At 71.9% G+C, this 113,376-nt stretch carries 102 protein-coding genes and 1 pseudogene; 47 read left to right on the top strand and 56 right to left on the bottom strand.

The window, feature by feature from the left end; all coding sequences use genetic code 11:
* Positions 1–39: 39 nt before the first annotated feature.
* Together LG395_RS11710 and LG395_RS11705 are read right to left on the bottom strand one after the other, a co-directional pair.
* Positions 40–897, bottom strand: a complete 858-nt coding sequence (locus tag LG395_RS11710; RefSeq protein ID WP_171153063.1) for a PHP domain-containing protein — start codon at positions 895–897, stop codon at positions 40–42.
* Between the two features lie 188 nt (positions 898–1,085).
* On the bottom strand, positions 1,086–1,727 hold the full coding sequence (locus LG395_RS11705; protein WP_171153065.1) for a DUF6758 family protein: 642 nt from the start codon (positions 1,725–1,727) through the stop codon (positions 1,086–1,088).
* Between the two features lie 170 nt (positions 1,728–1,897).
* On the opposite strand from LG395_RS11705, the gene LG395_RS11700 reads away from it, so the two are divergent.
* Positions 1,898–3,121 (top strand): MFS transporter, encoded by a 1,224-nt coding sequence (locus LG395_RS11700; protein ID WP_225809317.1) that lies wholly within the window; start codon positions 1,898–1,900, stop codon positions 3,119–3,121.
* A 50-nt stretch (positions 3,122–3,171) separates the two neighbouring features.
* On the opposite strand, the gene LG395_RS11695 is transcribed toward LG395_RS11700, so the two are convergent.
* Positions 3,172–3,756, bottom strand: a complete 585-nt coding sequence (locus LG395_RS11695; RefSeq protein WP_171153070.1) for a suppressor of fused domain protein — start codon at positions 3,754–3,756, stop codon at positions 3,172–3,174.
* 458 nt (positions 3,757–4,214) lie between these two features.
* On the opposite strand from LG395_RS11695, the gene LG395_RS11690 reads away from it, so the two are divergent.
* Positions 4,215–5,339: a magnesium and cobalt transport protein CorA gene (locus tag LG395_RS11690; protein ID WP_171153072.1), complete on the top strand. Its 1,125-nt coding sequence runs from the start codon at positions 4,215–4,217 to the stop codon at positions 5,337–5,339.
* Positions 5,340–5,362: 23 nt separating this feature from the next.
* The gene (locus LG395_RS11685) at positions 5,363–5,878 is read left to right on the top strand and encodes a hypothetical protein (RefSeq protein ID WP_225809316.1); all 516 of its coding nucleotides are present in this window, start codon (positions 5,363–5,365) and stop codon (positions 5,876–5,878) included.
* Positions 5,879–5,921: 43 nt separating this feature from the next.
* On the opposite strand, the gene LG395_RS11680 is transcribed toward LG395_RS11685, so the two are convergent.
* Positions 5,922–6,656 (bottom strand): hypothetical protein, encoded by a 735-nt coding sequence (locus LG395_RS11680; RefSeq protein ID WP_263982478.1) that lies wholly within the window; start codon positions 6,654–6,656, stop codon positions 5,922–5,924.
* A gap of 238 nt (positions 6,657–6,894) precedes the next feature.
* Between LG395_RS11680 and LG395_RS11675 the strand changes: the two genes are divergently transcribed.
* The 3 genes from LG395_RS11675 to LG395_RS11665 are packed head-to-tail and all read left to right on the top strand — an operon-like array spanning position 6,895 to position 9,965.
* Positions 6,895–8,184 carry a magnesium transporter MgtE N-terminal domain-containing protein gene (locus LG395_RS11675; protein ID WP_225809315.1) on the top strand — a complete coding sequence of 430 codons (1,290 nt, stop codon included), beginning with the start codon at positions 6,895–6,897 and terminating at the stop codon, positions 8,182–8,184.
* Positions 8,174–8,788 (top strand): DUF1003 domain-containing protein, encoded by a 615-nt coding sequence (locus LG395_RS11670; protein WP_225809314.1) that lies wholly within the window; start codon positions 8,174–8,176, stop codon positions 8,786–8,788. The genes LG395_RS11675 and LG395_RS11670 overlap by 11 nt, the downstream gene beginning before the upstream one ends.
* 43 nt (positions 8,789–8,831) lie before the next feature.
* On the top strand, positions 8,832–9,965 hold the full coding sequence (locus tag LG395_RS11665; protein ID WP_225809313.1) for an Mrp/NBP35 family ATP-binding protein: 1,134 nt from the start codon (positions 8,832–8,834) through the stop codon (positions 9,963–9,965).
* 81 nt (positions 9,966–10,046) lie between these two features.
* On the opposite strand, the gene LG395_RS11660 is transcribed toward LG395_RS11665, so the two are convergent.
* Positions 10,047–10,448: a hypothetical protein gene (locus tag LG395_RS11660; RefSeq protein WP_225809312.1), complete on the bottom strand. Its 402-nt coding sequence runs from the start codon at positions 10,446–10,448 to the stop codon at positions 10,047–10,049.
* Between the two features lie 178 nt (positions 10,449–10,626).
* Between LG395_RS11660 and LG395_RS11655 the strand changes: the two genes are divergently transcribed.
* Entirely contained in the window at positions 10,627–13,248 is a 2,622-nt protein-coding gene (locus tag LG395_RS11655; RefSeq protein WP_225809311.1) for a DUF6185 family protein, read from the top strand.
* Positions 13,249–13,289: 41 nt separating this feature from the next.
* On the opposite strand, the gene LG395_RS11650 is transcribed toward LG395_RS11655, so the two are convergent.
* The 5 genes from LG395_RS11650 to sigE form a co-directional block, all read right to left on the bottom strand.
* On the bottom strand, positions 13,290–13,955 hold the full coding sequence (locus tag LG395_RS11650) for a hypothetical protein (protein WP_225809310.1): 666 nt from the start codon (positions 13,953–13,955) through the stop codon (positions 13,290–13,292).
* Between the two features lie 250 nt (positions 13,956–14,205).
* Complete coding sequence (locus LG395_RS11645; RefSeq protein WP_171153089.1) at positions 14,206–14,661, bottom strand: sec-independent translocase; 456 nt, start codon at positions 14,659–14,661, stop codon at positions 14,206–14,208.
* A gap of 84 nt (positions 14,662–14,745) precedes the next feature.
* Positions 14,746–16,686 carry a trypsin-like peptidase domain-containing protein gene (locus tag LG395_RS11640; RefSeq protein ID WP_225809309.1) on the bottom strand — a complete coding sequence of 647 codons (1,941 nt, stop codon included), beginning with the start codon at positions 16,684–16,686 and terminating at the stop codon, positions 14,746–14,748.
* A gap of 131 nt (positions 16,687–16,817) precedes the next feature.
* On the bottom strand, positions 16,818–17,846 hold the full coding sequence (locus LG395_RS11635; RefSeq protein WP_225809308.1) for a zf-HC2 domain-containing protein: 1,029 nt from the start codon (positions 17,844–17,846) through the stop codon (positions 16,818–16,820).
* Positions 17,843–18,559, bottom strand: a complete 717-nt coding sequence (gene sigE, locus LG395_RS11630; RefSeq protein ID WP_171153093.1) for an RNA polymerase sigma factor SigE — start codon at positions 18,557–18,559, stop codon at positions 17,843–17,845. Before sigE ends, LG395_RS11635 begins: the two co-directional genes overlap by 4 nt.
* 233 nt (positions 18,560–18,792) lie before the next feature.
* Between sigE and LG395_RS11625 the strand changes: the two genes are divergently transcribed.
* Positions 18,793–19,491 (top strand): O-methyltransferase, encoded by a 699-nt coding sequence (locus LG395_RS11625; protein WP_308071244.1) that lies wholly within the window; start codon positions 18,793–18,795, stop codon positions 19,489–19,491.
* A gap of 84 nt (positions 19,492–19,575) precedes the next feature.
* Here the strand turns inward: LG395_RS11625 and LG395_RS11620 are convergent, their stop codons facing one another.
* Positions 19,576–19,743 (bottom strand): DUF3117 domain-containing protein, encoded by a 168-nt coding sequence (locus LG395_RS11620; RefSeq protein WP_018544333.1) that lies wholly within the window; start codon positions 19,741–19,743, stop codon positions 19,576–19,578.
* A gap of 371 nt (positions 19,744–20,114) precedes the next feature.
* Here LG395_RS11620 and chcB point away from each other — a divergent pair, with 371 nt between their 5' ends.
* Complete coding sequence (chcB, locus tag LG395_RS11615; protein WP_225809307.1) at positions 20,115–20,918, top strand: 2-cyclohexenylcarbonyl CoA isomerase; 804 nt, start codon at positions 20,115–20,117, stop codon at positions 20,916–20,918.
* Between the two features lies 1 nt (position 20,919).
* Here chcB and LG395_RS11610 read toward each other — a convergent pair whose 3' ends face one another.
* Entirely contained in the window at positions 20,920–21,507 is a 588-nt protein-coding gene (locus LG395_RS11610; protein ID WP_225809306.1) for a DNA-3-methyladenine glycosylase I, read from the bottom strand.
* On the bottom strand, positions 21,504–21,869 hold the full coding sequence (locus LG395_RS11605) for a DivIVA domain-containing protein (RefSeq protein ID WP_225809305.1): 366 nt from the start codon (positions 21,867–21,869) through the stop codon (positions 21,504–21,506). Before LG395_RS11605 ends, LG395_RS11610 begins: the two co-directional genes overlap by 4 nt.
* Positions 21,870–22,007: 138 nt before the next feature.
* On the opposite strand from LG395_RS11605, the gene folP reads away from it, so the two are divergent.
* Entirely contained in the window at positions 22,008–22,868 is an 861-nt protein-coding gene (gene folP, locus LG395_RS11600; protein ID WP_171153101.1) for a dihydropteroate synthase, read from the top strand.
* A gap of 170 nt (positions 22,869–23,038) precedes the next feature.
* Here the strand turns inward: folP and LG395_RS11595 are convergent, their stop codons facing one another.
* Positions 23,039–23,797: an LOG family protein gene (locus tag LG395_RS11595; protein WP_171153103.1), complete on the bottom strand. Its 759-nt coding sequence runs from the start codon at positions 23,795–23,797 to the stop codon at positions 23,039–23,041.
* Between the two features lie 106 nt (positions 23,798–23,903).
* Positions 23,904–24,983 (bottom strand): succinyl-diaminopimelate desuccinylase, encoded by a 1,080-nt coding sequence (gene dapE, locus LG395_RS11590; protein WP_225809304.1) that lies wholly within the window; start codon positions 24,981–24,983, stop codon positions 23,904–23,906.
* Positions 24,984–25,088: 105 nt separating this feature from the next.
* Between dapE and LG395_RS11585 the strand changes: the two genes are divergently transcribed.
* Both LG395_RS11585 and LG395_RS11580 read left to right on the top strand, forming a co-directional pair.
* A complete protein-coding gene (locus LG395_RS11585) occupies positions 25,089–26,105 on the top strand; it encodes a VldE C-terminal domain-containing protein (protein WP_171153108.1) in 1,017 nt (338 codons plus the stop codon).
* A gap of 286 nt (positions 26,106–26,391) precedes the next feature.
* The gene (locus tag LG395_RS11580; protein WP_225809303.1) at positions 26,392–26,904 is read left to right on the top strand and encodes an ATP-binding protein; all 513 of its coding nucleotides are present in this window, start codon (positions 26,392–26,394) and stop codon (positions 26,902–26,904) included.
* A gap of 95 nt (positions 26,905–26,999) precedes the next feature.
* Here the strand turns inward: LG395_RS11580 and LG395_RS11575 are convergent, their stop codons facing one another.
* Positions 27,000–28,106 carry a bifunctional succinyldiaminopimelate transaminase/glutamate-prephenate aminotransferase gene (locus LG395_RS11575; RefSeq protein ID WP_171153112.1) on the bottom strand — a complete coding sequence of 369 codons (1,107 nt, stop codon included), beginning with the start codon at positions 28,104–28,106 and terminating at the stop codon, positions 27,000–27,002.
* A 123-nt stretch (positions 28,107–28,229) separates the two neighbouring features.
* The gene (gene fdxA / locus LG395_RS11570; RefSeq protein WP_014674796.1) at positions 28,230–28,550 is read right to left on the bottom strand and encodes a ferredoxin; all 321 of its coding nucleotides are present in this window, start codon (positions 28,548–28,550) and stop codon (positions 28,230–28,232) included.
* A 140-nt stretch (positions 28,551–28,690) separates the two neighbouring features.
* Between fdxA and LG395_RS11565 the strand changes: the two are divergent.
* Positions 28,691–29,686 (top strand): annotated as a pseudogene (locus LG395_RS11565) (GNAT family N-acetyltransferase); the annotation flags it as partial.
* 381 nt (positions 29,687–30,067) lie between these two features.
* A complete protein-coding gene (locus tag LG395_RS11560; protein WP_171153114.1) occupies positions 30,068–30,934 on the top strand; it encodes a transglutaminase family protein in 867 nt (288 codons plus the stop codon).
* Between the two features lie 9 nt (positions 30,935–30,943).
* Here the strand turns inward: LG395_RS11560 and LG395_RS11555 are convergent, their stop codons facing one another.
* The 8 genes from LG395_RS11555 to LG395_RS11520 all read right to left on the bottom strand — a co-directional run bounded on the left by LG395_RS11555 (position 30,944) and on the right by LG395_RS11520 (position 38,684).
* Positions 30,944–31,558, bottom strand: a complete 615-nt coding sequence (locus LG395_RS11555; protein ID WP_171153116.1) for a response regulator transcription factor — start codon at positions 31,556–31,558, stop codon at positions 30,944–30,946.
* Positions 31,555–32,748, bottom strand: a complete 1,194-nt coding sequence (locus tag LG395_RS11550) for a sensor histidine kinase (RefSeq protein ID WP_225809302.1) — start codon at positions 32,746–32,748, stop codon at positions 31,555–31,557. Before LG395_RS11550 ends, LG395_RS11555 begins: the two co-directional genes overlap by 4 nt.
* A gap of 5 nt (positions 32,749–32,753) precedes the next feature.
* A complete protein-coding gene (locus tag LG395_RS11545) occupies positions 32,754–33,494 on the bottom strand; it encodes an ABC transporter permease (protein WP_171153120.1) in 741 nt (246 codons plus the stop codon).
* On the bottom strand, positions 33,491–34,420 hold the full coding sequence (locus tag LG395_RS11540; protein WP_171153122.1) for an ABC transporter ATP-binding protein: 930 nt from the start codon (positions 34,418–34,420) through the stop codon (positions 33,491–33,493). The genes LG395_RS11545 and LG395_RS11540 overlap by 4 nt, the downstream gene beginning before the upstream one ends.
* A gap of 139 nt (positions 34,421–34,559) precedes the next feature.
* Positions 34,560–36,974: a hypothetical protein gene (locus tag LG395_RS11535; protein ID WP_225809301.1), complete on the bottom strand. Its 2,415-nt coding sequence runs from the start codon at positions 36,972–36,974 to the stop codon at positions 34,560–34,562.
* Between the two features lie 193 nt (positions 36,975–37,167).
* The gene (locus LG395_RS11530; protein WP_225809300.1) at positions 37,168–37,584 is read right to left on the bottom strand and encodes a DUF6113 family protein; all 417 of its coding nucleotides are present in this window, start codon (positions 37,582–37,584) and stop codon (positions 37,168–37,170) included.
* Positions 37,581–38,441, bottom strand: coding sequence for an N-acetyl-1-D-myo-inositol-2-amino-2-deoxy-alpha-D-glucopyranoside deacetylase (gene mshB / locus LG395_RS11525; protein WP_171153128.1), 861 nt, complete (start codon positions 38,439–38,441; stop codon positions 37,581–37,583). The genes LG395_RS11530 and mshB overlap by 4 nt, the downstream gene beginning before the upstream one ends.
* A gap of 48 nt (positions 38,442–38,489) precedes the next feature.
* Positions 38,490–38,684 (bottom strand): hypothetical protein, encoded by a 195-nt coding sequence (locus LG395_RS11520; RefSeq protein WP_030346161.1) that lies wholly within the window; start codon positions 38,682–38,684, stop codon positions 38,490–38,492.
* 172 nt (positions 38,685–38,856) lie between these two features.
* Here LG395_RS11520 and LG395_RS11515 point away from each other — a divergent pair, with 172 nt between their 5' ends.
* The gene (locus LG395_RS11515) at positions 38,857–40,998 is read left to right on the top strand and encodes a prolyl oligopeptidase family serine peptidase (protein ID WP_225809299.1); all 2,142 of its coding nucleotides are present in this window, start codon (positions 38,857–38,859) and stop codon (positions 40,996–40,998) included.
* Positions 40,999–41,098: 100 nt separating this feature from the next.
* On the opposite strand, the gene LG395_RS11510 is transcribed toward LG395_RS11515, so the two are convergent.
* From LG395_RS11510 to LG395_RS11490, 5 genes are read right to left on the bottom strand one after another with little or no spacing between them, the layout of a single operon-like run.
* Positions 41,099–42,166: an ABC transporter ATP-binding protein gene (locus LG395_RS11510; protein ID WP_171153132.1), complete on the bottom strand. Its 1,068-nt coding sequence runs from the start codon at positions 42,164–42,166 to the stop codon at positions 41,099–41,101.
* On the bottom strand, positions 42,150–43,133 hold the full coding sequence (locus tag LG395_RS11505) for an ABC transporter ATP-binding protein (RefSeq protein ID WP_171159724.1): 984 nt from the start codon (positions 43,131–43,133) through the stop codon (positions 42,150–42,152). Before LG395_RS11505 ends, LG395_RS11510 begins: the two co-directional genes overlap by 17 nt.
* 8 nt (positions 43,134–43,141) lie before the next feature.
* Positions 43,142–44,155 carry an ABC transporter permease gene (locus LG395_RS11500; RefSeq protein WP_171153133.1) on the bottom strand — a complete coding sequence of 338 codons (1,014 nt, stop codon included), beginning with the start codon at positions 44,153–44,155 and terminating at the stop codon, positions 43,142–43,144.
* Complete coding sequence (locus tag LG395_RS11495) at positions 44,148–45,071, bottom strand: ABC transporter permease (RefSeq protein WP_225809298.1); 924 nt, start codon at positions 45,069–45,071, stop codon at positions 44,148–44,150. The genes LG395_RS11500 and LG395_RS11495 overlap by 8 nt, the downstream gene beginning before the upstream one ends.
* 6 nt (positions 45,072–45,077) lie before the next feature.
* Positions 45,078–46,703 (bottom strand): peptide ABC transporter substrate-binding protein, encoded by a 1,626-nt coding sequence (locus LG395_RS11490; protein WP_225809297.1) that lies wholly within the window; start codon positions 46,701–46,703, stop codon positions 45,078–45,080.
* A 511-nt stretch (positions 46,704–47,214) separates the two neighbouring features.
* Here LG395_RS11490 and LG395_RS11485 point away from each other — a divergent pair.
* The 6 genes from LG395_RS11485 to LG395_RS11460 all read left to right on the top strand — a co-directional run bounded on the left by LG395_RS11485 (position 47,215) and on the right by LG395_RS11460 (position 54,309).
* Complete coding sequence (locus tag LG395_RS11485; protein WP_225809296.1) at positions 47,215–48,204, top strand: ABC transporter permease; 990 nt, start codon at positions 47,215–47,217, stop codon at positions 48,202–48,204.
* Between the two features lie 80 nt (positions 48,205–48,284).
* Positions 48,285–50,045, top strand: coding sequence for an ABC transporter substrate-binding protein (locus LG395_RS11480; protein ID WP_225809295.1), 1,761 nt, complete (start codon positions 48,285–48,287; stop codon positions 50,043–50,045).
* A gap of 95 nt (positions 50,046–50,140) precedes the next feature.
* A complete protein-coding gene (locus tag LG395_RS11475; RefSeq protein ID WP_225809294.1) occupies positions 50,141–51,121 on the top strand; it encodes an ABC transporter permease in 981 nt (326 codons plus the stop codon).
* A gap of 71 nt (positions 51,122–51,192) precedes the next feature.
* Entirely contained in the window at positions 51,193–52,230 is a 1,038-nt protein-coding gene (locus LG395_RS11470) for an ABC transporter ATP-binding protein (RefSeq protein WP_171153141.1), read from the top strand.
* 26 nt (positions 52,231–52,256) lie between these two features.
* Positions 52,257–53,300: an ABC transporter ATP-binding protein gene (locus LG395_RS11465; protein ID WP_225809293.1), complete on the top strand. Its 1,044-nt coding sequence runs from the start codon at positions 52,257–52,259 to the stop codon at positions 53,298–53,300.
* A gap of 256 nt (positions 53,301–53,556) precedes the next feature.
* On the top strand, positions 53,557–54,309 hold the full coding sequence (locus LG395_RS11460) for a class I SAM-dependent methyltransferase (protein ID WP_225809292.1): 753 nt from the start codon (positions 53,557–53,559) through the stop codon (positions 54,307–54,309).
* 11 nt (positions 54,310–54,320) lie between these two features.
* Here LG395_RS11460 and LG395_RS11455 read toward each other — a convergent pair whose 3' ends face one another.
* The 7 genes from LG395_RS11455 to LG395_RS11425 form a co-directional block, all read right to left on the bottom strand.
* Positions 54,321–55,442, bottom strand: coding sequence for an ABC transporter ATP-binding protein (locus LG395_RS11455; protein WP_225809291.1), 1,122 nt, complete (start codon positions 55,440–55,442; stop codon positions 54,321–54,323).
* Positions 55,443–55,455: 13 nt separating this feature from the next.
* Complete coding sequence (locus tag LG395_RS11450) at positions 55,456–56,517, bottom strand: ABC transporter ATP-binding protein (protein WP_171153147.1); 1,062 nt, start codon at positions 56,515–56,517, stop codon at positions 55,456–55,458.
* 14 nt (positions 56,518–56,531) lie between these two features.
* Positions 56,532–57,509: an ABC transporter permease gene (locus LG395_RS11445; protein WP_171153149.1), complete on the bottom strand. Its 978-nt coding sequence runs from the start codon at positions 57,507–57,509 to the stop codon at positions 56,532–56,534.
* 92 nt (positions 57,510–57,601) lie between these two features.
* Positions 57,602–59,395: an ABC transporter substrate-binding protein gene (locus tag LG395_RS11440; protein ID WP_171153150.1), complete on the bottom strand. Its 1,794-nt coding sequence runs from the start codon at positions 59,393–59,395 to the stop codon at positions 57,602–57,604.
* Between the two features lie 103 nt (positions 59,396–59,498).
* Positions 59,499–60,539: an ABC transporter permease gene (locus tag LG395_RS11435; protein WP_225809290.1), complete on the bottom strand. Its 1,041-nt coding sequence runs from the start codon at positions 60,537–60,539 to the stop codon at positions 59,499–59,501.
* 491 nt (positions 60,540–61,030) lie between these two features.
* A complete protein-coding gene (typA, locus tag LG395_RS11430) occupies positions 61,031–62,938 on the bottom strand; it encodes a translational GTPase TypA (RefSeq protein WP_171153154.1) in 1,908 nt (635 codons plus the stop codon).
* Positions 62,939–63,111: 173 nt separating this feature from the next.
* Entirely contained in the window at positions 63,112–65,421 is a 2,310-nt protein-coding gene (locus LG395_RS11425) for an ABC transporter family substrate-binding protein (protein ID WP_225809289.1), read from the bottom strand.
* Positions 65,422–65,734: 313 nt separating this feature from the next.
* Here LG395_RS11425 and LG395_RS11420 point away from each other — a divergent pair, with 313 nt between their 5' ends.
* From LG395_RS11420 to LG395_RS11405, 4 genes are read left to right on the top strand one after another with little or no spacing between them, the layout of a single operon-like run.
* Positions 65,735–66,022, top strand: coding sequence for an Rv0250c family protein (locus LG395_RS11420; protein ID WP_171153156.1), 288 nt, complete (start codon positions 65,735–65,737; stop codon positions 66,020–66,022).
* Positions 66,023–66,050: 28 nt separating this feature from the next.
* Positions 66,051–66,872 (top strand): succinate dehydrogenase subunit SdhC, encoded by an 822-nt coding sequence (gene sdhC / locus LG395_RS11415; RefSeq protein WP_225809288.1) that lies wholly within the window; start codon positions 66,051–66,053, stop codon positions 66,870–66,872.
* 23 nt (positions 66,873–66,895) lie between these two features.
* The gene (locus LG395_RS11410; RefSeq protein ID WP_225809287.1) at positions 66,896–68,827 is read left to right on the top strand and encodes a fumarate reductase/succinate dehydrogenase flavoprotein subunit; all 1,932 of its coding nucleotides are present in this window, start codon (positions 66,896–66,898) and stop codon (positions 68,825–68,827) included.
* A complete protein-coding gene (locus LG395_RS11405; protein WP_225809286.1) occupies positions 68,824–69,597 on the top strand; it encodes a succinate dehydrogenase/fumarate reductase iron-sulfur subunit in 774 nt (257 codons plus the stop codon). Before LG395_RS11410 ends, LG395_RS11405 begins: the two co-directional genes overlap by 4 nt.
* On the opposite strand, the gene LG395_RS11400 is transcribed toward LG395_RS11405, so the two are convergent.
* Positions 69,575–70,798 (bottom strand): glycoside hydrolase family 18 protein, encoded by a 1,224-nt coding sequence (locus LG395_RS11400; RefSeq protein ID WP_225809285.1) that lies wholly within the window; start codon positions 70,796–70,798, stop codon positions 69,575–69,577. The genes LG395_RS11405 and LG395_RS11400 overlap by 23 nt on opposite strands.
* Positions 70,799–70,878: 80 nt before the next feature.
* Here LG395_RS11400 and LG395_RS11395 point away from each other — a divergent pair, with 80 nt between their 5' ends.
* Positions 70,879–72,504: a hypothetical protein gene (locus LG395_RS11395; RefSeq protein WP_225809284.1), complete on the top strand. Its 1,626-nt coding sequence runs from the start codon at positions 70,879–70,881 to the stop codon at positions 72,502–72,504.
* Positions 72,505–72,531: 27 nt separating this feature from the next.
* On the opposite strand, the gene LG395_RS11390 is transcribed toward LG395_RS11395, so the two are convergent.
* From LG395_RS11390 to LG395_RS11365, 6 genes are all read right to left on the bottom strand, one after another.
* Positions 72,532–75,120, bottom strand: coding sequence for a SpoIIE family protein phosphatase (locus tag LG395_RS11390; RefSeq protein WP_171153165.1), 2,589 nt, complete (start codon positions 75,118–75,120; stop codon positions 72,532–72,534).
* 277 nt (positions 75,121–75,397) lie between these two features.
* Positions 75,398–75,826 carry an ATP-binding protein gene (locus tag LG395_RS11385; RefSeq protein ID WP_171153167.1) on the bottom strand — a complete coding sequence of 143 codons (429 nt, stop codon included), beginning with the start codon at positions 75,824–75,826 and terminating at the stop codon, positions 75,398–75,400.
* A 112-nt stretch (positions 75,827–75,938) separates the two neighbouring features.
* Positions 75,939–76,364, bottom strand: a complete 426-nt coding sequence (locus LG395_RS11380) for a (deoxy)nucleoside triphosphate pyrophosphohydrolase (RefSeq protein WP_171153169.1) — start codon at positions 76,362–76,364, stop codon at positions 75,939–75,941.
* 30 nt (positions 76,365–76,394) lie between these two features.
* A complete protein-coding gene (locus LG395_RS11375) occupies positions 76,395–76,586 on the bottom strand; it encodes an SPOR domain-containing protein (protein ID WP_171153171.1) in 192 nt (63 codons plus the stop codon).
* Positions 76,587–76,974: 388 nt separating this feature from the next.
* Positions 76,975–77,727, bottom strand: a complete 753-nt coding sequence (locus tag LG395_RS11370; RefSeq protein WP_171153173.1) for a GntR family transcriptional regulator — start codon at positions 77,725–77,727, stop codon at positions 76,975–76,977.
* 148 nt (positions 77,728–77,875) lie between these two features.
* The gene (locus LG395_RS11365; RefSeq protein ID WP_308071235.1) at positions 77,876–79,069 is read right to left on the bottom strand and encodes a DUF4190 domain-containing protein; all 1,194 of its coding nucleotides are present in this window, start codon (positions 79,067–79,069) and stop codon (positions 77,876–77,878) included.
* A 108-nt stretch (positions 79,070–79,177) separates the two neighbouring features.
* Between LG395_RS11365 and LG395_RS11360 the strand changes: the two genes are divergently transcribed.
* Complete coding sequence (locus LG395_RS11360; RefSeq protein WP_225809283.1) at positions 79,178–80,395, top strand: serpin family protein; 1,218 nt, start codon at positions 79,178–79,180, stop codon at positions 80,393–80,395.
* 475 nt (positions 80,396–80,870) lie between these two features.
* Here LG395_RS11360 and LG395_RS11355 read toward each other — a convergent pair whose 3' ends face one another.
* Positions 80,871–81,707, bottom strand: a complete 837-nt coding sequence (locus LG395_RS11355; RefSeq protein WP_225809282.1) for an isocitrate lyase/PEP mutase family protein — start codon at positions 81,705–81,707, stop codon at positions 80,871–80,873.
* On the opposite strand from LG395_RS11355, the gene LG395_RS11350 reads away from it, so the two are divergent.
* Complete coding sequence (locus LG395_RS11350) at positions 81,706–82,200, top strand: CPCC family cysteine-rich protein (protein ID WP_225809449.1); 495 nt, start codon at positions 81,706–81,708, stop codon at positions 82,198–82,200. The genes LG395_RS11355 and LG395_RS11350 overlap by 2 nt on opposite strands.
* A gap of 33 nt (positions 82,201–82,233) precedes the next feature.
* Here LG395_RS11350 and LG395_RS11345 read toward each other — a convergent pair whose 3' ends face one another.
* Positions 82,234–82,920, bottom strand: a complete 687-nt coding sequence (locus LG395_RS11345; RefSeq protein ID WP_263982468.1) for a ribosome-inactivating family protein — start codon at positions 82,918–82,920, stop codon at positions 82,234–82,236.
* A gap of 1,327 nt (positions 82,921–84,247) precedes the next feature.
* On the opposite strand from LG395_RS11345, the gene LG395_RS11340 reads away from it, so the two are divergent.
* Positions 84,248–84,517, top strand: coding sequence for a type II toxin-antitoxin system Phd/YefM family antitoxin (locus tag LG395_RS11340; protein WP_171153183.1), 270 nt, complete (start codon positions 84,248–84,250; stop codon positions 84,515–84,517).
* Positions 84,510–84,773: a type II toxin-antitoxin system RelE family toxin gene (locus tag LG395_RS11335; RefSeq protein WP_171153185.1), complete on the top strand. Its 264-nt coding sequence runs from the start codon at positions 84,510–84,512 to the stop codon at positions 84,771–84,773. Before LG395_RS11340 ends, LG395_RS11335 begins: the two co-directional genes overlap by 8 nt.
* Before the next feature lie 133 nt (positions 84,774–84,906).
* Here the strand turns inward: LG395_RS11335 and ychF are convergent, their stop codons facing one another.
* The gene (gene ychF / locus LG395_RS11330) at positions 84,907–85,995 is read right to left on the bottom strand and encodes a redox-regulated ATPase YchF (protein WP_171153187.1); all 1,089 of its coding nucleotides are present in this window, start codon (positions 85,993–85,995) and stop codon (positions 84,907–84,909) included.
* Between the two features lie 185 nt (positions 85,996–86,180).
* Between ychF and LG395_RS11325 the strand changes: the two genes are divergently transcribed.
* A complete protein-coding gene (locus tag LG395_RS11325; protein ID WP_225809281.1) occupies positions 86,181–86,822 on the top strand; it encodes a DUF6542 domain-containing protein in 642 nt (213 codons plus the stop codon).
* A 33-nt stretch (positions 86,823–86,855) separates the two neighbouring features.
* On the opposite strand, the gene ppgK is transcribed toward LG395_RS11325, so the two are convergent.
* Positions 86,856–87,602 (bottom strand): polyphosphate--glucose phosphotransferase, encoded by a 747-nt coding sequence (gene ppgK, locus LG395_RS11320; protein ID WP_171153190.1) that lies wholly within the window; start codon positions 87,600–87,602, stop codon positions 86,856–86,858.
* 29 nt (positions 87,603–87,631) lie between these two features.
* The gene (locus tag LG395_RS11315; protein ID WP_171153191.1) at positions 87,632–88,648 is read right to left on the bottom strand and encodes a 4-hydroxy-3-methylbut-2-enyl diphosphate reductase; all 1,017 of its coding nucleotides are present in this window, start codon (positions 88,646–88,648) and stop codon (positions 87,632–87,634) included.
* A gap of 64 nt (positions 88,649–88,712) precedes the next feature.
* Here LG395_RS11315 and LG395_RS11310 point away from each other — a divergent pair, with 64 nt between their 5' ends.
* The 4 genes from LG395_RS11310 (at position 88,713) to LG395_RS11295 (ending at position 92,406) form a co-directional block, all read left to right on the top strand.
* Positions 88,713–90,080, top strand: a complete 1,368-nt coding sequence (locus LG395_RS11310) for an APC family permease (protein WP_225809280.1) — start codon at positions 88,713–88,715, stop codon at positions 90,078–90,080.
* Between the two features lie 147 nt (positions 90,081–90,227).
* Positions 90,228–91,436, top strand: a complete 1,209-nt coding sequence (gene xseA / locus LG395_RS11305; protein ID WP_225809279.1) for an exodeoxyribonuclease VII large subunit — start codon at positions 90,228–90,230, stop codon at positions 91,434–91,436.
* Positions 91,433–91,669 carry an exodeoxyribonuclease VII small subunit gene (locus tag LG395_RS11300; RefSeq protein ID WP_225809278.1) on the top strand — a complete coding sequence of 79 codons (237 nt, stop codon included), beginning with the start codon at positions 91,433–91,435 and terminating at the stop codon, positions 91,667–91,669. Before xseA ends, LG395_RS11300 begins: the two co-directional genes overlap by 4 nt.
* Positions 91,670–91,815: 146 nt before the next feature.
* Positions 91,816–92,406, top strand: coding sequence for a malonic semialdehyde reductase (locus tag LG395_RS11295; RefSeq protein WP_171153198.1), 591 nt, complete (start codon positions 91,816–91,818; stop codon positions 92,404–92,406).
* A 90-nt stretch (positions 92,407–92,496) separates the two neighbouring features.
* Here the strand turns inward: LG395_RS11295 and LG395_RS11290 are convergent, their stop codons facing one another.
* Positions 92,497–93,024, bottom strand: coding sequence for a DUF4245 domain-containing protein (locus LG395_RS11290; protein ID WP_171153200.1), 528 nt, complete (start codon positions 93,022–93,024; stop codon positions 92,497–92,499).
* Between the two features lie 127 nt (positions 93,025–93,151).
* Here LG395_RS11290 and glpX point away from each other — a divergent pair, with 127 nt between their 5' ends.
* Positions 93,152–94,186, top strand: a complete 1,035-nt coding sequence (gene glpX / locus LG395_RS11285; protein ID WP_171153202.1) for a class II fructose-bisphosphatase — start codon at positions 93,152–93,154, stop codon at positions 94,184–94,186.
* Positions 94,187–94,262: 76 nt separating this feature from the next.
* Here the strand turns inward: glpX and LG395_RS11280 are convergent, their stop codons facing one another.
* The gene (locus LG395_RS11280) at positions 94,263–94,637 is read right to left on the bottom strand and encodes a WhiB family transcriptional regulator (RefSeq protein WP_171153204.1); all 375 of its coding nucleotides are present in this window, start codon (positions 94,635–94,637) and stop codon (positions 94,263–94,265) included.
* Positions 94,638–94,761: 124 nt separating this feature from the next.
* Complete coding sequence (locus tag LG395_RS11275; protein WP_225809277.1) at positions 94,762–95,451, bottom strand: DUF1707 SHOCT-like domain-containing protein; 690 nt, start codon at positions 95,449–95,451, stop codon at positions 94,762–94,764.
* A gap of 145 nt (positions 95,452–95,596) precedes the next feature.
* On the opposite strand from LG395_RS11275, the gene LG395_RS11270 reads away from it, so the two are divergent.
* From LG395_RS11270 to LG395_RS11255, 4 genes are all read left to right on the top strand, one after another.
* Entirely contained in the window at positions 95,597–97,264 is a 1,668-nt protein-coding gene (locus LG395_RS11270) for a fumarate hydratase (protein WP_225809276.1), read from the top strand.
* A 170-nt stretch (positions 97,265–97,434) separates the two neighbouring features.
* The gene (locus LG395_RS11265; RefSeq protein WP_225809275.1) at positions 97,435–98,820 is read left to right on the top strand and encodes a class II fumarate hydratase; all 1,386 of its coding nucleotides are present in this window, start codon (positions 97,435–97,437) and stop codon (positions 98,818–98,820) included.
* 84 nt (positions 98,821–98,904) lie between these two features.
* Entirely contained in the window at positions 98,905–99,594 is a 690-nt protein-coding gene (gene fomD, locus LG395_RS11260) for a cytidylyl-2-hydroxypropylphosphonate hydrolase (RefSeq protein ID WP_171153215.1), read from the top strand.
* Between the two features lie 325 nt (positions 99,595–99,919).
* On the top strand, positions 99,920–102,043 hold the full coding sequence (locus tag LG395_RS11255) for a SpoIIE family protein phosphatase (RefSeq protein ID WP_225809274.1): 2,124 nt from the start codon (positions 99,920–99,922) through the stop codon (positions 102,041–102,043).
* A gap of 60 nt (positions 102,044–102,103) precedes the next feature.
* On the opposite strand, the gene LG395_RS11250 is transcribed toward LG395_RS11255, so the two are convergent.
* A complete protein-coding gene (locus tag LG395_RS11250) occupies positions 102,104–104,458 on the bottom strand; it encodes a transglycosylase domain-containing protein (RefSeq protein WP_225809273.1) in 2,355 nt (784 codons plus the stop codon).
* Between the two features lie 257 nt (positions 104,459–104,715).
* Between LG395_RS11250 and LG395_RS11245 the strand changes: the two genes are divergently transcribed.
* From LG395_RS11245 to LG395_RS11225, 5 genes are all read left to right on the top strand, one after another.
* Entirely contained in the window at positions 104,716–105,609 is an 894-nt protein-coding gene (locus tag LG395_RS11245) for an SPFH domain-containing protein (RefSeq protein ID WP_171159731.1), read from the top strand.
* The gene (locus tag LG395_RS11240) at positions 105,606–105,851 is read left to right on the top strand and encodes a type II toxin-antitoxin system antitoxin (RefSeq protein WP_171153221.1); all 246 of its coding nucleotides are present in this window, start codon (positions 105,606–105,608) and stop codon (positions 105,849–105,851) included. The genes LG395_RS11245 and LG395_RS11240 overlap by 4 nt, the downstream gene beginning before the upstream one ends.
* A gap of 94 nt (positions 105,852–105,945) precedes the next feature.
* Complete coding sequence (locus tag LG395_RS11235; protein ID WP_171153223.1) at positions 105,946–106,473, top strand: PadR family transcriptional regulator; 528 nt, start codon at positions 105,946–105,948, stop codon at positions 106,471–106,473.
* Complete coding sequence (locus tag LG395_RS11230) at positions 106,470–107,159, top strand: ABC transporter ATP-binding protein (RefSeq protein ID WP_171153225.1); 690 nt, start codon at positions 106,470–106,472, stop codon at positions 107,157–107,159. The genes LG395_RS11235 and LG395_RS11230 overlap by 4 nt, the downstream gene beginning before the upstream one ends.
* On the top strand, positions 107,156–109,495 hold the full coding sequence (locus LG395_RS11225; protein ID WP_225809272.1) for an FtsX-like permease family protein: 2,340 nt from the start codon (positions 107,156–107,158) through the stop codon (positions 109,493–109,495). Before LG395_RS11230 ends, LG395_RS11225 begins: the two co-directional genes overlap by 4 nt.
* Before the next feature lie 69 nt (positions 109,496–109,564).
* Here the strand turns inward: LG395_RS11225 and LG395_RS11220 are convergent, their stop codons facing one another.
* Positions 109,565–110,512, bottom strand: a complete 948-nt coding sequence (locus LG395_RS11220; protein ID WP_171153228.1) for a LysR substrate-binding domain-containing protein — start codon at positions 110,510–110,512, stop codon at positions 109,565–109,567.
* Between the two features lie 133 nt (positions 110,513–110,645).
* Between LG395_RS11220 and LG395_RS11215 the strand changes: the two genes are divergently transcribed.
* Positions 110,646–111,200, top strand: coding sequence for a peroxiredoxin (locus LG395_RS11215; protein WP_171153230.1), 555 nt, complete (start codon positions 110,646–110,648; stop codon positions 111,198–111,200).
* A gap of 3 nt (positions 111,201–111,203) precedes the next feature.
* A complete protein-coding gene (locus tag LG395_RS11210) occupies positions 111,204–111,737 on the top strand; it encodes an alkyl hydroperoxide reductase (protein WP_103815808.1) in 534 nt (177 codons plus the stop codon).
* Between the two features lie 20 nt (positions 111,738–111,757).
* On the opposite strand, the gene LG395_RS11205 is transcribed toward LG395_RS11210, so the two are convergent.
* Positions 111,758–113,098 (bottom strand): AI-2E family transporter, encoded by a 1,341-nt coding sequence (locus LG395_RS11205; protein ID WP_171153231.1) that lies wholly within the window; start codon positions 113,096–113,098, stop codon positions 111,758–111,760.
* Between the two features lie 160 nt (positions 113,099–113,258).
* Positions 113,259–113,376: aggregation-promoting factor C-terminal-like domain-containing protein (locus LG395_RS11200; protein ID WP_505016507.1), on the bottom strand; the 118-nt coding region annotated here is incomplete at its 5' end.

Genomic DNA, 113,376 nt, shown 5'->3' with positions numbered 1-113,376 from the left:
CGCGGATGTGAAGCGGTACGGCGGGCCGGGCCCGGGGCCTCAGGCTCCGCCGGTCCCCGGCACCGGGAACGCGCCCGTCGCCCGCCGGGTGATCTCCCCGTACACCTCGGGGTCGGTCGTGAAGGCGCCGAGCGCCACGGTCTTGCGGCTGCCGTGATAGTCCGAGGACCCCGTGACCAGCAGCCCCAGCTCCTTCGCCAGGCCCCGCAGGCGGTCCCGGGCGTCGGCGTCGTGGTCCATGTGGTCGACCTCGATGCCGTCCAGGCCGGCCTCGGCCATCTCCGCGATCCGGGACTCCGGCACGGTACGGCCGCGCTTGGCGGCGGCCGGGTGAGCGAACACGCTGACCCCGCCCGCGGCCTTGACCAGCCGGATCGCCTCGAAGGGGTCGGTCTCGTGCTTCTCCACGAAGGCCCGTCCGCCGTCGGCCAGCCACTCCTCGGTGAACGCGTCGCCCACTGTCGGTACGACACCCAGCTCGACCAGCGCGGAGGCGACGTGCGGGCGCCCCACCGACCCTCCGGCGGCGATCCGCTCGACCTGCTCCCAGGTGACCGGCACGCCCAGCGCGTTCAGCTTGGCGACCATGCCCTTGGCCCGCGGCACCCGGTCGTCCCGGACCAGCTCGCGCTCGGCGAGCAGGGCGGGCTCCTCGGGGTCGAAGAGGTAGGCCAGCAGGTGCATCGAGACGCCGTCGACCCGGCAGGACAGCTCGGCCCCGGTGACCAGCGTCAGCCCCTCGGGCAGCGCGCCGATCGCCTCGCCGTACCCCCGCGTGGTGTCGTGATCGGTCAGCGCGACGACGTCCAGGCCGGCGGCGGCGGCGTTCCGCACCAGCTCGGCGGGGCTGTCCGTACCGTCGGAAGCCGTGGAGTGACAGTGCAGGTCAATGCGCACGACAACTCCAGAACACCGGCGGAAGCAAGGGGACACCCAAGGATAACGGTGTTTTCGACTCCGTCTGTCACACCCGAAACCACTGCGCACCCCCTACCGCGGCCTCAGGGGCGCGGGGAACGGCGCGACAGGCCGCGGCGCACCCGCAGCAGCGCGCCCGCGGAACCCGGCACCCCCCTCCCTGGGCGCTACGGCTGGAGCAAGCGCGGCGACAACGCCCCGCAGGGCACCAGGTCCAGCTCCGCCCCCGCCTCCCGCAGGTCGGTCAGCACCAGCTCGTCGTACATGAGCAGACCGGACTGCTCGGGCCACATGACCGCCCACAGCCACATCCCCAGCGCCTCGCCGGCGAAGACGGCACGGTCGTCCGGGGTGCGGTAGACGTGCCAGAGCGGGGTGGGGCGGCCGGCGGCCAGCACCTTGGCCTCCGGTGGCTTCTCCACGTTCATGTACGACCCCGGGTCCGGGCCGTCGATGCCCGCGTAGTGCGCGCCCAGGCCGACGCCCAGCTCCTCGGCGATCAGGATCAGCTCGCCCGGCCCGCCGAGCGGTCCGGGACCGGAGCAGGCCACCGCGGTCGCCCGGCCGCCGCTGCGGTCGTCGCCGGCGTACGCCACACCCGTGAACAGCCAGCCGACCGGCAGCGGCCACGGCATCCACACCGGCACCTGCGTGCGGTGCACGACGACGTTGAGCGCCTCGACGCTGGGCGGGATCACGGGCTGCAGCGGATACACCGTGCCGTGCACGTCGCACTGCCACGCGTCGGCGAAGAGTCCGGGAGCCCTGACCCGGCCACCGCACCTCGGGCAACTGGGTTCGCCCCTCATAGGGCTCCACGGTCCTACCCCTGCCCGCCCACGTCAAGGACGATCACCCGTCCGGACCGAAGAGCCCTCCCGATGCCCCGCCCGGCGCGATAGATGCACCTTGCATTAATTAGCAGACCTAACTTACTATGTGCATAACCCAACTATCTACGTGAGGACGGGAGAAGCACATGGACCCCCTCGACGCGGGAGCCGGCGGCATCCTGCGACAGCCCAAGGCGGTCTGGGCCACGGCCGGCGCCTCCGTCGTCGCCTTCATGGGCATCGGTCTCGTCGACCCGATCCTGCCCTCGATCGCGCAGGGCCTGCACGCCACCGCCAGCCAGGTGTCCCTGCTCTTCACCTCGTACTTCCTGATCACCGCCGTCGCGATGCTGCTGACCGGCTTCGTCTCCAGCCGCATCGGCGGCCGCAAGACCCTGCTGCTGGGCCTCGCCTTCGTGGTCGTCTTCGCCGGCCTGGCCGGCACCTCCGGCTCCGTCGGCCAGCTCGTCGGGTTCCGGGCGGGCTGGGGGCTCGGCAACGCCCTCTTCGTCTCGACCGCCCTCGCGGTGATCGTCGGCGCGGCGGCCGGGGGCAGCGCGGCCGCGATCCTGCTCTACGAGTCCGCGCTCGGCCTCGGCATGGCCTGCGGCCCGCTGCTCGGCGCGGTCCTCGGCAACATGAGCTGGCGCTACCCGTTCTTCGGCACGGCCACACTGATGGCGATCGGCTTCCTGTGCATCACGGCGTTGTTGAAGGAGCAGCCGAAGCCGGCCCGGAAGACCTCGGTCCTCGACCCCCTCAGGGCGCTCGGCCACGGCGGCCTGGCCTCGGCGGCGGTCTCGGCGTTCTTCTACAACTACACGTTCTTCACGGTGCTGGCCTTCACGCCGTTCGTGCTGAACATGACGCCGTACCGCTCGGGCGCGGTCTTCTTCGCCTGGGGTGTGCTGCTCGCCGTCTTCTCGGTGATCGTCGCCCCGCGCATGCAGGCCCGGTTCGGCTCACTCAAGGTGCTCGGCGGCTCGCTGGTGCTGCTCGCGGCGGACGTCCTCGTGCTCGGCTACGGCGGCCACACCGCGGCCGTCGTCTGCACGATCCTGTCCGGTGCCTTCATCGGCGTGAACAACACGGTCTACACCGAACTGGCCCTCGGGGTGTCGGACGCGCCGCGCCCGGTGGCGAGCGCGGGCTACAACTTCGTCCGCTGGTTCGCCGCCGCCGCGGCGCCCTACTTCGCGCCGAAGATCGAGGAGTGGACCGACATCCACGTCCCGTTCGTGGTCGCGGCCGTCACGGCGGTGCTGGGCGCCCTCGTGGTCGTCGTCCGGCGCGCGGCCCTCACGCACGAGGCGGAGGAGCTGGAACCGAAGCACGCGACCGAGGACGGGGTCGGTGTCTTCGCCAACTGACCGGATCCGGCCTTGTGTTGGTGAGATCCGTCACGCACGGCGGTGCCGGTTCAGCCCAGCGGGACGGATCCGCGGGCGGGGTCCCGCAGGTCCGTCCCGTGTCCGAGCCAGCGCTCCTGGAGGGCCTGGGCACCGTGCACCCGTTTCCAGGCGGCCTCGTTCGGGGTCATCGGCAGCAGCGGCAGGAACCGCACCGGGTCCATCGGGGCGTCCAGCTCCAGGTCCTCCACCAGCCCGCCGGGCTCGCCCACCAGCACGGAGGTGAAGGGGGCGCCCGGCCACAGCGGCTCACCGACGTCCAGCGAGGCACCCGGGGTCACCACCAGCCCCTCCACCTGGGGAGTCGCGGCGAGCACGGCGAGCGGGCGGAGCACCTTGTCGGTGTCGGCGAGGCCCGCGCGGACCGACAGGACCAGTTCGGCGCGGGGGCCCTTGACCGGGTCGGCGAGCACCGCCGTGGGGTCCGCCATGGGGTGCAGGGACATGCCGAGGGTGGCGTAACGGACGACGTCCCCCTCCTGGAAGCGGAGCACCTCGATGCGGTCCGTGCCGAGGAAGGTGACCGCGGCGCGGGCGTCCGGCTCGCCCAGCGCGGTGGTCAACCGGGCCTCGACCAGAGGAAGAACATCAGCCATGCGCCGAGCATAGAACTCGTCAGCAGCGGGCAAAGCGGCGCCTTGACAGTACGGGCGGCTGGTACTCTGAGCCGGTGGTTCGGGGCCAGCACGCCGAAGCGTGCCGTCGGGTCCCGACGCCGATGGGACTCCCTTACGAGGGACCGGCCGGAGGAGGTGGGGCTGTCATGGATCGAAGTCGACCGTGCAGTACCACTCGCTCTTCCGGCTGCTGATGTAGTTACCGGCTGGCCGCCGCCTTCCCTTGCGCTCCGTCGTTCGGAAGAGCACTTCGTTTCGCTTTGCCTGATCTGTCTGACCTGAATCAGTTCTGCGTCAGCAGCGAAGTCGCCACCGTGACGGTGCGGTGCTCCCCGCTTTGTGGACGTGCCAAACACACGCACTCAGGACGTCCCCATTCCGGGTAGTTCCACCCGTCGCCGCGTGCCCTCGCTGCCCGCCCGCGAAGGAGCCTGCCCATGTCGATGATCCGTGACCTGCGTGCCGTGGTCCGCCCGTCGTCCCGTGTCTCGCTGCGCAAGGACACGAGCACGTCGTACGACGCCACCCGCGCCCCCGGCTCGCCCTCGGCCGTCGTCGACTGCGCCGTCTACCGCGACGGCGCCCGTGTGCAGAGCCCGGGGCCGCTCAGCCCGCAGGAGGCGATGCGGCTGGTGCGCCGCGACGGCGGCTTCGTCTGGATCGGGCTGCACGAGCCGACCGAGGCGGAATTCGCCGGTATCGCGAGCGAGTTCGGACTGCACCCGCTGGCCGTCGAGGACGCGGTGCAGGCCCACCAGCGGCCGAAGCTGGAGCGCTACGACGACTCGCTGTTCACCGTCTTCAAGACCATCCACTACGTCGAGCACGACCGGCTCACCGCCAACAGCGAGGTCGTGGAGACCGGCGAGGTGATGTGCTTCACCGGCCGGGACTTCTTCATCACCGTCCGGCACGGCGGCCAGGGCTCGCTGCGGGCCCTGCGGCACCGCCTCCAGGACGACCCGGAGCTGCTCGCCAAGGGCCCCTCGGCCGTGCTGCACGCCATCGCCGACCACGTCGTGGACGGCTACATCGCGGTCGCCGACGCCGTCCAGGACGACATCGACGAGGTGGAGACCGAGGTGTTCTCACCCGGCCGCCGGGGCGGGGTCTCGCGCGGTGTGGACTCCGCGCGGATCTACCAACTCAAGCGCGAGGTGCTGGAGTTCAAGCGGGCGGTGGCGCCGCTGCTGCGGCCGATGCAGCTGCTGAGCGAGCGGCCGATGCGGCTGGTCGACCCGGACATCCAGAAGTACTTCCGGGACGTCGCCGACCACCTCGCCCGGGTCCAGGAGCAGGTGCTGGGCTTCGACGAACTGCTGAACTCCATCCTCCAGGCCAACCTCGCGCAGGCCTCCGTCGCGCAGAACGAGGACATGCGCAAGATCACCGCGTGGGCGGCCATCATCGCCGTGCCGACGATGGTCTGCGGGGTGTACGGCATGAACTTCCAGTACATGCCCGAGCTGCACTGGAAGTACGGCTACCCGGTGATCATGGGCATCACGGCCGCGCTGTGTGTCGGCATCCACCGCACGCTGAAGCGCAACGGCTGGCTGTGAGCGGCCTGGTTAGGCTGGGGCGCATGACAAGCGAGCTGCTCGACCGGGCCCTCATCGAGGAGGCCGCGAAGAAGTCCGGCCTGATCTGGGTCAGGGGCGCCGGGGCCCCGGCCGCGCGTGCGCTGTGGCACGTGTGGCACGAGGGCGCGGTGTGCGTGGTCGGTGACGGGCCCGGTGAGCAGCCGCTGGAGGGACTCGCCGACGGCGGCTCCGCCGAGGTGAGCGTGCGCAGCAAGGACAAGGGCGGCCGGCTGGTGACGTTCACGGCGGCCGTGTCCGAGCTGGCGTCCGGCTCGGCGGAGTGGGAGGCGGCCGTCGCCGAGCTGAAGGGCAAGCGGCTGAACGCCCCCGACGGCGAGCGGATGCCGGCCCGCTGGGCCCGCGAGTGCCGGGTGCTCCGCCTGGCACCGACCGGGCAGCCGGCTCCGCTGCCGGACGGAAGCCTGGCGCAGCGCCCGGTCACGACGCCGGCGACCACCCGCGGACCGGTACCGGCGGGCCTGCCGAAACTGTTGCTCAGACGCCGGAAGGGCAGGTGACCGGCCGCCCCCGCGGCGAGCGTCCCGCGACCCCGCCGCCCCCCTACGACGTCGGCAGCTGCCTGCCGTAGTCCACCGTCTCCGACTTGGCCGGTTCCTCGACGGTGAAGTTCTTGCCCCAGTCGGAGAAGCGGAGCGTCCCCGCGTCGCCGGCGCGGACCAGGCGCAGCGGGTAGGGCGTGCCCTGGAGGGACACGTCCAGCGTGCCGCCGGCGCCCTTGTCGCCGGTGATGCGGATCGTGCGGGTACCCGTCCCGTCGGTGTGGTGGCCGTCCGTCGCCAACGTGCCGTGCAGCGTGAGGAGACCGTCGAGGAGGACGTCCTTGTCCGTGAAACCGCTGAACTTCTTGTACGAGGGATCCCCCTGCGGCACCTTCACGTACTTGCCGTCCAGCTTGCCCGCGGCGCCGTCGCTGCCGTCGGCGTGGCTCCAGAAGCCCGCGTCGGCCTTGAGATACAGCTCCTCGCCGATCCGCAGCAGCTTGAAGGTCGCCCCCTGCGAGGTCACCGACCCGGTCCCGCCGGCGTCCTTGAGCCGCATGTCCAGCCGGTACGTACGGCCGCTGGAGACCACGGTCCCGGCCAGCCGCACGGCAGACGCCGCCTCCGCCGCCGCCCGCGTCTTCGCCTGGATCCTGTCCGCGGGCAGCTTGCCCACCCCGTTGGTGCCCGCGTCCGGGTCGTCGCCGCCGCACCCCGACAGCACCATCGCTCCCGACACCGCCAGGGCGCAGGTCGCGGTCAGCAGCGCGGTCCGGCGGGCACGGCCCCGGGGCATCGCAGTCACGGGTGGGATCGCCTTCCTGACGGTTCCTGAGCGGCGTACCGCAGCGTACCGGTGCCCCGGCCGCCTGGCGGAGCCAGTCCGTCCGGACCCCCCACCAGGGCGTATCCGAGCGGTACGGGCTAGCCTGAAGCGCACCCGCGCGGGCAAATCCGAGCAAATTCCACCCACAGCAGTCCTCAGCGACTCCCAGGCAGATTCCCAGCGACTCCCAGGCAAAGGAAGCAGAGCCATGGCAGCCGGCGCCCCCCGGATCTTCGTCTCGCACCTCGCCGGGGTCCCCGTCTTCGATCCGACCGGCGACCAGGTGGGTCGCGTCCGCGATCTGGTCGTCATGCTGCGCGTCGGACGACGGCCCCCGCGCGTCCTCGGACTGGTCGTCGAGCTGTCCACCCGGCGCCGTATCTTCCTGCCCATGACCCGGGTCACCGGCATCGAGTCCGGCCAGGTCATCACCACCGGCGTGGTCAACGTCCGCCGGTTCGAGCAGCGGCCCACCGAGCGGCTGGTCTTCGGCGAACTGCTGGACCGGCGCGTGACGCTGGTGGAGACCGGCGAGGAGGTCACCGTCCTCGACGTCTCCGTGCAGCAGCTGCCCGCCCGCCGGGACTGGGAGGTCGACCGCGTCTTCCTGCGCAAGGGCAGGAAGGGCGGCGCCTTCCGCCGGGCGAAGGGGGAGACGCTGACCGCCGAGTGGTCGGCCGTCACCGGGTTCTCGCTGGAGGAGCACGGACAGGGCGCCGAGAGCCTGCTCGCCACCTTCGAGCAGCTGCGCCCGGCCGACCTCGCCAACGTCCTGCACCACCTCTCCGCGAAACGGCGGGCCGAGGTCGCCGCCGCCCTGAACGACGACCGGCTCGCCGACGTGCTGGAGGAGCTGCCGGAGGACGACCAGATCGAGATCCTCGGCAAGCTCAAGGAGGAGCGCGCGGCGGACGTGCTGGAGGCGATGGACCCGGACGACGCGGCCGACCTGCTCGCCGAACTGCCCGAGGCGGACAAGGAACGGCTGCTGAGCCTGATGCAGCCCGCCGACGCGGCCGACATGCGCCGCCTGATGTCGTACGAGGAGCACACGGCCGGCGGTCTGATGACGACGGAGCCGATCGTACTGCGGCCCGACGCGACCGTCGCCGACGCGCTCGCCCGCGTCCGCAACCCGGACCTGTCCCCCGCCCTCGCCGCCCAGGTCTACGTCTGCCGCCCGCCCGACGAGACCCCGACCGGCAAGTACCTGGGCACCGTCCACTTCCAGCGGCTGCTGCGCGACCCGCCGTACACCCTGGTCAGCTCGCTCGTGGACGACGATCTGCAGCCGCTGTCCCCGGACGCGGCCCTGCCGGTCATCGCCGGGTTCTTCGCCACGTACGACATGGTGGCGGCGCCCGTGGTGGACGAGTCCGGGTCGCTGCTCGGCGCGGTGACCGTGGACGACGTACTGGACCACATGCTGCCCGACGACTGGCGGGAGACCGAGTTCCACCTCGATCAGGGAGAGGAGGCGCCCACGCATGGCTCCTGAGCGCGAGACCGCGACCCGCGAGCGCCATCCGGTGGGCGCCACGGCCGCCGGGCGGCCCCGGACCACCCGGCTGGACCAGCCGCGCGCGCCACGCCGCCGGATCCTGCCCGAGTGGGACCCGGAGGCCTTCGGCCGGCTGTCGGAGAAGATCGCCCGCTTCCTGGGCACCGGACGCTTCATCGTCTGGATGACGGTCGTCATCATCGTGTGGGTGGTGTGGAACGTCGCCGCGCCCCGCCACCTGCGCTTCGACGAGTACCCGTTCATCTTCCTGACCCTGATGCTGTCCCTCCAGGCGTCCTACGCGGCCCCGCTGATCCTGCTCGCGCAGAACAGGCAGGACGACCGGGACCGGGTCAACCTGGAGCAGGACCGCAAGCAGAACGAGCGGTCCATCGCCGACACCGAGTACCTGACCCGGGAGGTCGCCGCCCTGCGCACGGGCCTGGGCGAGGTGGCCACCCGCGACTGGATCCGCTCCGAGCTGCAGGACCTGGTCAAGGAGCTGGAGGAGCGCCGCCGTCACGACGGGCACCCGGGCCACGTCGTATTCCCGGCGGAACGGGCGGAACGGCCGCCGGGACGTGACACAGACGACCGCTGAGGGGCATCCCGGACGCCCCTCGGCGCGCCGTACCATCGTCCTTATGGCTACGGAAGACGCGGTGCGCGAGGCACTGGCGACGGTGAACGACCCCGAGATCAACCGCCCGATCACCGAACTCGGGATGGTCAAATCGGTGGAGATCGGCGCGGACGGAGCGGTCGCGGTCACCGTGTACCTGACGGTGTCCGGCTGCCCGATGCGCGACACCATCACGCAGCGCGTCACCGAGGCGGTCTCCCGGGTCGAGGGCGTGACCCGCGTCGGCGTCACGCTGGACGTGATGAGCGACGAACAGCGCAAGGAGCTGGCGACGGCCCTGCGCGGCGGCCAGGCCGAGCGCGAGGTCCCCTTCGCCAAGCCGGGCAGCCTCACCCGGGTCTACGCGGTCGCGTCCGGCAAGGGCGGCGTCGGCAAGTCCTCGGTGACGGTGAACCTGGCCGCGGCGATGGCGGCCGACGGCCTGAAGGTCGGCGTCGTGGACGCGGACATCTACGGCCACAGCGTCCCGCGCATGCTGGGCGCCGACGGCCGGCCCACCCAGGTCGAGAACATGATCATGCCGCCGTCCGCGAACGGCGTGAAGGTCATCTCCATCGGCATGTTCACCCCGGGCAACGCCCCGGTCGTCTGGCGCGGCCCGATGCTGCACCGCGCCCTTCAGCAGTTCCTGGCGGACGTCTACTGGGGCGACCTGGACGTCCTGCTGCTGGACCTGCCGCCCGGCACCGGCGACATCGCGATCTCCGTCGCGCAGCTGGTCCCGAACGCCGAGATCCTGGTCGTGACGACCCCGCAGCAGGCGGCGGCCGAGGTGGCCGAGCGGGCCGGCTCGATCGCCGTGCAGACCCATCAGAAGATCGTCGGCGTGGTCGAGAACATGTCCGGCCTGCCCTGCCCGCACTGCGGCGAGATGGTCGACGTCTTCGGCACGGGCGGCGGCCAGATGGTCGCCGAGGGCCTCACCCGCACGACGGGCGCGTCCGTTCCCGTCCTCGGCAGCATCCCGATCGACGTCCGCCTCCGCGAGGGCGGCGACGAGGGCAAGCCGGTCGTCCTGACCGACCCGGACTCCCCGGCGGGCTCCGCGCTGCGCGCGATCGCCGGCAAGCTGGGCGGGCGGCAGCGGGGGCTGGCGGGGCTGTCGCTGGGGATCACGCCGAAGAACAAGTTCTAGGTCTGCCACGCCGAAGGGGCGTCGTCCTCAACGGACGGCGCCCCTTCGCCGTGCCCGGCGCCCTGGGCGTGCCCGGCGTCCTCAACGGCCGTCGTGGTCGTCCGCGCGCCCGGGGCAGAGGTCGAGCGTGGTGCACAGCATGATCTCCTGGAAGGAGCCGCCCGCGGACCCGTCGCCCGGCTCCTGGCCGGCATGCGGCACGAACCGCCACTGCGACGCTTTGGCGTGCCGTGTCCCGTCCGCCTTCTCGACGTGGGCGTGCAGTGTGCGGGCCACGGGGTCGTTCGTCTCCACCAGCACTTCACCGGCGCGGAGCGGGAAGTGGTCGTGCAGCAGGCAGAGTCCGAACCGGTCCAGATTCCCGTGCCTGGCCAGCACCGCCACCAGATCCTCGACGAACTCGGCGTCCTCGGGCCCCAGTCCTTCTGCCTCCTCGAACCGGGGAAGCGGAGTGCGCGGGACGCCCGTTTCGATGTCGGTCATGGGTCCTCCGTCAATCGACTGACGGTCACCGGGTTTCCATTGTCGGACGCCCGACCAGCCCCCGCAAATGCCACCGGCACGCCCAAGCAGGTGTGTGACGGCACTCCGCCGTGTGTCCGAGCATGACATGTACAACGCTTTGTCTACATTCGCCGGGACAGGGAGAGGTGGCGGCCCTATGGCGATGACTCGGTGGTGGCGGCTGCTGCTGCCACTCCTGGTGCTGGCGGCGTGGGCCGGGGGGTGCGGTCCGGCCCAGGCGCGGCAGCGCGATGCCGGTACCGACTGCATGTCGGACGGCCTCAGGGGAAGCGCCGTCAGCGCCACCCTGCGGCTGGAGCAGCACAAGCGCTCGACTCCCCGGCTCACGTCCGACATGACGGTACGGGTGCCCCTGCGGTGGCCGCACGCCAGGCATCTGACGTTCGGTGAGAAGTCCCCGCAGTACCGCCAGGCAATGCGCTGCCTGCTGCTCGGCGACGAGGTCCCCGGGGACCGGAGCGAATGGCGCGCCCACGACCCGGTGGTGACCGCCACCGATACCGCGGTCACGGTGCGCTACGTCGCCTACAACTGGATCACCTCGGAGAATCCCGTCCTCGTGGGTCCCTGGCAGGTCATCCCCACGGGCAGGACCTGGATGGTCTACCTGTGGCCGCCGACGCTCCAGACCGTCCGGTGGCAGCGGATCGAGGTCGATCTGGGCGGCCTCAGCTTCAACGACCTCGTGGAACACGCGTCGTTGTCCACCGAGAACCACCTGGTGTGGAAGAACACGCTGCCCGACGAGGTCCAGGTGGAGGTCGATCCACCGTGGCAGCGCCTGCTGCCGATGAAGCTCGGTCAGTCGCTCTGGGCCACCGCGGGCATCGCCTCGTGGTGGGTGTGCGCCTCGATCCTGATCGTCGTGGCCGCACTCCGGGCCGAGCCCGCCGAGGCAGCGACCGGGCCCGGAGCGGCACGGCGGCCGGAACCGGACGAGGAGGCCCAGCGGTCCACGGCGGACGCCCCGGACGCCGTCTCCGGACAGGACGTCAGCTTCACGCGCACGCTGCTGGAATGGGCCGGCCTGAGCGCCGGGGTCGCTCTGGCACTGCTCCTGTTCGTCCCGCAGGACCGGTTCTCCCCCCGGTCGCACGCCCTCCTGTGCATCCCCGCGGGCGTGGCCCTGGTCTTCGCCGCCCGCCCGTGGAGCCCGGGCGCCTCCCGGACCCTGGCCGGCGCCGGACCGGACGCGCCGGACCGGCCGGCGGACAGCCGGCGTCGTCAGGCACTCGCCGTCATGGCCGCCACGTGTGCGGTGGCGGGCACCGGCCTGCTGGTGATCGTGGCCCACGACGTCTTCGGACTTCCCGCGGGCCTGGGGGCGAAGACGACGACCGCCTTCGGCCGCTTCGGGCTCGCCCTGCTGGGACTGGTGACCGTGTGGCTGTGGCTGGCCGCGATGGCCGCCTGGGCCTGGCGCTTCGTACGCGAAGGAGGACTGCTCCACGGGCGGCGCTGGACCAGGTGCTGGGACGACGACCCGGTCCGGTGCGTGGCCGTGGCCGGAAGCCTGCTGGCCGCCGTCGCCGTGGCCCTCTTCGTGTGCGCCTGGTGGGTGAACGAACGACGGTGGAAACGCGTCAACTGGCTCGCCGAGCAGCCCGACCCCGCCGCTCACGACGCGGCCCTGAGCCAGATGTTCGCGAACTTCTTCTACACCGACCTGCGATGGCTCTTCGCCTACAGCTGGGTGCTGACGGGAATCGCCCTGCTGGCCCTGCTGCGCTTCCGCAGCCGAGCGACCGGGGCACCCGGCCACCAGGGACACGAACGGTTCCCGCTGGGGCCGAGCAAGCCGGATCTCCTGCTGACCGTCTCGCTGTTCGCCTTCTTCGTCGGCGTCCGGGCCGCGCGGTTCGCCGGAGCCGGCGCGCTGTACGGCGTCTGGCTCGGCCTGAACATCCTCGCCCTATACGCCCTTCTCGCCCTGGGGCGGCGGTGGTCCGTGCTGAGCCGGCTGGGGGAGCCCTTTCGCAGGGTGCGGCTGGGCGGCGAGCGGGACAGGAGCGAACTGCTGGAGAAGGCCCGCCAGTACCGCAACGCGAACCACCAGATGCACCTGCTGAACCAGGGTCACGCCGGCCAGGTGACCGGCGAGCAGTTGGAGGAGAAGCTGAACCAGCTGCACCAGTGGGTGGTCACCGCGTACGAAGGGGACGACCCGCCGGAGCACATCTCGGTGCTGGACATCGCGCTGGCCTGGGGACCGGAAGGACACTGGTGGTCCAACGCGGTTCGCGCGGCGCGTCTGGCGTTCTGGTTCGGGACGCCGGCCACCGCCCTGCTCGTCTACTACGAGGCCCAGGACTCCTACGCGCGGCAGCAGGCCCTGTACTCCCCGATCGGCCTTCCGGAGTTCATCGCGGACCTGGTCCTCTACCAGCTGGGGTGGGCGGTCGCCGGCTTCACGCTGGGCGCGCTGTGGCGTCTGCTGCCCGGGCACCGCAGCCAGGGGCGGGCCTGGCTCCTCACGGCCGCCTACGGCATTCCGGCGGTGCTGGCCGCCGCGCTCATCCACCTGATGGACACGGACCCCCGCCAGCTCCTCCTGTACGCCGCGCTCCTCCTCGCCGTCCTGACGCTCACCAGCGTCTGGATGGACCTGGCGACGTTCCAGCGGGAGCGCAAGTACTGGCCCAGCGGTTTCGGCCTGCTGCTGTCCATCCACCAGCTGCACGGCCTGTCCGTCGGGGTCACCTGGATGCTGGCCCAGCTCGTGGCCATCGTGACGATCTTCAAGAGCCTGACCCACTGAACGCACGAGCCGGCCCGGGCGGCGCGCCCGGGCCCGGCCCGTCAGGCGTAGGCCGCGATGTCCTTGATCACCGAGAAGCCGAGGCCGTACGCGCTCATCCCCCGGCCGTACGCGCCCAGGTGGACCCCCGCCTCCGTGGTGCCGGCCAGTACCCAGCCGTACTCGGACTCCCGGTAGTGGAACGAGGCGGACACCCCGTCGACGGGAAGGGAGAGCCGGGACCACTCCGGGCCCTCCAGATCGTCGGCCAGGGCCCACGCCGTCTCCGTCTGCTGGTCCAGCCAGTCGTCCCGCAGACTGTGGTCCATCTGCCCGGGCCAGGTGAACGACAGCAGCCCCACCCCGGCCAGCCACGCCGCCGAGGACACCGACGTGGCCTCCAGCAGCCCCGTGCCGTCGGCGCTCCGCCGGGACGGCTGCGCGGCGACGGTGACCACGACCGCGAACTTCTCCCGGGGCTCACCGGCGGAACCGGTCTCGCCGCGCACCGAGGGCTCGTCGCCGTGCCCGATCGAGCCGTGCTCGACGGCGCCGTCGGCGGCCGTTCCGACCTGCATCAGCCAGCGCGGCCCCGTGAACGCCTCGTCGAGCCCGTACCACGGGAAGGGCGCCCGCAGGTAACCGTCGACCGTACGCCGGCCGGAGGGGAGTTGCTGTCCGCCCTCCGCGGCCGGCACCTGCGCGCCCACCCGACTCGTCGTCTCCATCTGCCCGGACGCCTCCTCGCTCTCGTCGGACCGGGGTGGCCCGCCCCCCATTCGGGCGTACGCGTCCGGTCCGCACAACAACTCGGCAGCATATCCACACCGTGGAAGGCAGCAGGGCAGGCGCTGGACGCGTGGGTCGCGCGTACGGCCTGTACGGGTCGTGAACGACGGGCCCGCGCTATGAAACGCGTCACGTGCGCGGCGTACACACGCGCGCGTGTCGGCGGGCGGTTAGCGCTGGTGGCCGCGCCTACGTGGCGTCCGCGTCGAAGGGCGGGCGCTCGTCGTCCCCGGGCGTCTCGGGCTTCTTGGTCATGTCCACGCGCCCGCCGGAGGGCGACGAGGACGACGGGGAGGAGGAAGAGGGCGAGGCGGAGGCACCGTCACGGCCGTGGACCGCGTCCGTGACCTCCGCCATCTCCTTCTTCAGGTCGAAGCCGTTGCGGATCTCCTTGAGCCCCAGCTCGTCGTTGTCCAGCTGCTTGCGGAGGAACGTCTTGGGGTTCAGATCCTCGAACTCGAAGTCCTTGAACTCGGGACCCAGTTCGGCTCGGATGTCGTGCTTGGCGCTCTCGGAGAACTCGCGGATCTTCCGGATCGTGCGCATCACGTCCTGGATGACCTTCGGGAGCTTGTCCGGACCGAAGACGAGCACGGCGAGCACGATGATCGTCACCAGCTCCAGTGGTCCTATGTCATTGAACACCTGACGCTCCTTGCGATGTCCTCGGTCGCTCAACGGTACCCGGCGTTCCTGTCCGACCGGTACCGTCCCGAGGTGAGACTTCCGTCAGTTCTGCTCCGAAGCGCCCAGCACGAGTGACACCTCCCGCTCGGTGCCGTCACGCTCGACCGTCAGCCGCAGCCGGTCCCCCGGCCGGTGGGCGCGGATCTTGACGATCAGCTCCTCACCGGTGTGGACGCGCTCACCGCCGACCCCGGTGATGACGTCGCCCGCCCTGAGCCCGGCCCGCTCGCCGGGGCCGCCCCGGGTCACGGCGGGACCGCCGTTCGCGCTCTTGCTGTCGACGCGGGCGCCGTCGCCGGTGTAGCCCATGTCGAGGGTGACGCCGATGACGGGATGCGTGGCGCGGCCGTCGTCGATCAGTTCCTCGGCGACGCGCTTGGCCTGGTTGACGGGTATGGCGAAGCCGAGACCGATGGACCCGGCCTGGCCGCCCTCGGCCTCGGAGCCGCCGCCGGCGGAGCGGATGGCGGAGTTGATGCCGATGACCTGGGCCCGGGAGTCGAGCAGCGGACCGCCGGAGTTGCCCGGGTTGATGGGGGCGTCGGTCTGCAGCGCGTCGACGTACGACACGTCGCTGCCGTCGCTCTTCTCCCCGCCGGCGGTGATCGGCCGCTCCTTGGCGCTGATGATGCCGGAGGTGACCGTGTTGGCGAGGTCGAAGGGGGCGCCGATGGCGACGACCGGGTCGCCGACCTGGACGTCGTCGGAGTTGCCGAGGGGCAGCGGGGTGAGCCCGTGGACGCCGCGCACCTGGACCACGGCGAGGTCGTAGCCGCTGTCCCGGCCGACGACCCTGGCCTTGACGGTGTCGCCGCTGCTGAACGTCACGGATATCTCGCCGCCCGTCCCGGCGGGCTCGACCACGTGGTTGTTGGTGAGGATGTGCCCCTCGGCGTCGAGCACGAAGCCGGTGCCGGTGCCCGCCTCGGCGGCCCCTCGCACGTGCAGCGTGACCACGCTGGGCAGGGCACGGGCCGCGATCCCGGCCACACTGTCCGGCGCGCGGCCGGCCGGCACGCTTCCGGCCTGCGGCAGCCGTACGCCATCGCCGAGGCCCTCGCGCTGGACATAGGCTCCGGCGACCCCGCCGACGCCCGCGGAGAACAGGGCGACGACCAGGGTCCACGCGAACAGCATGCGCCGCGCGCTCCTCTTGCGCTGCTGCTCCGTCGGCACGGCCTCGCCGGTCTGCTGGAGCGGCCCCCGGGCCGGCGCCTGCTCCTTGGCGTAACCGGCGGCCCAGGGGTCGTACCGGCTCCAGGGGCCGGTCCCCTGCGGGTCGGTGCCCTGCGGGGCGGTGCCTTGCGGGGCGGGGCCGGGAGAGACGGGGGCGGTGGGCGCCGGGGCGTGGGCGGCCGGGTGCGGTACGGGCGCCGCCGGCGGTGGAGCCGTGGGCGCGGACACGGCCGTTCCGTGCGCCGGGGTCGCCGCCGGGTGCTGCACCGGCGGCGCGGGCGCCCAGGGGCCGGGCCGGCCGTACGGCGGGGTGCCGTAGGGGTCGGGATCGTGCAGCGGCCCGGACCGCTCGGCGGGGCTCGCCCAGGCGGTCTCTCCGGCCGCTACGGCGTCTGAACCGACGCCTCCTCGCATATCCCCCCGGGTCTCTCCACCGGCGCCTTCCCGGAACTCGCCACCGGCATCACTCCGGCTGTCGCCACCGGCGCCTCCCCGGCTGTCGCCACCGGCGCTTCCCCGACCGTCTCCTTCGGCGCCTCCCCGGCTGTCGCCACCGGCGTCTGCGTGGACGGCCGGCCCTGTTCCTCCGCCGGCCTCGGCCGCGACGGCTTCCGCCGAGTCCGTGCCGTGGGTCTCCCCTCCGCCCGCGCCCACCGGTGGCCGCGCCGGCCTGGCCAGTTCGAAGTCGCCGTCGGACCCGGTGGCATCCGGCGCGGCGCCCCCGGGCGCCCCGGTCCGGCCGGCCGGTGCCGGCCCCGCCGCTCCCTCCGGTCCGTTCACCGGCGGGACACGGTTCCCCTCGTTCATGCTCTCCCCACGGCTGGGCCGCGACCGCGCGCTGCCGCGGTCACGGAACGTCGTCCACCGCCCCGGGGCATCGCCGCGGGAGCGGTCTCACAGGATTCAACCAGGTTCGCGGGCCGGGGCGCGGTGGCCGGTCAGGGCGACCGGTGGGGCACTGCGGGCGCGGTGGGAGCGGTGGGAGCGGGGGTGGTGTCGGGGACGGGGGCGGACAGCAGGCCGGAGCCGGTGACCCCGGGGGCGGTGGACCAGTCGCCGAGCGGCAGGGCCACGGTCTTGTCGAGCTTGCGTATCAGCGGGGAGACGGCGGCCACACCGGCCAGCATCGGCGCGGTGACGGGGCGCACCGGCTCGGTCCGGTCCTGCCCGGCGGCCGGGACCGGCCCTCCGGGCAGCAGCGGCGCGGACAGGGTGGTCGGGGCCGGCGCGAGCAGCGCGCCGGCCTGGCCGAGCAGCGGCCCCACCTGGCGCCGGCGCTGGCTGTCCGGTGTGGCCGCGCCTGAGCCGGCGCCGGCCGGGCGGGCCGGGGTCACGTTGCTGCCGGCGCCGGTGCCGCCGCGGGCGTCCGTGGTCGAGTCGCCGGGCAGGGAGGTGGTCACGCCGCCGAGGGCGACCGCGGCCAGCGACACCGCGCCGGCGGCGGCGAACGCGAACCGCAGTCCGCGCGAGGCGGAGCGGCCGTCGTCGGTGCGGCCCACGGGGTGGATGCGGAAGCCACGGTCCTCGGGCGCGGCGACCCGGTCCGCGCGGGCCGGGAGGAGGCCGGGGACGCGGGCGGGGACGTAGCCGAACGGGAGGCGCTCGCCGCGACTCACCCCGAACGGCCCGGGGCCGTCGGTCGGTCCGGCGGCGGGGCCGCCGCCGAGGAGTCCGCCCCCGGGTGACGGCGTGCCGCCGCCGTCCGGGTCACCTCCCCCGGGCAGGCCCTGGAGGCGGGCCAGGAAGCTCGCCGAGGGCGGGGGCGGGGCCGCCTCCGCGAACGCGTTCTTCAGCGCGCGCTGGGCGTCCGCCTCCGCCTTGCACCGGGCGCAGGTCGCCAGGTGCGCGAGGACGCGCTCACGCGTCTCATGACCGAGCTCTCCGTCCACGAGGGCGGAGAGCCGGTCTCCCAGGTGCTGCTCTGCGAGGCGCGCCTCCTCGACAGGTTTCGGCCGAGATCCACTCACGCGGTCGCGCCCCCTCCTCCCAGAGCGGGGACACGGGGGGTCAGGAAGGAGCGCCGCTCGGCCGCGCGGGCCTCCGGGGAGCGGTGCGCGAGGGCCTTGCGGAGCTGGGAGCGGCCGCGGTGGATGCGGGAGCGGACCGTGCCGAGCTTCACGCCGAGGGTCGCGGCGATCTCCTCGTACGACAGGCCCTCGATGTCGCACAGCACGACGGCGGCGCGGAACTCGGGCGCGAGGGTGTCGAGGGCCTGCTGGACGTCGGCGTCGAAGTGGGCGTCGTTGAAGAGCTGCTGCGGGGTGGGCTCCCGGCTGGCCAGGCGGTCGGCCGCGTCCTCGCCGAGGGCGTCGAAGCGGATGCGCTGCTTGCGCCGGACCATGTCCAGGAAGAGGTTCGTGGTGATGCGGTGCAGCCAGCCCTCGAAGGTGCCCGGCGAGTACGTCGACAGCGAGCGGAAGACACGGACGAAGACCTCCTGGGTGAGGTCCTCGGCGTCGTGCTGGTTGCCCGTCAGGCGGTAGGCGAGTCGGTAGACCCGGCCGCTGTGTGTGCTGACGATCTCCTCCCACGCGGGCGGAGTCCACGCCTGCCCGTCCGCGTCGGTGGCGAAGGTCGCGGTCTGGGTCTCGCCCGTGGCGAGGCCGGCGGCGTGGCTGTCGGCAGCGGTGTCGGTCACGGATTTCGGCCTGCCCGCCGACCCGAGGAAGCGCCGCAGCACTCCACCCCGATCCCCGGGCGCGGCCGCACCTCCCCTGTCGGCTCTGGTGGTGTCCAGTGGAGCCCCTACCATAGCCACCTCGCCCGTTAGCTCCGGATAAGCGGTTTTACGAGAATTTGATACACGCTGACACGGCTCGTGCGGCTGCGTCACCAGTTGCTCGGCGTCCTGCTCCACCCTGGCCCCCCGTCGCGTCCCCGGTCACCGGCTCATCCTTCTAAACGCCCGGTCCCATCTGCGGGTTCCCGGCGCCAACGGATACAGTCACGCCCAGGCAACCGCGGGGACAGGAGAGGGTCATTACCGGCAACCGGCAGACGAGCTGGGCGTTCGCCGACGCCTTTGTCGCCGAGGACGAAGCGCTGCGCTGGGCCCGCGACCGGGCCCGCGAGGCAGGGCTGCGCTCGGTGTCGCCCAGCACGGGCGCCGCGCTGCGACTGCTCGCCGCCTCCGTGGACGCGAAGGCGGTCGCGGAGATCGGTACGGGCTGCGGGGTGTCCGGCATCCATCTGCTGCACGGGATGCGGCCGGACGGGGTGCTCACCACGGTGGACCCGGAGCCGGAGCACCAGCAGTTCGCCCGGCAGGCCTTCCGCGTCTGCGGCTTCGCCAGCAACCGGGCCCGCTTCATCCCCGGCCCCGCGCTGGACGTGCTCCCGCGTCTCGCGGACGCCGGCTACGACCTCGTCTTCTGCGACGGGGACCGCCTGGAGTACCCGGACTACCTCGCTGAATCGTTGCGTCTGCTGCGGCCGGGCGGCCTGGTGGTGTTCGAGGGCGTGTTCGCCAACGGCCGTACGGTCGACTCCGGGCCGCAGCCCACCGAGGTGCTGCGGCTGCGCGAGCTGCTGCGCACCGTACGGGAGAGCCAGGAACTGGTCCCCTCGCTGCTGCCGGTCGGCGACGGCCTGCTGTGCGCCGTCAAGCGCTGAGGCCGCGCCGGGGGGTGCGAAGACGCGGCTGCCCCGGCACCGCGTACGATGCCGGGGCAGCCGGAAGGACTGGTCGCTGGGGCGTCAGACGACGACCTTCTTGAGGGCGTCGCCGAGCGCCTCGGCCTCGTCAGGGGTCAGCTCGACGACGAGTCGACCGCCGCCTTCGAGCGGAACGCGCATGACGATGCCCCGCCCCTCCTTGGTCACCTCGAGCGGGCCATCACCCGTCCGCGGCTTCATGGCCGCCATGCTCGTTCCCCTTCCTGAAACCAGCTCATCGTCTGCCGACGGCCCCACGGGGCACCCGCCATCCGGAACGGACACGCGACACCGGCATCGAACACATTGCTTCCAGGCCATTATCCCGCATCGCAGGACCCGATGACCAACATCAGTCGGCATCGCTTGGGCAACGCGCGCGAGCAAAACCACCCAATTCGGCGATGTGGCTGCGATACTGCGCCCCCGCACGACGATCCGCCGACGGATTCCGCTCCGGTTTTCTTTGACGCAGGTCACACGACCGGTCCGGCCCAGGGACGGCGATCTCCGCCATGCTGTCCTCAGACATGGACGTACTGAGCGGTACGTCACCCGCCGCGAAGCAGAGGGGATGCGCCATGGCCGACACCGTGCTCTACGAGGTGAGCGACGGACTCGCGACGATCACGCTGAACCGCCCCGAGGCGATGAACGCGCTGGACATCGCGACCAAGGTCGCCCTCCGGGAGGCGGCGGAATCGGCGGCCGGTGACACGGCCGTGCGGGCGGTCCTGCTGACCGCCGCCGGAGACCGGGCGTTCTGCGTGGGCCAGGACCTCAAGGAGCACATCGGGCTGCTGGCCAGTGACCGGGAGACCGGGTCCGGGCAGACGATGACCACGGTCAGGGAGCACTACAACCCGATCGTGCGGGCGCTCGCCGGGGCGCCGAAGCCGGTGGTCGCGGCGGTGAACGGCGTGGCGGCGGGGGCCGGGTTCGGCTTCGCGCTCGCCGCGGACTACCGGCTGGTGGCCGACAGCGCCTCCTTCAACACGTCGTTCGCCGGCGTGGCCCTCACCGCCGACTCCGGGATCTCCTGGACGCTGCCCCGGGTGATCGGCCCGAGCCGCGCCGCCGACCTGCTGCTCTTCCCGCGCAGCATCAGCGCCGACGACGCGCTGGAGCTGGGGATCGCCAACCGGGTCGTGCCCCTGGCCGAGCTGCGCGCGGAGGCCGGGAAGGTGGCGCGGGCGCTGGCCTCGGGGCCGACGGTGGCGTACGCGGCGATCAAGGAGGCGGTGGCCTTCGGGCTGACGCACTCCCTGGCCGAGACGCTGGAGAAGGAGGACGAGCTGCAGACCCGGGCGGGGCGCTCCGAGGACCACGCCATCGCCGTCCAGGCGTTCGTGGACAAGGAGAAGCCGAAGTACCTGGGCCGGTAGCTCAGCGGGCGTTCCTGGCCACGCACGTCTCCAGGTGGTCGTCGACCAGGCCGCAGGCCTGCATCAGCGCGTACGCCGTCGTCGGGCCCACGAATCTGAGTCCCCGCTTCTTCAGGGCCTTGGAGAGGGCCGTCGACTCCGCGGTCACCGCCGGGACGTCCGCGAGGGTCTTCGGGGCCGGGCGGGTGGCCGGGTCGGGGGCGTAGGACCAGATCAGCTCGTCCAGCTCGCCCGTCGGCCAGTCGGCGAGGACGCGGGCGTTGGCGAGGGTGGCGTCGATCTTGGCCCGGTTGCGGATGATGCCGGGGTCGGCGAGCAGCCGGTCGCGGTCGGTCTCGGTGAAGGCGGCGACCTTCTCGATCCGGAAGCCGGCGAAGGCCGCGCGGAAGCCCGGGCGGCGGCGCAGGATCGTGATCCAGGACAGGCCCGACTGGAAGGCCTCCAGACTGAGCCGCTCGAACAGGGCGTCGTCGCCGTGGACCGGGCGGCCCCACTCCTCGTCGTGGTACGCCACGTAGTCGGCGGTGGACAGGGCCCACGGGCAGCGCAGGGCGCCGTCCGGCCCGGGAACGGCCGCTGGGGTGGTCATCGCTGCTCCTCCGGGCCCTCGCCGCGGTCGGGCTGTGCGGGGCGCGCGTGCGCCGCCGCGGCTCTCGCGCCGGCCAGCGCGGACTCCAGGTCGGCGATGCGGGCGTCCCGCTCCGCCAGTTCCGCGGCGAGCCGGCCGAGCGCGTCGTCGACGTCGGCCATGCGGTAGCCGCGCGGGGCGAGGGGGAAGCGCAGTCCCTCCACGTCCGCTCGGTCCACCGGGCGGTCCGCGGGGAGGGGGTCGTGGAGCCGCTCGGGCGCCACCTCGGGCAGCGGGGTACTCTCCCCGCCGCCCACCACGGCCAGGGTCACCGCGGCGACCACGACGGCCAGCGCGACGACCAGGAACAAGAACATCACCATCGCCTCAAGGGTCCCCACGCTCGTTACCGGACGCTGTGCCGGAAGCCGGAACTGTCAGGGTCCGATCGTGCCATGCGCCTGCGACAGTTAGGGTCGCAGGCGGCGCACTGCGGAACGTACTAGGAGAGGTCACAGCGGATGCTCAGGCTGGGCAGGCGGGAATTCGGGCCGCACGAGCCGGTGATCATGGCGATCGTGAACCGGACGCCGGACTCCTTCTACGACCGGGGAGCCACCTTCCGCGACGAGCCGGCCCTCGCACGTGTGGAGCAGGCGGTGGCCGAGGGCGCCGCGATCATCGACATCGGCGGGGTCAAGGCCGGGCCCGGCGAAGAGGTCACGGCGCAGGAGGAGGCGCGCCGGACGGTCGGCTTCGTCGCGGAGGTGCGGCGGCGCTTCCCCGACGTGGTCATCAGCGTGGACACCTGGCGGGCCGAGGTCGGCGAGGCCGTGTGCGAGGCCGGCGCCGATCTGCTGAACGACGCGTGGGGCGGGGTCGACCCGGGCCTCGCGGAGGTCGCGGCCCGCCACCGGGTGGGGCTGGTGTGCACGCACGCCGGGGGCGCGCAGCCGCGTACGCGTCCGCACCGGGTGACGTACGACGACGTCGTGGCCGACATCCTGGACGTGACCGTGGGGCTGGCCGAGCGGGCGGTCGCGCTCGGTGTGCCGCGCGAGTCGGTGCTGATCGATCCCGGGCACGACTTCGGGAAGAACACGCGGCACAGCCTGGAGGCGACGCGGCGGCTGGACGAGATGGTGGCCACGGGGTGGCCGGTGCTGGTGTCGCTGTCCAACAAGGACTTCGTCGGGGAGACGCTGGACCGGCCGGTGAAGGAACGGCTGCTCGGCACGCTGGCGACGACCGCCGTCTCCGCGTGGCTGGGGGCGCGGGTGTACCGGGTGCACGAGGTGGCCGAGACCCGGCAGGTGCTGGAGATGGTGGCGTCCATCGCCGGCCACCGCGCCCCCGCCGTGGCGCGCCGGGGACTGGCCTGACCGGCGGCGCACGGCCCTGACGGCCTGCGCCCGGCCTGCCGGTCGGCGCCTGGCCTGACGGCCGGGGGGCTGAGGCTCCTGGGCGTCGCTCCCGGCCCACCCGGTGCCGGCGCCCAGGGTCTTCCGCTCGGACCAGGCCGAGCCCGGCGCGATCCGGACGAGAGGCCCTCCTAGCGGGCCGCCTCCTTGGAGACCAGGGCGACCGCCTCGTCCACCTCGTCCGTCACGTGGAACAGCAGCAGGTCCTTCTCCGCCGCCTTGCCCTGGGCCACCAGCGTGTTCTTCAGCCAGTCCACCAGGCCGCCCCAGTACGCGCTGCCGAACAGGACGATCGGGAACCGGGTGACCTTCTGGGTCTGGACCAGGGTCAGCGCCTCGAAGAGTTCGTCGAGGGTGCCGAGGCCGCCGGGGAGCACCACGAAGCCCTGCGCGTACTTCACGAACATCATCTTGCGGACGAAGAAGTAGCGGAAGTTCAGGCCGATGTCGACATAGGGGTTGAGCCCCTGCTCGAAGGGAAGTTCGATGCCGAGGCCGACCGAGACGCCGCCCGCCTCGCACGCCCCCTTGTTGGCCGCCTCCATCGCTCCCGGGCCACCGCCCGTGATGACCGCCCAGCCGGCCTGCACCAGCCCCCGGCCGAGCCGCACGCCCGCGTCGTACTCCGCCGAGTCCACCGGGGTCCGCGCCGAGCCGAACACGCTGATGGCGGGCGGGAGTTCGGCGAGCGTGCCGAAGCCCTCGATGAACTCCGACTGGATCCGCAGGACCCGCCAGGGGTCGGTGTGGACCCAGTCCGTGGGGGCTCGCTCGTCCAGCAGCCGCTGGTCGGTGGTGCTGGCCGTCACCTGGCCCCGCCGTCGGAGGACCGGTCCGAGCCGTTGCTCGTCCGGCGGCTGCTTCTTCCCCTCGGGGTTGCCGGTAGGCATGTGCGCTCCCTCCGCTTGCCGGTAGTTCGATCTCAGACTAGGTCTACGCGGGTTACGGCGGGGGGACCCGCGCGTGTCCGGCGTGCGGTGGCGCGTCCCGGGCGGGTTACGCGGTGAGCCAGTTCCGCAGCCGTTCCTCGCCCGCGAGGATCTTCGCCGTCTCCACGCGCTCGTCCCGCTTGTGCGCCAGGTGCGGGTTGCCGGGGCCGTAGTTGACCGCGGGGATGCCGAGCGCGGAGAAGCGGGAGACGTCCGTCCAGCCGTACTTGGGCCGCGGGGTGCCGCCCACCGCCTCGATGAAGGCGGCGGCGGCCGGCTGGTTCAGGCCGGGCAGCGCGCCGGGGCTGTGGTCGTCCACCACGAACTCCTCCACGCCGCAGTCCGCGAAGACCTCGTGGACGTGCGCGACGGCCTCTTCCTCGGTGCGGTCGGGTGCGTACCGGAAGTTGACCGTGACCACGCACTCGTCCGGGATGACGTTCCCGGCCACTCCCCCGCTGATGCCCACCGCGTTCAGGCCCTCGCGGTACTCCAGCCCGTCGATCACCGGCCGGCGCGGCTCGTAGGAGGCCAGCCGGGCCAGGACGGGGGCCGCCGCGTGGATGGCGTTGGAGCCCATCCAGCCGCGCGCCGAGTGGGCCCGCTCGCCCTTCGTCCTCAGCAGCACCCGCAGCGTGCCCTGGCAGCCGCCCTCCACCTCGCCGTCGGAGGGCTCCAGCAGGACCGCGAAGTCGCCCGCCAGCCACTCCGGGTGGGCCTCGGCGACGTGCCTCAGGCCGTTGAGGTCGGCGGCGACCTCCTCGTTGTCGTAGAAGACGAAGGTCAGGTCGCGGTTGGGGGCCGGGACGGTGGCCGCGATGCGCAGCTGCACCGCCACGCCCGACTTCATGTCGCAGGTGCCGCAGCCCCACAGCACCCCGTCCGCGTCGAGCCGCGAGGGCACGTTGTCCGCGATCGGCACGGTGTCGATGTGCCCGGCGAGGATGACGCGCTCGGCGCGGCCCAGGTCCGTCCGGGCGATCACGTTGTTGCCGTAGCGGTCCACCGTCAGGTGCGGCAGGGCGCGCAGCGCGGCCTCGATGGCGTCCGCGAGCGGCTTCTCGGTGCCGCTGACGGAGGGGAAGTCCACGAGCCGCGCGGTGAGCGCGGCGGCGTCCAGCGTGAGGTCAAGCGAGGTGTCGGCCATGGTCACGACCCTAGCGCGCCGCCCGCCGGGGCCGGGGACGCGCGGGACGGCGCGGTCTCGCGGACCCCGCGTGAGGGGCCCGGGGGGCTCCAGTACCTTGTACGCGTGTCAGAGCCGTCCCCCACCCGTCCCAAGCGCCGCGGGCGCCTCTTCCGTTACGCCGCGGCCCTGTTGGTCCTGTGCGGTGTCGCCGCGTACCTCGTGGTGCAGTACGTCACCGGAGGCGGCGGTGCGCGCGGCTGCGAGGTGGTCTCGGCCTCGGGCGACGGGGAGTCGTACGAGTTCACGCCCGAGCAGGCGGCGAACGCGGCGACGATCGCCGCCGTCGGCACCGGGCGCGGGATGCCCGAGCGGGCCGTGACGATCGCGCTGGCGACCGCCATCCAGGAGTCGGGACTGCGCAACATCGAGCACGGCGACCGGGACTCGCTGGGCCTGTTCCAGCAGCGGCCCTCGCAGGGCTGGGGCACCGAGCGGCAGATCATGGACCCGGCCTACGCGGCGGGCATCTTCTACGCGCACCTGGCCAGGGTGCCGGACTACACCGGCCTGCCGCTGACGGTGGCCGCGCAGCGGGTGCAGCGCAGCGGCTACCCGGAGGCGTACGCCAAGCACGAGCAGGACGCCACCCTCCTGGCGGCGGCCCTGACCGGGCGGGCGGCGGCGACGCTGACCTGCGACGGGCGCCCGCGGCGCACGGCCTCGGCGACCGGCCCGGACGCGGTGCGGGCCGCGCTCGTACGGGACTTCGGGCGCGACGCGCTCCAGGAGACCGGCGCGGTGGTGGGCGGGACGCCCGTGCCGTCGCCCTCTCCGTCGCCGAGCGTGACCGCGACCGCGCGCGGGCGGACGGTGACGGTTCCGGTGCCGGAGGGGACGAGGACGGACGCCACCGGGCGCGGCGAGCGGGAGCGGGGCTGGCAGCTGGCGCAGTGGGCGGTCGCCAACTCCTCGGCGCTGCACATCGAGCGGGTGGCGTACGCGGGCCGGGTGTGGACCGCGGGGAGCGACAGCGACGAGTGGCGGACGGCCGGGCCGGACGGGGCCGGGGGCGCGGAGAGCTCCGCGGGGACGTCCGGGGAGACGTCCGTGGGCGCGGTGCGGATCGTGGCCGGACAGTAGTACGGGCGATCACTCGGGCGGGTGGTGCCGCGCCGGGGCGCACGACGGCTCGGGCGGGTGGCGCATCCGGCTCGGGAACCCTTGGCAACCAAGGGCGGGAAGGATTCTGCACGATTTCCGGCGAACGCTCTTTGCCCGTTTTTATCCACACCTGATAATGCGACGCGTTATCCATTCTTTACCGGAGGCGTCCGCAACCTTCGCGGGCTTCGAGCGGTAGTCACGGCGTCCGAGCCGGAGACGGGCCCGGACACAGACACCGTTCTCTCCCGTCGAATGGAGCATCATGTCCCTCCCCCTGACCCGCCGGATCGCCCGTGCCGCGCTGCTCGTCGCAGCGGGAGCGGCCGCCGGGGTCGGTGCGGCCGGCTCCGCCGGAGCGGCCACGAACCTGCCGGCGGCCACCCCGAACCTGGGCGGTCTGACCGCCCTGGACGGCGCGCACGTCGGCGACACCGTCGACAGTGCCGCGCAGAGCGTCACCACCGTCGCGGGCCACACGGGCGGCAAGGTGGTCGAGCAGGCGGTGCCGACCGCGGGCAAGACCGGCGGCGGTGCCGTGAAGAAGGCGACGCCGGCGGTGCAGAAGGCCGCGGGCGCCGCGGCCGGGACGGCGGGCGGTGTCCTGGGTGACGCGGCCTCCGGTGCGACGAGGGGCGGACTGCCGACGGACTCCCTCACCAAGGGCGGGCTGCCGACGTCGTCCCTGCCGACCGCGTCCCTGCCGACGTCCTCCCTGCCGACCTCGTCCCTGCCGACCTCGTCCCTGCCGGCCAAGGGCCTGCCGCTGGGCGGCTGAGCGCCGGGCTGCGAACGCCGACGGGGTCCGGGTCTCCTCTCCCGGGCCCCGTCCGCATGTGCGCCGGCAGGGCGCCGGCACGACAGACCGGTGGCCTAGCGTCTCCCGGCGGTCAGGCGGGCCACCGCCGCCCGTACGCGTTCGTCCGTCGCGGTGAAGGCCACGCGGACGTGGTTGCGGCCCGCCTCGCCGTAGAAGTCGCCCGGGGCCACCAGGATGCCCCGGTCGGCCAGGTGGGCGACCGTGGTCCAGCAGGACTCGTCGCGGGTGGCCCAGAGGTAGAGGCTCGCCTCGCTGTGTTCGATGCGGAAGCCGTCGGCGAGGAGCGCCTCCCGGAGGGCCGCGCGGCGGGCCGCGTAGCGCTCGCGCTGCTCGTGCACGTGGACGTCGTCGCCGAGCGCGGCCACGACCGCCGCCTGCGTCGGCGCGGAGGTCATCATGCCGCCGTGCTTGCGGATCTCCAGCAGCGGGCCCAGGACGGCCGGGTCGCCGGCGACGAAGGCCGCGCGGTAGCCCGCCAGGTTGGAGCGCTTGGAGAGGGAGTGGACGGCGACGATGCCGTCGTAGGAGCCGCCGTTGACGTCCGGGTGCAGGACCGAGACCGGGTCGGCCTCCCAGCCCAGCTCCAGGTAGCACTCGTCGGAGAAGACGAGCACGTCGTGGGCGCGGGCCCAGGCGACGATGTCCGTCAGCTCCTGCCGGGACAGGACCTTGCCCGTGGGGTTGGACGGCGAGTTCAGCCAGAGCAGCTTCAGGCCGGCCGGGTCCAGGTCGCGCGGGTCGTCGTAGACCTCGTACGCGGCGCGGGCCAGGCGCGCGCCGACCTCGTACGTGGGGTAGGCCAGGCGCGGGTAGGCGACCTTGTCGCCGGGGCCGAGGCCGAGCTGGGTCGGCAGCCAGGCCACCAGTTCCTTGGAGCCGACGACCGGCAGGACGTGCCGGTGGGTGATCCCCCTGGCGCCCAGGCGGCGCTCCAGCCAGCCGGTGATCGCGTCGCGCAGGGCGGGGGTGCCCCAGACGGTCGGGTAGCCCGGGGAGTCGGCCGCGTCGATCAGGGCCTTCTGGACCAGCTCGGGGACCGGGTCGACCGGGGTGCCGACGGAGAGGTCGACGATGCCGTCCGGATGGGCCGCGGCCGTCTTCTTGTACGGCTCCAGCTTGTCCCAGGGGAAGGTGGGAAGCCGGTCGGAGACTGCGGACACGGGAATCAGGCTCACTTTCGTACGGTGCGGCAAACGCCTCGGTCCCGTGCGGCGGTGATCAGGGTGATCGGGCCGTACGGGACCGAGGCGGCGCGTTATGACGGCCGCTTGGCGCTCAGACGGTCACTCGCCCTGCGGCGGCAGCGCGGCGACGAAGGGGTGGTCGCGCTCGATCAGCCCCAGCTTGCTGGCGCCGCCGGGCGAGCCGAGCTCGTCGAAGAACTCGACGTTCGCCTTGTAGTAGTCCTTCCACTCCTCGGGGACGTCGTCCTCGTAGAAGATCGCCTCGACCGGGCAGACCGGCTCACAGGCACCACAGTCGACGCATTCGTCCGGGTGGATGTACAAGGACCGCTGGCCCTCGTAGATGCAGTCGACCGGGCACTCCTCGATGCACGCCTTGTCCTTGACGTCGACACAAGGCTGCGCGATGACGTAGGTCACGCTGTCGTTCCTCCTCGATAGGGCGCTGGCGGGCCTCCTCAGGCTCCGCCGCCTGGCGCGCGGGAGCGCGGCGTCGTCGATGCCCGCCCCTAGTATCTCCGTTCCGGAGCAAGATCCGAACAGGAGGGGTGAACTGACCGGTGGAAATCTCGGCGAAAGGACGCCTGGAGGTCCGAATCACCCCCGCTGACGTGGGGAAACGGGTCTCTGTACGGCGGTTGGGCGAACCCGGCGACGGACCGGAGAAGTTCACTGACACGGTGGGTGTTCTCACATCATGGGACAGTGGCGTGCTCATGATCACACGCCGGGACGGCGAACGGGTCCGGATCCCGCAATCCGCGCTGGTCGCCGGGAAGGTCGTGCCCGCCGCCCCGGCGCGGCGCGGGGGGCCCGCCGCCACGTACCCGGAACTCGCGCGGATCTCCGCCCGGGCGTGGCGGCCGGTGGAGAGCGAGCGGCTGGGCGAGTGGGAGCTGCGGGCGGCCGGCGGGTTCACGCGGCGCGCCAACAGCGTGCTGCCGTCCGGGGACCCGGGGCTCCCGCTCGACGCGGCCCTGGCGGCCGTACGGCGCTGGTACGGCGAGCGTGGTCTGCCCGCGTACGTGCAGACGGCGACCGGCGCCGAGGGCACGCAGGAGATGCTGTGCGCGGAGCTGGAGCGGCGCGGCTGGGTGCGGGAGGTGACCGCCGAGCTGTGGACCGGGGCCCTGGCGCCGGTCGCGGACCGGGCCGGGGGCGCGGACGTGGTGCTGTCCCGCGCGGCGGACGAGGCGTGGCTCGCGCGGTACCGGCGCAAGGGGGTGGGCGAGGTGGCCCTGCGGGTGCTCGGTTCCGGCCCGTCGGTGTGGTTCGCCTCCGTGCCCGGCGCCGGGGAGGGAGAGCCTCCGGCGGCGATCGGCCGGTGTGTCGTGGACGGGCGGTGGGCCGGGTTCGCCGCCGTCGAGGTGGATCCCGGCCGGCGGCGGCAGGGGCTGGCCACCGAGGTCATGGCCGCGCTGGCCCGGCGCGCGCTGGAGGAGGGCGCCTCGGCGGCCTGGCTCCAGGTGGAGACGGACAACGACTCCGCCCGAGCCCTCTACCGCGCCCTCGGCTTCACCCCCCACCACGCCTACCACCACTACCGGGCCCCCGAGGAGCAGACCCCGCCGGAGCGGCCCCCCGCCTCCGCGGACCGGCTGTCGCCCCTGCCGCGGAACGCCCCCGGGACCGCATCTCCGGCCGAGGGCCCCTCGGAGGCCGGGTCCCCGGCCCGGGACGCCTCCGCGGCCGGGTCCCTGCCGCAGGAGGCTCCCGAGACCGGGTCCCGGCCGCAGGACACCCCCGCGACGCCGGGCCCGGGCGAGTGACGCGCCCGGTGGCCGCCCGCAGCGAGGTGACGTCGCCAGCCGTCCGGCCCGGCCGGGCGGCCATCGTGACGGCCGGACCCGGGCCCGTGGCCGGCCGGTGTCCCGGGCGTCGCGGGCGTCCCGGTCCGGGCGGCCGTAGAACTCGTCGTGGAAGGGCATGAGGCTGCCATGAGCCATCCGTATCTGCCGCCCCCGTATCCGCCCCCCGAGGACCGCTCCGCCGAGCTGCGGCGGCGCTTCGCCGAGGAGGCCCGGTCCGAGCGGCCGGACCTGTCGGCGCTGTGCCTGCTGATCGGCGCGGAGACGGACGGCTCGCTGGACGAGGCCGGCATGGACGCCGCGCAGGCGGAGCTCGACCGGCTGGCGGGCGAGCTGCCGTACCGGCCGGGCGGCCCGCGGGCGTGGGCGGAGGCGGTACGAGGGCTGCTCGGTACCCGCCACGGTTTCCACGGGACGCCGGGCGACTACCAGCGGCTGGAGTCCTCGCTGCTGCACGAGGTGCTGCGGCGGCGGCGCGGGCTGCCGATCCTGCTGTCGGTGGTGTGGCTGGAGGTCGCGCGCCGGGCGGGCGCCCCGGTGTACGGGGTCGCGCTGCCGGGGCACTTCGTGGTCGGGTTCGGGGCGGCGGCGGAGCGGGTGCTGGCCGATCCGTTCGACGGTGGCCGGCTGCTCACCGGGGCGGACGCGGAGCTGCTGGTCGTGGGTGCCACGGGCACGCCGCCGGACCCGGCGATGCTGGAACCGGCGCCGCCCCTGGAGGTCGTCCAGCGCATCCTGAACAACATCCGGGCGTGGGCGGCGGCCCGGCCGGAGCGGTCGGACGTCGCGCTGCGGGCCGTGGAACTGGCGCTGCTCATCCCCTCGCATCCGGCGCGGCTGCGCTACGAGCGCGGGCAACTCCTGGTACAGCGCGGCGAGTTCGTCGCGGGTGCCGAGGAACTGCAGCACTACGCCGACCTGATCGAGGTGGTGGACGAGTCCGCGGCCCGCAAGGTCCGGCAGGAGGCGCGCACGGCGAGGGCCAAGCTCAACTGAGCCGGCCGCTCAGAGCCATCCCTTGTCCCGGGCTATCCGTACGGCCTCCGCCCTGTTGCGCGCGGCCAGTTTCTGGATGGCGGTCGACAGGTAGTTGCGGACCGTGCCCTGGGACAGGTGGAGGGCCTGGGCGAGTTCGGCGTTGGTGGAGCCGTCGGCCGCCGCTCGGAGCACCTCGCGTTCGCGTTCGGTGAGCGGGTTGGCGCCCTCGGCGAGCGCGGCGGCGGCCAGGGTGGGGTCGATGACCCGCTCCCCGGCCAGCACCTTGCGGATCGCCTCGGCGAGCTGCGCGGCCGGGGCGTCCTTGACGAGGAAGGCGTCGGCGCCCGCCTCCATGGCGCTGCGCAGGTAGCCGGGGCGCCCGAAGGTGGTGAGGACGACCAGCTTGACCCGCGGATGCTCCCGGCGCACCCGGGCCGCGGCCTCGATGCCGGTGCAGCCGGGCATCTCGATGTCGAGCAGCGCGACGTCCACGCCGTGCGCGCCGACGGCCGCGAGCACCTCGTCACCGCGCGCCACCTGGGCGACGACCTCGATGTCGTCCTCCAGGCCGAGCAGGGCGGCCAGCGCCTCTCGGACCATCGACTGGTCCTCGGCGAGGAGGACCTTGATCATGCTCGTCATGCCCCGGATCCTATGTCCGCCCCGGCGGCCGTGGGCACGCGGGCGACGAGCCGGAACCCGTGCCTGACCCGCCCCGCCTCCAGGGTGCCGCCGGCTTTCTCCAGGCGTTCGGTCAGCCCGGTCAGCCCGTTGCCGGGCCCCTTGCCGGAGCCGCCGCTGCCGCTGTCCTCGACGCAGAGTTCGAGCACCGGTCCGTCCAGGGTCTGCCGGCGCAGCAGCCGTACGGCGCAGCGGTCGGCGCCGCTGTGCCGGACCACGTTGGTGACCGCCTCGCGCAGCGCCCAGGCCAGCGCGGACTCGGCCTCCTCGGCCACACCGGCGAGGTCGGGTTCGGCGGGCACCTCGGCGACGACCCCGGCGGCCGTCAGGGCGACCTGGGCGCCGGCGAGTTCGTCGGCGAGCCGGGGCCGCCGGTAGCCGGTGACGGCCTCCCGGACGTCCACCAGGGCCTGCCGGCTGACCTGCTCGATGTCGGCGACCTGCTGGGCCGCCTTGTCGGGGTGGCCGGGCAGCATCCGGCCGGCCAGCTCGCTCTTGAGCGTGATCAGTGACAGGGAGTGGCCGAGCAGGTCGTGCAGGTCGCGGGCGAGGCGGAGCCGTTCCTCGTTGGCGGCGAGCTGGGCGACGGTGGCCCGCGCCTTGCGCAACTCGATCGTGGTGCGCACCAGTTGTCCGACGCCGACCATCGCGAAACCGATGAGCCCCACGAGGAGCAGCAGGCCACGGGCCTCCTTCTCGTTCGAGTGCAGGCCCACCAGGTACATCAGCGCGGCCGTCGCCGGAATCGCCCAGTACGACGCCCGGACCGGCAGGGTGGCCCCGCAGGCCACCGACAGGTAGACGAACAGGCCCAGCCAGGCGCTGCCGAGGGTGTAGGCGAGGACGGGGGCCAGGACGGCCAGGACCGCGATGAGGCCGACGACGGTCCGGGGCGCGAAGGGCCGGCCCATGTTGCGGAAGACCAGCGCCAGGTAGGTCCCGACGAACGCGGCCAGGCCGAGGGAGCCGGCCAGGGTGGCGCGCGCGGTGTGGTCGCCGTTGACCAGGTCGTCGACCGGTGAGCTGAGGAAGACCAGCCACACGCCGATCCACAGCACCTTGGTCAGCACGTCCCGCCGGGTGCGGGGGCCCTGGCCCAGCCGCACCTGGTGTTCCGGCCGCTTCCCGCCGGTCAGGGGGTCTTCCGTCATCGCGCTCACGCCTTCAGCGTGTCCTTCCGGTACAGCCAGGCGGCGCCGCCCGCGAACAGGACGAAGTAGACGGCGAGGACGGCGATGTCCGCCGCGTGGGGCGCCTGGCTCTGCTCGATCGCCCGTCCCAGGGCAGCGTACGCGTGCGTGGGGAGCCACCTGGCGATGTCCTGGAGGGCCTGCGGGAAGGTCGTGGACGGCATCCACAGGCCGCCGAGGATCGACAGACCGAAGTAGACGATCATCGTGATCGGGCGGACCGCGTCCCCGGAGGCGAGGTAGCCGAGGGCGACGCCGAGCGCGGCGAAGACCAGGCTGCCGGCCCAGATGACCCCGGTGAGGGCGAGCCACTGCCAGGCGTCCAGGCGTACCTGCTTCACACCGGCGGCGACGGCGAACACGACGACGATGGCCGGCAGGCTCACCACGGCGGCGCTCGCGGTCTTGGCGAGGACGTAGCCGCGGCCCGGCAGCGGGGTCAGCCGCAGCTGCCGTACCCAGCCGCTCTCGCGTTCCTTGGCGATGCGCTCGCTGTTGCCCATCAGGACGGCGGTCAGGGCGCCGAAGGAGGCCATGGAGACCATCAGGTAGGTGGCGACGGTCAGGCCGCTGCCGTCGACCCGCTCGTTCGCACCGGCGCTGCTGGAGAAGATCAGGTAGATGATCGAGGGGTAGAGCACCGAGAAGAACAGGAATTTCCTGTTGCGCAGGGCGCGGGCCAGTTCGAGCTTGATGAGGGCGTTCACGACTGCTTGGCCTCCTCGGCCTCCGTGATGGCGACGAAGGCCTGCTCCAGACCGAGCCCGGCGACCTCGAGGTTGCGGGGGTAGACGCCGAGGCCGTAGAGGGCGTGCACGGTCGCGTCGGCGTCGGCGGACTGGATGCGCACGGTCTGGCCCGAGACGTCGATCGAGGTGAGGAACGGCAGCCCGCGCAGGGCGTCCTCGTCGATCTCGCCGGCCAGGTCGAAGGAGATCCGCCGCGCGCCCGCCCTGGCCTTGATCTCGGCGGCCGTGCCGTCGGCGAGGAGCCGGCCCCGGTGCAGCACCAGGACCCGGTCCGCGATGGCGTCGGCCTCCTCCAGGTAGTGGGTGGCGAAGAGGACCGTACGGCCCTGGTCGGCCTGTTCGCGCATGGTGGCCCAGAAGGCCTGGCGGGCGGCGACGTCCATGCCGGTGGTCGGCTCGTCCAGGAGGATCAGGTCGCTGTCGCCGGCGGTGGCGAGGGCGAAGCGGACCCGCTGCGCCTGGCCGCCGGAGAGCTTGTCCACCTTGCGGCCGGCGATCTGGGCGATGCCCGCGCGGGCCAGCACGTCGGAGACCGGGTACGGCCGCGGGTGCAGGGAGCAGGCCAGCTTCACCAGTTCGGCGACGGTGACCCCGTCCATCAGGCCGCCGCTCTGCAGCATCGCCCCGACCCGGCCGGCGACGATCGCCTCGCGCGGGCTGCCGCCGAACAGGCTCACCGTGCCGGTGTCGGCCTGCTTGAGCCCGAGCAGCAGGTCCAGGGTGGTGGACTTGCCGGCTCCGTTCGGGCCGAGGAGGGCGACGGTCTCGCCCGGGTACAGCCGGAGCGAGAGGCCGTCGACGGCCCGTACGCTCCCGTACGTCTTGGTCACCTGGTCGAACCCGACCACCGGGGTGGTGGTGGCCGGTGCCGCTGTCGTCGTCATGCGTCCATGCTGGCGGCGGCAGCCTCCGGGCGGGCAGTGCCGGGCGTCCTGAGTGCCGCATGACAGATGTCACGCGGACCGGGCCGTGGACACGCCGAGGGGCGCCCCCTCGGCGGGAGCGCCCCTGGAAACGGCCGGGTCAGTTCGGGTTGGTGTCGATGACCCCGACCCGCTCCGCCGCCGTCTTGCCCCGCAGGGCCTGGCGCAGCGCGCCGACCACGTCCTGCGGCAGCACACCGCGCTTCCCGGTCGCGGTCTGGATCTGTACGCCGTCGAAGGTGCTGCCGTACGCCTCCTTGAGCGCGCCCAGGTCGTACGTGTCCACGAGCTTGCCGTCGACGGCCTTGAAACCGAGGATCTTCGGCAGCGACAGCGGACCGAACCGGATGACGTGCGCCGCGTCGGTCTGCACCTTGACGATGCCGGACATCGCGGGCTTCGCGAAGTCGTTCATCACCCGGTCCACCTCGGCGTTGGACACCGTCGGCTGCTTGATGGTGGTCGGCACGGTGACCGGGGGCGTGCTGCCCGTCTCCACCAGCGTGCGGTACGCCTGCTCGACCGCCGTGGTCGAGCGGGCCGCGTCGATGGCCTTGCCCGCCTTGCCGTAGACCGCCACGGCCTTGCCGCCGGACTCGAACCTGATGGTGCCGTCCGTGGCCGAGCCCGAACCTCCGCCGGCCTGCTGGAGCGCGGCCTGGAGCTTCTCCTCGTCCACCGGCATGACCGGCTCGACCACGCGCTTCTGCCCGAAGAGGGAGCCGACGACGTGGACCGGGTTGTAGTCGCTCTTCGCGGCCCCGCTCACCGTGGCCTGGTAGTCGAACTGGAGACCGGCGTTCTCCGGCGTGAGGGTGACCGTCCTGCCGCCCACGGCCAGCTTCAGCGGCTTGTTGACCCGGCTGCCGAAGGCGTCGTCCAGCTTCTTGACGGCGTCGTCGCGGGTGCCGCCGCCGATGTCGACACCGAGCACGGTGGTGCCCTTGGGCACGTCGGTGTGGTTCATCAGCAGTCCGGCGCCGTAGGCGCCGCCCGCCACGACGAACACGCCGACGACCAGCAGCATCAGCTTGCTGCGGCCCTTCTTCTTCGGCTTGCCCGCCGCCTTGGGCGCGGGGGCCGGCTCCGGCTTGGGCGCCGTGGGCGCCGCCGGGCCGCCGGGCTGGGTGCCGAACGGGGGCTTGCCGGTGTCCGGGACGACCGGGATGCCGCTGGTGACGGTGTGTCCGGAGACGTTGTCGGCGGACGGGGAGCGGTATCCGGGCGTGCCCGGCCCGGGGGCCGGCTTCTGCGGGGTGAGGATCGCGGTGTCGTCGCTGAGCCCGCCACCGGGACCGCGGCCGGCCGGGCCGCCGGGGGTGACCCCGGGAGCACCCGGTCCGCCGGGCCTGCCGGCACCGTTGAAGCCGCCGGGGCCGCCCGCGGCGCCGGGCGCGTCGAGGCCGGCGAGGGCGCTGCGCGCGGGCGAGGTGCCCTGGCCGCCGAAGCCGGCGCCCGCAGGCCCGTCGAAGGGCTCGCCCGGCCCCATGCCGGCGCCGCCGACGGCCGGCGGGACGAGGGTGCCGTCGCCGGTCACCGGGCCGCTGGTGGGGCCGGCCGGACCGCCCTGGGGACCGCCGGGGCCGCCGTGGCCTCCGGGTCCGTCGAAGCCGTCGTGGGCGCCCGCCCCGGCGGCGCCGCCGAAGCCGTCCTGGCCGCCGGCGCCCGCGGCACCGCCGCCGAAGCCGTCGTGCCCGCCGGCGCCCGTGCCGAAGTCGTCCTGGGCGCCGTTCTCCGAGAAGTACGGCAGGTCGTCACGGCGGGCGTCGTCGGAGCCGGTGGAGGAGCCGGGGCGGGAGCCGCCGAGGGGACCGGCGGTCAGGGCCTCGGTCACGTCGAAGGAGCCGGTGCCGCCGCCGTGCCCCGGGGCGACCGGGCCACCGGTGGCGCCGGGCAGCCCCTTGCCGTTCGTACCGCCGGTGCGGGGTCCGCCCGGCACGCTCATGGAGCCGACCACCCCGCCGGGACGCCCGCCGCCAGGGCGTGCGCCGGTGGTACCGGCCGCACCCGAAGCACCCGGACCACTCGAACGGGTGCCCGGCACGCCGGAGGGGGCGGTGGTGGCGGCGGAACCGCCGGACGTCCCGGCACCGTTCGCGCCACCGCCGCCCGGACCGCCCTTGGGCGCACCCGACTTGCGCGGCGCGAACCAGTCGCTGGTCTTCTCCTCCGCCTGGGCGGCGGGCTCGGCCGGGGCCTCGGCGGCGCCGGCGGAGGGACCGTCGGCCACGGGCCGCGGCTCGGCGGCCGGTGCCTCCTCCCCGGTGCCCTCGCCGTCCCCGACGGGCTTGCGCATGACGACCGGCGGGATGGGCCGGGACCCGGGGATGTTGATCCGGATCCGGGTCGTCAGCGTGGTCTCGGTCTTCTTCTCCTCGGGCCGCGTGCCCGAACGGCCCGCGCCCGTACCGTCGTCGGAAGCCATGGGGGTCCCGTACGGCGGCGTGCCGGAGGGGTATGCGGCTCCGCCGCGCCCGTTGGGCCCGGAGGACGGAGTGTCAGTTTCACGACTCAAGGCAGGTTCTCCCGGTTGGCTCCGCCGCCCGTTTCGACCTCAGCTGGGGGGACCCCCTGTTCGAGCGCAGTCGACAACTTGGGGGAGGCTCGGCGGCGCGCACCACCATACTGGCCACTTCTGGCGCGTATCCCATGACCGCCGAGGAAACCCACACCGGACTCGCACGGGCACCGCACGGCGAAGTGGTACGTCACTTGGCAAGTCGGGCGGGGCCGCCGCGCGGTTGCCGTCCCGCGCCGACGGTGGCGCAGATCACAGCGACGGCCATGCCGCCGAGCAGGTACAGGTAGGAACTGCCGCCCGCGCCGAAGAGGTAGTCGCCCTCCGGGCGCGTGGTGGTGAGCAGGATGACGGCGACGACCCAGCCCGCCGCCGGCGCGACCGCCCCGCCCCGGCCCCGGGTGGCGTACGCCCCGCCGAGGAAGAGGCCGGCGGCGCCCGCGAGGGCGAGCAGCAGCCCGCCGGGGAACCAGGCGGCCTGGAGCAGGGCCCCGGCGAGGCCCGTGACGGCCCCGAGCAGGAACAGGCCGACGAGGGCGGCGGCCCGTCCCGCGGAGGGCGGACGCAGCGGCTGGGCGAGCAGGGAGCCGTTCCCGCCGTCGCTCATGACGTCTCCCCGAGGCCGAGGCCGGCGAAGAGGTCGGTCTCCCCGCGCTCTCCCGGTCCCTGCACCAACTCGTAGTACTCGGTGGTGAACAGCGGCTGGGCGAGTTCGTTGGAGAGCGCGAAGTACGGCTCGGCGACCTCGATCTGGGTGGCGTGGGCGCGCATGGCGGCGGCCTTGGCGGCGGCGTACGCGCCGCCGTCGACCGTGGTGGTGATCCGCTCGTCGGCCACCACGCCGGGTACGTCGTCCACGGTGGCACCCTTGTCGAACGGGAGTGCGGGCAGCTCGTCCTGGAGGCGGGCGAAGGCGGCCTCGGCGACGGAGCGCGGGACGCGGTTCCAGTAGACCTTGGCGACCCGGTGGCCGCGTCCGGCCGCGAGGTCGACCGCGCGCATGGCGACGCGGTGGGCCTGGATGTGGTCCGGGTGGCCGTAGCCGCCGTCGTCGTCGTACGTCACGAGGACCTGGGGGCGGACCTCCAGGATCACGTCGGCGAGCGTCCCGGCGGCCTCGTCGACGTCGGCCTGCCAGAAGCAGCCGGGGTCGTCGTTGTCGGCGAGGCCCATCATCCCGGAGTCGCCGTACCGCCCGGCGCCGCCGAGCAGCCGGGCGTCCGTGACGCCGAGCGCGGAGACGGCCGCGGCCAGCTCGCCGCGCCGGTGCGCGCCCAGCGCGGCGCCCGTCAGGTGCCGCAGCCCGGGCGGGATGACCTCGCCCCGCTCCCCCAGGGTGCAGGTGACCAGGGTCACGTGGGCACCCTCGGCCGCGTACCGGGCCATGGTGGCGCCGTTGTTGATCGACTCGTCGTCCGGGTGCGCGTGCACCAGGAGGAGACGCCGGGAGGGCAGTTCCGTCATGGCAACCACCCTACGAGGTCCCCGCGCCCGGCCCCGCGACGCCGCCCGTCAGAACTTGATGCTGCCGATCATGCTGGCGACGTTGGTCGTCAGCTCGCTGATCGTGGGCGCGACGGTCGAGGAGGCGAGATAGAAGCCGAGCAGCATGCAGACGACCGCGTGGCCGCCCTTCAGCCCTGACTTCTTGATCAGCAGGAAGACGATGATCGCCAGCAGCACCACCGCCGAAATCGAGAGTGCCACGGCGGCTCACCTCCAAAGATCCCAGGGACGCGGGTTCCAGATCAGTTGAGCAAGTCCATGCAGACGCCAGCGGGTTCCTACCCACTCTGCGGTAGTGATCATAACTATCCGTACTCGCGCATCGATCGGCGCACAGCCGCACAAGGGGGCGCATGGCCAATATGGTCGGGGTATGACGACCGAGGCTGACTCCTTCCCCCGTCGGCACGCCCGGACCCAGCGGTTCACGCTCGGCGCGCCGCGTGCGTTCGCCGTGGCACCCGACGGTTCGCGTGTCGCGTTCCTGCGTTCCGGCTCGGGCACCGACCGGGCCAACTCCCTGTGGGTGATGGATCTTCCGGGGGGTGCGGAACGCCTGGCGGCCGATCCGCGCGCACTCCTCCAAGGCGCCGCCGAGGAGCTCTCGGCCGAGGAGCGGGCGCGCCGCGAGCGCAGCCGCGAGGGCGGCGCCGGGATCATCGGCTACGCCACCGACAGCGCCCTGGAGTTGGCGTCTTTCGCCTTGTCAGGGCGGCTTTTCGCGGCGGAGCTGCGCGCCGGGACAGCACGCGAACTCCCCGTTTCCGGACCGGTGATCGACCCGCGTCCGTCCCCCGACGGCCGGCACATCGCGTACGTCGCCGGGGGTGCGCTGCGGGTGGTCGGCGCCGACGGCGACGGCGACCGGGCGCTGGCCGAGCCGGAGTCCGCGGAGGTCTCCTACGGCCTCGCGGAGTTCATCGCGGCCGAGGAGATGGCGCGTTCGCGGGGCTTCTGGTGGGCCCCGGGGTCGGACCGGCTGCTCGTGGCGCGCGTGGACGACACGCCGGTACGGCGGTGGTGGATCTCCGATCCGGCGCACCCGGACCGCGAGCCGGCCGCCGTCCGGTACCCGGCCGCGGGCACCCCGAACGCGGACGTCCGCCTGTTCGTGTGCGGGCTCGACGGGGCGCGCACGGAGGTGGTCTGGGACCGTGCGCGCTACCCGTATCTGGCGCGTGTGCACTGGTCAGAGGCGGGTGCGCCGCTGCTGCTGGTGCAGGCGCGGGATCAGCGCGGCCAGCTGTACCTGGCGGTGGACCCGGATTCCGGGGCCACGCGGATGGTGCACGCCGATGAAGATCCAACTTGGCTTGAACTTTTCGCCGGTGTGCCCTGCTGGAACCCCTCCGGGCAGCTTGTCCGCATCGCGGACGAGGGCGGCGCGCGGGTGCTGGCGGTCGGCGAACGGCCCTTGACCAGCGGTCAGTTGCATCTGCGGGCGGTGCTGGACGTGGGTGCGGACGACGTACTGGTTTCCGCCTCTTCCGGCCCGGAGGCCGAGGCGCCCGAGATTGGCGAAGTCCATGTGTACCGGGTGAGCGAACTGGGCGTGGAGCGGCTGTCGCGGGAGCCCGGCGTGCACTCGGCGGTGCGCTCGGGGAACGTGACCGTCCTCGTGTCCGCCACGCTGGACCGGCCGGACACCCGGGTCCGGGTGCTGTGTGACGGAAAAGAGACGGCAACTGTCCGGTCGTACGCCGAAGATCCCGGTATGTCCCCCCGGGTGACTCTCACCCAAGGGGGCGCACGCCGAATTCCGTGCGCCGTGCTTATGCCACGGGACTACCCCGGTGACACTCCCCTGCCGGTCCTCCTGGACCCCTACGGCGGCCCGCACGGCCAGCGCGTGGCCGCCGCGCACAACGCCCACCTCACCTCCCAGTGGTTCGCCGACCAGAGCTTCGCGGTGGTCGTCGCCGACGGCCGGGGCACCCCGGGCCGCTCGCCCGCCTGGGAGAAGTCGATCCGCGACGACGTGGCGGCGGTCGTCCTCCAGGACCAGGTCGACGCCCTGCACGCGCTCGCCGAGCGGTACCCGCTGGACCTCACCCGGGTGGCGATCCGTGGCTGGTCCTTCGGCGGCTACCTGGCGGCGCTCGCGGTGCTGCGCCGCCCGGACGTCTTCCACGCGGCGGTGGTCGGCGCTCCGGTCACCGACCTCAGGCTGTACGACACCCACTACCAGGAGCGCTACCTCGGCGACCCGAACGAGCGGCCGGAGGTCTACCGGCGCAACTCGGTGATCGACGACGCGGGCCTGGTCGACCCCGCCGAGCCGCACCGCCCGATGCTGGTCATCCACGGGCTGGCGGACGACAACGTGGTCGTGGCGCACTCCCTGCGCCTGTCCTCCGCGCTGCTGGCCGCCGGCCGCCCGCACGAGGTGCTGCCCCTGTCGGGCGTGACCCACATGACCCCCCAGGAGACGGTCGCCGAGAACCTGCTCCTGCTCCAGCTGGACTTCCTCCGCCGCTCCCTGCCCCGGCCCGCGGACGCCGGTGAACCGCGTTAACACACAGGCAACTTCGCCGAAGCCGTGCCGCTATACCGACGCGGCATCCTGAAGGACGTACGGCCGTGCGGGTGCCGTGAACGGGCCGGGGTGCGCCATGTCACCCCGGCCCGTTGCCGTTCAGCCGGGACTCCTCCGGCGGCACCACGTGTTTCTCCTCCGCGAAGTGGCAGGCCGAGGCGTGCGCGGCGGGACCGGCCGCGTCACGGAAGGCGGCCGGCACGGCGAGCGCGGGCACCTCCAGGGCGCAGCGTTCGCGTGCCTTCCAGCAGCGGGTGCGGAAGCGGCAGCCGGAGGGGATGTCGGCCGGGGAGGGCACGTCACCGGTGAGGATGATGCGTTCGCGGTGTTCGCGGGCGTCGGGATCGGGCACCGGGACGGCCGAGAGCAGGGCCTGGGTGTAGGGGTGCGTGGGGTGGTCGTAGATCTCGGTGTCGCGTCCGGTCTCGACGATGCGGCCGAGGTACATGACGGCGACGCGGTCGGAGATGTGGCGGACGACGGACAGGTCGTGGGCGATGAAGAGGTAGGAGAGGCCGAAGTCCGCCTGGAGACGGGCGAGGAGGTTGACGACCTGGGCCTGGACGGAGACGTCGAGGGCGGAGACGGGTTCGTCGGCGACGATGATCTCGGGGCGCAGTGCCAGTGCGCGCGCGATGCCGATGCGCTGGCGCTGGCCGCCGGAGAACTGGTGGGGGTAACGGTTGGCGTACTCGGGGTCGAGGCCGACGACGTCGAGGAGTTCCCGGACCCTGCGGCGGCGGTCGCCCCTCGGGGCCGCTTCGGGGTGGATGTCGTAGGGCTCGCCGATGATGTCGCCGACCGTCATGCGGGGGTTGAGGGAGGTGTAGGGGTCCTGGAAGACCATCTGGATGTTGCGGCGCACGGCTTTGAGGGCCTTGCCGGACAGCCGGGTGATGTCCTCGCCCCTGAAGGTGACGGTGCCCGCGGTGGGCCGTTCGAGGCCGCACAGGAGCCTGGCGACGGTGGACTTGCCGCAGCCCGATTCGCCGACGATCCCGAGCGTCTCGCCCTGCGCGAGGGTGAAGTCGACGCCGTCGACGGCCCTGACCGCGCCGACCTGCTTCCTGAACAGCACGCCCCGGGTGAGCGGGTAGTGCTTGACCAGGCCGGTCACTGCGAGGAGGGGCTCAGTGTCCGAGGCCATCGAGGCACTCCCTCCAGAAGTGGCAGGCGCTGCCCCGCTCGCCGGACACCTCGTACAGCGGGGGTTCCTCGGTACGGCAGACGTCCCTGGCCAGGGGGCAGCGGGGGTGGAAGGAGCAGCCGGGCGGGATGTGCGTCAGGTTGGGTGGCAGGCCCTTGATGGCGTAGAGCTGCCGGCCCTTGTGGCCGAGGCGGGGGATGGAGTCCAGCAGGCCCCGGGTGTAGGGGTGGGCGGGGGCTTTGTAGAGGTCGTGGACGGGCGCGGTCTCCACGATCCGGCCCGCGTACATCACCGCGATCCTGTCGGCGACGTCGGCGACGACGCCCAGGTCGTGGGTGATGAGGATCAGCCCCATGCGGTACTCGCGCCGCAGGTCCGCGAGGAGGTCCATGACCTGCGCCTGGACGGTGACGTCGAGGGCGGTGGTGGGTTCGTCGGCGATGATCAGCGCCGGTTCCAGGGCCAGCGCCATGGCGATCATGATGCGCTGGCGCATCCCGCCGGAGAACTGGTGGGGGTAGTCGCGCACACGCTGGGCGGCGGCCGGGATGCGTACCCGCTCCATCAGCTCCACGGCCCTCGCCCGCGCGTCCCTGCGCGACGCGCCCCGGTGGACGACGAACATCTCCCCCAGCTGGTCCCCCACCGTCATCACCGGGTTGAGGGCGGACAGGGCGTCCTGGAAGATCATCGCCATTCCGGCGCCCCGGATCCTCCTGCGTTCCTCGCCCTTCAGCGTCAGCAGATCCCGTCCCCGGAACAGGATCCGCCCCCGGGTGATCCGACCGGGCGGCGTGTCGAGGATGCCCATCACGGCCTGCGCGGTGACGGACTTGCCCGACCCCGACTCCCCCAGCACCGCCAGCGTCTGACCCGCGTCGACGGCGTAACCGACGCCGTTGACGGCGTGGGCGACGCCGTCCCGGGTGTGGAACTCCACGTGCAGGTCGCGGACGTCGAGCAGCACGGCGTGCGTCACCTCAGCTTCGGGTCGAGGGCGTCGCGGACCGCGTCGCCGAGCATGATGAACGCCAGCACCGTCACCGCCAGGGCACCCGAGGGCCACAGCAGGGCGTGGGGCGCGTTGCGGATGTACGGGGAGGCGGCGGAGATGTCGATGCCCCAGGAGACGCTGGGGGGCTTCAGGCCCACGCCGAGGTAGGACAGCGTCGCCTCCAGGGCGATGTAGGTGCCCAGCGCGATGGTCGACACGACGATCACCGGGGCCACCGCGTTCGGCGCGATGTGCCGCAGCAGGATCCGCGCGTCGGAGGCGCCCAGCGCGCGGGCGGCCTGGACGTAGTCGTTCTGCCGGGCGGTGATGACCGAGCCGCGCGCGATGCGGGAGATCTGCGGCCAGCCGAGCAGCACCATGAACCCGATGACCGGCCAGACCGTATTGGAGGTCACGACCGAGAGGAGGACGAGTCCGCCGAGGACGACCGGGATGGCGAAGAAGACGTCCGTGATCCGGGACAGCACCGCGTCCCACAGGCCCCCGAAGTAGCCCGCCAGCCCGCCCAGCACCGACCCGAACACCGACACGCCGAGCGTGGCCAGCACCCCGACCGTCACCGACGTACGGGCGCCGTACACCGTGCGCGTGAAGACGTCGCAGCCCTGGCCGTCGTAGCCGAAGGGGTGCCCCGGAGCCGAGCCGTCCTGCGCCTTGGCCAGGTCGCACGCGAGCGGGTTCCCGGAGGCGATCGCCGACGGCCGGAGCGAGATGAACACCAGGAAGAGGATGACCAGGGCGGAGAGCAGGAAGACCGGGTTGCGGCGCAGGTCCCGCCAGGCGTCCGACCACAGGGAGCGCGGCCTGCCGGCCGGCCCCACGCCTTGCGGCCCGAACCCCCCCGGCCCGGGGCCCTCCGGTCCGCCCGGGGCCCGCTCCAGCGTGGTCGCCTCGCTCGCCGCGAGGTCCATCGCGCCGCCCATCCCGGTACCGGCGACGGCACGCCCGGCCTCGTACGGCTGCTGCTCAGGCATAGCGGATCCTCGGGTCGAGTACGGCGTACAGGAGGTCGACGAGGAGGTTGGCGACCAGGAAGACGAGGACGAGTACGGTGACGAAGCCGACGACCGTCTGGGTGTTCTGGCGCAGGATGCCCTGGTAGAGCTGGTAGCCGACGCCGTGGATGTTGAAGATCCGCTCGGTGACGATCGCCCCGCCCATCAGCGCCCCGATGTCCGTGCCGATGAACGTGACCACGGGGATGAGCGAGTTGCGCAGCAGGTGCCGGGTGATGACCCGGCGCCGGGGCAGGCCCTTCGCGACGGCCGTACGGACGTAGTCCGCGCGCTTGTTCTCCGCGATGGAGGTGCGGGTCAGCCGGGTGACGTAGGCCAGCGAGACCGAGGCCAGGACCAGCCCCGGCACGATCAGCTCGCCGAAGGGCGCGTCCGGGGAGACGGAGGGTCTGGTCCAGGCCCACTTCACCCCGAGCAGCAGCTGGAGCAGCAGACCGGTGACGAAGGTGGGGACGGAGATCACCACCAGGGTGAGCAGCAGCACGGTGGTGTCGACGGGCCGGCCGCGCTTCAGGCCCGTGACGACGCCCAGCGTGATGCCGATGACGATCTCGAACAGGATCGCCACGACGGTCAGCCGGATGGTGACCGGGAAGGCGGTGCCCATCAGCTCGGTGACCTTCTGCCCGTTGAACGCCGTGCCGAAGTCGCCGGTGAACAGGTGCCCCATGTAGGTGAGGTACTGCTGCCAGACCGGCTTGTCCAAGCCGAACTCCCGCTTCAGCTGGGCCGCCGTCGCCGGGTCGCACGCCCGCTCCCCGCACAGGCCTGCCACGGGATCGCCCATGACGTTGACCATGAGGAAGATCAGCAGGGTGGACCCGACGAAGACGGGGACCATCTGGAGCAGTCGCCGGACGACATAGCGCCCCATGGCGGCTCAGCCGACCTTGATCTCGTTGTAGACGGGCACGCTGAACGGGTTGAGTGCCACGTCGGACAGCCGCTCGGAGTAGCCGGCGCTGCCGTTCTGGTACCACAGCGGGATGGCCGCCATGTGGTCCCGGACGACGCCCTCGGCCTGCTGGAACAGCCGTACGGCCTTGGTCTGGTCGCTCTCGGCGTTGGCCCGGTCGACCAGCTCGTCGAACTCCTTGTCCGACCACTTGCCGTCGTTGGAGGAGGCGTTCGTGTAGTACAGCGGCTGGAGGAAGTTCTGGATGAGCGGGTAGTCCATCTGCCAGCCCGCGCGGAACGGCCCGGTCATCTTGTGCTGCCCGATGCGGTTGCGGAAGTCGGCGAAGGTGCCGACCGGGTTGCCGACGCACGCCTTGTCGTCGCCGAGCGCGTTGTTGATGGAGTTGCACACGGCGTCCACCCACTCCTTGTGCGAGCCCGTGTCCGCGTTGTACGTGATCCTCACCTGGCCGCCGGGGATCCCGCCGCCCTCCTTGATCAGCTTCTTCGCCTCGTCCGGGTGGTACTCGCAGGGCTTGCCGCACAGGCCCTCCTTGAAGCCGCCCGCCACGCCGAGGACGGGCGAGGTCCAGTCGGTGGCCGGGGTGCGGGTCCCGTGGAAGATCGTCTCGGTGATCTGCTTCCGGTTGATCGCCATGGACAGGCCCGTGCGGACCTTCTCCGTGCCCGGCTTGTCCCACGCCTTGTCGTAGTAGGGGAAGGCGAAGGTCTGGAGGATGCCGGCCGGGGTGTTGATGTAGCGGTCGCCCAGGTCGGTCCTGACGTTCTTCAGCTGGGCGGCGGGCACGTCGTCCACCAGGTCGAGGTTGCCGGACATCAGGTCGGTGTAGGCGGTGTTGCCGTCGGTGTAGACCTTCAGGTCGACCCCGCCGTTGCGTGCCTTGTCCGGGCCCGGGTAGCCGTCCCACTTCCGCAGGGACATCTGAGCGCCCTTCATATAGGAAGCCACCATGTACGGACCGTTGCCGACCGGCTTGCGGAGCCAGGCCGCGTGGTCCGTGAAGAAGGCGCGCGGCAGCGGGGCGAAGGCCGCGTAGCCGAGGGTGTCCGGGAAGCTGGAGAACTTCTGGTTGAGCCGGACGGTGAAGGTGTGGTCGTCCACCACCTTCAGCCCGGACAGGGTGTCGGCGGTCTGCCTGCCGGTGCCGGGGTGCACCTTGTCGTAGCCGTCGATGTAGCCGAAGAAGAGGGCGTTCTTCTGGTTGTTCCTCAGGCCGGCGCCGTAGTTCCAGGCGTCCACGAAGGAGCGGGCGGTGACCTTCTCGCCGTTGGAGAAGGTCCAGCCGGGCTTCACCCTGATGGTGAAGTTCCGCGAGTCGTCGGTGTCGATGGACCGGGCGAGCATGTCGGTGGCCTTGCCGGTCCTCGGGTCGTACTTCTTCAGGCCCCGGAAGATCATGTCGAGGACCTTGCCGCCCTGCACCTCGTTGGTGTTGGCGGGCTCCAGCGGGTTCTGCGGGTCGCCCCACGAGGAGCTGAGCACCGCGCCGGCGGTGCCGCCGCCTGAGCCGCCGCCCCCGCAGCCGGTGGCGGCGAGGGCCAGCGCCACCGCGCACACGGCCCCTCGGGCCCGCGTGACTCCCCGCATGGCGTGCCTCCTCCGCGACGTGGATCCACTACTGGCCAATATCGCCACATAAGGCACGTATCGCATGCCCGCCGCCCGATTGAGCGGCCTTTGGGGGGAGAGGTCATCCGAATGCAGGCACCACCCTCTCAGAGGGCTTGATGATCTTGCGCGGAGAGCGCAATAGATCTTCGCGTAACGATGCCGAAACGTTGGATTGCGACGGGCCGATGTACGCATGTCGACACTCCACCGTCCGCATATCGAACGCCTTGCCCGCTTAGTCCGTTTGGCCCGATGTGAAGCACGGATTGATTACGGCGCGCTACCCGCGTAGCTACGGAATGATCAAGCGAGAGTAAAGAAGGTAAAGACAAAACCAAGGCGGCCGAGAATTTATTGACCTTGAATGAATTGCGTTGAAAAAGTCCGGCGTAGCCCGTAGGGGAGTGCCCTGCGGAGTCATCAGACCCTCCCTTGGGCCAGGAGCACCATGACCCTCCCAACTCCATCTGCGGCTGTCCCCCTCGAGGTGACCGACGAGTCCGTCGAGAAGGTGACTACCTCCGGCGACCCGAAGGGCGGCGAGGGGCGTTCCCCGGGACGACTGGCCTGGAAGCGCTTCAAGCGCGACCGGACAGGCGTCATATCGGCCTGCATCGTGATCTTCTTCTTCGTGATCGGTGTCGCGGCACCGCTCATAGCCAAGCTGTACGGCAAGGACCCGTACACCACGTACGCGAGCCAGGACCCGAGCCTGCTCGACGCGTTCTCGTACCCCGCGGGCCCCAACGGCGGCATGAGCTCCGAGTTCTGGTTCGGCATCGAGCCCCAGCTCGGCCGGGACGTGTTCACCTTCCTGCTCTACGCGATCCGCAACTCGCTGGGCATCGCCACCGCCGCGACCCTGCTGACGACCATCGTCGGCGTCGTGGTGGGCGTCACGGCCGGCTACCTGGGCGGCAAGACGGACTACCTCGTCGGCCGGGTCATCGACATCCTGCTGTCGTTCCCGTCCACGCTCTTCTTCATCGCCTTCATGCCGGTCGTCTACGGCATCTTCGTCAAGCCGGACGACAACATCCCGACCGGGCTGGTCGTCTTCTCCCTGATCGTCGTGCTCTCCGCCTTCGGCTGGGCGTCCATCGCGCGTCTGCTGCGCGGCCAGGTGCTCGGCCTGCGTGAGCGCGAGTTCGTCGAGGCGGCGAAGGTCACGGGCGCGTCCCCGATGCGCATCGTGTTCAAGGAGCTGCTGCCCAACCTGTGGACCCCGATCATCATCCAGTCCACGCTCATGCTGCCGGCGTACGTCACCGCCGAGGCCGGACTGGCCTTCCTCGGCGTCGGCGTCACCGACCCCACTCCCGACTGGGGCGTGATGATCGGCCGCGGCGCCACGTTCTACACCGAGGACATCACCTTCCTGCTCTTCCCGGGCCTCGCCATGGTGATCTTCGTCCTCGCCTTCAATCTGCTCGGCGACTCGGTGCGCGACGCGCTCGACCCGAAGTCGAAGCGCTAGCAACGCAGTTCCACCCGGCCCGGGGCGGAGACACCCGGCTGGTCCCGTCTGTTCCGACCAACCTTCTAGGCAGGCTCAGCATGTCCTTTTCTCGTAGAAACTTCCTGATCGCCACCGGTGTGGCGGCAGCCTCCACCTCGGTGCTGAGCGCCTGCAGCAGCGATGACTCCAAGGGCTCCGGTCACAACGACGTGCCGTCGGTGAGCAAGTCCAAGACGGTCAACATCCCGGTCGGCACGAAGGCCGACTCGGTCGGTCCGGCTCCTGAGGTCGCGGGCGCCGTCAAGGGCGGCACGATCTACTCGCTGGACCAGTTCGACATGGACCACATGGACCCGGCGCAGATCTACGTCTCCACCGAGGGCGCCATCACCGTCCCGATCATGCGTGGCCTGACCGGCTACAAGATCGACGACAAGGGCGGCTGCACCCTCGTCGGCGACGCGGCCACCGACGCCGGCACCATGAAGAACGGCGGCAAGACCTGGTCGTTCACCCTCAAGGACGGCATCAAGTGGGAGGACGGCTCCGACGTCTCCATGGACGACGTCCGCCACACCTTCGAGCGCCTCTTCGCGAGCTTCATCACCGAGGGTCCGCGCTACGTCCAGCAGTGGCTGGTCGGCGGCGACAAGTACAAGGGCCCGTACGACGGCAAGCACCTCGAGTCGGTCGAGATCTCCGGCAAGACGGTGACCTTCCACCTCACCGAGCCCCGCACGGACTTCAACTACACGCTCGCCATGCGCGGCTACTCCCTGGTGCCGAAGAAGCACGACACCAAGGAGAAGTACGACAAGCGCCCGTTCTCCTGCGGCCCCTACAAGATCGGTGACCGCAAGATCGGCAAGTCGCTGACCTACGTGCGCAACGAGCACTGGGACGCGAAGACGGACCCGATCCGCAACAACTACCCGGACCAGTACGTCTTCCAGTTCGGCTTCGAGCTGATCGCCTCCACCGACCGCTACATCGCGGACAAGGGGAACGACCAGTACACGATGTCGATCTTCAACGAGGTCGCCCCGGAGCGCATCGCCCAGGTCCTCACCAACGCGAAGCTCAAGCAGCGCGTCCTCACCCAGGTCGACACGGTCACCTACTACTGGCCGATCAACACGACCCGCATCAAGGACGTCAAGGTCCGCCAGGCCATCAACTGGGCGTGGCCGCACCTGCAGCTGCAGACCATCCGCGGCGGCAAGGCCAGCAGCGAGCTGGCCACCACGATCCTCAGCCCGGTGACCCCCGGTTACCAGAAGTTCGACCTCTACGGCACGGACAAGAAGCCCGGTGGCGACCCGGACAAGGCCAAGGCCCTGCTGAAGGAGGCCGGCAAGCTCGGCCAGAAGCTGGTCATCGCCTACCAGCACTCCGACAACGCGGTGAAGTCCGCCGTCGCGATCAAGAACGCGCTGGAGGCCGCCGGCTTCCAGGTCGTCAACAAGCAGGTCGACAAGTCGACGTTCTACACCCAGATCGGCAAGATCGACAACGACTACGACCTGTTCGCGGCCGGCTGGAGCCCGGACTGGCCGAACGGTTACTCGGTCTTCTACCCCTGCTGGAGCGGCAAGAACATCGGCGACGGCCGCAGCAACTACGCCCAGCTGAACGACCCGAGCGTCAACAAGGCGATCGACGCCGCCGCGAAGATCACCGACCCGGCGGAGGCCAACAAGGCCTGGGGCAACGTCGACCGCCAGATCATGGAGCTGGCGGCGGTCGTCCCGGACTACCACTCCATCCGCAACTGGATGTACGGGTCCAAGGTCGGCAACGTCGTGTTCGACGCCGGCAACACCTGCATCGCGCTCTGCAAGCTGTACGCCAAGAAGTAAGGCGCACGACCCCTCGGGGGCGGCCAGGACCCGGCCGCCCCCTCCGGCCCACCCCTCACCCCGGCGACGGCGCCCCGTCCGGAAAGTCACGCCCCATGTTCCGCTTCCTCGTCCGCCGACTCCTCGGCGCGCTGGTCATCCTGTTGATCATCAGCGCGGTCACGTTCTGGCTGTTCTACGCCATCCCGCGTGACCCCGCCATGATGTCCTGCGGCAAGAACTGCACGCCCGACATGCTGAAGCAGGTGCGGCACAACCTGGGCATCGACCACCCGATCCCGGTCCAGTACTGGTACTGGCTCAAGGGCATCTTCGTCGGACGCAGCTACGGCGACTTCGGCAACTGCAGCGCCCCGTGCCTGGGCTACTCCTTCGCCAACCGTGAGCCGGTCCTCGGCACGATCATGGACAGGCTCCCGCTGACGCTCTCGCTCGCCTTCGGCGCGGCCGTGGTCTTCCTCGTCATCGGTGTGGGCGCGGGCATGATCGCCGCCCTCAAGCAGGGCAAGTGGCAGGACAAGGTCGCCAGCTCGGCCTCGCTGCTCGGCTCCTCGCTGCAGATCTACTTCGTCGGGTACATCGCGATGTACTTCCTGGTCTTCAAGCTGGGCATCCTGGACAACCCGTCGTACACGCCGATCACCCAGAACCCGGTCAAGTGGGTCTCCGGCCTGCTGCTGCCGTGGCTGGTGCTCGCCATCATCTTCACCGCCAACTACACGCGTATGTCGCGCTCGCAGCTCGTGGAGCAGCTCAGCGAGGACTACGTCCGCACGGCCCGGGCCAAGGGCCTCTCCCGCCGCAACGTCTTCCTCCGCTTCGCCTGGCGCGGTGCGATGGGCCCGATCGTCACCATCTTCGGTGTCGACCTGGGCACCCTGATCGGCGGCGCGATCATCACCGAGTCCGTCTTCAGCCTCCAGGGCGTGGGCCGGCTCGCGCTCGACGCCGTGAACAAGAGCGACCTGCCCATGGTGCTCGGCGTCACCCTCCTGTCCGCCGGCGCCATCGTGCTCTTCAACATCATCGTCGACGCCGTCTACGCCCTCATCGACCCGCGGATCCGGCTCGCCTGACCTCCGCCCCGCCGTCCCTTCCCACCCGCCCCACCCGGCGACACCTCGCATCACCCCCCAGGAGCGTCCCCGTGACGAGCACCGATCAGCAGCCGTTCCTCTCCGTCAAGGACCTCAGGGTCCACTTCTCCACCGAGGACGGCATCGTCAAGGCCGTCGACGGACTCAGCTTCGACCTCGTCAAGGGCCAGACTCTCGGGATCGTCGGCGAGTCGGGCTCCGGCAAGTCCGTCACCAACCTGACGATCCTGGGCCTCCACGACCGCGACCGCACCGCGATCGAGGGCGAGATCGTGCTGGACGGCAAGGAGCTGCTCACCGCCTCCGAGAAGGAGCTGGAGCGGCTGCGCGGCAACAAGATGTCGATGATCTTCCAGGACGCGCTGGCGTCGCTGTCGCCGTACCACACGATCGGCACGCAGATCGGCGAGACCTACCGCAAGCACACGGGCTGCTCCAAGTCCGAGGCGCGCAAGCGCGCGATCGAGATGCTGCGCCGGGTGGGCATCCCGCAGCCGGACATGCGGGTGGACGACTACCCGCACCAGTTCTCGGGCGGTATGCGCCAGCGCGCGATGATCGCCATGGCGCTGGTGTGCGACCCCGAGCTGCTGATCGCGGACGAGCCGACGACCGCCCTGGACGTGACGGTCCAGGCGCAGATCATGGACCTGCTCAAGGACCTCCAGCAGGAGTTCGGCACCGCGATCATCTTCATCACCCACGACCTCGGCGTGATCGCCGACATCGCCGACGACGTGCTGGTGATGTACGGCGGCCGGTGCGTGGAGCGCGGCACCAAGCAGGAGGTGCTGCGCGACCCGCAGCACCCCTACACCCTCGGTCTGCTGGGCTCGATGCCGAGCCTGCAGGGGCCGGTGGACGTGCCGCTGACGCCGATCCCCGGTTCGCCGCCCTCGCTGCTCAATCCCCCGTCGGGCTGCCGTTTCCACCCCCGGTGCGCCTTCGCCGAGAAGGTGGCGGGCGGGCTGTGCTCCAAGGAGAGCCCGGTGCTCGAGGTCGTCGACGGCCGCGGCGCCGCCTGCCACCTCACCCCGGAGCAGAAGCGGGAACTCTTCGCTGACTTCGCCGGAACCCGGCACAACTGACGGACACGAGAGCGGATTTCACGATCATGAGCAACACGAACCCCCTCCTGGACGTCTCCGGGCTGACGAAGCACTTCCCGATCAAGGGCGGCTTCCCGATCCGGCGGACGGTCGGCGCGGTCCAGGCCGTCGACGGCCTGGACTTCCAGGTCGCCGAGGGCGAGAGCCTCGGCCTGGTCGGCGAGTCCGGCTGCGGCAAGTCGACCACCGGCCGGCTCATCACCCGCCTGCTGGAGCCCACCGGCGGCAGGGTCACCTACCGCGGTCAGGACATCACGCACGCCAACCGCAAGCAGCTGGCGCCCATCCGCTCCGAGATCCAGATGATCTTCCAGGACCCCTACGCCTCGCTGAACCCGCGGCAGACGGTCGGCAAGATCATCTCCGGGCCGATGGAGATCAACGACATCAACCCGCCCGGCGGCCGGGAGAAGCGGGTCCGGGAACTCCTGGAGATCGTCGGCCTCAACCCCGAGCACTACAACCGCTTCCCGCACGAGTTCTCCGGCGGCCAGCGCCAGCGCATCGGCGTCGCCCGCGCGCTCGCCCTGGAGCCCAAGCTGATCGTCGCGGACGAGCCGGTCTCCGCGCTGGACGTCTCCATCCAGGCCCAGGTCGTCAACCTGCTCCAGAAGGTGCAGCGCGAACTCGGCATCGCGTTCGTGTTCATCGCCCACGACCTCGCGATCGTGCGGCACTTCTCCCAGCGCGTGGCGGTCATGTACCTCGGCAAGATCGTCGAGATCGGCGACCGCGAGGACCTGTACGACAACCCGCGCCACCCCTACACCCGGGCCCTGCTCTCCGCCGTGCCCGAGGCCACGGTGGACGAGGAGCCGCGCGAGCGCATCCGCCTGGTCGGTGACGTGCCGTCCCCGATCAACCCGCCCTCCGGCTGCCGCTTCCGCACCCGCTGCTGGAAGGCGACCGAGAAGTGCGCCACGGAGGCTCCGCCGCTGGTGCAGGTGGAGGGCAACAAGCCGGGCCACCTGACGGCGTGCCACTACCCGGAGACGGAGCCCACGATCCCGGCTCCGCGTCTCTCCAAGGACCCCGAGGCGGCGGCCTGACACACCCCTTTCCGTCGGCCGCCCCCTCGCGGACCGGACTGTCACGGCCCATTGACCCGAGCCCCTGATCGTCCGCTCCAGGGGACGAGGGCCCGCGCCTTTCCCAGGCACGGGCCCTCTTCCGCGTTCCGGGCCCCCACGCGCCGCGCCCGTCCGCCGTCCGCGCGGCCGGCGTCAACGGCGGTTTGGGTATGAGGAGTTCGTGAACCGCCGGTTTCCTGACCCACCGTTCAAGACGGTGTGTCAGACTGCCGCGGTGGTGGATCACGTCTTTGCCGATCTCTCGCTCGCCGCGCTGTACGACAGCCTCAATCCCTGGGGACCGGGTGACGACTTCTACCTCGGTCTGCTGCGGGACGCCGGCTGCGTGCTGGACATCGGGTGCGGCACCGGCCGGTTGCTGCGGCGGGCCCGGGAAGAGGGGCACCGGGGACGGCTGCTCGGTCTCGATCCGGCCGCCGCCATGCTCGTGCAGGCGCGGCGGGCGCGGCCGGACGTCGAGTGGGTGCTCGGCGATGTGCGGGTGCGGCGGTGGCGGGGGGAGTTCGACCTCGTCGTCATGACCGGGCACGCGTTCCAGGAGCTGGTGACGGACGAGGAGATCCGGGTCTGTCTGCGCGCCGCCCGCGCGGCCCTGCGGGACGGCGGACGGTTCGTCTTCGAGACCCGCAATCCGGTCGCCCGCGCCTGGGAGCGGTGGACCCCGGACCGGGTGCACGAGGTCAGCGCCGCCGACGGCACCGCGGTGCGGGTCTGGCACGAGGTGCGGGGCGGGGACCCGGACCGGGGCCGGATCCACTTCACCGAGACCTACGCCGGCCCCGGCTGGCCCGCCCCCCGCGTCAACCACGGCGTCCTGCGCTTCCTGGACGCCGACACGCTGGACACCTTCCTCGCGGAGGCGGGCCTGGCCGTCACCGAACAGTACGGCGACTGGAGCCGGGGCCCACTGACGGACACCTCCCCGGAGATCGTCACGGTGGCCCGCCGGGCCGGCACAGGAGCCTAGGGGCAGGGCCCTCAGCCCGCCTGGTCCTCCTCCAGTGCCGCCAGTGCCGGGTCCAGGACGATGTCCTCCTCGCGGGCCTCGATGGTCGGCTCCTCCGGGAAGTGGCACGCGGTCAGGTGGCCGTCGCGGTTGCCGGAGAGCCGGATCAGCGGGGGCTCCTCGGCCGCGCACTTGTCCTGTGCCTTCCAGCAGCGGGTGCGGAAGCGGCAGCCCGACGGCGGGGAGATGGGCGACGGCACGTCACCGGCGAGGCGGATGCGCTCGCGCTGCTGCCCCTCCCCTTCCGTCAGGGTGACCTCGGGGACGGCGGACAGCAGGGCGTGGGTGTAGGGGTGCCGCGGGCGGGTGTAGATGGAGTCCCGGTCACCCACCTCGATGATCTTGCCGAGGTACATCACCGCGACACGCTGCGAGAAGTGGCGTACCACGGCCAGGTCGTGGGCGATGAAGACGAACGCGATGCCGAGTTCGCGCTGGACCTTCTGGAGCAGGTTGACGACCTGGGCCTGGATGGAGACGTCCAGGGCCGAGACCGGCTCGTCCGCGACGATCAGCCTCGGCTCCAGGGCGAGCGCGCGGGCGACGCCGATGCGCTGGCGCTGGCCGCCGGAGAACTCGTGCGGGAAACGGTTGTAGTGCTCGGGGTTCAGGCCGACGATCTCCAGGAGCTCACGGACCCGCTTCTCCCGGCCGCCCTCCGGATCGATGCCGTTGATCTCCATCGGCCCGGAGATGATCTTGCCGACCGTCTGCCGCGGGTTCAGCGACGAGTACGGGTCCTGGAAGATCATCTGGATCTCGGAACGGATCGGCGCCAGCTGCTTGCGGTTGGCGTGGCTGATGTCCCGGCCCCGGTAGGTGATCGTGCCGCGGGTCGGCTCCAGCAGGCGCGTGATGAGGCGGCCGGTGGTCGACTTGCCGCAGCCCGACTCGCCGACCAGGCCGAAGCTCTCGCCCTCGGCGACCTGGAAGTCCAGGCCGTCGACGGCCTGGACCGCGCCGACCGTCCGCCGGATCGGGAAGCCGCCCTTGACCGGGAAGTGCTTGACCAGCCCGGAGACCTTCAGCAGCGGCTGCGACGCCGCGTCGCCGTCGGTTTCGCGGGGAGTGGGGAGGACCAGGTCCTCTGTCATGACGGTTGTCCTCCTAGCCCAGACGGGGCCTGATCTCTTCGATGAAGATGGTGCGTTTCCGCTCCGTGCTCAGATGGCACGCCGAGGAGCGGTCCGGTCCCAGCAGCGGGCGCTCGGTGACACACCGGTCGCCCTCGACCCGGTCCCGGAAGGAGCACCGGGGGTGGAAGCGGCAGCCGGTCGGCGGGGTGAGCAGGCTCGGCGGGGTGCCGGGGATCGGCGAGAGCGGGGTGCCGAGGTCGGAGTCCAGCCGGGGCATGGAGTTCAGCAGACCCCAGGTGTACGGGTGCAGCGGCGCGCTGAGCACCTCGTCGACGGTGCCGCGCTCCACCGCGCGCCCGGCGTACATGACCATGATGTCGTCGGCCATGTCGGCGATGACCCCGAGGTCGTGGGTGATGAAGACGATCGCCGTGCCGAACTCCCGCTGGAGGTCCTTGAGCAGGTCCAGGATCTGGGCCTGCACGGTCACGTCCAGCGCCGTGGTCGGCTCGTCGGCGATCAGCAGGTCCGGGTCGCAGACCAGTGCCATGGCGATCATCGCGCGCTGGCGCATACCGCCGGAGAACTGGTGCGGGTAGTCCCGGGCGCGCTCCTTGGGGTTGGGGATGCCGACCTTGGCGAGCATCTCCACGGCCCGCTCCCAGGCGGCCCTCTTCGAGGCGCCGGTGTGCTTCATGTACGGCTCGGCGATCTGCCGGCCGATGGTGTAGAAGGGCGACAGCGCGGTGAGCGGGTCCTGGAAGATCATCGCCATCCGGTTGCCGCGGAGCTTCTCCATCTCCTTCTCGGTGGCGGTGATCAGTTCCTTGCCTTCGAGGAGGATCTCCCCGTCGATCGTCGTGTACACCGGGTCGTGCAGCCCGAGGATCGTCAGGTTGGTGACCGACTTGCCCGAGCCCGACTCGCCCACGATGCCGAGGGTCTTCCCGCGGTGCAGGTCGAAGGAGAGGCCGTCGACGGCCTTGACCGGGCCGTCCTCGGTGGAGAACGTCACCTGGAGATCGCGCACCGAGAGGAATCCGTCCGGCCCGGCCGGGGCCGGTGCCCCCTCGGCCTTGGTCACTGTGGTCACGATGGCTGTTCTTCCTAGGAGAGCCGGATGCGGGGGTCGATCCACGCGTAGGTGATGTCGGTCAGGATGTTGATGACCAGGATGAAGAAGGCGCCGAACAGCATGACCCCCATCGTCAGCGGCAGGTCCTTGTTGACCGCGCCGTCCACGGCGAGCCGGCCGATCCCCTGGAGGGAGAAGGTCAGTTCGGTGACGACGGCGCCGCCCAGCATGGAGCTGACATCGATGCCGAGCACGGTGACGATCGGGATGAGCGAGCCGCGCCAGGCGTAGCGCAGGAAGACGTACCTGCGTGACATGCCCTTGGCCCGGGCGGTGCGCACATGGTCCTCGGCGAGCTGTTCGATCATCGAGGAGCGCGCCATACGGGTGTACTGCGCGGTGAAGATCGTGGCCATCACACAGACCGGGATCGACATCCCGACGAACCAGCCGACCGGGTCCTCGGTGAGGGGCACGTACCGGGGGTCCTCCATCCAGCCGGTGCTGTAGACGAGGACCGTCAGCACGATCGGGCCGAGGAAGTAGATCTGGAACGAGCTGAGCACCATGGACGCGCCGGTGGCGACCTTGTCGACCAGGGTCCCGCGCCGGTAGGCGGCGATCATGCCCGCGCCGATGCCGATGACGAGGAAGACGATCGCGCCGCCGGCGGTCAGGGTGAGGGTCAGCGGGAACCGGTCCATGATGGTGCTCCAGACCATGTCCCCCGAGTAGAACGACACGCCCAGGCAGGGGGCCGAGCAGTGCCCGGTGGGGAAGTCGCGGCCCGTCACGATGCCGGACATGAAGTCCCAGAACTGCTGGGCCAGGGGCAGGTTGAGCCCGAGGGCCTCCCGGATGTCCGCCAGCCGCTGGGGCGAACAGTCCTTGCCGCAGGCCAGGGAGGCGTAGTCGGAGGGTGCGGCCACGAAGAGGAAGAAGGTCGCCGCCCCGATGAGGAAGAGCGTGACGAAGGCGCCGACCGTGCGCCGGATGATGAACTGAAGCATGGCGGGCTGGCTCTCTGCGGAGACGGTGGGTAGGGGGCGCTCGGGCAGGGGGCGCGCTCGCTGCGGAGCGCGCCCCCTGGGTCAGCCGCGGGTCACGACTTCAGGTACAGCCGGTTGATGTCGATGAGGCTGGACACCGAGCCGTAGCGGGCACCGCCCACGTTCGAGCCGGAGATCTGGAACTGCTTCGTGTACCACAGCGGGGCCGCCGGGATGACGTTCTCCAGCAGGTAGTGGTGCGCTTCCTTCCAGGTCTTGGCGGCGTCGGTCGGGTTCTGCGTCAGGGCCTTCTTGATGAGGGCGTCGACCTTCGGGTCCTTGACGTGCGAGTAGTTCGCGGAGCCGTCGAAGACCTGCGTGCCGTCGTAGATCGGGGTGACGACGGTACCCGGCGACGGCCAGTCCTGGCCCCAGCCGGTGATGTAGGCGTCGTACGGGTTGTCGAGCTTGCCGATCTGCTCGTAGTAGCTCGCCGAGTCGACCTCCTTGGCGACGACGTCGATCCCGACCTTGGTCAGGGCGTCCTCGATGGCGACCTTGCGCTTCTGGCCGGCCTCGCTGTTGGGGTAGGCGAACACGATCTTCTTCTCGCCGGCCGGGACGTCCTTGAGGGTCTCCTTGGCCTTGGCGATGTTGCCCTGCGGGGTCTTCAGACGGCCGTAGGGGTCGTAGCTCGCCTCGTAGCCGGGCAGCGTCGGCGCGAAGTAGTTCGGCGCGACGTCACCGCCGTAGGCGCCGCCCTCCCCGGCGATGAGGGACTTGGAGTTGACCGCGTAGGTGATGGCCTCGCGGACCTTCTTGTCCTTGACCCGGTCGAGGTTGAAGGCCAGCGTCATCACGTAGGGCTGGTAGCCCTTGACCGTGCGCTTGCTGGCCTCGGGGTTGTTGACGACGTCCTGGATCTGCGTGGCCTCGACGCCGTTGGTGAGCTGGATGGCGTTCCTGTTCTCGCCCTTGTCCGCGATCAGACGCTTGGTCTGGGTGGACTCGGTGACGCCGAACTGGATGGTGAAGCCGTCGACGTACTGGTGGCGCACGGAGTCGGTCTTCGGGTCCCAGTTGGTGTTCTTGACCATCTTCAGGGTCTTGCCGGGCTTGTTCTCGGCGATCTTGTACGGGCCGGTGGCGACCGGCTTCTTCTCGTAGCCCTCCTTGGTGTCGCCCTTCGCCGGGACGACGGCGTAGCCGGCCATGGCGAGCGTCTGCGGCAGGTCCGGGCGCGCCTGGTCGAAGTGGAACACCACCGTCTTGTCGTCCGGGGTGTCCAGCACGGAGGCCGGCAGGTGCTTGCCGTCGAAGCCGCCGCCCGGCAGGGCCTTGCGGTAGTCCGCGCCGCTCAGCCAGGTCTGGAGGTAGGTCGGGCCGTCGAAGATGAACTTCGCGTACTGACGCTCGACGGTGTGCCGGACATCGGCAGACGTGATCGGGTTGCCGTTCTCGTCCTTGATGCCGTCCTTCAGCGTGAAGGTCCAGGTCTTGCCGCCGTCGGAGGACTTCCCGGAGTCGGTGGCGAGGTCACCGACGACGGACACGTTGCCCTTGTCGTCCTCCTGGAACTGGGTCAGACGGCGGAAGAGGAGGTTGGCGACCTGGCCGGCGTCGGAGACGTAGATCTGGGCGGGGTCCAGGTGGGACAGGCCCGCCTCCTGGTAGATCGTGATCGTGCCGCCGGGTTTGGCGCCGGGCACGTCCTTCGCGGGTCCGGTCGAGCCCGCGGCGTCGACATAGGTGACCGCCTTGGACTGGACCGCCGCTTCCTTCTGGTCCTTCTTGGAGTCCCTGCCGGATTTGCCGCCCTCGTTCTTGGAGCAGCCCGTGAGAGCCAGGGAGCCGGCCGCGATGGCGATCACTACGGCACGCGCTCCGCGGGCGCGATGAGACATCATGTGGCGAATCCACCTACCTGTCGGTTGTTATCCGTGAGATCTGCCGGGCGCCGGCCGGGTGCGGGCCGGCGGGGGCGGCAGCCACCCCCACCCAACGGACGACCTACCGCCCGGACTTGGGGTCGAACGCGTCCCGTACGGAGTCCCCGAGGAGGTTGAAGCACAGGACGAAGATCACCAGCGCCACCCCGGGGAAGAACATGAACGCCGGGTCCTGCTCGGCGTACCGGGCGCCGGCGGCGAAGAGGCGTCCCCAGTCGGGCGTCGGCTCGACGAACCCGACGCCCGCGAAGGACAGGAAGGCGATGCTGAGGATGGTGCTGGGCAGCTGGTACGTGAACTGCACCAGGATCGGGGTGACGACGTTGGGCAGGATCTCCTTGCGCACGATCCGCCACGGCGAGGCGCCCGACACCTTGGCCGCCTCCACGAACTCCCGTTCGCGCAGGGACAGTACGGTGGAACGGACCAGTCGGGCCATGCCCATCCAGCCCAGCAGCCACAGCACGATCAGCATGGCCAGGGCGCGGAAGTAGGTCGGCGTCTCCTCGCGGGGGTTCACGAAGAAGGACGTGACGACGGGCATGAAGGCGATGAAGAACAGCTGTTGCGGGAAGGAGAGGAAGAAGTCGGTGCCGCGGCCGATCCAGTAGTCCGTGCGGCCGCCGAAGTACCCGCCGATCAGGCCGATCAGGATGCCGGTGACCATGATGAGGACGGTGATGCCCAGCGCCATGTACAGCGAGGTGCGCATGCCGTACAGCAGCATGGCGTAGAGGTCGCGGCCGTACTGCGGTTCGACGCCGAACCAGTGGTCGCCGGAGACGCCCCCCAGGTACCCCAGCGGAAGCCCGAACTCGTCGAGGACCGGCTTGTCGGCGTAGGTGGGGTCCTGTCCGTACAGGGTGTACGGATCAGTGCCCGACAGCTTCACCAGCAGCGGTGCGAGCAGGGCGACGACGAAGTAGCCGATCACCACCACGGCGCAGATGACGCCCGTGCGGTCGCGCTTGAAGCGCAGCCACATCAGCTGGCCGGGGGACCGGCCCGCGAGCTTGACGGGTTCGCTCTTCGTCTCCGGCCCTGGTGCGCCGTCGACGACGACCGAAGCCCCGCCGCCCTCTATGTCGATAGGACTTGTCACGGTTCGTCCGTTTCACAGGTATGAGCGTGAGAGGTGTCCGCGTACTCCGAGAACGCGCGTGACCGCAGTCGGACGCGCGTAGTTACCGGGGTTCCCTCCTCATGACTTCACGTGTTCACCAGCTGGCGAGGGTTTCCGTCTTCCCTCCGACACCCCTGACGGAGGGTCAGAAACCCAGTGGTGCTCGTGAGTCGGCGCTGTCCCCACAGCGCGAGACCCATTGACCCGAGCGCTACGCGGCTAACTATCTGCCATGGGTCGACCACCGACCACTGCCCGTAGATCTCAATTCAGTCACGGCTCGCGCCTACACCTTCCAAAATCTGGACAAACTGTTCGTCAGAAGAAGGCGCGAAACGGACTTGTTACATGGCTATCGGGCAGCGATCTCCGCATGTCGGACATGGGCCGCCCGAAAACCGGTTGCAAAAAGCCCGGGTTCCCCCACGATGGGGGAACCCGGGCTCAGGCGGCCGGGAGGTGGCCGGGAATCAGCTGTGCTTGGCGCGGCTCGCGGCGCGCGCCCGCTCCCTCTGGTCGAGCACGACCTTGCGGATGCGAACGGCCTCCGGGGTCACCTCGACGCACTCGTCGTCGCGGCAGAACTCCAGCGACTGCTCCAGCGACAGCTTGCGCGGCGGCACGATCGACTCGGTCACATCGGCCGTCGAGGACCGCATGTTGGTGAGCTTCTTCTCCTTGGTGATGTTGACGTCCATGTCGTCGGAGCGCGAGTTCTCGCCGACGATCATGCCCTCGTACACCTCGGTGCCCGGCTCCACGAAGAGCACGCCGCGCTCCTGGAGATTCGTCATCGCGAACGCGGTGACGGCACCGGCGCGGTCGGCGACCAGGGAGCCGTTGTTGCGGGTCTGCAGCGGACCGAACCAGGGCTCGTGACCCTCGTGGATGGAGTGGGCGATGCCCGTGCCGCGGGTCTGGGTCAGGAACTCGGTACGGAAACCGATCAGGCCACGGGACGGCACGACGAACTCCATGCGGACCCAGCCGGAGCCGTGGTTGGACATGTTGTCCATGCGGCCCTTGCGGACGCCCATGAGCTGCGTGACCGCGCCCATGTGCTCCTCGGGCACGTCGATCGTCATGCGCTCGACCGGCTCGTAGACCTTGCCCTCGACGTCCTTGGTGACCACCCGGGGCTTGCCCACGGTCAGTTCGTAGCCCTCGCGGCGCATGGTCTCGACCAGGATGGCGAGCGCCAGCTCACCACGGCCCTGCACCTCCCAGGCGTCCGGGCGCTCGGTCTCCAGCACGCGCAGCGAGACGTTGCCGATCAGCTCGCGGTCCAGGCGGTCCTTGACCTGGCGGGCGGTGACCTTGCGGTCCTTCACGGCCGCCTTGGCGTCCGCGCCCTTGCCGGTGCCGCCCCGGCCGACCAGCGGCGAGGTGTTCGTACCGATCACCATGGAGATCGCCGGCTCGTCCACCGTGATCAGCGGCAGCGCGACCGGGTTCTCGGTGTCGGCCAGCGTCTCGCCGATCATGATGTCCGGGATGCCGGCGACCGCGCAGATGTCACCCGGGCCCGCCTTCTCGGCCGGCTTGCGGGTGAGCGCCTCCGTCATCATCAGCTCGGAGATGCGGACGTTGCCGACGGAGCCGTCCCGCTTGATCCAGGCGACCGTCTGGCCCTTGCGCAGTTCGCCCTGCTCGACGCGGAGCAGCGCGATACGGCCGAGGAAGTTGTCGGCGTCCAGGTTGGTGACGTGCGCCTGGAGCGGGGCGTCCTCGTCGTAGGTCGGGGCCGGGATGTGCTCCAGGATGGTGGAGAAGAACGGCTCCAGGCTGTCGCTGTCGGCCGGGACCGTGCCGTTGTCCGGCTTGGTCAGCGAGGCGATGCCGTCACGGCCGCAGGCGTAGACGATCGGGAACTCGATCTGCTCCTCGTCCGCGTCCAGGTCGAGGAAGAGGTCGTAGGTCTCGTTGACGACCTCGTCGATGCGGGCGTCGGGGCGGTCCGTCTTGTTGATGCACAGGATGACGGGGAGCCGGGCCTGGAGCGCCTTGCGCAGCACGAAGCGGGTCTGCGGCAGCGGGCCCTCGGAGGCGTCCACCAGCAGCACGACACCGTCGACCATCGACAGACCGCGCTCGACCTCGCCGCCGAAGTCGGCGTGGCCGGGGGTGTCGATGATGTTGATGGTGATGGGCTCCCCGCCGTCCTTGGGGTGGTACTTCACCGCCGTGTTCTTGGCGAGGATCGTGATGCCCTTCTCACGCTCCAGGTCGTTCGAGTCCATGACGCGGTCGTCGACCTGGTCGAGCTGGTGGGCGGCGAAGGCACCGGCCTGCTTCAGCATGCCGTCGACGATGGTGGTCTTGCCGTGGTCGACGTGGGCGACGATGGCGACGTTGCGGATGTCGTGGCGCGTGGCCATAGTGTGGCGTACTCCCGGAGTGTGCGGACTGCCCTGCGCGTACGTCCGTGTCGCGCGGGCCCTGCCGGGCTGGACACGCCACGGCCTCACCCCATGGTACGTGGCCGCTGCCGCCGGGGCGCGCCGGGATACGTCGGTGCAGCTCAGGCCGCCTTCGGGGCACCCGGCGCCGGCTATCCGGCCGGGCTCGGCGAGACCTTCGCGCCCTTCTTCAAAAAGCCCATGTCCTCGTAGACCGGCGTCCCGAAGCCGAAGGCCCCCGCGTTGACCACGTTCTTGCGGACCCCCACCAGCTGGGGCCGCTGGTAGAGCGGGATGGAGCCCGCGGCGGCCCAGATGCGGGCGTCGGCCTTGCGGATCAGGGAGCGCTCCTCGTCCTCGTCCAGCGTGGTCGCGGCCTGGTCGAAGAGCTGGTCGACCTGGTCCGTGCCGACCCGTGTGAAGTTCTGCTCGACGTTCACCGAGCCGTCCGCCGCCGCGACCGGCTTGGCGTAGATGGGCCGGGCGTCCGTCGCCGGGAACGCGGAGGACGGCCAGGAGTACAGGGCGAGGTCGTAGTCGCCGGCGGCGATGTGGTCCTTGAAGTAGCTCTCGTCCGAGACCTTGGTGATCGTCGTGCGGATGCCGACCTGCTCCAGCATCGCGGAGATCCGCTCGCCGACCGAGTTCAGCGTCTCCGAGCCGGGTCCGGAGGGCAGGACGAAGCGCAGCGCGAGCGGCTTGCCGTCCTTGGCGAGCGGTCCGGCGGGCGCGGCGGCCGGGGCGGCCGTGCCCTGCGGGGCGTACGCGCCGGGCGCGCCGCCGTGCTTGCCCTCCCCCTCGGGGCGCTGGCCGGGGTGCTCGTGCCGGCTGCCGGCGGACTCCCGTTGCTCGTGCTTGCCGTCGCCGTCCGCGCCGCCGTGGCTCCCGCCGCCGGGCCCGTCGTCGCGGCCCTTCTCGTCGTCGTCGTCCTCCCCGACGATGTACTCGCCGTCCTTGCCGCCGTTCGACACGTCCTCGGTGGGACGCTGGGGGCCGGCCGCCTTCTCGGGCTTCTTCGGCTCCTTGAGCGGGCCGCCGCGCACCCAGCCGGCGTCGGCGAGCAGCGCCTGCGCCTCCTTGGCGTCCTGGCCGCCGATCGCGCCGCTGCCGTCGGCGTAGGCGGCCTGCCCGGACAGGGCGAGGTGGCTGCCGACCGGTACGGCGGGCAGCCCCAGCGGGGTGAGGACCAGCCGGGCCAGCTCCACGCGGTCCAGGGCGCGGGCGACGGCCCGGCGGACCCGTTCGTCGGCGAGGGGGCCGGTGGAGCCGTTGAGGGCGAGCTGGGTGTAGGCGGGCTCCAGGGACTTGCGGACCTCGACGTCCCGCAGCGCCTGCTGCTGCTCCAGGTAGCGGGTGATGGCCTTGCGCAGCTTCTGCCTGCCCGTGTGCACCTGGTCGGACGTGAAGCCGTGCGCAAGCGCCCAGTCGCGCAGCTTCTTCGCCGAGGTCTTGCCCCCGGCTCCCTGGAGCGGGGTGCCGGTGCCCTTCTCGCGGTGGGCGAGGCCGATCCGCTGGGCGTCGGCGGAGTCGACCTCGGTGAGGTCCACGCTGCCGTCGGCGAGGGCGGCGGCCCGCTTGTCGCGCGTCACGGCGTGCAGCACGATCTCGTTGAGCTTGGCGGGCTTGCCCCACCAGCGCGGGTTGCGGGTGAGGACGACGTCCTTCTTGGCGGTGTCGACCTTCGCCACCTTGAACGGCCCGGCGGTGACCTTCAGCTTGCGCCGGGCGCCGTCGTTGAAGGCGTCCGGGGTGCCCATGACGTCCTTCGGGTACAGCGGGGAGAACAGCGACTTCCAGTCGGCGTAGGGGCGGGAGAAGGTGACCCTGACCTGGAGGTCGCTGGCCCCGCGCTCGATCTTGGCGATGCGGTCGTAGCCGGCGTTTCGGGCGGTCCAGAAGGCGCTGTTCTTGCCCGACAGGGCGCGCCACTGGGCGACGAAGTCGGCGGCGCCGATCTCCCGGCCGTCGGTCCACACGGCCTGCTGGTTCAGCTTGTACAGCACGACCTGGCGCGGCTCGGTCTCGATGACCTTGGCCGATTCCAGGTAGGCCGGATTGGCCACCGGCCGCCCGGCGGCGTCCAGCCGGAACATGGACGGGAGCACGGCCTGGGCGACCCGGCTGGTGCCGGCGTCGGCGTCGGCCTGGAAGGTGTTCAGGGTCTCCGGTACGGCGTCCACGGCCCACTTCAGGGTGCCGCCGTCGGTGACCTTGTCCCGGGCGACCAGGGCGATGTCCTGCGGTGCGAGGGGGCGGCTGGCCTCCTCGTCCTCGCCGCAGCCGGCGAGCAGGGGGACGGCGAGGGCGCCCGCGCCGAGGAAGACGAGGGCCCGGCGCACGTGCCCTGACCGGGTGCCGGCCGCCCGCGGGGACAAGGTGGCTGGTCGCGCCCCGCGGCAGAGCCGCCCGTCGATGGAGCCTCGCGCCGCTTCGGGGCGCTGCCCAACGCCGTCGTAGGACATCTCTGCTACCTCCAGGAAGCCACGGGCCTTATGCTCACATTTGTCGGTATATGGAGCTGATCACGTTTGGCGGTATATGGAGCTGATCAGATCTATGCGGCCACTGAAGAGGAAAGGATCCGGACACGGTGGGCGACACGGCGGCGACAGCCCGTAAGCCCACCCGTGCGGCGCAACACACCCGGCGGTGCCTCCGTACGCCCCGGCCAATCGCTGCACATCCCTTCACACCGGCGGTCGGGAGGCGCAACACTCCAAGGCGCGTGAACGTTGCCGCCCATGACCGCCGGACCCGCGGAAGCGAGGGCAAGTCATGTCCGTGCACGACGACATCAGCGCCGTCCAGCGCTGTCTCGACGACCTCAACCGGTCGGTGAGCCGCCTGGAACACCAGCTCGGCGGCGCCCTGGAGATACGCCGCGTCCGCCTGGACGCCGACCACCTGCGAGAGAGCGTGGCACTGCTGCGGGAGGCCGCCGCGGGCCCGGCCGCGCCGCGCCGGCCCGACCTCGTCACCATCTCCGACGCGCCCTACGACATCAGCCTGTGGACGGACTCGGACGACGAGGGCCTGGGCGCCCGCGACCGCCGCGCCCCCTGACACTCCCCCGAACCGACCGGAGTCCCCCTTGGCCACTGGTACGGAACCCCAGCACAACGGCGGTGGCGTACGCACCCGTACGCGCGCCGCGATCGCCGCCCCGCACCTGCGGACCGACCGCTGGTGGCTGGCGCCGGCCGCCACCGCGGCCGGCCTGCTGGCCTTCGTCGTGTACTCGACGTGGCGGGCCTTCGCGAACGCCCACTACTACGCGGCCCCGTACGTCTCGCCGTTCTACTCGCCGTGCCTGGCGGAGAACTGCCGGACCATGCGCGCAGGGCCCAACGCCGACCTCTTCGGGGGCTGGTGGGGCATCTCCCCCGCCGTCATCATCCTGATCTTCCCGCTCGGCTTCCGCCTGACCTGCTACTACTACCGCAAGGCGTACTACCGCGCCTTCTGGGCGTCCCCGCCCGCCTGCGCGGTGGCCGAACCGCACCGGACGTACACCGGCGAGACCCGCTTCCCGCTGGTCCTGCAGAACGTCCACCGCTACTTCTTCTACGCCGCCCTGCTGGTGGCCGGCGTGCTCACGTACGACACGGTGCTGTCCTTCCGGGACCAGCACTACCGGTGGGGGCACATGGGGCTCGGCACCCTGGTCTTCCTCGCCAACATCACGCTGATCTGGGCGTACACCCTCTCGTGCCACTCGTGCCGGCACATCGTCGGCGGCAAGCTCAAGCACTTCTCCCGGCACCCCGTGCGCTACCGCGCCTGGCGGTTCGTCGGCCGGCTCAACGCCCGCCACATGCAGCTGGCCTGGGCCTCGCTGCTGAGCGTGGCGCTCGCCGACTTCTACGTCTACCTGATCGCGTCCGGCGTCTTCGACGATCCGCGCTTCTTCTAGAGATCCAGTGAGGGACTGAACCGATGTCCGTGGTCGACCGGCAGGAGTGGGACGTCGTCGTGGTCGGGGCCGGGGGCGCCGGCCTGCGCGCGGCCATCGAGGCGCGCGAGCGGGGCGCCCGCACGGCCGTGATCTGCAAGTCGCTGTTCGGCAAGGCGCACACGGTGATGGCCGAGGGCGGCATCGCGGCGGCGATGGCCAACGCCAACGAGCACGACACCTGGCAGGTCCACTTCCGCGACACGCTGCGCGGCGGCAAGTTCCTCAACCAGTGGCGGATGGCCGAACTGCACGCGCAGGAGGCACCGGACCGGGTCTGGGAGCTGGAGACCTGGGGCGCGCTGTTCGACCGCACGAAGGACGGCCGCATCTCGCAGCGGAACTTCGGCGGGCACGAGTACCCGCGCCTGGCCCACGTGGGCGACCGTACGGGCCTGGAGCTGATCCGCACGCTCCAGCAGAAGACCGTCGCGCTCCAGCAGGAGGACTTCCGCCGGACCGGGGACCACGAGTCCCGGCTGAAGGTCTTCCAGGAGTGCACGGTCACCCGGATCCTCAAGGACGGCGACCGCGTCTCGGGCGTGTTCGCCTACGACCGTGAGACCGGCCGCTTCTTCGTCCTCCGGGCGCCGGCCGTGGTCCTGGCGACCGGTGGCATCGGCAAGTCCTTCAAGGTCACGTCCAACTCGTGGGAGTACACGGGCGACGGGCACGCCCTGGCACTGCTGGCCGGCGCCCCGCTGCTCAACATGGAGTTCGTGCAGTTCCACCCGACCGGCATGGTCTGGCCGCCGTCGGTGAAGGGCATCCTCGTCACCGAGTCGGTGCGCGGGGACGGCGGGGTGCTGCGGAACTCCGAGGGCAAGCGGTTCATGTTCGACTACGTCCCGGACGTCTTCAAGGAGAAGTACGCCGAGTCGGAGGAGGAGGCCGACCGGTGGTACGAGGACCCGGACGACAACCGCCGGCCGCCCGAACTCCTCCCCCGCGACGAAGTGGCCCGCGCGATCAACGCCGAGGTGAAGGCGGGCCGGGGCTCCCCGCACGGCGGGGTCTTCCTGGACGTGTCGACCCGGATGCCCGCCGAGGTGATCCGGCGCCGGCTGCCGTCCATGTACCACCAGTTCAAGGAGCTGGCGGACGTCGACATCACCGCGGAGGCGATGGAGGTCGGGCCGACCTGCCACTACGTGATGGGCGGCGTCGCGGTCGACTCCGACACGGCGGCGGCGCGCGGGGTGCCCGGGCTGTACGCGGCCGGTGAGGTGGCCGGCGGCATGCACGGCTCCAACCGGCTCGGCGGCAACTCCCTGTCCGACCTGCTGGTGTTCGGGCGCCGGGCCGGCTGGCACGCGGCCGAGTACGCGCGGGCGCTGGCGGACCGGCGCCCGCGCGTGGACGACGCCCAGGTCGGCACGGCGTCGGCGGAGGCGCTGCGGCCGTTCTCCGCCGGGGCGGAGGGCGAGGCGGGCCCGCCGGAGAACCCGTACACCCTGCACCAGGAACTCCAGCAGACGATGAACGACCTGGTCGGCATCATCCGCCGCGAGGGCGAGATGGAGCAGGCCCTGCACCGGCTGGCCGAGCTGCGGACGCGGGCCCGGCGGGCCGGAGTCGAGGGCCACCGCCAGTTCAACCCCGGCTGGCACCTCGCCCTGGACCTCAGGAACATGCTGCTGGTCAGCGAGTGCGTGGCCCGGGCGGCGCTGGAGCGCACCGAGTCGCGCGGCGGGCACACCCGCGAGGACCACCCCCGGATGGACCGGGCCTGGCGCAACGTGAACCTGCTGTGCGCCCTCGCCGACCCCGCCGGCGGCCTCGCGGCGACCGACCCGGCCCGCGGCCAGATCCGCCTCACCCGCGAGACCACCGACCCCATCCGCCCGGACCTGCTCGCCCTCTTCGAGAAGGAGGAGCTGGTCAAGTACCTCGCCGAAGAGGAGCTGTACGAGTGAGCAGCTACGAAGCCCGCTTCCAGGTGTGGCGGGGCGACGAACACGGCGGGGGCCTTCGGGACTTCACGGTCGACGTGAACGACGGCGAGGTAGTCCTGGACATCGTGCACCGCCTCCAGGCGACGCAGGCGCCCGACCTCGCCGTGCGCTGGAACTGCAAGGCCGGCAAGTGCGGTTCGTGCTCGGCGGAGGTCAACGGCCGCCCCCGGCTGCTGTGCATGACCCGCATGTCGGTCTTCGACCGCGCGGAGACGATCACGATCACCCCGCTGCGCGCCTTCCCGGTGATCCGGGACCTGGTGACGGACGTCGGCTTCAACTACCAGAAGGCGCGCGAGGTCCCGGCCTTCGTGCCGCCCCCCGGTCTCGGCCCCGGCGAGTACCGCATGTTCCAGGAGGACGTGGACCGTCCGCAGGAGTTCCGCAAGTGCATCGAGTGCTTCCTGTGCCAGAACACCTGCCACGTGGTGCGCGACCACGAGGAGAACAAGCAGGCGTTCGCCGGCCCGCGCTACCTGATGCGCGTCGCCGAACTCGACATGCACCCGCTGGACGCGGCCGCCGAAGCCGGCCTGGACCGCGGTCGCACCGCCCAGGACGACCAGGGCCTCGGCTACTGCAACATCACCAAGTGCTGCACCGAGGTCTGCCCCGAGGGCATCAGGATCACCGACAACGCCCTGATCCCGCTGAAGGAACGCGCGGTGGACCGCAAGTACGACCCGCTGGTCTGGCTGGGTTCGAAGATCAGGAGGCGGTCGGGGGCGTAGCCGCCCAGTCCTCGCGGTACGCCCGCCAGTCCGCCTCGGTGGCCGCGAAGTCCACGTAGAGGGCGACGCCGAAGCGGGCGCGCCCGGCGTCCGTGCGGCTCAGTCCGAGGCGAACCCCGCGCACGGCGGCCGGGACGGTCTCGGCGTGCGCCCGGTGACCGAACCGGTTCTCGTGGTAGAAGGGCAGGCCCATCAGCAGGTCGGTGCTCTCGGGGGTGACCTCCAGGGCCAGGCTGGTCTGCTGGGCCACATAGCCGCCGTACAGGCTCTGCAGCGGCTGCATGGTGTCGTACGACATGACGGCGATCTGGTCCACCCGGCGGGCCACCTGCCCGAAGTACGCCTGCGACCACCACTTGGGGTGGCCGGTGGCCGTGCCCCAGAAGGAGTGGAGGGCGGGCAGCGGGTCGATCTGGTGGGCGGCGACGGAGAGCACGGCGCCCCGGGCGTGGGTGAGGCCGCGCAGGTCGTCGAGGAGGGACAGGTAGGCGCGGTCGCCGGAGTGGAGCGGCTCCAGGTCGAAGTGGGTGCCCTCGAAGCCGGCGGCGAGGATCTGCCGGGCCGAGGTGACGACCGCCGCCCGGGTCGCGGCACGCTCCAGGCGCAGGCCGTCCGGGCTCTCCGTGGCCAGCTTGTCGCCGAGCCAGGCCTGGACGCGGACGCCGGGGAGTTCCCGGTGGACGGCCGCGATGAGCCGGCGGGCCCCGGGGTACGCCGAGGCCGGGAGGGTCCCGTCGTGTTCGAGCGGCCCCGCGTGGACGTACAGGTCGCGGATGCCGGTGCCCCGCAGACGGCGGGCGAGGGCCTCGACGTCCCGGCCGGTCTTCCGCCCGTCCACCCAGGCGTGCCCGAGCCAGAGGGCGTCCCGGTGCCGGGTGCGGGTGCCGGGGGCCGGATCGCCGGTGTAGTTGAGCCGGAGGGCCGTCTCGGCGGTGAGCAGGGGGAGCAGGAGGAGGGCGAGGAGCCCGGCGGCGACCCGGAGGAGACGGCGCGTGCGGGAGCGGGGGCGGGGACGAGCGGGGGGCGGGGGCTGGGTTCCGGGGGCGGCGGGGTCGTCGAGGCCGTCAGGGTCGTCGCGGTCTTCGTGGTCGTCGCGGTCGTCCGGGCGGGGCCGCTCCTGCCGGCCGGGGTCCGGCGCCGGGGGGTGCCTGCCGGTCAGGTTCCCGTCATCCGGGATGCCGTCCGTCCGGTTGTCGTCCATTCCGTCCCCCTGTCCGCCTGGTCCCCCACCCGTATCCGTCCCGCTCGCGGAGCCGTCTACCGGCCCATACGCTCCGAAATGTGTCCTCCTCCCAGATCCGGGGCCGGCCCCGGCGGGCCACCGCGCACATACGGGTGCGGGTGGCGCATGCCGTGCTGGGCGCCCTGGTGGGAGTGGGGTGGCTGGTGTTGCCGGTGATGACGGTCGGCGCCCGTCATCCGGTTCCCGTGGCTTCCGCCGGCGCGGTGGCGAGCGCCGCCGCCCCGCGGCCGGCCGGCGCGTCGACCGCCGATCTCGTGCTGCCGCTCGTCGCCGGGGTCGCGGCCGTGGCCCTGGCCGGATACGGCTGTGTGCGGCGCGTCCGCCGGGCCCGCACCCGGACGACCCCGGGCACCGTCGCGACGCGTCCGCCCTTGGCCGCCCCGCCCGACATCGAACGCCAGGCCCGGGCGGCACTGCGGCTCGCCGACGACTGCGTACGGACCAGCCGGGAGGAACTGTCCTTCGTGCGGGAACGTTTCGGGGAGCAGCGGACCGAGCCGTTCACGCACGCGGTGCGGGCCGCCGAGACGGAGCTGTCGGCGGCGTTCGCGATCTGGCGGCGGTACGAGGAGGGCGTCCCCGGGGAGGCGGGCGCCCGGCGTCAGGCGCTGGTCGGGGTGACCGGGCGCTGCGCGGAGGCGGGGCGGCGGCTGGACGCGCAGGCGGAGGCGCTGGACCGGTTGCGAGGTCTCACGACGGACGCGGAGGGGATGCGCGCGGCGCTGGGGGTGGCCGAGGAGCGGTTCCGGGAGCTGGCGGCACGGACGATGACCGCGCAGCGGACCCTGGCGGAGCTGCGGGAGCGGTACGCGCCCTCGGCCACAGGGTCCGTCACCGGGTACGTCGAACAGGCCAAGGACCGGCTGGTGTTCGCCGGCGCACGGCTGAACGAGGCCCGGCAGGCCGCCGACGTGGGCGAGACACGGCGGGCCGCGTGGCAGTTGCGCGCGGGCGAGGGCGCGGTGGCCCGGACGGGGGTGCTGGTGGGCGGGGTGGAGCGGCTCGCGGACCAGCTGCGGGAGGCGGCCGGACTGCTGCCGGCCGCGCTGACCGGCGCGGAGGCGGAGGTGGCCGCGGCCCGGCGCACCACGCCCGCGCCGGGCGGCCCCCACGCCCGGCCCGCGCCCGCCGACGGGGTGCGGGCAGCGGTCCGAGGGGAGACCGGTGATGCCCCGCCGCCCTCGGACGGACCGCCTGCCCGGACGGCCCACGCCGACGGGGTGCTGGCGGCGGTCCGCGAGGAGCTGACCGGTGGGCGGTACGACCCGCTGGACGCGCTGCGCCGGATCACCCGGGCCGTCGAGCGGCTGACGGGGGTGCGGTCGGGGGTGCTGGACACGGCGGCGCTGCTCGTGGCGCGCGGTTCGGTCGCCGGGGCGGAGGAGTTCGTCGGGGCGCACCGGGGAGCGGTGGGTACGGAGGCCCGGGCACGGCTGGCGGAGGCGGTGCGCGAGCTGGGCGCGGGCAACGCGGGGCGGGCCGACGTCGTGGCCGGGGAGGCGCGCCGGCTGGCCGACCGGGATGTCCGTGCCCACGGCACGGAGGGGGACGCGACCGGCCTCGCCGGTGCGGTCCTGGGCGGGATCCTCCTCGCGGAGGACACCGACGGCGGTCCCCCGCCCGCGTTCGGCGGCCCCCGGACCCGCTCCCGGCTGCACGGGTAGGACCGGCGTGGGCGGGCAGGGCCGGGGTCAGAACAGGCTCAGCAGGGCCTCCGCCGGGTCGGTGAGGCCGCCCTCGGCGCCGGGCAGCGGCAACTCGAACCACACCGTCTTGCCGCGAGGGGTCCGCCGGGAGCCCCAGGCCGCGCTGAGCAGCCCGACCAGCTGGAGCCCGCGTCCGCCCTCGTCGGTGTCCCGGGCCCGGCGGCGCCGGGGCTGGACCAGGCCGGAGTCCCAGACCTCGCACACCAGGGTGCGGTCCAGCAGCAGCCGTAGCCTGATGTCCCCCTCGCCGTACCGCAGCGCGTTCGTCACCAGCTCACTGACCAGCAGTTCCGTCGTGTCGACCAGCGGCTCCAGATCCCAGGAGAGCAGCTGTCCGCGGGCGTACTCCCGGGCCCGGCCCACACTGCGCGGCTCGCGCGGCAGCGTCCAGTCGCCGACGGACTCGGCGGGCAGCCCCTGCACCCGGGCCATCAGCAGGGCGATGTCGTCCTCGCCGTGGTGGGTGTCGAGGGTGTTGAGGACGTGGTCGCAGACGTCCTCCAGGGGCCGGGAGGGGTCGGTGAGCGCGCCGACGAAGGCCTGGAGCCCCTCGTCCAGCGGGTGGTCGCGGGACTCGACCAGACCGTCCGTGTAGAGCGCGAGCAGCGCGCCCTCGGGGAGCTCGACCTCGACCTCCTCGAACGGCTCCCCGCCCACGCCCAGCGGCATGCCGGGCGGCACGTCGAGCATCAGCGCCGCCTCACCGGGCTCGACCAGCACCGGCGGCAGGTGCCCGGCGTTGGCGAACGTACAGCGTCTGGTGACGGAGTCGTACACGGCGTAGACGCAGGTCGCGAGGTACACCTCGGAGAGGTCCGCGTCCCGGGGCTGACGGGCCGTCCGGGTCGCCTGCTGGATGCCGCCGGGCGTGCCGAGGCCCCGCGCGATCTCGTCCAACGCCGAGAGCACTTCGGCCGGTTCCAGGTCCAGCAGGGCCAGCGTGCGCACGGCGGTGCGGAGTTCGCCCATCGCCACCGCCGCCCTGAGGCCCCGGCCCATGACGTCCCCGACCACCAGGGCCGTGCGGTGACCGGGCAGTTCGATGACGTCGAACCAGTCGCCGCCCACCTCCGTCGCCGCGTTGCCGGGAAGGTAGCGGCAGGCGATGTCCAGGCCGGACGCCTCGGGGTCGCCGGGCGGGAGCAGGGAGCGTTGCAGTATCAACGCCCGTTCGTGCTCGCGGCGGTACAGGCGCGCGTTGTCGATGCAGACGGCGGCCCGCGCGGCCAGTTCGACCGCGAGGTCCCGGTCGCGGTCGCCGAACGGCTCGCTGCCCTTCGTCCGGGCGAACTGCGCGAGTCCCACGACCGTGTCGTGGGCGACCATCGGCACCGCCAGCGTGGACTGCACGAGACCGCCCTCCTCGGCGGGCACGTGCTGCGGGCGGGCGGTGCGCAGGGCGTCCGCGCAGGGCGAGGTGAACGGGAAGTGGTGGACCGCGCCGACCTCGACGGGTTTGCCGGAACTGCCGAAGGGCGCGCCGGAGACGGCGCTGGCGTAGGCGACGCGGCGCAGTTCGGCGCTGCCGTCGGCGAGGCCGGGCGGGGTCTCGTCGCCGGTCAGCAGGCCCTGGTAGAGGTCGACGGTGGCGAGGTCGCAGAAGCCGGGCACGACGACGTCGAGGAGTTCGCGGGCCGTGGTCTCCAGGTCGAGGGAGTTCCCTATGCGGGCGCCGGCCTCGTTGAGCAGGGCCAGGTTGCGCCGGGCGGCGGCGGCCTCGCGCGCGGCGGCGCGACGGGAGGTGATGTCGGTGCCGAGCCAGGCGATGCCGATGGGCCGGCCGCTGCCACTGTGCACGCGGTAGAGGTTGACCGACCAGTGCCGGCGCTCCTCGGAACCGGGGACGAATCCGGTGACGTGCATGTCGGTGATGGACTCGCCGCTCTCCAGCACCCGCCGCAGTGTGGCCGAGACGCGCTCGGCCTCGCCGCGCGGCAGGTAGTCGTGGACTTCCTTGCCCCGGTGGTCGTCCGGGGTGCCGCCGAAGATGGAGGCGAACCGCATGTTGGCGCGGCGTACCCGCAAGTCCGCGTCGATCAGCAGGAATCCGAAAGGGGATTGACCGAAAATGGCCTGCGAGGCGGCGAGGTCGGTCTCGATGCTGCGCAGCGTGCGGACGTCCACGACGATGCACACGGCCGCCTTGTCGCCCTCGGCGGTGCGCGTCGGCATGACGTACACCTCGGCCAGGCCCTCTTCGCCGCGCGTGCCGTCCGGCCGGTCGGGCATCCGGAACGGCACCACCCCGGTCCACTCCCGGCCGTCGAGGATTTCGGCCATCTTCCGCTGGCCGCGCTCGCGCAGGTCGGGGTCGATGAAGGCCTCTATGGGGTCCATGCCGACGGCGCGCGCGGCGGGGATGCCGAAGAGCTGCTCGGCGCGCAGGCTCCACTGGTCGACCAGCCCGCCGGGGCTGATGGAGAAGGACGCGACCTTGATGTAGTCGTAGATGGAACCGGGCGGACTGCTCTGCCAGATCGCGTCACCGGGTGCCGCCGCGGCCTCCGCGCCCTGCCTCCTCGCGCCGTCCGACGGGTCCTCGGACTCCGTGGCCTTCGCTGGTATCTCGCTCACGCGAACCGTCCCCTCCAGCTCACCGCGTCCGGCACCGGTCACCGGGGGCGGCTGCCCGCAGTATCCAGCACTACGGCGCCGCACAACACGGTGTTCACGATCACAGCACGGTCCAGGTGCTTTTCGGACCGGTCCGTGACAACACTTCCACTCTTCTAACCAGGGAACACACCGCCGAACCACCCACCGCGGGACCACGTGCGCCCCCGGCGCGCACGATGGACGGCACGCCGTCGGCTGTACACCCCCGTGCCCCCGCGCGTGCGGTGCCGAGCCGTCACCCGGGCACCGCCAGTTCGAACCAGACGGTCTTTCCGTTCGCCGCGGGGCGGGTGCCCCAGCTGAGCGAGGAGCCGGCGACCAGCTGAAGGCCGCGTCCGCTCTCGTCCTCGGGATGGGCGACGCGTTCACGCGGCAGGTCGGGGAGCGGGTCGGAGACCTCCACGCGCAGGGTGCGGTCGAGCCCGGCGGGGCGGACGAGCCGTACGCCGATGGGACCGGTGGCGTGCCGCAGCGAGTTGGTGACCAGCTCGCTGACCAGCAGCGCGGCGAGGTCGGCGACGCAGTCCAGCCGCCAGCCGTGCAGCTGGGACCGGACCGCCGCGCGGGCGCTGCGCACGGCGCCCGGTTCCGCCGGAAACGTCCACTCGGCGCAGTCGCCATCGGTGTCGATCACGCCGATCACTTCCCAGGCCAGCGAGCCCACCCATGTCCGGTTTCATGGGGTTAATGGGCCCATACCCGATATCCGGGTGGCAGTACCGCGTGAGAGGGCGCACTGTGGCACCAACGGGCGCGTCCCGCCCGGGGCCGTGCGCCTACGCCCCGTCCCCGATCACGGCCAGCGCCTCCCGGACCGCCGGGACGTCCTGGTCGAGCCAGTCGACCTCCCAGATCCGGTCCGGCGTCAGCCAGCGCAGCTCGTCGTGGTCCTGGAGGGGCCGGGGCGGGGGCGAGCCGGGGCACAGACGGACGGTCCACACCTGGAGGACGTACGGCGTCCGCAGCGGCCACTCGCCGGGCACGCGGTCGACCGGCTCGGCGTCGACGCCCAGCTCCTCGCGCAGTTCGCGCACCAGCGCGTCCTCGGGCCGCTCCCCCGCCTCGACCTTGCCACCGGGCAGCTCCCAGCGCCCGGCCAGGTCGGCGGGCGCGCTGCGGCGCGCGGCCAGCAGCCTGCCGCCGTCGAGCAGGGCGGCCCCCACCACCACGGTCCGTTCCGCCCCGGGAGTCGTACGCGTCATGGAGCGGAGCCTACGGGAGCGCGCGATCGGTCAGTTCTGCGCGCCGTCCCCGTTCTGGCCGATGCGCTCGACCCAGTACAGCTGTTCGTGCCCCCGGTCGTCGAGGCTGTCGGCGATCTTCTGCGCCTCGGCGCGGGTCGCGTACCGGCCGACGCGGTAGCGATTGCCGTTGTCGTCCTGCCGTATCACGATCCAGGGCAGGGACACCGTGCCCTCACTCATGGCCCCCACCGCCCGCGTTCCTTCCCGCACCGCCCCGCCCTCCCCCGGGCCCGTGCCCCCGCCGGGCCCCGTATAAGGAAACCGCAATCCGCATATGCCCGAGCGTACGCCCAACCTTCACGCTGCGAATACGGCTTTTCACAAAGAGGTACGCATCGAGCCAGAACGCCGGGGGCGCACGGGACCGAACGCGCCGTCGGCGGCGCGGCTGACCCGGGTCGTGGGCATGCCGAAGGCACCCCGCACGACCTGCGAGAACGGCCGGATCGCTGCGGCCGGTGCGGCGGCGCCGGGGGCGCCGCCGCACCGCTGACGGCCCGGGCGGCGCGCCGCGGTGTGCGCTACCTCACGCCGAGGGGGCGCGCGGACGACGGGCCGGACGGGGCGTTCACCGGACGGGCAGGTGGTAGGCGACCCGGTAACGGTCGGCCGGGATGACCACGTCGGCGGTCTCCACCGGGCGCCCGGAGGCGAAGTAGGTGCGCTGGACGACGAGGACCACGTGTCCGGGGACGCCGCCGAGCAGGTGCAGTTCCTCGGCGAGGCCGGGGCGGGCGCCGACCTCCTCGGTGACGTTGTCCACGATGACGTCGATGGCCCGCATGCGCTCGACCACGCCCATCCCGCCGAGCGGCCCCTCCTCGGGGAGCATCACCGGGGTGCGGCCGGTGACGGCGAGGGGTTCCCACGAGGTGGACAGCGCCATGGGCTCGCCGCCCTCCCGGAACAGGTACTTGGTGCGCATGACCCGGTCGCCGGCCTGGATCGCGAGCCGGTCGGCGATGGCCGCGCCGGCCTCGGTCTGCTCGCTGCTGGACTCCCAGGTGCCGCGCACCGAGGCGTCGGACTGCTCCTGGCGGAACGGGGTGGCGCCGCCGGCCGGGCGGTATCCGGAGCGGGCGACCCGCCGGGGCACGGGCCGCTCGCGCACGTACGTGCCCGAACCGGAGCGGCCCTCGACCAGCCCCTCGGCCATCAGCACCTTGCGGGCCTCCAGCGCGACCGTGTCCGAGACGCCGTACTCCTCGCGGATGCGGGCCTGCGAGGGGAGGCGGGTGTGGGGTGGCAGTGAACCGTCGACGATCTTCTTGCGGAGATCACCCGCGACACGCAGGTACGCCGGCTGCTCACCGAAAGTCACTGGCCGCTCCCATCAGGTTGTACAGACAGCAACAGCCTGGCAACCCTGGGTTGAGCCGTGCAAGCAAAGGCCAGAGAATCACTCGATGTGATGACAAAAGCCTGGGAGGGCTTCACCCAGGCACTTCCTGCCCCGTACGGGCCCGCTCTCACACCTGAAGGCTCGCATCGGACCCGTCGTCGCCGGCCGGCACCGTCGTGGCGAGCCCGAGCGCCCTGCGCGCGGCGACCCCCCGGGACGGGTCGATGAGGTCGAAGCCGGTGTCGCAGTGCTCGTAGAAGGCGTCCGCGTCCCCGGCCTGCGCGGCCTTGGCCCACTGCGCGCGCGCCTTGTCCAGGCCGGCGGCGAGCGCGGTCACGGGCCCGCGTGTGCGGGCGGGCCAGTCGTGCGCGCGCAGCATCCGGGCCTGTTCGCCCAGCGCGGCCGACACCCGGCCCGCCCAGGCCCTGTGCCCCGGCAGGTCGTCCTCGGCGTACTCCTCGTCAGGAGCGGTGTCCAGCGCGGCGTTGAGGACGTGAGCGGCCCTCAGATAGGCGACCTGGTCGGCGTCGAGGACGGTCTCGTCGTTGCGCAGCGACCCGGTCAGGTCCTCGCCCTCGGCGGTGTTGCCGAACACGCAGGTGACCTCGCGGTCCCCGGCGGCCCAGCCGTCCCCGGTGGGCGTCAGGTAGTACACGTCGACGTCTCTCGGGACCGCCCAGCCGTCCATCGCGTAGCCGTCCTCAAGGCCCCGGCAGCGCTCGTCGGCGGTGTCGGCGACCGCGTCGTCGCCCGGGTAGGGACCGCCGGGGAGCGTGACGGTCGCGAACACCTCGCCGTCGTGCGCGCCGGCGCAGGGGACCTTGTCCACGTCGTAGGTGTCACCGCTGAGCGTGCCCCCCGGCGCGTCGAAGCACTCGCCCTCGGCCGGGGTGAGGGTCCTGCCGCCGCGTGCGCCGTCCTCGAACCCGTGCCACAGCGCCGAGGCTCCGCCCGTCGCCAGCAGCAGCGCCCACAGCGCGAGCCCGGCCCCGGACAGCGCGGCGCCGCCCACGGCCAGCCCCGTGCCCCACTCGCCGCGCCGGCGGATCTGACGCAGCCCGGCCAGCCCGAGCACCAGCCCCACCCCGGGCAGGCAGCACAGCACCCCGAACACCAGGGAGGCGATGGCGAGTCCGTTGACCGGCGCCGGGTGGTTGTAGGGGTGGTAGCCCTGCGACCACGGCCGGTAGGCAGGCAACCCCGGGGAGCCGGGCGGCTGTTGGGGGTACGGCGGCGGGCCGTACGGCTCCGGCGGCTGCGGCCGGGGTGGCTGGAACGGCTCCCGGGGCCGGTGGGGGCCGGAAGGCGGGGGGAGGGACACCGGTACCGTGCTCCTGATCGGGCGGCGGCACAGGGGACCGGCGGCCGGCCGGCGGCTGGACTGACGTACGACTGGCCGCATGGTAAGCGTGACCGGAACGGGGGCGGAATGCGGGTGGGGACGAGCACGGTGGCCGAGGAGGCCGTCCGGCGGGTGAACGGGCTGACCGCCCGGTGGGCGCAGGCCCTGGACGGCGAGGGCACGGTGTTCTCCGCGCCGGGTGTGTGGCCGCTGCTGGCCTTCCTGGCCGACGGTGCGGCGGGCCCGGCCCGGGCGGAACTGGCCGGCGCGCTGGGCGTGCCCGCCGAGCAGGCCGCCGGTGCCGCGCGGGAGTTGCTGGCCCGGCTGGCGGGGGTCGCCGGTCTGGACGCGGCGCTCGGCCTGTGGACGCACCACGGGCTGGCCCTGCGGGAGGAGTGGCGGACCGGACTGCCCGCCGGGACCCACGGGGTCTTCGGCGACGACCTCGTCACCGCCCAGGAGCGGCTGGACGCCTGGGCGGCCGAGCGGACCGGCGGGCTGGTCGAGCGCATGCCGGTGACGCTGACCCGGGAGGCACGGATGGTGCTGGCCACCGCCCTCGCGCTGCGCACCGAGTGGCGGCAGCCGTTCGAGGAGCGGCCGCTGCGGCCCGGCTCCGGCCCCTGGCAGGGCCGCACCCTGCGCGGACTGCACCGGCGCAGCGTGCGGCCGGACCGGGTGGGGGTGACGGGCACGCCGGACGGCTTCGTCACCGCGCTGACGGTGCCCGGGGACAACGGCGTCGACGTGCATCTGGTGCTGGGCGAGGAGCGGATGACACCGGGTCAGGTGCTGGCGGCCGGAGTGGGCATCGTGGAGCGCGGGCTGCCGCTGACCGGGGGCGGCGCGCTCCCGCACGGGCATGTGGGACCCGGTCTGCACGTGGAGCAGCAGCCGGCGACCGCGCCGCAGCCGACGACGCTGGACGTCACGACGGTGGCGTACGAGGTACGGTCCGACCACGATCTGCTCGCCCTGCCCGGCCTGTTCGGCCTCGGCACGGCGACGGACACCGCGACCGGTCACTTCCCGGGAGTGAGCCCTCACCCGCTGACCGTCGGCGAGGCCCGCCAGTCGGCCGTGGCCCAGTTCGGCGCGCTCGGCTTCCGGGCGGCGGCGGTGACGGCGGTCATGCCGGTGCCGGCCGGCGGGGTCCCGCAGTACCGCTACGAGACGACCGTCGTCCGCGTCACCTTCGACCGCCCCTTCGCCTTCCTGGCCACCGACCGCGAGTCCCGCCTGGTACTGGCGGCGGGCTGGGTGACGGAACCGGCGCCGTACCCGGTGCCGGCCCCCATCGGCTGACACGGCTCGGCCCTCCTGCCGGGAGCGCAGAGCGAGCGGGGCCCGGGACGGACCGGCACGGGACGTGAACGGGACCGGGTCCCGGCTGTCCGCCAGCACCACACGCCCGCGGAAGGCGGGCCTGTCCGGGATGGCCGCGACGGCGCTCGGACCGGGCACGGCGGTGGCGCTCGGGCCGGGCACGGCGGTGGCTCCGCGGAAGGCGGTGGCGGCACCGGCCCGCCGGGCCCCAGGTGGCCGCACGGGCGGTCCGCCGGATGACCGGCCGTCCGGTGCGCCTGGTTGCGCGGCCGGTCGCGCGGCCGAGCGGCGGGGGTCCGCTGGGCCCGGAGCCGGCTCGACCGGCGCGCCCGGATCCTCCGCGGCCCACTCGGCATCGAGCCTCCGCGGCACCGGCGGCACGCGCGTCGGCCGCGAGGGGGCTGAACGGGCTCGCGGGGGCCGCTGCGGCCGGCACCTGCCCCTCCCGCCGGGCTCAGGCGCCGAAGAGGCCGTTCATCTGGGAGAAGTCCAGCGCGTCGGAGAGTTCCTCGTTGGTGCCGGAACCGAGGAGTTCCAGGGTGGCGCGGCGGGCCGCCGTGTACGCGGCCTGGGCGACCGCGGTACCGACGCTGACGCGGCGCACGCCGGCCTTGGCCAGCTCGGCCACGCCGGGTCCGCCGGGGCCGGCCATGGCGTTCACCGGCAGCGGGGAGCGGGCGGTCAGCTCGCCGAGGACGGCCAGGTCCAGCAGGCCGGGCACGAAGATGCCGTCCGCACCGGCCCGCTCGTAGGCGGCGGCGCGGGCCAGCACGTCCTCCAGCCGGCCGGCCTCCTCGCCGATGCCGAACAGGTACACGTCCGTACGGGCGTTGATCACCAGCTCGGGCAGTCCCGCCCCCGTCGCGGCGGCGCGCGCCGCCGCGATCCGCTCGGCCTGCTCCTCGGAGGTGAACAGCGGGCCGCCGGGAGCCTGGGAGTCCTCCAGATTGACCCCCACCGCTCCCGCGGCGACCACGGCCGTGACCGTCTTCGCCACCTCGTCCGGGGCCGCGCCGTAGCCGCCCTCGACGTCCACGGTCACCGGGACGTCGACCGCGGCGGCGATCCGCGCGGCGGCCGCGAGCATCTCGTCCCGGTGGGCCTGCTCGCCGTCGCCCTTGCCGAGGGACCAGGCGACACCGCCGCTGGTGGTGGCGATCGCCCGGGCGCCGGCGGCGGCCATCACGGCGGCGCTGCCCGCGTCCCAGGCGTTGGGCAGCACGAGGACGGACTCGGAGCCGAGCGCGCGCAGCCGCCGCGCCTTGGCCCTGGTGCTCTGGTCGACTGTCATGGTTCGCGCTGCCTTTCGTGGTCGGCACAGCCCTGTGCCGGCGGTTCGGACGACGATCGCGAACGGATCTTCGCACAGGAGTTCGGAACGAGGGCGGTATTCGGACGACTGGCGCGCGGCCGGCGGGCGCTGCGGCGGGATCTGCGAGTTCGCGAGGTCGGCGGTGGCACGGTCGGCCCGTCGACGATCTCGTGGCCCGGGCCTCGTCGGGTCGCTACGGTTGAGCCATGCCCGCGCTGCCCGACTGGATGCGCCCGCCGCGCGAGGAATCCGGGAGGACGACGGGGTCCGGTTCCGCCGGCCGACCCTGGCCGGAGGGGCGAACAGGGTCTCCCTGGTCGTGGCCCAGCGGACCCACCAGGACTTCGGCGCCTGCGACCAGCACGGCCGCCGGTACGTCCGCCCGCCGGCCGAGGCCAGCATCCCATCGCCTGTCCTCCCGCCACTCACCGCGCGCCTACGAGCCACCGCTGCGGACGACGCCCCCGGCTGACCCGCGCCGGGGAGAGAGTCTCCCCTTGCGGTTTCAGGCTCCGCTGCCCTGGAACGGGTAGTAGAGCAGAGCCAGGTATCCGAGAGCTCTGGCAACGGTGGTTACGTACGGAACATGCGGACCGACATCGTGACCGCCTGCATTCTCGTTGTCATACGCGTACCTGGAAAGACCTCGCCAGTCGTTCTCGAGTTCCTGCTGCAGCAAAGGCATGGTGTACTGCATGCTGTGGTTCGCCATCGACTGAATGACGATACCTTGCACGTCGCGGAATCGGGCCGCTTCGGACGTTATCTGAATCATGCGCATGAGCGACCGGGCGGTGGTCACGAAGTTGCTGCCGCCGTTCTGCTCCGTGCCGCGCTGGAGGTAGGCCAACTGGAATACCGAGTCGTACAGTTGGGAGTAGCTCATCTGCGTGTTGTTGCGGGTTACTCCCGGGCCACCCTGATCTGCCGGCCTGGCCATCGCAGTGTAAGTGCCGGCGTAGGGGAGCCTCACGTAGGTGGCCGGAGGGAGCAGCGTGCGTTCCGGGCTGCTGTTCCGCAGGTAATTCATCTCGTTGGCGAGATTGAAATCACTGTCGTTGAAGTAGTAGGTCACGTCCCCGTTGGCTGGAGAACTCGCGTCGACGCTCGTTGTCGAGAACCCGCGCAGGTACATGTTGTTCGGGGTGAACCAGAGCCGCAGTTCGGTTTGATGGCCCGCGGCGTTCGTCAGGTTCAGGTCTGCCCGGATCAGGGCGTGCGGGATTGCGTTCCCGGGTGCGTAATGTTGCTCTCATTTCGGAACCAGTGCCCGGCAGCATTCCGGATGCTCTGGAGGAACGTACCCCAGTCCCTCGATATCTGGCCCTGGTTTGCGCAGGGCGCACTCATACTCACATAGACGTGAGCTATGTGAACGTTTCCAGTGTCGGCCTGCGCCGTGCCGACTCCCGTGAAGAATGTCGCCACCGCTGCGACAAGCGCCACGAGCAGAGCCATGAGCCTGGCCGGCAGGCTCCGGCCAGACCCGCGGAAATGCGGTCTTTTGACGGTCATGTCACCAATCCTTGGTCGGAGAAGAGATGATCAGGTCCTCTTCTGTCCCGCAGCGCAAGGGGCTCTACAGGCGTCCTCGCGCGGGCAAGTCGACCGATCTCCCCGCGCCACAGCACGGATCCACTGCAAATCTTGAGTCGACCGGTCACTTAATTACACGAGAACGGACGCGCCGAGGTTCACCGCCGCAGTGATGGACTGTCCGCCTGCCGCCGCACCCGGGCCGAGCGCGGTCACTCCCCTGTCATCCCGGTCCGCGGACGGCCCCAGGGGCGCTGCTCGATCAGAGCCCTGACAGGTATGGCAGGCGATGTGCCACTACGGGGACGACGACGTCCGCAGGAACCGCGGACCTGCGGGTGCCGACACAATGAGTTCTCGTAGGTGGTGGCGTAGGCGCGGGGCGCGGGTTGTCGGACAGTGCGGACTGTGGGGAAGCTGCGCGGCCCACTTCGTCACTTCGGTCAGGTGCTCGGGCCGAAGCCCGAGGTGTGGGTCGGGCTGTAAGAGGCGGGGCGCCGTTCCGCGGGCGGTGCGCACCGCCGCCCAGGCCTGTTCGAAGGCGGAGCCGACTCCCACGGCACTGATGCCCTCGCTGCCACGAGCAGCGAGGGCATCAGGGTGTGCCGTGTGGCACGACTACCCGGGTGCGGGCAGAAGTCGAGACTCGACTCAGGAGGGCTTGAGGACAAGAGGAGCCGCCCATTGCACCGGGTGGTCAGGCGAATCTCAACACGCTGCGGACTCCACGCGGACCGCAAAGGCCGCCCAACCTGCTCCGCCGCAGGTCAGACGGCTCTTCGCTAGATCAACTAGACGTTGAAGCGGAACGTTTAACAAAGAGCTCCGATCTGCGAAAACGCGGTTTTGGGCGCCCTTGTTCAGCACCGATCCAGCACAGTGTGGGTTCATCCAGCACATCCAGCACGCGCAGCCACAACAAAGGGGGGCCGCTCCGCCCCGGACCGTTGTGTACACATAGGACACTCGGTACGCTTGAGCGCATGACGAAGCCGCTGCCCATCGAGTCCATCCGCGACGTGCGCGCCCACCTGGCGGAGGTCGTGGAGCGCGCGGACCGCGACGACGTACCCACGGTGATCACGCGCCGCGGCAAGGAAGTCGCCGCAGTCGTCTCCATCGAGGTGCTGCGCAAGTACCAGGAGTGGGAAGAGCGCGAAATCAATCGGATCATCGACGAGCGCATGGCAAACCCCGCACCCGGCATCCCGATCGAGGACATCATGAGGGAGACGCTGGCGCGCAGTGAGTGAGTACCGAACCGTCTTCCGCCCCGAGGCGCAGGCCGAACTTCGGAAGATCCCTCGCGACATGGCGCTGCGCATCCTGGCCAAACTGACCGAACTGGAAAGCGACCCGCTCGGCTTCAACACCACCGCACTCGTTTCCCAGCCGGATCGCCGCCGGCTGCGGGTCGGCGACTACCGCGTCGTCTACACGATCGACAACGGGGAACTGGTGGTCTGGGTCGTTCACGTGGGCCACCGGTCCACCGTTTACGACACCTGATTGCTGCTGACCACACGTCAGAATATCCAGCACCCATCCAGCACGGTGACGACGAAGGGGTCGGACTCGACAGAGCCCGGCCCCTTCTGATGTGCGCGTTTGACTCAACGCCTAACGTGCAGTATGCACGCGGCTACACGTTGAAGCGGAACTCCACCACGTCCCCGTCCTGCATCACGTAGTCCTTGCCCTCCATGCGCGCCTTGCCCTTGGCTCGGGCCTCGGCGACCGAGCCGGTCTCGACCAGGTCGTCGAAGGAGATGACCTCGGCCTTGATGAAGCCCTTCTGGAAGTCGGTGTGGATGACACCAGCCGCCTCGGGGGCCGTCGCGCCCTTCTTGATGGTCCAGGCGCGCGACTCCTTGGGGCCCGCGGTCAGGTACGTCTGCAGGCCGAGGGTGTCGAAGCCGACGCGGGCGAGGGTGGCGAGGCCGGGCTCGTCCTGGCCGACGGACTGGAGGAGCTCCAGGGCCTCCTCCTCGTCCAGCTCGGCGAGGTCGGCCTCCAGCTTGGCGTTGAGGAAGATCGCCTCGGCGGGGGCGACCAGCTCGCGCTGCTCGTTCTTGAACTCCTCGTCCACCAGCTCGTCCTCGTCCACGTTGAAGACGTAGAGGAAGGGCTTGGTGGTGAGCAGGTGCAGGTCGTGCAGGAGCTCGGCGCGCTCGCTGCCCTGGACGATGCCGTGCGCGAAGAGCGTGTCGCCCTTCTCCAGGATCTCCTTGGCCTCCTCGACGGCCTTGACCTTGGGCGCGATGTCCTTCTTGATCCGGGACTCCTTCTGGAGCCGGGGCAGGACCTTCTCGATGGTCTGGAGGTCGGCGAGGATCAGCTCGGTGTTGATCGTCTCGATGTCGTCCTTCGGCGAGACCTTGCCGTCGACGTGGACGACGTTCTCGTCCTTGAAGGCGCGGATGACCTGGCAGATCGCGTCGGACTCGCGGATGTTCGCGAGGAACTTGTTGCCCAGGCCCTCGCCCTCCGAGGCGCCGCGCACGATGCCGGCGATATCGACGAAGTCGACCGTGGCCGGAAGGATGCGCTCGGACTTGAAGATCGAGGCGAGCTTGGCGAGGCGGCCGTCGGGCACGCCGACGACGCCGACGTTCGGCTCGATCGTGGCGAACGGGTAGTTGGCCGCCAGCACGTCGTTCTTGGTCAGGGCGTTGAACAGGGTCGACTTGCCGACATTGGGCAGGCCGACGATTCCGATCGTGAGCGACACGTTGCGACTTCCCGTAGTTGAGTGGGCCAGGGGCTGCCAGGGGCCAGAGACCGACACTGGCCGATCCACCAGTTTACGGCGTCCGGCCCGCCCGCCTCACGACGGCGGTGATCGTCCGGCCAAGCTCTGGCCATCGGCGTGTCTCACGGCCGATTCGGCACATAAACAGACCTAGGTTGGTCCCTGTGGAGCAATACGGATCGCGACCCCCGAACGACGGACCGCGACGCGGCACGCCCCCGTCGGCCCCGCTGCCGGCGCAGGGACGGCGGCCGGCGGGCGGCGAGCGCGGGCCCGGCGCCGCACCCGCGCCCGGCGGTGTCCGGCGCGGGCCCGGCGGTCCGGGCCGGCCCGCCCGGGGCGGTGTGCGCCGGCCCATGCCGGGCGGCGGGCCGGCCGCGCGCCCGGTGCGGGAAGCAGGGCCCGCCGCGGCGGGCGGCCGGCTGCCCAACCCGCGGCTGACCGGGCTCGGCAGCGGGCTGTTCTGCCTCGCGGCCATGTTCCTGCTCGGCTGGCTGGACCAGTTGCTGCTCGGCGCCTCCCCGACGGTCTACGGCGTGCTGTTCCTGCCGGTGTGCGTGCTGACCGCGCTGTGGGTGCGCGGCGGGGACGTGCTGACGGCGCCCGTCGTCGTACCGATCGCGTTCGCCGTCGGGCTGGTGCCGGTCGCCGAGGGCGGCGGGGGGCTGCTCGGCAGCCTGATGGGGCTGGTCACCGGGCTCGCCACCCAGGCGGGCTGGCTGTACGCGGGGACGCTCGCCGCCGGGGTGATCGTGCTCGTCCGCCGGGTGCGGTGGGTACGGCGACGCCGGCGCCACCCAGGCTGACGCCGGGGCGCCGGGGCGCCGGCCCGCCGTGCCCTAGCCGCGCTGGGCCGCTCTCATCGCCGCGCCGACGATCCCCGCGTTGTTCTGCAGCTGGGCGGGGACGATCTCGGCCTTGACGCCCTCGATGAGGTGCAGGAACTTGTTCGCCTTGCGGCTGACCCCGCCGCCGATGATGAACAGCTCCGGGGAGAACAGCATCTCCACGTGGGCCAGGTACTTCTGGACGCGGTGCGCCCACTGCTCCCAGCTGAGGTCGTGGTCCTCCTTGACCTTGCTGGAGGCGCGCTTCTCGGCGTCGTGGCCGTCCAGCTCCAGGTGGCCCAGCTCGGTGTTGGGGAGCAGGGCGCCGTCCACGAAGACGGCGCTGCCGATGCCCGTGCCGAAGGTGAGCAGGACGACCGTGCCCTTGCGGTCCCGGCCGGCGCCGAACTGCATCTCGGCGACGCCCGCCGCGTCCGCGTCGTTGACCACGGTCACCGGCAGCCCGCCGAGCCGGCCGCTGAACAACGCGCGCGCGTCCGTGTCGATCCAGCTCTTGTCGACGTTCGCCGCCGTACGGACCGTGGCCCCGCCGGTGACCACGCCGGGGAAGGTCAGGCCGACCGGGCCCGTCCACCCGAAGTGGTCCACCACCTGTTTGACCCCGTCCGCAACGCCCTCGGGCGTCGCCGGGTGCGGGGTGAGCACCTTGCAGCGCTCCTGGGCCAGGTCGCCCCGGTCCAGATCCACTGGGGCGCCCTTGATGCCGGATCCGCCGATGTCCACGCCGAAGATCTGCATGGCACCACGTTACGACGGACCACTGCCGGTCACGCCACGGAGGTGCCGCTCCCGCCGCGCTCGGCGACCAGCGCCGCCGCCTCCTCGCGCAGGTCGCGGCGGAGTTCCTTGGGCAGCGAGAAGGTGATCGACTCCTCGGCGGCCTTGACGATCTCCACGTCGCCGTAGCCGCGCTCGGCGAGCCACTGCAGGACCTGCTCGACCAGCACGTCGGGGACGGAGGCGCCGGAGGTGACGCCGACGGTGGTCACGCCCTCCAGCCAGGTCTCGTCGATCTCGTCGGCGAAGTCCACCAGGTAGGCCTCGCGGGCGCCGGCGAGCTTGGCGACCTCGACCAGCCGCTTGGAGTTGGAGGAGTTGCGCGAGCCGACGACGATGACCAGCTCGGCCTCGGCGCCCATCTGCTTCACGGCGAGCTGCCGGTTCTGGGTGGCGTAGCAGATGTCGTCGCTGGGCGGGGAGACGAGGCCCGGGAACTTCGTCTTCAGGGCGTCGACGGTCTCCATGGTCTCGTCCACGGAGAGGGTGGTCTGGGAGAGCCAGACGACCTTGGACGGGTCGCGGACCTCGACCTTGGCGACGTCCTCGGGACCGTCGACGAGCTGAATGTGGTCGGGGGCCTCGCCGGAGGTGCCGATGACCTCCTCGTGGCCCTCGTGGCCGATCAGGAGGATGTCGTAGTCCTCGTTCGCGTACCGGACGGCTTCCTTGTGGACCTTGGTGACCAGGGGGCAGGTGGCGTCGATGGTGGCGAGCCGGCCCTGACGGGCCTCCTCGTGCACGACGGGGGCGACGCCGTGCGCGGAGAACATGACGATGTTGCCGGGCGGCACCTCCTCCGTGCGCTCGACGAAGATCGCGCCCTTCTTCTCCAGGGTCTGCACGACGTACTTGTTGTGGACGATCTCGTGCCGGACGTAGATCGGGGCCCCGTACTGTTCCAGGGCCTTCTCGACGGCGATCACGGCGCGGTCCACGCCGGCGCAGTAGCCCCGGGGGGCGGCGAGCAGGACACGGCGGCCAGAGGAAGCGGTCATGCGTCCCATCGTAAGGCCGCCTCCGGGGCGCGGAGATCGCGTGGCCACGGCCGCGGGGGGAAGACTTGAGCGTATGTCCGACACCGGAACAACAGCCTCCGCTACCGGCGCGCACCGGCGGTTGCGGCGCAGCCTCGGCTTCCGTGACCTCGTCGTCTACGGGCTGCTGTTCATCGCGCCGATGGCACCGGTCGGGGTGTTCGGCACGCTCGACGCGACGTCGCACGGCGCGGTGGCGCTGGTGTACGTGCTGGCCACGGTCGCCATGGCGTTCACCGCCTTCAGCTACGCGCAGATGGTGCGGGTCGTACCGCGGGCCGGGTCGGTCTTCGCCTACGCGCGCGCGGGGCTCGGCGACGGGGCCGGGTTCGTCGCGGGCTGGATGGCGATGCTCGACTACGTGCTCATCCCCGCGGTGGCCTACCTCTTCTCCGGCATCGCGATGAACGCGCTGGTCCCCGGGGTGTCCCGGTGGGCGTGGACGGCGCTGGCCGTGGTCGTCACCACGCTCCTCAACCTGTGGGGCGTACGGGCCGCCGCGCGCGTGGGCTTCGTCGTGCTGGCCCTGGAGATCGTGGTCCTGGTGGTGTTCGTGGTGTCGGCGGCCGTGGTGCTGGCGCGGGACGGGGCGCAGCGGGGGGTGCTGTCGCCGTTGTCCGGGGACGGCACGCAGGGCGCGTTCGCGCTGTCGGCGGTGATCGGCGCGGTGTCGGTGGCGGTCCTGTCCTACCTGGGCTTCGACGCGATCGCCACGTTCGCCGAGGAGGTCACCGGGGGCTCGCGGAAGGTGGCGCGGGCGCTGCTGTTCTGCCTGGCGCTGGCCGGGGTGCTGTTCGTGGCGCAGACGTACCTGGTGGCACTGCTGGAGCCGGCGACGTCCGCGCGGCTCGCACGCGATCCCGGGGCGCAGGGTACGGCCTTCTACGACGCGGTGGACTCCGCCGTCGGGACGTGGCTGCACGATCTGGTGGCCGCGAGCAAGGCGGTCGGGGCGGCGTTCGCGGCGCTGGCCGGGCAGGCGGCGGCCGGGCGGCTGCTGTTCGCGATGGGCCGCGACCGGCGGCTGCCGCGGGCCCTGTCCCGGACGGACGGCGGTGTGCCCCGGGTGGCTCTGCTGTGCGCGGCGGTGGTCACGCTGGTCGCGGCCGGGTGGGCGGCGCGCCGGGACGACGGGCTGGACAAGCTGGTGTCGGTGGTCGACATCGGGGCTCTGTCCGCGTTCACGCTGCTGCACGCGAGCGTGGTGGGGTACTTCGTGGCGCGGCAGCGGCGGTGGAGCTGGTGGCGGCACGTACTGGTCCCGCTGCTCGGCGCGGCGATCACGGTGGCGGTCGTCGTGGAGGCGGCGGGGGTGGCGCAGGTGGTCGGTGCCGTGTGGCTGGTGATCGGCCTGCTGGTGCTGGCGGGGCAGCGGGGGCGGCGGGAGGTGCTCGGCGGCTGAGCCGCGGCGCGACGCGCGCGGCCCGCTGCGGCTTCCCAGGGCGCGGGGAACCGCGCGCCCGGCCGCGCACCCGCCCGCACCCGGCGACGCACCCGGCCCGCTACGCGCGCGGCCGGACTGTCGGTGGCGGCCACTACGCTCGACGCCATGGCTGTGAACACGTCTCCCGAGACCCCCCTCCCCGTGGGCGAGGTCTCCCGGCTGATCGGCGGCTGGATCGACCGGCTCGGCGCGGTGTGGGTCGAGGGGCAGATCACGCAGCTGTCCCGCCGCCCCGGCGCCGGCGTCGTGTTCCTGACGCTGCGCGACCCGTCGTACGACGTCTCCGTGAGTGTCACCTGCTACCGCCAGGTGTTCGACGCGGTCGCGGACGTCGTCGGCGAGGGCGCCCGTGTCGTCGTCCTGGCGAAGCCCGAGTGGTACGCCCCGCGCGGCCAGCTCTCCCTGCGCGCCGCCGAGATAAGGCCGGTCGGCGTCGGTGAGCTGCTGGCCCGGCTGGAGCAGCTGAAGAAGGCACTCACGGCCGAGGGCCTGTTCGCGCCGGAGCGGAAGAAGCCGCTGCCGTTCCTGCCGCAGCTGATCGGGCTGGTGTGCGGCCGGGCCTCCGCCGCGGAGCGGGACGTGCTGGAGAACGCCCGGCACCGCTGGCCCGCCGTCCGCTTCGAGGTGCGCAACGTCCCGGTGCAGGGCGTGCACGCGGTCCCGCAGGTCGTGCAGGCGGTGAAGGAGCTCGACGCGATCGACGAGGTGGACGTGATCATCGTCGCGCGCGGTGGCGGCAGCGTGGAGGACCTGCTGCCCTTCTCCGACGAGCAGCTGGTGCGGGCCGTGGCCGAGTGCCGTACGCCCGTGGTGTCCGCGATCGGGCACGAGCCGGACAACCCACTGCTGGACCACGTCGCCGACCTGCGCGCCTCCACGCCGACCGACGCGGCGAAGAAGGTCGTGCCGGACGTCGGCGAGGAGCTGGAGCGGGTGCGGATGCTGCGGGACCGCGCGCGGCGCTGCGTGAACGCGTACCTGGAACGGGAGGAGCGGGGGCTGGCGCACGCGCTGGCGCGGCCCTCGATAGAGGATCCGCACCGGATGATCGACGAGCGTGCCGACCATGTGGCGGCGCTCCTCGAACGGAGCCGGCGGACCCTGGGGCACCTGCTGGACCGGGCGGACTCGGAGCTGACGCACACGCACGCGCGCGTGGTGGCCCTCTCCCCCGCGGCGACGCTCCAGCGCGGTTACGCGGTGCTGCAACGGGCGGACGGGCACGTGGTGCGCGATCCGGCCGGGGTGACGGCGGGCGAGGCGCTGCGCGCGCGGGTCGCCGAGGGTGAATTCACAGTGAAGGTGGGCGAATGACGAGCAAGGTGGACGAGGCGCTGTCGTACGAGCAGGCGCGCGACGAGCTGATCGAGGTCGTGCGGCGGCTGGAGGCGGGTGGTACGTCGCTGGAGGAGTCGCTGGCGCTGTGGGAGCGCGGCGAGGAACTGGCCAGGGTGTGCCGGCGCTGGCTGGAGGGGGCCCGGGCCCGGCTGGACGCGGCGCTGGCCGAGGAGGAGGAAGGGGAGGGGAAGGCGGCGGGCGGCGAGTAGAAGGCGGCGCGGGGGCGCAGCGCCGGGTTGTGAAGCGGGTCACCGCGCCCCCGGTTTAGTTGAAGGTTAAACCTCACATGTCGTAGGGTCGGTGACGTCAGCCGGTCCGGCACCCCGGGCCGGACGCGCCCCCGAGGAAAGTCACCATGTCTCTCGTTCTTGACCCCGCCGCCCAGGACCTGCTGTTCCGCGAGGCCCGCACCGCGAACACCTTCACCGAGGAGCCGGTGACCGAGGAGCAGGTCCAGGCGATCTACGACCTGGTCAAGTACGGCCCCACCGCCTTCAACCAGACCCCGCTGCGCATCACCCTCGTTCGCTCGGCCGAGGCCCGCGAGCGCCTCGTGCAGCACATGGCCGAGGGCAACCGGGCCAAGACCGCCACCGCCCCGCTGGTCGCGATCCTCTCCGCGGACAACGAGTTCCACGAGGAGCTGCCGGCCCTGTTCCCGGCCTTCCCGCAGGCCAAGGACGTCATCTTCGGCGAGCGCCCGGCCCGCGAAGGCTCCGCCACCCTGAACGCCGCCCTCCAGGCCGCCTACTTCATCGTCGGTGTCCGCGCCGCCGGCCTCGCCGCCGGCCCGATGACCGGCTTCGACCACGAGGGCGTCCGCAAGGAGTTCCTGGACGACGACCACACCCCGCTGATGGTCGTCAACATCGGCAGGCCCGGCCCGGACGCCTGGTACCCGCGCGGTCCGCGCCTGGCCTACGAGGACGTCGTCACGACCGTCTGAACCACGCGGGCCCGTCGAGAGCCCGCCCCGACCACGCGAAGAGGCCCCCACACCGCCGGGGGCCTCTTCGCGTAGGGGGCGCCGGACGGGTCACCCCGTCTTCAGCGCCGCCGCCATCGTCCTCAGCTCCTCGGCGGAGCCGGTGCCGGCCACCACCGTCGTGGAGCCGGGCGTGCCCTTGAGCACCAGGGCGTCGTACCGGCCGCCGCTGTAGCGGGTCCAGGTACGGCCGCCGATCTCCTCGGTCCGCCCGGTCGCCGACGCGCCCTGGCTGGCCTGGTCGATGAACTCGGCGGGCTTCTGCGTGGACTGCTCGACCTGCACGTACTGGCCGTCCGGGGTCTGGAAGCCGAGGTGCCAGCGGTCGGACTTCGCGCCCTGGAAGCGTACGGAGGTCGCCTTCCAGGTACTCGGCAGGCCCTCGGGCGCGGCCACCGGGTAGCTCGCCGCCCGGCGGGCCGTGACCAGCTCGACCCGGTAGTCGACCCGCTTGAGGTCGGGAGCGTGATCGTCGTGCGGGATGGCGATGAAGTAGACGACCAGTCCCGCCATGGCGATCACGGCCAGGGAGAGAACCATGTCCCGGACCGTCTTCTGCTTGCCGTTCGAACCTGCCACGCCCCCTATCGTCGCAGGTGCCCCAAGCGCTCATCCGTGGGGTCCCCTGCTCATTTTGTCTGCCTAACGATAGAGTCGGGTCGAAGACCCTCATCCGGCCGTCGTCGTATCAGAAAGGTGCGCTCCGATGACCGAAAACCACCATCTGCCGTCCGAGCTGGACGTTCCCTCCGAGGCTCCCGACCGCAACCTCGCCCTGGAACTCGTCCGGGTGACCGAGGCCGCCGCGATGGCCGCGGGCCGCTGGGTCGGGCGCGGCGACAAGAACGGCGCCGACGGTGCCGCGGTGCGCGCCATGCGGACCCTGGTCTCCACCGTGTCGATGAACGGCGTGGTCGTCATCGGCGAGGGCGAGAAGGACGAGGCCCCGATGCTCTTCAACGGGGAGCACGTGGGCGACGGCACCGGTCCCGAGGTCGACATCGCCGTCGACCCGATCGACGGCACCACGCTGACGGCCAAGGGCATGCCGAACGCGATCGCCGTCCTCGCCGCCGCCGAGCGCGGCGCGATGTTCGACCCGTCCGCCGTGTTCTACATGGACAAGCTGGTCACCGGCCCCGAGGCGGCGGACTTCGTCGACATCAACGCGCCCGTCGCGGTGAACATCCGGCGCATCGCCAAGGCCAAGCGCTCCTCGCCGGAGGACGTGACCGTCGTCATCCTCGACCGGCCGCGGCACGAGGATCTGATCCGCGAGGTCCGGGACGCCGGCGCGCGCATCAAGCTGATCTCCGACGGCGACGTGGCCGGCTCGGTGTACGCGCTGCGCGAGGGCACCGGCGTCGACCTGCTGCTCGGCATCGGCGGCACCCCGGAGGGCATCATCTCGGCCTGTGCCGTGAAGTGCCTGGGCGGAACGATCCAGGGCAAGCTGTGGCCCAAGGACGACGAGGAGCGGCAGCGGGCCATCGACGCCGGGCACGATCTGGACCGGGTGCTCACGACCGACGACCTGGTGTCCGGGGAGAACGTGTTCTTCGTCGCCACCGGGATCACCGACGGGGAGCTGCTGCGGGGGGTCCGGTACCGGTCGGAGACCGCGCTGACGGAGTCGATCGTGATGCGGTCGAAGTCGGGGACGGTACGGAGGATCTTCTCCGAGCACCGGCTGAGCAAGCTGCGCGCCTACAGCGCGATCGACTTCGACCGGGCCAAGTAAGGGCGCCTGCTCTCCCCCGCGCCCGCAGGCAGGACAGCGCCCTCGGTGCGGAGAGGGCGCGCCTGCTCCGCGCGCTTCAGCCCGCCATGCGGTCGGCCGCCGCCCGCGCCGCCTTCTTCAGGTCCAGCTCCCTGCGGCGGCGCCTGGCGAGGACCACCCGGCGCTCGGCCGCCGTGAGGCCGCCCCAGACGCCGTAGGGCTCGGGCTGGAGGAGGGCGTGTTCGCGGCACTCGACCATCACCGGGCAGCGGGAACAGACCCGCTTGGCCGCCTCTTCGCGGGACAGCCGGGCGGCGGTCGGTTCCTTCGACGGGGCGAAGAACAGCCCGGCCTCGTCGCGCCGGCACACCGCCTCGGTGTGCCAGGGGGCGTCTTGGTCCCTGTCTCGCGCCGGCACCCGCTGGGCCGGAACGGCGGCGACCTGCAGGGACGAACGCGGCGGTTGCAGCACGGTCTACTCCTGACGACGGCTTCGCGAGCGAGAGACGATGCAGCAAGGCCTACCCGCTGTGCGCGCGCCTATGCACAGCGTTCCCGTCCGTGGGCGCGCGGCGCGGCCGTTCACGCCCCCGGGGTCAGTGCCCCAGGTGTCTGCGCAGTTTGCGGTCCACCTTGTCCTGGACGCGTTCCAGGATGTCCGCCACGAGCCTGCCCCGCTTGGGCCGCGCCTCCACGTTGCCGAGGACGGCCCAGCCGTCGACGTAGACCACCGGAGCGTCGGCGTCCACGGAGTCCAGCGGGCTCACCTCGAAGTTGCCGAGCACGCCGCCGCCGGTGCCGCGCAGCGAGATGTTCTCCGGCACGCGGATCTGGACGTCGCCGAAGACGGAGACCGCCTTGATGACCACCTGCTGGTACTCGAAGATCGCCTCGCTGAGGTCGATCTCGACGCTGCCGAAGACGGCGTACGCGTGCAGCCGGCGTCCGGCCCGCCAGCGGCCCCGGCGCACGGCGCTGCTGAAGACCGCCACCACGTTCGCGTCGGCCTCCAGCGGGATCGCGCCCGGGGTGGGCCGGGGCGGCACCGGCGTGTAGCCGGGGGCGGTGGGGCGCTGGTGGGCGGCCGGCAGGTCCCGGATGAAGACCTCCAGCTCCCCCACCGTCTTGGCGTGCAGCACCCCGTCCACGCGCTCGGCGTGCTCGTCGGCGGTCAGCCGGCCCTCGGCCAGGGCCTCGCGGAGGATGTCGGCGACCCGGTCGCGATCGGCGTCGGAGGCGCGCAGCTCGGTGGCGGGCGTGGGTGCGGTCTGCTTCTGAAGGTCCACGACGGCAGCGTACCCACACACGATAGATCGCGACACCCCTGACTGAGCCCGACCTCACAGGTTCGCCGCCGATGGCAGGTTCTAGGCTGAGGAGGCCCGCCAGCGTCGGCGGGCGGCCGTCCGTCAGAGTGAGGAATGGGCTGAGATGCCTGAGTTCGAGTACACCGATCTGCTCCCCCAGGGCGAGGACACCACTCCGTACCGGCTGGTGACCTCCGAGGGCGTCTCCACGGTCGAGGGGCCCGACGGGCGGACGTTCCTCAAGGTGGAGCCGGAGGCGCTGCGCAAGCTGGCCGAGGAGGCCGTCCACGACATCCAGCACTACCTGCGCCCGGCCCACCTCGCCCAGCTCCGCCGGATCATCGACGACCCGGAGGCGTCGGGGAACGACAAGTTCGTCGCGCTCGACCTGCTGAAGAACGCCAACATCGCGGCGGCCGGTGTGCTGCCCATGTGCCAGGACACCGGCACGGCGATCGTCATGGGCAAGCGCGGCCAGAACGTGCTGACGGCCGGCGAGGACGAGAAGCACCTCTCCCACGGCATCTACGACGCCTACACCAAGCTGAACCTGCGCTACTCGCAGATGGCTCCGCTCACCATGTGGGAGGAGAAGAACACCGGCTCCAACCTGCCCGCGCAGATCGAGCTGTACGCGACCGACGGCGGCGCCTACAAGTTCCTGTTCATGGCGAAGGGCGGTGGCTCGGCCAACAAGTCCTTCCTGTACCAGGAGACGAAGGCCGTCCTGAACGAGTCCTCCATGATGAGGTTCCTGGAGGAGAAGATCCGCTCGCTCGGCACGGCCGCCTGCCCGCCGTACCACCTGGCCATCGTCGTCGGCGGCACCAGCGCCGAGTACGCGCTGAAGACCGCGAAGTACGCCTCCGCGCACTACCTGGACAACCTGCCGGGCGAGGGTTCGCCGCTCGGCCACGGCTTCCGGGACAAGGAGCTGGAGGAGAAGGTCTTCGAGCTGACCCAGAAGATCGGCATCGGCGCGCAGTTCGGCGGCAAGTACTTCTGCCACGACGTCCGCGTGGTGCGTCTGCCCCGGCACGGCGCGTCCTGCCCGGTCGCCATCGCCGTCTCCTGCTCGGCCGACCGCCAGGCGGTCGCGAAGATCACCGCCGAGGGCGTCTTCCTCGAGCAGCTGGAGACCGACCCGGCGCGCTTCCTGCCGGACACCACGGACGAGCAACTGGAAGAGGGCGACGTCGTCCGGATCGACCTCAACCAGCCGATGGACACGATCCTCGCCGAGCTGACCAAGTACCCGGTCAAGACCCGCCTGTCCCTCACCGGCCCGCTGGTCGTCGCCCGCGACATCGCGCACGCCAAGATCAAGGAGCGGCTGGACGCGGGCGAGGAGATGCCGCAGTACCTGAAGGACCACCCGGTGTACTACGCCGGCCCGGCGAAGACGCCCGAGGGCTACGCCTCCGGTTCCTTCGGCCCGACCACGGCCGGCCGCATGGACTCCTACGTGGAGCAGTTCCAGGCGGCGGGCGGCTCCAAGGTGATGCTCGCCAAGGGCAACCGCAGCAAGCAGGTCACCGACGCGTGTGCCGCCCACGGCGGTTTCTACCTCGGCTCCATCGGCGGTCCGGCCGCCCGTCTGGCCCAGGACTGCATCAAGAAGGTGGAGGTCCTGGAGTACGAGGAGCTGGGCATGGAGGCGGTCTGGAAGATCGAGGTCGAGGACTTCCCGGCGTTCGTCGTGGTGGACGACAAGGGCAACGACTTCTTCACCGACCCGGCCCCGCAGCCGACGTTCACGAGCATTCCGGTGCGGGGTCCCGGCCTGGCGTAGCGGCTCCGGCGGCGGGGAGCGATGCCGTCCCCGCCGCCCCCGGGCATCCGCGCGGCGGGCCGGCCCACCTCCGGCGTCGTCCCGCCGGCCCTGACGTGCCATCAGCGCACCGGGCACCCGACCGGCCCAGTCCCCGGAACATTCCGGCCCCCGCGACCGCTGTACCGGTCATGAGCGAATACCGCATCGAACATGACTCCATGGGCGAGGTCCGGGTCCCGGCCCACGCCAAGTGGCGGGCGCAGACGCAGCGTGCCGTGGAGAACTTCCCGGTGTCCGGACAGCGCATCGAGCGGGCGCACATCGAGGCGCTGGCCCGCATCAAGGCGGCGGCGGCCAAGGTGAACGCCGAGCTGGGCGTGCTGGACAAGGAGACCGCGGAGGCCATCCAGGACGCGGCCGGCGAGGTCGCCGCGGGGAAGTGGGACGAGCACTTCCCGGTGGACGTGTTCCAGACGGGTTCGGGGACCTCGTCCAACATGAACACCAACGAGGTCATCGCGACGCTGGCGACCGAGCGGCTCGGCCGGGACGTGCATCCCAACGACCACGTCAACGCCTCGCAGTCGTCCAACGACGTCTTCCCGTCGTCCATCCACATCGCGGCAACCGCGGCCGTCACCCATGACCTGATCCCGGCCCTGGAGCACCTCGCCGCCTCCCTGGAGCGCAAGTCCGAGGAGTTCGCGGACGTGGTGAAGTCGGGGCGGACGCATCTGATGGACGCCACGCCGGTGACGCTCGGGCAGGAGTTCGGCGGGTACGCGGCCCAGGTGCGGTACGGCGTCGAGCGGCTCAGGGCCTCCCTTCCGCGCCTGGCCGAGCTGCCGCTGGGCGGCACGGCCGTCGGCACCGGCATCAACACCCCGCCCGGTTTCTCCGCCGCCGTCATCGAGGAGGTCGCCCGGGTGACCGGCCTGCCGCTGACCGAGGCCCGTGACCACTTCGAGGCGCAGGGCGCCCGGGACGGCGTCGTGGAGACCAGCGGGCAGCTGCGGACCATCGCGGTCGGCCTGACGAAGATCGCCAACGATCTGCGCTGGATGTCCTCCGGGCCGCGCACCGGTCTCGCCGAGATCCGGCTGCCCGACCTCCAGCCCGGCTCCTCGATCATGCCGGGCAAGGTGAACCCGGTCGTCCCGGAGGCCGTGCTGATGGTCGCCGCGCAGGTCGTCGGGAACGACGCCACCATCGCCACCGCGGGTGCCGCCGGCAACTTCGAGCTGAACGTCATGCTCCCGGTCATCGCCAAGAACGTCCTGGAGTCGGTCAGGCTGCTCGCCAACGTCTCGCGGCTGCTGGCCGACCGGACCGTCGACGGCATCACCGCCGACCGCGAACGCGCCCGCGAGTACGCCGAGTCGTCCCCGTCGGTGGTGACCCCGCTGAACAAGTACATCGGGTACGAGGAGGCCGCGAAGGTCGCCAAGAAGTCCCTCGCCGAGCGCAAGACGATCCGTCAGGTCGTCCTGGAGAGCGGGTACGTGGAGCGCGGCGACCTGACGCTGGAGCAGCTGGACGAGGCGCTGGACGTCCTGCGGATGACGCGCCCGTAACCGGGGGCGGACCGTTTCGGCAACGCGGGTGCCGCCGTGACCCGCGCCGCAGCGTCGTGTGTCCCCGGCACCTAATATCTGTCCATGACGGACGACGGAGCGATGACACGAGTGGCGGCGGGACCGGCGACCTACTGGACCCCGGGGACGCACATCCTGTGGCGCTACCGGGCGAACGGCGGCGAGCGTTACCACATCGCCCGGCCGGTCACCGTCGTACGCGACGACGCGGACCTGCTGGCGGTGTGGCTCGCCCCCGGCACGGAGTGCGTGAAGCCGGTCCTGGCCGACGGCACGCCCGTGCACCTGGAGCCGCTGGAGTCCCGGTACACCAAGCCGCGCACGGTCCAGCGGGACCGCTGGTTCGGCACGGGCGTGCTGAAGCTGGCCCAGCCCGGCCGGCCCTGGTCGGTGTGGCTGTTCTGGGAGCCGGGCTGGCAGTTCAAGAACTGGTACGTGAACCTGGAGGAGCCGCTGGTCCGGTGGGCGGGCGGGGTGGACTCCGAGGACCACTTCCTGGACATCTCCGTGCATCCGGACCGCAGTTGGCACTGGCGCGACGAGGACGAGTTCGCGCAGGCCCAGCGGGACGGACTGATGGACGCGGCGACCGCCGAGCGGGTGCGGGCGGCCGGCCGGGAGGCGGTGGAGGTGATCCGCGCGTGGGGGCCGCCGTTCGCCGACGGCTGGCCGCGCTGGCGCCCGGACCCGTCCTGGACGGTGCCTCCCCTCCCCGAGGACTGGGACCGCACACCCGCGCGCGTATCCTCATGAGACCCTTGGTGCGGCCCCAGGCAAGAAACGTAGGATCGTCCTCCGCAAGGGCGTAGTAGAGCAACTTCCGGGGCATGCGCCGGGCTTGACCGATCGTCACCGAGGGGCGGCAGGACGTGAGCGAGGGGTACCAGGGCACCACCACGAAGGCACACGGCGACCGGTCCGCCGGCCGCGCGGAACTCGCCACCGGCACCACGGCCGCCTGCGTCCCGGCGGGAATTCCGTTCCCGGGGCACGTATTGCGGGTATCGGGATGTCGGCGGGACCAACTGCGCGCCCGGCGCAACCGGCGCACAGCCCCGGACGGATGGATGCGACACGCGTGACGGAGCAGCCCACCTCCTTCGAACGCCCCCAGCCGGGCGTCGACCCCGCGGAGGCCCGCGGGGCGCTCCTGCGTACCCAGCAGCAGTCCCAGCAGCCTCCGGCACAGCTCGGCGATCCGGCCTTACCCGTACAGGCCCGGGCCGAGGCAACGCCGTCCGGACCGGGCACCGCGACCCCCCGTGGCACGGGGAAGGAGCCCGCAGCCGGCCAGGGGAAGGAGCCCTCAGTCAACGGCCCCGAGCACGCCCAGCCCGCCGGCACCGAACCCGACGCCCACCGTCCGCGCCCCGCGCCGGAGACCATCCCGGCGCAGCCCGGCGCCCAGCAGGAGCGGTCGCCGGGCGGCCAGGAGCGCCGTACCGGGCAGGCCGTGCCCCCGGGGCGGCCGATGCCCATGCGGCGCGACGGCGACCGGCTCAGGTTCGTGGGCGCGGCCACCCGGCGGATCGCCCGCGGGCTCGACCTCGACGAGATCGTCATGGGGCTGTGCCGGGCCACGGTGCCGACCTTCTCCGACGCGATCCTCGTCTATCTGCGCGAGCCGCTGCCGGTCGGCGACGAGCGGCCCAGCGGTCCGGTGGTGCTGCGGCTGCGCCGCACCGACCGGATACCTCCCGAGCGGGACACCGACGGGGTGCTGCTGCCGCCGGCGTTCGAGCCGGAGCCGGAGCCGTCCGTGCTGTCGGACCTGTCGGCGCTCACCGCCGAGCTGTGCGAGGTGCGGCCGGGCGGGGCGCTGAACGAGGTGCTGCGCGGGGTGCGCCCGGTGTTCGCCGACGCGCCCGCCGCCCGGGACGCGCTGCCCGAGCTGCTCGGCGAGGGCGGTGAGGCGGTCGTACCGGGCGGGCGGCACGCGATCCTCGCGCCGCTGCGCGGCCGGCGCCGGGTGATCGGAGCGGCCCTGTTCCTGCGCCGCGCGGACCGGCTCGCGTTCGAGGCGGACGACCTGCTGGTGGCCGCGCAGCTGGCCACGCACAGCGCGCTCGGCATCGACAAGGCGGTGCTGTACGGCCGCGAGGCGTACATCGCCGACGAGCTGCAGCGCACCATGCTGCCCGAGACCCTGCCCCGGCCGACCGGTGTCCGGCTGGCCTCCCGCTACCTGCCGGCGGCCGAGACCGCGCGGGTGGGCGGCGACTGGTACGACGCGATCCCGCTGCCCGGCAGCCGGGTGGCGCTGGTCGTCGGCGATGTGATGGGCCACTCGATGACGTCGGCGGCGATCATGGGTCAGCTGCGCACCACCGCGCAGACGCTGGCCGGGCTCGACCTGCCGCCGCAGGAGGTGCTGCACCACCTGGACGAGCAGGCGCAGCGCCTGGGCACCGACCGCATGGCGACCTGCCTGTACGCGGTCTACGACCCGGTCACGCACCGCATCACGATCGCCAACGCGGGCCATCCGCCGCCCGTGCTGCTGCACCTGGGCGGCCACGCCGAGGTGCTGCGGGTGCCGTCGGGCGCGCCGATCGGGGTCGGCGGGGTCGACTTCGAGGCGGTGGAGCTGGAGGCGCCCGCCGGGGGGACCCTGCTGCTGTACACCGACGGCCTGGTGGAGTCCCGGCTGCGGGACGTGTGGACCGGCATCGAGCAGCTGCGGGAGAAGCTGGCCGCGACCGCGCGGCTGACCGGACCGGACCATCCGCCGCCGCTGGAAGCGCTGTGCGACGAGGTGCTGGACATGCTGGGCCCGGGCGACCGGGACGACGACATCGCGTTGCTCGCGGCGCGCTTCGACGGGATCGCGCCCAGCGACGTCGCCTACTGGACGCTGGAGCCGGAGGACTCCGCCCCGGGCCAGGCCCGCCGGCTGGCCCGGCGCGCGCTCGCCCGCTGGGACCTGGAGGAGCTGACGGACTCGGTGGAGCTGCTGGTCAGCGAGGTCGTGACGAACGCCGTGCGGTACGCGTCGCGGCCGGTGACGCTGCGGCTGCTGCGCACGGACGTGCTGCGCTGCGAGGTCGGGGACGACGTGCCGCAGCTGCCGCGCCTGCGGCAGGCACGGGCCACGGACGAGGGCGGGCGTGGCCTGTACCTGGTCAACCGGCTGGCCCGGCGCTGGGGCGCGACCCGGCTGAGCACCGGCAAGGTGGTGTGGTTCGAGCTGAACCGCGGCTGAGCGGCCGCCGAACGACGCGACGCGCGAAGGGCGCCCGGTGTGACCGGGCGCCCTTCGCTGTCATGTCCCGTCTGGCACGTTCTCCGGGTCGAGCGGGTTCTCCGGGCTGATCGACGTCGTCGGCGGCCCGCTCGTCGGGGTCTGGGTGGGCGTCTGGGTGGGCGTCTGGCTGGGGGTCTGGGTCGGCGGCGTCTGCGAGGGCGTCTCGGTCGGCGACTCCGGCGTCTGCGAGGGCGTCTCGGTCGGCGTCTGCGAGGGCGTCTGGGTCGGGGTGTGCGTCCAGGTCGGCGTCTCGGTCGGCTCGACGGCCGCGCCCTGCGTGGTGTTCAGGTCGAACGAGGCCTTGTCGGTGACCCCGAAGGTGTACGTGGCCCAGATCTGCGCCGGGTAGCCGCCGCCGTTGATCCGGCCGGGCGGCGGGAGCAGTCCGGTCGCGCCCTTCATGGAGACGTGGGCCTTGGTCTTCGGGTCCTCGCCGAACAGGCCGACGGAGGTGACCAGGTCGGGGGTGTAGCCGGTGAACCAGGCCGACTTGTTCTCGTCGGAGGTACCGGTCTTGCCCGCCACCTGCTGGCCGTCGCGCAGCGGGTTGTCCGCCACGGACCGCTTGGCCGTGCCGTCGTCGACCACGCCGGTGAGCACCGAGGTGACCGTGTCGGCGGCGGTACGGCTGATCACCGAGCCGCCGACCGGGTTCGGCATGTCGACCGTACGGCCCCTGTTCTCGGCCGACTTGATGACCGTCGGGGTCACCTTGTAGCCGTGGTTGGCGAAGGTGGCGTAGATCCCGGCCATCTCCAGGGGGCTGGCGCCCATGGAGCCGAGGGTCTGGGCCGGAACGGCCTGCACGCCCTTGGTGTCCATGCCGAGCTTTCCCGCCGTGGCCATGACCTTGTCCATGCCCACGTCCACGCCCATCTGCGCGAAGACGGAGTTGACGGACTTGTTCATCGCCTGCTGCACGGTGATCTTGTCGTAGTCGACGTCGTCCTCGTTCGGCGGGGCGAAGCCGACCTTGGCTCCGTGGTCCAGGACCTGGCGGCGGCTGGTGCCGTCGTAGACGGTGCTCGCGGTGATCGGCTTGCCGTCCTGGGTGGTGGCGTTCTGCTCCAGGGCGGCGGCGAGGATGACCGGCTTGAACGTGGACGCCGGCTGGTAGTCCGAGCGGGCGGCGTTGTCGAAGTAGTGCTTGTAGTAGTCCTGGCCGCCGTAGAGGGCGACGATCCTGCCCGTCTTGGGGTCGACGGAGACGGCGCCGGCCTGGATGGCGCCGTCGACCTTGCGCTTCTTCGGGTCGAGCTTGCCGGTCAGCTGGGTCCTGACGGCCTTCTCCAGCGCGGCCTGCTTCTTGCGGTCGATGTTGAGGGTGATGGTCCAGCCCTTGTCGACGACGGCGTTCTCCGCCTGGGACTGGGTCAGGCCCTCCTGCGCCATGAGCTGCCGCTCCAGCTGCTGGTTGGCGAGTTCGACCAGGTAGCCCTTCTGCCCGCCGAGGCCGGGGGCGCCCTTGGGCTCCTTCGGGTAGGGGAAGTGCAGGCCGTCCCGGTCGCTCTTGGAGAGCCAGCCCTCCTCGACCATGTTGTCCAGGACGTAGTTCCAGCGCTGGGTGACCAGCCGCTTGCCGGTCTTGGTGGCGACGGCCCAGTCGTACTGGCTGGGGGCCTGGAGCAGGGCGGCGAGGTAGGCGCCCTGGGCGACGCTGAGGTCCTGGGCGTCCACGTGGTAGTACGCCTGGGCGGCGGCCTGGATGCCGTAGGCGTTGCGGCCGTAGTAGCTGGTGTTGATGTAACCGGCGAGGATGTCGTCCTTGGACTTCTCGCGGTCCACCTTGAGCGAGATGACCAGCTCCTTCAGCTTGCGCGTGACGGTCTGGTCCTGGTTCAGGTAGTAGTTCTTGACGTACTGCTGGGTGATCGTGGAGCCGCCCTGCTTGCCCTTGCCGGACACCGTGTTGATCAGGCCGCGGGCGGTGCCGCGCAGGTCGACGCCGGAGTCGTGGTAGAAGCTCTTGTTCTCGGCTGCGACGAAGGTCAGCTGGACCTTGCGGGGCACCTTGGACAGGTCGACGATCTCGCGGTTGACCTCGCCCTTGCGGGCCAGGATCGTTCCGTCGCTGAACTTGTAGACGTTGCTCTGCTGCTGGGCCGCCGCGTTGCCCTCGGGGATGTCCACGTACAGGTACAGGCCGATGAAGCCCAGGATGCCGAGCAGGCACACGCCGAAGAAGGCCCCGAGGATCTTCTTCCAGCCGAATATCCGGCGTATGAGGCTCTTGGCGGGCTTGCCGGACGCGGGAGCGCCGCCGGAGGCGCCGGACGCGGTGCCGGCCGTGGGCGCGGGCTCGGAGCGGCGGCGCTTGGGTGCCGCGCGGTGGCCGCCGCGCTGTCGCGCTCGTCTCTCTTCCGCTCGTCCCATGGGTCCCTACGCTCGCTTCCGTCTCGGGGTCAGCTCCGAAAGCTAACACCCCTCTATATGACAAAGGGCGTCCGATCCGTTCTTTTACGGACGTGACAATCAGCACCCGCCCCGAAGGAACCGACGGCTGTCACTGGTCCAGGGTTGCTTCGCAGCGTAAAGTGTTATCACTTAGCTAGAACCGAGCTAGGCACTACGCCAACCGGGGGTCCCCTGTGTCCATATCCGAGCCGGCCGCCACCGCCGACGTCCCCGAGATGCCCGCGCCGCGGGTGCGGGAGTTCACCGCCCACAGCATCGGCGGCGGGCTCGCCCTGCTGCTCGGCCTGATCGGGCTCGGCGCCGCCGTCGCGCTGTTCGCGTCCTCCGCGGCGGCCCCCTCCGGCGGCGCCGAGGGCGGGCTCGTCGCCGCCGGCGTCGTCGTCCTGCTGGCGTCGGCCATCGGGATGCGCGGGCTGAACACGGTCGCGCCGGGCGAGGCCCGGGTCGTCCAGCTCTTCGGGCGCTACCGGGGCACGATCCGGCAGGACGGACTGCGCTGGGTGAACCCCTTCACCTCCCGGACCCGGATCTCCACCCGGGTGCGCAACCACGAGACCGCCGTGCTGAAGGTCAACGACGCCTACGGCAACCCGATCGAGCTGGCCGCGGTCGTGGTGTGGAAGGTCCAGGACACCGCGCAGGCCACCTTCGAGGTGGACGACTTCGCCGAGTTCGTCGCCACGCAGACCGAGACGGCCGTACGGCACATCGCCATCGAGTACCCCTACGACGCCCACGACGAGGACGGCCTGTCGCTGCGCGGCAACGCCGAGGAGATCACCGAGAAGCTGGCCGTGGAACTGCAGGCCCGGGTGGAGGCGGCCGGGGTGCGGATCATCGAGTCCCGCTTCACGCACCTCGCGTACGCTCCGGAGATCGCCTCGGCGATGCTCCAGCGGCAGCAGGCGGGGGCGGTCGTCGCGGCCCGCCGGCAGATCGTGGACGGCGCGGTCGGGATGGTCGAGGCGGCGCTGGCCCGGATCGCGGACGCGGACATCGTGGAGCTGGACGAGGAACGGAAGGCGGCGATGGTGTCGAACCTGATGGTGGTGCTCTGCGGGGACCGGGCCCCCCAGCCGGTCCTCAACACGGGGACGCTCTACCAGTGACGGACCCGGTGACGGACCCCTCGGAAACCCCCAAGCGCCGGCCGCAGCAGCGCAAGCAGGTGCTGCTGCGGCTGGACCCGCTGGTCTACGAGGCGCTGGCCCGGTGGGCCGGGGAGGAGCTGCGGTCGGCGAACGCGCAGATCGAGTTCCTGCTGCGGCGCGCGCTCGCGGAGGCGGGACGCCTGCCGAAGGACACCGGACCGCTGCCGCGGCGGGGCCGGCCGCCTGTGTCGGAACCGTGACAATCGGCCCCCACCTGCGGGGCCGTACCGCCCGCCTCGCCCTGCACACGGTGTGTATACACCCCGCGTATACACCGAGTGTATTGTGCTGCTCATGTCCATCGGTCACACCCTTCTGGGGCTCCTGGAGTCCGGCCCGCGCCACGGCTACGACCTCAAGCGGGCCTTCGACGAGAAGTTCGGTCACGACCGGCCGCTGCACTACGGCCAGGTCTACTCCACGATGTCCCGGCTGCTGAAGCACGGTCTCGTGGAAGTCGACGGGATCGAGGCCGGCGGCGGCCCCGAGCGCAAGCGCTACGCGATCACCGACGCCGGCGTCACCGACGTCGAGCAATGGCTCGCCACTCCGGAGAAGCCGGAGGAGTACCTCCAGTCGACCCTCTACACCAAGGTCGTCCTCGCCCTGCTCACCCACCGCGACGCGACCGACATCCTCGACACGCAGCGGGCCGAGCACCTGCGCAGCATGCGGATCCTGACCGACCGCAAGCGCAAGGGCGACCTCGCGGACCAGCTGATCTGCGACCACGCCCTGTTCCACCTGGAGGCCGACCTGCGCTGGCTGGAACTGACCGCCGCGCGCCTCGACAAGCTCCGCGCGGAGGTGGTGGCCAAGTGACTCCCCCGCCCGGCACCCTGCTCGCCGCCGAGAACCTGCGCAAGGCCTACGGCCCGACGGTCGCGCTCGACGGCGCCGAGTTCTCCATCCACCCCGGCGAGGTCGTCGCCGTCATGGGGCCCTCCGGCTCCGGCAAGTCCACGCTGCTGCACTGCCTGGCCGGGATCGTGCCGCCCGACTCCGGCTCCATCACCTACGACGGCCGCGAACTGGCCGGCATGAGCGACGCCGGGCGCAGCGCCCTGCGCCGCAGCGAGTTCGGCTTCGTCTTCCAGTTCGGGCAGCTCGTCCCGGAGCTGACCTGCGTGGAGAACGTGGCGCTCCCACTGCGCCTGAACGGCACCTCCCGCAAGGCGGCCGAGCGGGCCGCGCTGAGCTGGATGGAACGCCTGGAGGTGGACGGCCTCAAGGACAAGCGGCCCGGCGAGGTCTCCGGTGGCCAGGGCCAGCGGGTCGCGGTGGCACGGGCGCTCGTCACCGGGCCCCGGGTGCTGTTCGCCGACGAGCCGACCGGTGCGCTCGACTCCCTCAACGGCGAACGCGTGATGGAGCTGCTGACCGACGCGGCCCGCTCCACCAACGCCGCCGTCGTCCTGGTCACGCACGAGGCCCGGGTGGCCGCCTACTCCGACCGCGAGATCGTCGTACGCGACGGCAGGTCCCGCGACATGGAGCGGGCCGTATGAACGTCCGGCAGTGGTGCAGAGACCTGGGCATGGGTGCCCGGTTCGCCCTCACCGGCGGACGCGAGGGCTGGGTCCGGATGCTGCTGACGGCGGTCGGCGTCGGCCTGGGCGTGGCCCTGCTGCTGCTGACGACGGCGCTGCCGCACATCCTGACCGCCCGGGACCGGGTGGAGGACGCCCGCCAGGACTTCTCGGCCTCCTACGACACCGCCAAGGCCGAGAACAGCCTGCTGGTCGCGGTCACCGACACGCAGTGGCACGACAAGAACATCCGCGGCCGGCTGCTCGAGCCGGAGGGCTCCAGGGCGCCGCTGCCACCCGGCGTCGGCCGTTTCCCGGCGAAGGGCGAGATGGTGGCCTCGCCCGCGCTGAAGAGGCTGCTGTCCTCGGACGGGGCGGAACTGCTGCGCGAGCGGATCCCGTACCGGATCACGGGGACCATCGGCGACGACGGACTGATCGGGTCGCGGGAACTCGCCTACTACGCGGGAGCCGAAGATCTCGCCCCGCACTCGGTCGGTGCCCGGGTGACCCGGCTGACCGCCTTCGGCAACCCGAATCCGTCGCCGGAACGGGCCGACCCGGTACTCATCCTCATGACCCTGGTCGTGTTCGTCGCCCTCCTCACGCCGGTCGCCGTCTTCATCGCCGCGGCCGTGCGGTTCGGCGGCGAGCGGCGCGACCGCCGGCTGGCCGCGCTGCGGCTGGTGGGCTCCGACAGCCGGATGACCCGCCGGATCGCCGCAGGCGAGGCACTGGCCGGGTCGCTGCTCGGACTGGCCGTCGGCGCGGTGCTCTTCCTGATCGGGCGGCAGGTGGCGGGCTCGGTGGAGGTCATGGGGGAGAGCTTCTTCCCGAACTACCTCGACCCCTCCCCCACGCTGGTCGCGCTCGTCGCGGTGGCGGTTCCGTCGGCCGCGGTGCTGGTGACGCTGCTCGCGATGCGCGGGGTGGTCGTGGAACCGCTCGGCGTGGTGCGTACGGCCAAGCCGCCCCGGCGGCGCCTGTGGTGGCGGCTGCTGGTGCCGCTGGCGGGCCTCGCGATGCTGTACCCGATGATCGGCAAGGGGCGCCGGAACGGCGACTTCAACCAGTACCTCGTCACCGGCGGTGTGCTGCTGCTCCTGGTCGGCGTCACCGCGCTGCTGCCCTGGCTGGTGGAGGCGTTCGTCGCCCGGCTCGGCGGGGGCGGGGTCTCCTGGCAACTGGCCGTACGCCGGCTCCAGTTGAGCAGCGGTACGGCCGCCCGCATGGTGAACGGCATCGCGGTGGCGGTGGCCGGGGCGATCGCGCTGCAGATGCTGTTCGCGGGCGTGGAGGGCCAGTACACCAGGGATACCGGCCAGGACCCGCGCCGGGCCCAGATGGAGGTCGACCTGTCCGGTCACACCCCGCTCGGCGCCGCCCGCGCGGAGTTCGCCGGCGCCAAGGGAGTACGGACGTCGGTGGCACTGTCCACCGGGCAGGTCGGCGGCAAGCGCCGGGAACCCGACCTCACGGCGACCGTCACCGTCGGTGACTGCGCCGCGCTCAGGGAGGTGGCCCGCATGCCGTCCTGCCGCGACGGCGACGTCTTCGCCGTGGACAACCCGTACTCCGACTCCGAGTACCAGAAGGAGCTCAGGCCCCTGATGCGGCCCGGCGCGCGGGTGTGGATCGACCCGACGCAGGGCGAGGCGCGCGGCAGGGAGATCGCCTGGACGCTGCCGGCCACAGTGCGGGAGGCCACCGCGCGCAAGGACTCGCTGCAGGGCGACCCGAGCGGCCTGCTGGTCACTCCCTCCGCGCTGCCCGCCAAGGCCCTGTCCACGGTGAACGGCCACATCTACCTTCGCCTGGACGAAGCGGTGCCGGACGCCCAGGAGCACGTGCGCACCACGACCGCCCGGATCGACCCGCTCGCCTACTCCTGGACCTGGGCGGCGACCGAACAGTCCAACAGGTACGCCTCCCTGCGCACCGGACTGTTCCTCGGCGCGGTCTGTGTGCTGGCGCTGATCGGGGCGAGCCTGCTGGTCTCCCAGCTGGAGCAGTTGCGCGAGCGGCGCAAGCTGCTGTCGTCCCTGCTCGCCTTCGGCACCCGGCGCCGCACGCTCGGCCTGTCGGTGCTGTGGCAGACCGCCGTGCCGATCACGCTCGGTCTGCTGCTGGCCGCCACGGTGGGCCTGACCCTCGGTACGGTCCTGCTGAAGCTGACGGCGACCCCGGTCTCCGTGGACTGGGCGAGCGTGCTGTCCCTGACCGGCGCCGGCGCGGCCGTGGTCCTCGCCGTCACCCTGCTGAGCCTGCCGCCGCTGGTGCGGATGATGCGGCCGGAGGGCCTGCGCACGGAGTGAACGCGCCGTCGGCCGGCCGCGGCACCGCCGTGGCCGGCCGCACGGTCGCCCATCACCCCTGCGGGGCGCTCAGCCCTCCAGCACCCTGACGGGCAGCGCCCGCAGCGCCTCCCGCAACGCCCCCGCCAGCTCCTCGTACTCCGCGGCGCGAGCCGCCCCCGCGCGCATCGCGAACGCGACCCGGCGGCTGGGTGCGGGCTCGGCGAAGTACCCCGTCAGCAATTGGCTGCTGCGGGTGGTCTCCAGCTTCAGCGCGGTGCGCGGGAGCAGCGTGCAGCCGAGTCCGCCGGCCACCAGCTGGACCAGCGTGGACAGGCCGGCGGCCGTGGTGGTGACCGGCGCGTCCTCCCGGCCGGCCTCCCGGCAGATGTCCAGCGCCTGGTCGCGCAGGCAGTGGCCCTCGTCCAGGAGGAGCAGGTTCAGCTCCCGCAACGCCTCGCGCGGGATGCCCTCCCGGCCGCCGAGCCGGTGGTCGAGCGGGGTGACGAGCACGAAGTCCTCGTCGAACAGGGGGAGTTCGACGACCCCGGGGACACCGAGCGGCACGGCGAGCAACAGCAGGTCGAGCCGGCCGGAGTTCAGTCCCTCGACCAGGGTGGCCGTCTGCTCCTCGTGCACCTGGAGGTCGAGGTGCGGGTAGCGGTCGTGGACGAGCCGCAGCACGGCCGGCAGCAGGTACGGGGCCACCGTGGGGATCACCCCGAGGCGCAGCACGCCCGTGAAGGGCGCCCGGACCGCCTCGGCCTCCTCCAGCAGCGCGCCCACCGCGTCCAGCACCGCCTTGGCCCGCACCGCCAGCCGCTCCCCCGCGGGCGAGAGCAGCACCTTGCGGGTCGTACGCTCGAGGAGGGTCACGCCGAGGGTCTCCTCCAGGGCCGAGACCGCACCCGAGAGGGCGGGCTGGCTCATCCCGATGGCCGCCGCGGCGTCGCGGAAGTGCAGATGCTCGGCCACGGCGGCGAACGCCCGCAGCTGCGCCAGGCTCGGTTGCCGGCGCTTGCCGTTGCTCACGGTCACTGATAACTACCTCCGATCAACATGACCGAGTGTAGCTATTTCACTAATCAATGCACCCTGTGCCACCATCGATCACGTCCAACCCATGGGAAACAGCCCCAAAAGGGCAGTTTCTTCGCTGCAAGGAGAGCGTGTGCTCACTGTCGGTGACAAGTTCCCCGAGTTCGACCTGACCGCCTGCGTCTCGCTGGAGAAGGGCAAGGAGTTCGAGCAGATCAACCACAAGTCCTACGAGGGCAAGTGGCTGGTGGTCTTCGCCTGGCCCAAGGACTTCACGTTCGTGTGCCCGACCGAGATCGCCGCGTTCGGGAAGCTGAACGACGAGTTCGCCGACCGCGACGCCCAGATCCTCGGATTCTCGGGTGACTCGGAGTTCGTCCACCACGCCTGGCGCAAGGACCACCCGGACCTGACCGACCTGCCGTTCCCGATGATGGCGGACCCCAAGCACGAGCTGATGCGCGACCTCGGCATCGAGGGCGAGGACGGCTACGCCCAGCGCGCCGTCTTCGTCGTGGACCCGAACCACGAGATCCAGTTCACGATGGTCACCGCCGGTTCCGTGGGCCGCAACCCCAAGGAGGTCCTGCGGGTCCTGGACGCCCTGCAGACCGACGAGCTGTGCCCCTGCAACTGGACCAAGGGCGAGCAGACGCTCGACCCGGTCGCGCTGCTGGCCGGTGAGTGACCCGTGTCGCTCGACTCCCTGAAGTCCCGCATCCCGGACTACGCCAAGGACCTGAAGCTCAACCTGGGCTCGGTCATCGGCAACTCGGACCTGCCCGCGCAGCAGCTGTGGGGCACGGTGCTGGCGACCGCCATCGCCTCCCGTTCCCCGATCGTGCTGCGTGAGCTGGAGCCGGAGGCGAAGGCGAACCTCTCGCCGGAGGCGTACCAGGCCGCCAAGTCGGCCGCCGCCATCATGGCGATGAACAACGTCTTCTACCGCACCCGGCATCTGCTGTCCGACCACGAGTACGGCACCCTGCGCGCGGGCCTGCGGATGAACGTCATCGGCAACCCGGGCGTGGAGAAGGTCGACTTCGAGCTGTGGTCGTTCGCGGTCTCCGCGATCAACGGCTGTGGCATGTGCCTGGACTCGCACGAGCAGGTGCTGCGCAAGGCCGGTGTGGAGCGCGAGACCGTCCAGGAGGCGTTCAAGATCGCCTCCGTGGTGCAGGCGGTCGGCGTCACCCTGGACGCCGAGGCCGTGCTGGCCGAGTAAGCCGTACGCCGAGGACCCGCTCACTCCTGGTGGGCGGGGTCCTCCGCGTTCCGGGGCACTGCCTCCTCCACGGGCTCGGCCGCGGTGTGGTGCTGCGCCTCCTGCGAATACTGCCGCAGGTACCCCACCACCGTGTTCGTGACCGCCACCAGCGGTACGGCCACCACCGCGCCGCCGATGCCGGCCACCATGCCGCCCGCGGCCACGGTCAGGACGACCGCCAGCGGGTGCACCCGCACCGCGCGGCCCAGGATGAACGGCTGCAGGACGTGCCCCTCGATCTGCTGCACCGCGAGGACGACGACGAGGGTCATGACCGCGGTGAAGACGCCCTGGGTGACCAGCGCCACGATCACCGCGAGCGCGCCGGAGGCGACCGCGCCGACGAGCGGGATGAACGAGAACAGGAAGATGAACACGGCCAGCGGGACGGCCATCGGCACGTCCAGGAAATAGATGCCGATGCCGATGAAGATGGCGTCGATGAGGGCGACCAGGACCGTGCCGCGCACGTAGGCGGTCAGGGTGCGCCAGGCGCGCGGGCCGGCGCCGGCCACCCCCGGGCGGGCCGCGGCGGGCACCAGCTTCAGGAACCACTGCCAGATGCGCCTGCCGTCGTAGAGCAGGAACAGCGTCGAGAAGAACACCAGCAGGATGCCGGTGAGGGCCTCCACGATGACCTGGACGCCCTCCAGACCGGCGGACGTTATCTGGTCGGCGTTGGCGCCGATCGCCTCGCGGAGGTTCTTGGCGATCTGGTTGATCTGCTTGTCGGTGACGTGGAAGGGGCTCTTCAGCAGCCAGTTGCGCAGGTCGTCGATGCCGCTCTGGATCTGGTTGGAGAGCGTGTCGATGTTCTCCATGACCTGCCAGGTCACGAACCAGCCCATCAGGCCGATGACGACGAAGCCGCTGATGGCGGTGAGCGCGGTGGCCGGGCCGCGCGGCACCCCGCGCCGGGTCAGCCGGGCGACCGTCGGCTGGAGCAGCGCGGTGACCAGCAGGGCGATGACGAAGGCGAACACCACGAGCTGGATGGCGCTGATGACCCGCATCAGCACCCAGACCGTGCCGGCCAGCACCAGCAGCCGCCAGCCCGCCTCGGCGGCGACCCGGACGCCCCACGGCACGGCCTGGGCCGGATCGGGACGGGGACCGGACGGCACCGCGGGCCGGCGGGCGGGCGCGGCCGAGGCGGCGGACGCGCCGGCCGGCCGCGCGTCGGCGGGGGCGGCGGACTCCACGGCCTCGGCGTCCACGCCGTGCTCCTTCTCCACCTCGGCGCGGCGCTCGTCCAGGCGCTCGCTCATCTCGGTGAGACCGGCTCCCAGCCGGCCGAGCCACCCTGGCACTCGCGACATGATCCGTCCTCTTCCCCCGCGTCCCCGGGTGCTCGCCACCACTCCCCCGCTGGAGTCGTTCGGATACGACCGTACAGGGCGAAAGCCCCTCCCCTGAGGACGGGGAGGGGCTGCGCGAGGTTGAGAGGGCACCGCGAAGGCCGCCGTGCCGGCGGAGCGCTCAGTACCAGTGGTTGGCCTGCCAGAACGACCAGGCCTGGCAGGGGCTGCCGTACCGGCTGTTCATGTAGTTCAGGCCCCACTTGATCTGGGTGGCCGGGTTGGTCTGCCAGTCGGCA

This window comes from Streptomyces spinosus (genome assembly GCF_020400655.1).
Classification (GTDB): Bacteria; Actinomycetota; Actinomycetes; order Streptomycetales; family Streptomycetaceae; genus Streptomyces; species Streptomyces argyrophylli.
Note: the sequence above shows the minus strand (reverse complement) of the source record. Positions and strands in the feature narration are given on the sequence as shown.

What these genes read in the sequence shown, in the direction of transcription:
- LG395_RS11355 (WP_225809282.1), bottom strand. Translation starts at nt 81,707, where the DNA reads ATGACAGTCGACCAGAGCACCAGGGCCAAGGCGCGGCGGCTGCGCGCG.
- LG395_RS11440 (WP_171153150.1), bottom strand. Translation starts at nt 59,395, where the DNA reads ATGATGTCTCATCGCGCCCGCGGAGCGCGTGCCGTAGTGATCGCCATC.
- LG395_RS11620 (WP_018544333.1), bottom strand. Translation starts at nt 19,743, where the DNA reads ATGGCGGCCATGAAGCCGCGGACGGGTGATGGCCCGCTCGAGGTGACC.
- LG395_RS11540 (WP_171153122.1), bottom strand. Translation starts at nt 34,420, where the DNA reads ATGACGACGACAGCGGCACCGGCCACCACCACCCCGGTGGTCGGGTTC.
- LG395_RS11705 (WP_171153065.1), bottom strand. Translation starts at nt 1,727, where the DNA reads ATGAGGGGCGAACCCAGTTGCCCGAGGTGCGGTGGCCGGGTCAGGGCT.
- LG395_RS11555 (WP_171153116.1), bottom strand. Translation starts at nt 31,558, where the DNA reads ATGACGAGCATGATCAAGGTCCTCCTCGCCGAGGACCAGTCGATGGTC.
- LG395_RS11380 (WP_171153169.1), bottom strand. Translation starts at nt 76,364, where the DNA reads ATGACGCGTACGACTCCCGGGGCGGAACGGACCGTGGTGGTGGGGGCC.
- LG395_RS11425 (WP_225809289.1), bottom strand. Translation starts at nt 65,421, where the DNA reads ATGTCCTACGACGGCGTTGGGCAGCGCCCCGAAGCGGCGCGAGGCTCC.
- LG395_RS11235 (WP_171153223.1), top strand. Translation starts at nt 105,946, where the DNA reads ATGTCCATCGGTCACACCCTTCTGGGGCTCCTGGAGTCCGGCCCGCGC.
- LG395_RS11245 (WP_171159731.1), top strand. Translation starts at nt 104,716, where the DNA reads ATGCCCGCGCCGCGGGTGCGGGAGTTCACCGCCCACAGCATCGGCGGC.
- LG395_RS11250 (WP_225809273.1), bottom strand. Translation starts at nt 104,458, where the DNA reads ATGGGACGAGCGGAAGAGAGACGAGCGCGACAGCGCGGCGGCCACCGC.
- LG395_RS11580 (WP_225809303.1), top strand. Translation starts at nt 26,392, where the DNA reads ATGTCCCTCCCCCTGACCCGCCGGATCGCCCGTGCCGCGCTGCTCGTC.
- LG395_RS11445 (WP_171153149.1), bottom strand. Translation starts at nt 57,509, where the DNA reads ATGCTTCAGTTCATCATCCGGCGCACGGTCGGCGCCTTCGTCACGCTC.
- LG395_RS11605 (WP_225809305.1), bottom strand. Translation starts at nt 21,869, where the DNA reads ATGGTGATGTTCTTGTTCCTGGTCGTCGCGCTGGCCGTCGTGGTCGCC.
- typA (WP_171153154.1), bottom strand. Translation starts at nt 62,938, where the DNA reads ATGGCCACGCGCCACGACATCCGCAACGTCGCCATCGTCGCCCACGTC.
- xseA (WP_225809279.1), top strand. Translation starts at nt 90,228, where the DNA reads ATGGCTGTGAACACGTCTCCCGAGACCCCCCTCCCCGTGGGCGAGGTC.
- LG395_RS11665 (WP_225809313.1), top strand. Translation starts at nt 8,832, where the DNA reads ATGGCTACGGAAGACGCGGTGCGCGAGGCACTGGCGACGGTGAACGAC.
- LG395_RS11550 (WP_225809302.1), bottom strand. Translation starts at nt 32,748, where the DNA reads ATGACGGAAGACCCCCTGACCGGCGGGAAGCGGCCGGAACACCAGGTG.
- LG395_RS11475 (WP_225809294.1), top strand. Translation starts at nt 50,141, where the DNA reads ATGTTCCGCTTCCTCGTCCGCCGACTCCTCGGCGCGCTGGTCATCCTG.
- LG395_RS11480 (WP_225809295.1), top strand. Translation starts at nt 48,285, where the DNA reads ATGTCCTTTTCTCGTAGAAACTTCCTGATCGCCACCGGTGTGGCGGCA.
- LG395_RS11205 (WP_171153231.1), bottom strand. Translation starts at nt 113,098, where the DNA reads ATGTCGCGAGTGCCAGGGTGGCTCGGCCGGCTGGGAGCCGGTCTCACC.
- LG395_RS11650 (WP_225809310.1), bottom strand. Translation starts at nt 13,955, where the DNA reads ATGGAGACGACGAGTCGGGTGGGCGCGCAGGTGCCGGCCGCGGAGGGC.
- LG395_RS11400 (WP_225809285.1), bottom strand. Translation starts at nt 70,798, where the DNA reads ATGGACGACAACCGGACGGACGGCATCCCGGATGACGGGAACCTGACC.
- LG395_RS11295 (WP_171153198.1), top strand. Translation starts at nt 91,816, where the DNA reads ATGTCTCTCGTTCTTGACCCCGCCGCCCAGGACCTGCTGTTCCGCGAG.
- LG395_RS11670 (WP_225809314.1), top strand. Translation starts at nt 8,174, where the DNA reads ATGGCTCCTGAGCGCGAGACCGCGACCCGCGAGCGCCATCCGGTGGGC.
- LG395_RS11680 (WP_263982478.1), bottom strand. Translation starts at nt 6,656, where the DNA reads ATGCCCCGGGGCCGTGCCCGCCGGACCGCGCTGCTGACCGCGACCTGC.
- LG395_RS11560 (WP_171153114.1), top strand. Translation starts at nt 30,068, where the DNA reads ATGAGCCATCCGTATCTGCCGCCCCCGTATCCGCCCCCCGAGGACCGC.
- LG395_RS11265 (WP_225809275.1), top strand. Translation starts at nt 97,435, where the DNA reads ATGAGCGAATACCGCATCGAACATGACTCCATGGGCGAGGTCCGGGTC.
- LG395_RS11410 (WP_225809287.1), top strand. Translation starts at nt 66,896, where the DNA reads ATGTCCGTGGTCGACCGGCAGGAGTGGGACGTCGTCGTGGTCGGGGCC.
- LG395_RS11690 (WP_171153072.1), top strand. Translation starts at nt 4,215, where the DNA reads ATGTCGATGATCCGTGACCTGCGTGCCGTGGTCCGCCCGTCGTCCCGT.
- LG395_RS11310 (WP_225809280.1), top strand. Translation starts at nt 88,713, where the DNA reads ATGTCCGACACCGGAACAACAGCCTCCGCTACCGGCGCGCACCGGCGG.
- folP (WP_171153101.1), top strand. Translation starts at nt 22,008, where the DNA reads ATGCTCAGGCTGGGCAGGCGGGAATTCGGGCCGCACGAGCCGGTGATC.
- LG395_RS11315 (WP_171153191.1), bottom strand. Translation starts at nt 88,648, where the DNA reads ATGGGACGCATGACCGCTTCCTCTGGCCGCCGTGTCCTGCTCGCCGCC.
- LG395_RS11350 (WP_225809449.1), top strand. Translation starts at nt 81,706, where the DNA reads ATGGTTCGCGCTGCCTTTCGTGGTCGGCACAGCCCTGTGCCGGCGGTT.
- LG395_RS11495 (WP_225809298.1), bottom strand. Translation starts at nt 45,071, where the DNA reads ATGGGGCGCTATGTCGTCCGGCGACTGCTCCAGATGGTCCCCGTCTTC.
- fomD (WP_171153215.1), top strand. Translation starts at nt 98,905, where the DNA reads ATGACGGACGACGGAGCGATGACACGAGTGGCGGCGGGACCGGCGACC.
- LG395_RS11685 (WP_225809316.1), top strand. Translation starts at nt 5,363, where the DNA reads ATGACAAGCGAGCTGCTCGACCGGGCCCTCATCGAGGAGGCCGCGAAG.
- LG395_RS11660 (WP_225809312.1), bottom strand. Translation starts at nt 10,448, where the DNA reads ATGACCGACATCGAAACGGGCGTCCCGCGCACTCCGCTTCCCCGGTTC.
- LG395_RS11375 (WP_171153171.1), bottom strand. Translation starts at nt 76,586, where the DNA reads ATGAGTGAGGGCACGGTGTCCCTGCCCTGGATCGTGATACGGCAGGAC.
- chcB (WP_225809307.1), top strand. Translation starts at nt 20,115, where the DNA reads ATGGCCGACACCGTGCTCTACGAGGTGAGCGACGGACTCGCGACGATC.
- LG395_RS11695 (WP_171153070.1), bottom strand. Translation starts at nt 3,756, where the DNA reads ATGGCTGATGTTCTTCCTCTGGTCGAGGCCCGGTTGACCACCGCGCTG.
- mshB (WP_171153128.1), bottom strand. Translation starts at nt 38,441, where the DNA reads ATGACGGAACTGCCCTCCCGGCGTCTCCTCCTGGTGCACGCGCACCCG.
- LG395_RS11360 (WP_225809283.1), top strand. Translation starts at nt 79,178, where the DNA reads ATGCGGGTGGGGACGAGCACGGTGGCCGAGGAGGCCGTCCGGCGGGTG.
- LG395_RS11515 (WP_225809299.1), top strand. Translation starts at nt 38,857, where the DNA reads ATGACGACCGAGGCTGACTCCTTCCCCCGTCGGCACGCCCGGACCCAG.
- LG395_RS11465 (WP_225809293.1), top strand. Translation starts at nt 52,257, where the DNA reads ATGAGCAACACGAACCCCCTCCTGGACGTCTCCGGGCTGACGAAGCAC.
- LG395_RS11700 (WP_225809317.1), top strand. Translation starts at nt 1,898, where the DNA reads ATGGACCCCCTCGACGCGGGAGCCGGCGGCATCCTGCGACAGCCCAAG.
- LG395_RS11595 (WP_171153103.1), bottom strand. Translation starts at nt 23,797, where the DNA reads ATGCCTACCGGCAACCCCGAGGGGAAGAAGCAGCCGCCGGACGAGCAA.
- LG395_RS11225 (WP_225809272.1), top strand. Translation starts at nt 107,156, where the DNA reads ATGAACGTCCGGCAGTGGTGCAGAGACCTGGGCATGGGTGCCCGGTTC.
- LG395_RS11455 (WP_225809291.1), bottom strand. Translation starts at nt 55,442, where the DNA reads ATGACAGAGGACCTGGTCCTCCCCACTCCCCGCGAAACCGACGGCGAC.
- LG395_RS11510 (WP_171153132.1), bottom strand. Translation starts at nt 42,166, where the DNA reads ATGGCCTCGGACACTGAGCCCCTCCTCGCAGTGACCGGCCTGGTCAAG.
- LG395_RS11530 (WP_225809300.1), bottom strand. Translation starts at nt 37,584, where the DNA reads ATGAGCGACGGCGGGAACGGCTCCCTGCTCGCCCAGCCGCTGCGTCCG.
- dapE (WP_225809304.1), bottom strand. Translation starts at nt 24,983, where the DNA reads ATGGCCGACACCTCGCTTGACCTCACGCTGGACGCCGCCGCGCTCACC.
- LG395_RS11500 (WP_171153133.1), bottom strand. Translation starts at nt 44,155, where the DNA reads ATGCCTGAGCAGCAGCCGTACGAGGCCGGGCGTGCCGTCGCCGGTACC.
- LG395_RS11610 (WP_225809306.1), bottom strand. Translation starts at nt 21,507, where the DNA reads ATGACCACCCCAGCGGCCGTTCCCGGGCCGGACGGCGCCCTGCGCTGC.
- glpX (WP_171153202.1), top strand. Translation starts at nt 93,152, where the DNA reads ATGACCGAAAACCACCATCTGCCGTCCGAGCTGGACGTTCCCTCCGAG.
- LG395_RS11655 (WP_225809311.1), top strand. Translation starts at nt 10,627, where the DNA reads ATGGCGATGACTCGGTGGTGGCGGCTGCTGCTGCCACTCCTGGTGCTG.
- LG395_RS11490 (WP_225809297.1), bottom strand. Translation starts at nt 46,703, where the DNA reads ATGCGGGGAGTCACGCGGGCCCGAGGGGCCGTGTGCGCGGTGGCGCTG.
- LG395_RS11300 (WP_225809278.1), top strand. Translation starts at nt 91,433, where the DNA reads ATGACGAGCAAGGTGGACGAGGCGCTGTCGTACGAGCAGGCGCGCGAC.
- LG395_RS11640 (WP_225809309.1), bottom strand. Translation starts at nt 16,686, where the DNA reads ATGAACGAGGGGAACCGTGTCCCGCCGGTGAACGGACCGGAGGGAGCG.
- LG395_RS11420 (WP_171153156.1), top strand. Translation starts at nt 65,735, where the DNA reads ATGTCCGTGCACGACGACATCAGCGCCGTCCAGCGCTGTCTCGACGAC.
- ppgK (WP_171153190.1), bottom strand. Translation starts at nt 87,602, where the DNA reads ATGCAGATCTTCGGCGTGGACATCGGCGGATCCGGCATCAAGGGCGCC.
- LG395_RS11270 (WP_225809276.1), top strand. Translation starts at nt 95,597, where the DNA reads ATGCCTGAGTTCGAGTACACCGATCTGCTCCCCCAGGGCGAGGACACC.
- LG395_RS11340 (WP_171153183.1), top strand. Translation starts at nt 84,248, where the DNA reads ATGACGAAGCCGCTGCCCATCGAGTCCATCCGCGACGTGCGCGCCCAC.
- LG395_RS11675 (WP_225809315.1), top strand. Translation starts at nt 6,895, where the DNA reads ATGGCAGCCGGCGCCCCCCGGATCTTCGTCTCGCACCTCGCCGGGGTC.